General features: G+C 68.2%; 121 protein-coding genes, 1 tRNA gene, 1 pseudogene and 1 riboswitch (2 of these 124 only partly in view). Of the genes and pseudogenes, 64 read left to right on the forward strand and 59 right to left on the reverse strand.

The genetic code is table 11. The features are described from left to right. Together pufM and pufX are read left to right on the forward strand one after the other, a co-directional pair. Positions 1 to 213, forward strand: partial view of a photosynthetic reaction center subunit M gene (pufM, locus tag BMX96_RS08320; RefSeq protein WP_073127093.1) — the final stretch only. Its footprint begins 768 nt before the window's first position; 213 of the gene's 981 nt are visible here — the last part of the coding sequence; its start codon lies beyond the left edge, outside the window; it ends in the stop codon at positions 211 to 213. A gap of 5 nt (positions 214 to 218) precedes the next feature. Beyond that, a complete protein-coding gene (gene pufX, locus BMX96_RS08325) occupies positions 219 to 437 on the forward strand; it encodes an RC-LH1 core complex protein PufX (protein WP_139210017.1) in 219 nt (72 codons plus the stop codon). Between the two features lie 190 nt (positions 438 to 627). Here pufX and BMX96_RS08330 read toward each other — a convergent pair whose 3' ends face one another. The 6 genes from BMX96_RS08330 to chlG all read right to left on the reverse strand — a co-directional run bounded on the left by BMX96_RS08330 (position 628) and on the right by chlG (position 6024). After that, on the reverse strand, positions 628 to 1371 hold the full coding sequence (locus BMX96_RS08330; protein ID WP_236737005.1) for a lysozyme family protein: 744 nt from the start codon (positions 1369 to 1371) through the stop codon (positions 628 to 630). 83 nt (positions 1372 to 1454) lie between these two features. Beyond that, on the reverse strand, positions 1455 to 2018 hold the full coding sequence (locus BMX96_RS08335; RefSeq protein WP_175481689.1) for a L,D-transpeptidase: 564 nt from the start codon (positions 2016 to 2018) through the stop codon (positions 1455 to 1457). A gap of 116 nt (positions 2019 to 2134) precedes the next feature. Further along, entirely contained in the window at positions 2135 to 2668 is a 534-nt protein-coding gene (gene idi, locus BMX96_RS08340) for an isopentenyl-diphosphate delta-isomerase (RefSeq protein WP_091845066.1), read from the reverse strand. Next, positions 2661 to 3839 (reverse strand): geranylgeranyl diphosphate reductase, encoded by a 1179-nt coding sequence (locus tag BMX96_RS08345; protein ID WP_091845067.1) that lies wholly within the window; start codon positions 3837 to 3839, stop codon positions 2661 to 2663. The genes idi and BMX96_RS08345 overlap by 8 nt, the downstream gene beginning before the upstream one ends. A 2-nt stretch (positions 3840 to 3841) precedes the next feature. Beyond that, positions 3842 to 5122 (reverse strand): BCD family MFS transporter, encoded by a 1281-nt coding sequence (locus BMX96_RS08350; RefSeq protein WP_091845068.1) that lies wholly within the window; start codon positions 5120 to 5122, stop codon positions 3842 to 3844. Then, complete coding sequence (chlG, locus tag BMX96_RS08355) at positions 5119 to 6024, reverse strand: chlorophyll synthase ChlG (RefSeq protein WP_091845069.1); 906 nt, start codon at positions 6022 to 6024, stop codon at positions 5119 to 5121. The genes BMX96_RS08350 and chlG overlap by 4 nt, the downstream gene beginning before the upstream one ends. Positions 6025 to 6217: 193 nt before the next feature. Here chlG and BMX96_RS19615 point away from each other — a divergent pair, with 193 nt between their 5' ends. Genes BMX96_RS19615 through BMX96_RS08375 form a run of 4 tightly spaced genes read left to right on the forward strand, consistent with a single transcriptional unit; the run spans position 6218 to position 8107 of the window. Further along, complete coding sequence (locus tag BMX96_RS19615) at positions 6218 to 6685, forward strand: EF-hand domain-containing protein (protein ID WP_091845070.1); 468 nt, start codon at positions 6218 to 6220, stop codon at positions 6683 to 6685. A gap of 56 nt (positions 6686 to 6741) precedes the next feature. Continuing rightward, positions 6742 to 7314, forward strand: coding sequence for an RNA polymerase sigma factor (locus tag BMX96_RS08365; RefSeq protein ID WP_091845071.1), 573 nt, complete (start codon positions 6742 to 6744; stop codon positions 7312 to 7314). After that, positions 7307 to 7666, forward strand: coding sequence for a hypothetical protein (locus BMX96_RS08370; protein WP_091845072.1), 360 nt, complete (start codon positions 7307 to 7309; stop codon positions 7664 to 7666). The genes BMX96_RS08365 and BMX96_RS08370 overlap by 8 nt, the downstream gene beginning before the upstream one ends. Before the next feature lie 3 nt (positions 7667 to 7669). Further along, entirely contained in the window at positions 7670 to 8107 is a 438-nt protein-coding gene (locus BMX96_RS08375; protein WP_091845073.1) for a periplasmic heavy metal sensor, read from the forward strand. A gap of 3 nt (positions 8108 to 8110) precedes the next feature. Here BMX96_RS08375 and BMX96_RS08380 read toward each other — a convergent pair whose 3' ends face one another. Together BMX96_RS08380 and pncB are read right to left on the reverse strand one after the other, a co-directional pair. After that, a complete protein-coding gene (locus BMX96_RS08380) occupies positions 8111 to 9523 on the reverse strand; it encodes a DUF2252 domain-containing protein (RefSeq protein WP_091845074.1) in 1413 nt (470 codons plus the stop codon). Positions 9524 to 9621: 98 nt separating this feature from the next. Beyond that, positions 9622 to 10914 (reverse strand): nicotinate phosphoribosyltransferase, encoded by a 1293-nt coding sequence (gene pncB / locus BMX96_RS08385; RefSeq protein ID WP_091845075.1) that lies wholly within the window; start codon positions 10912 to 10914, stop codon positions 9622 to 9624. Positions 10915 to 11073: 159 nt separating this feature from the next. Between pncB and BMX96_RS08390 the strand changes: the two genes are divergently transcribed. Beyond that, positions 11074 to 11862, forward strand: a complete 789-nt coding sequence (locus BMX96_RS08390) for a GNAT family N-acetyltransferase (RefSeq protein ID WP_091845076.1) — start codon at positions 11074 to 11076, stop codon at positions 11860 to 11862. Between the two features lie 5 nt (positions 11863 to 11867). On the opposite strand, the gene arfB is transcribed toward BMX96_RS08390, so the two are convergent. From arfB to BMX96_RS08420, 6 genes are all read right to left on the reverse strand, one after another. Beyond that, positions 11868 to 12290 carry an alternative ribosome rescue aminoacyl-tRNA hydrolase ArfB gene (gene arfB, locus BMX96_RS08395; RefSeq protein WP_091845077.1) on the reverse strand — a complete coding sequence of 141 codons (423 nt, stop codon included), beginning with the start codon at positions 12288 to 12290 and terminating at the stop codon, positions 11868 to 11870. Positions 12291 to 12548: 258 nt separating this feature from the next. Next, complete coding sequence (locus BMX96_RS08400) at positions 12549 to 13169, reverse strand: queuosine precursor transporter (protein WP_091845078.1); 621 nt, start codon at positions 13167 to 13169, stop codon at positions 12549 to 12551. A 97-nt stretch (positions 13170 to 13266) separates the two neighbouring features. Continuing rightward, positions 13267 to 14142, reverse strand: coding sequence for an esterase-like activity of phytase family protein (locus BMX96_RS08405; protein WP_091845079.1), 876 nt, complete (start codon positions 14140 to 14142; stop codon positions 13267 to 13269). Continuing rightward, on the reverse strand, positions 14118 to 15032 hold the full coding sequence (gene mepA / locus BMX96_RS08410; RefSeq protein WP_091845080.1) for a penicillin-insensitive murein endopeptidase: 915 nt from the start codon (positions 15030 to 15032) through the stop codon (positions 14118 to 14120). Before mepA ends, BMX96_RS08405 begins: the two co-directional genes overlap by 25 nt. Further along, positions 15029 to 16393, reverse strand: coding sequence for an MFS transporter (locus BMX96_RS08415; protein WP_091845081.1), 1365 nt, complete (start codon positions 16391 to 16393; stop codon positions 15029 to 15031). Before BMX96_RS08415 ends, mepA begins: the two co-directional genes overlap by 4 nt. Positions 16394 to 16453: 60 nt before the next feature. After that, entirely contained in the window at positions 16454 to 17014 is a 561-nt protein-coding gene (locus BMX96_RS08420; protein ID WP_091845082.1) for an acyl-CoA thioesterase, read from the reverse strand. Between the two features lie 115 nt (positions 17015 to 17129). Between BMX96_RS08420 and BMX96_RS08425 the strand changes: the two genes are divergently transcribed. The 3 genes from BMX96_RS08425 (at position 17130) to yaaA (ending at position 20382) form a co-directional block, all read left to right on the forward strand. After that, positions 17130 to 17417: a YggT family protein gene (locus BMX96_RS08425; protein WP_073127135.1), complete on the forward strand. Its 288-nt coding sequence runs from the start codon at positions 17130 to 17132 to the stop codon at positions 17415 to 17417. Positions 17418 to 17497: 80 nt separating this feature from the next. Next, on the forward strand, positions 17498 to 19540 hold the full coding sequence (gene recQ, locus BMX96_RS08430; protein ID WP_091845083.1) for a DNA helicase RecQ: 2043 nt from the start codon (positions 17498 to 17500) through the stop codon (positions 19538 to 19540). A 56-nt stretch (positions 19541 to 19596) separates the two neighbouring features. Then, positions 19597 to 20382 carry a peroxide stress protein YaaA gene (gene yaaA, locus BMX96_RS08435; RefSeq protein ID WP_091845084.1) on the forward strand — a complete coding sequence of 262 codons (786 nt, stop codon included), beginning with the start codon at positions 19597 to 19599 and terminating at the stop codon, positions 20380 to 20382. 380 nt (positions 20383 to 20762) lie between these two features. Here yaaA and BMX96_RS08440 read toward each other — a convergent pair whose 3' ends face one another. The 3 genes from BMX96_RS08440 to BMX96_RS08450 all read right to left on the reverse strand — a co-directional run bounded on the left by BMX96_RS08440 (position 20763) and on the right by BMX96_RS08450 (position 24348). Then, positions 20763 to 22451 carry a sensor histidine kinase gene (locus tag BMX96_RS08440; RefSeq protein WP_091845085.1) on the reverse strand — a complete coding sequence of 563 codons (1689 nt, stop codon included), beginning with the start codon at positions 22449 to 22451 and terminating at the stop codon, positions 20763 to 20765. Between the two features lie 65 nt (positions 22452 to 22516). Beyond that, entirely contained in the window at positions 22517 to 23692 is a 1176-nt protein-coding gene (locus BMX96_RS08445; RefSeq protein ID WP_091845086.1) for an acetyl-CoA C-acyltransferase family protein, read from the reverse strand. Positions 23693 to 23874: 182 nt separating this feature from the next. Beyond that, the gene (locus BMX96_RS08450; RefSeq protein ID WP_091845087.1) at positions 23875 to 24348 is read right to left on the reverse strand and encodes a CreA family protein; all 474 of its coding nucleotides are present in this window, start codon (positions 24346 to 24348) and stop codon (positions 23875 to 23877) included. A 186-nt stretch (positions 24349 to 24534) separates the two neighbouring features. On the opposite strand from BMX96_RS08450, the gene BMX96_RS08455 reads away from it, so the two are divergent. Further along, a complete protein-coding gene (locus BMX96_RS08455; protein WP_091845088.1) occupies positions 24535 to 25848 on the forward strand; it encodes a lytic murein transglycosylase in 1314 nt (437 codons plus the stop codon). A 3-nt stretch (positions 25849 to 25851) separates the two neighbouring features. Here BMX96_RS08455 and BMX96_RS08460 read toward each other — a convergent pair whose 3' ends face one another. After that, positions 25852 to 26238, reverse strand: coding sequence for an SH3 domain-containing protein (locus BMX96_RS08460; RefSeq protein ID WP_091845089.1), 387 nt, complete (start codon positions 26236 to 26238; stop codon positions 25852 to 25854). 114 nt (positions 26239 to 26352) lie between these two features. Beyond that, positions 26353 to 27456, reverse strand: coding sequence for a chorismate synthase (gene aroC / locus BMX96_RS08465; protein ID WP_091845090.1), 1104 nt, complete (start codon positions 27454 to 27456; stop codon positions 26353 to 26355). A gap of 95 nt (positions 27457 to 27551) precedes the next feature. Further along, a riboswitch (TPP riboswitch) is annotated at positions 27552 to 27653 on the forward strand. Positions 27654 to 27684: 31 nt separating this feature from the next. Here aroC and thiB point away from each other — a divergent pair. The 3 genes from thiB to BMX96_RS08480 are packed head-to-tail and all read left to right on the forward strand — an operon-like array spanning position 27685 to position 30891. Continuing rightward, positions 27685 to 28668: a thiamine ABC transporter substrate binding subunit gene (gene thiB / locus BMX96_RS08470; RefSeq protein WP_091845091.1), complete on the forward strand. Its 984-nt coding sequence runs from the start codon at positions 27685 to 27687 to the stop codon at positions 28666 to 28668. Continuing rightward, complete coding sequence (locus tag BMX96_RS08475; protein WP_236737006.1) at positions 28665 to 30209, forward strand: thiamine/thiamine pyrophosphate ABC transporter permease ThiP; 1545 nt, start codon at positions 28665 to 28667, stop codon at positions 30207 to 30209. The genes thiB and BMX96_RS08475 overlap by 4 nt, the downstream gene beginning before the upstream one ends. Then, entirely contained in the window at positions 30196 to 30891 is a 696-nt protein-coding gene (locus BMX96_RS08480) for a thiamine ABC transporter ATP-binding protein (protein ID WP_091845257.1), read from the forward strand. Before BMX96_RS08475 ends, BMX96_RS08480 begins: the two co-directional genes overlap by 14 nt. Positions 30892 to 30962: 71 nt before the next feature. Here the strand turns inward: BMX96_RS08480 and BMX96_RS08485 are convergent, their stop codons facing one another. The 6 genes from BMX96_RS08485 to dapF all read right to left on the reverse strand — a co-directional run bounded on the left by BMX96_RS08485 (position 30963) and on the right by dapF (position 36673). After that, positions 30963 to 31769: a cytochrome c1 gene (locus BMX96_RS08485; protein WP_091845093.1), complete on the reverse strand. Its 807-nt coding sequence runs from the start codon at positions 31767 to 31769 to the stop codon at positions 30963 to 30965. 12 nt (positions 31770 to 31781) lie between these two features. Continuing rightward, positions 31782 to 33125, reverse strand: a complete 1344-nt coding sequence (locus BMX96_RS08490; RefSeq protein WP_091845094.1) for a cytochrome b — start codon at positions 33123 to 33125, stop codon at positions 31782 to 31784. 12 nt (positions 33126 to 33137) lie between these two features. After that, positions 33138 to 33701, reverse strand: coding sequence for a ubiquinol-cytochrome c reductase iron-sulfur subunit (gene petA / locus BMX96_RS08495; protein WP_091845258.1), 564 nt, complete (start codon positions 33699 to 33701; stop codon positions 33138 to 33140). 179 nt (positions 33702 to 33880) lie between these two features. Further along, positions 33881 to 34477, reverse strand: a complete 597-nt coding sequence (locus BMX96_RS08500) for a glutathione S-transferase (protein ID WP_091845095.1) — start codon at positions 34475 to 34477, stop codon at positions 33881 to 33883. A 115-nt stretch (positions 34478 to 34592) separates the two neighbouring features. Continuing rightward, positions 34593 to 35846 carry a tRNA (N(6)-L-threonylcarbamoyladenosine(37)-C(2))-methylthiotransferase MtaB gene (mtaB, locus tag BMX96_RS08505; protein WP_091845096.1) on the reverse strand — a complete coding sequence of 418 codons (1254 nt, stop codon included), beginning with the start codon at positions 35844 to 35846 and terminating at the stop codon, positions 34593 to 34595. Then, complete coding sequence (gene dapF / locus BMX96_RS08510; RefSeq protein ID WP_175481690.1) at positions 35843 to 36673, reverse strand: diaminopimelate epimerase; 831 nt, start codon at positions 36671 to 36673, stop codon at positions 35843 to 35845. The genes mtaB and dapF overlap by 4 nt, the downstream gene beginning before the upstream one ends. 102 nt (positions 36674 to 36775) lie before the next feature. Between dapF and BMX96_RS08515 the strand changes: the two genes are divergently transcribed. From BMX96_RS08515 to BMX96_RS08525, 3 genes are all read left to right on the forward strand, one after another. Further along, positions 36776 to 36851 (forward strand) — tRNA-Lys (locus BMX96_RS08515). Positions 36852 to 36957: 106 nt separating this feature from the next. Continuing rightward, complete coding sequence (locus BMX96_RS08520) at positions 36958 to 37755, forward strand: bestrophin-like domain (RefSeq protein WP_139210021.1); 798 nt, start codon at positions 36958 to 36960, stop codon at positions 37753 to 37755. A 59-nt stretch (positions 37756 to 37814) separates the two neighbouring features. Next, complete coding sequence (locus BMX96_RS08525; RefSeq protein WP_091845099.1) at positions 37815 to 38372, forward strand: VOC family protein; 558 nt, start codon at positions 37815 to 37817, stop codon at positions 38370 to 38372. 4 nt (positions 38373 to 38376) lie between these two features. Here BMX96_RS08525 and BMX96_RS08530 read toward each other — a convergent pair whose 3' ends face one another. Both BMX96_RS08530 and pncA read right to left on the reverse strand, forming a co-directional pair. After that, positions 38377 to 39249 (reverse strand): DMT family transporter, encoded by an 873-nt coding sequence (locus BMX96_RS08530; RefSeq protein ID WP_091845100.1) that lies wholly within the window; start codon positions 39247 to 39249, stop codon positions 38377 to 38379. Then, the gene (gene pncA / locus BMX96_RS08535) at positions 39249 to 39851 is read right to left on the reverse strand and encodes a bifunctional nicotinamidase/pyrazinamidase (protein WP_091845101.1); all 603 of its coding nucleotides are present in this window, start codon (positions 39849 to 39851) and stop codon (positions 39249 to 39251) included. The genes BMX96_RS08530 and pncA overlap by 1 nt, the downstream gene beginning before the upstream one ends. Positions 39852 to 39953: 102 nt before the next feature. On the opposite strand from pncA, the gene trhO reads away from it, so the two are divergent. The 3 genes from trhO to arsJ are packed head-to-tail and all read left to right on the forward strand — an operon-like array spanning position 39954 to position 43171. Next, entirely contained in the window at positions 39954 to 40883 is a 930-nt protein-coding gene (gene trhO, locus BMX96_RS08540) for an oxygen-dependent tRNA uridine(34) hydroxylase TrhO (protein WP_091845102.1), read from the forward strand. Positions 40884 to 40912: 29 nt separating this feature from the next. Beyond that, on the forward strand, positions 40913 to 41905 hold the full coding sequence (locus BMX96_RS08545) for an ArsJ-associated glyceraldehyde-3-phosphate dehydrogenase (RefSeq protein WP_091845103.1): 993 nt from the start codon (positions 40913 to 40915) through the stop codon (positions 41903 to 41905). A 3-nt stretch (positions 41906 to 41908) separates the two neighbouring features. Beyond that, positions 41909 to 43171 (forward strand): organoarsenical effux MFS transporter ArsJ, encoded by a 1263-nt coding sequence (gene arsJ / locus BMX96_RS08550; protein WP_091845104.1) that lies wholly within the window; start codon positions 41909 to 41911, stop codon positions 43169 to 43171. Positions 43172 to 43193: 22 nt separating this feature from the next. Here arsJ and rnr read toward each other — a convergent pair whose 3' ends face one another. The 7 genes from rnr to dapD all read right to left on the reverse strand — a co-directional run bounded on the left by rnr (position 43194) and on the right by dapD (position 49912). Then, positions 43194 to 45455, reverse strand: a complete 2262-nt coding sequence (rnr, locus tag BMX96_RS08555) for a ribonuclease R (protein ID WP_091845105.1) — start codon at positions 45453 to 45455, stop codon at positions 43194 to 43196. Positions 45456 to 45509: 54 nt separating this feature from the next. Next, positions 45510 to 45929: a GNAT family N-acetyltransferase gene (locus tag BMX96_RS08560; protein WP_073127185.1), complete on the reverse strand. Its 420-nt coding sequence runs from the start codon at positions 45927 to 45929 to the stop codon at positions 45510 to 45512. Continuing rightward, a complete protein-coding gene (gene dapE, locus BMX96_RS08565) occupies positions 45926 to 47065 on the reverse strand; it encodes a succinyl-diaminopimelate desuccinylase (RefSeq protein ID WP_091845106.1) in 1140 nt (379 codons plus the stop codon). Before dapE ends, BMX96_RS08560 begins: the two co-directional genes overlap by 4 nt. Positions 47066 to 47134: 69 nt before the next feature. Further along, the gene (locus BMX96_RS08570) at positions 47135 to 47485 is read right to left on the reverse strand and encodes a hypothetical protein (protein WP_091845107.1); all 351 of its coding nucleotides are present in this window, start codon (positions 47483 to 47485) and stop codon (positions 47135 to 47137) included. A 39-nt stretch (positions 47486 to 47524) separates the two neighbouring features. Continuing rightward, complete coding sequence (locus BMX96_RS08575; RefSeq protein WP_073127191.1) at positions 47525 to 47779, reverse strand: GlsB/YeaQ/YmgE family stress response membrane protein; 255 nt, start codon at positions 47777 to 47779, stop codon at positions 47525 to 47527. Between the two features lie 86 nt (positions 47780 to 47865). Further along, positions 47866 to 48894: a sodium:calcium antiporter gene (locus BMX96_RS08580; protein ID WP_091845108.1), complete on the reverse strand. Its 1029-nt coding sequence runs from the start codon at positions 48892 to 48894 to the stop codon at positions 47866 to 47868. Positions 48895 to 49084: 190 nt separating this feature from the next. After that, a complete protein-coding gene (gene dapD, locus BMX96_RS08585; protein WP_073127196.1) occupies positions 49085 to 49912 on the reverse strand; it encodes a 2,3,4,5-tetrahydropyridine-2,6-dicarboxylate N-succinyltransferase in 828 nt (275 codons plus the stop codon). 74 nt (positions 49913 to 49986) lie between these two features. Between dapD and BMX96_RS08590 the strand changes: the two genes are divergently transcribed. After that, a complete protein-coding gene (locus tag BMX96_RS08590) occupies positions 49987 to 50898 on the forward strand; it encodes an endonuclease/exonuclease/phosphatase family protein (protein WP_175481691.1) in 912 nt (303 codons plus the stop codon). 32 nt (positions 50899 to 50930) lie between these two features. After that, positions 50931 to 51776, forward strand: a complete 846-nt coding sequence (locus tag BMX96_RS08595; protein WP_091845110.1) for an LOG family protein — start codon at positions 50931 to 50933, stop codon at positions 51774 to 51776. A gap of 2 nt (positions 51777 to 51778) precedes the next feature. Here the strand turns inward: BMX96_RS08595 and BMX96_RS08600 are convergent, their stop codons facing one another. The 4 genes from BMX96_RS08600 to serB all read right to left on the reverse strand — a co-directional run bounded on the left by BMX96_RS08600 (position 51779) and on the right by serB (position 55209). Next, positions 51779 to 51997, reverse strand: coding sequence for a hypervirulence associated TUDOR domain-containing protein (locus tag BMX96_RS08600; RefSeq protein ID WP_073127202.1), 219 nt, complete (start codon positions 51995 to 51997; stop codon positions 51779 to 51781). Between the two features lie 228 nt (positions 51998 to 52225). Continuing rightward, a complete protein-coding gene (gene rlmN / locus BMX96_RS08605; RefSeq protein ID WP_091845111.1) occupies positions 52226 to 53416 on the reverse strand; it encodes a dual-specificity RNA methyltransferase RlmN in 1191 nt (396 codons plus the stop codon). Positions 53417 to 53554: 138 nt separating this feature from the next. Next, entirely contained in the window at positions 53555 to 54073 is a 519-nt protein-coding gene (locus BMX96_RS08610) for an invasion associated locus B family protein (protein WP_073127205.1), read from the reverse strand. 269 nt (positions 54074 to 54342) lie between these two features. Further along, entirely contained in the window at positions 54343 to 55209 is an 867-nt protein-coding gene (serB, locus tag BMX96_RS08615) for a phosphoserine phosphatase SerB (protein WP_091845112.1), read from the reverse strand. Between the two features lie 160 nt (positions 55210 to 55369). Between serB and BMX96_RS08620 the strand changes: the two genes are divergently transcribed. The 3 genes from BMX96_RS08620 (at position 55370) to BMX96_RS08630 (ending at position 59121) form a co-directional block, all read left to right on the forward strand. Beyond that, on the forward strand, positions 55370 to 56548 hold the full coding sequence (locus BMX96_RS08620) for a phosphoserine transaminase (RefSeq protein ID WP_091845113.1): 1179 nt from the start codon (positions 55370 to 55372) through the stop codon (positions 56546 to 56548). Between the two features lie 111 nt (positions 56549 to 56659). Beyond that, a complete protein-coding gene (gene serA, locus BMX96_RS08625; RefSeq protein WP_091845114.1) occupies positions 56660 to 58255 on the forward strand; it encodes a phosphoglycerate dehydrogenase in 1596 nt (531 codons plus the stop codon). Between the two features lie 74 nt (positions 58256 to 58329). Further along, on the forward strand, positions 58330 to 59121 hold the full coding sequence (locus BMX96_RS08630) for a metallophosphoesterase (RefSeq protein WP_091845115.1): 792 nt from the start codon (positions 58330 to 58332) through the stop codon (positions 59119 to 59121). Here the strand turns inward: BMX96_RS08630 and BMX96_RS19275 are convergent. Further along, positions 59078 to 59452, reverse strand: a complete 375-nt coding sequence (locus BMX96_RS19275; RefSeq protein ID WP_139210022.1) for a hypothetical protein — start codon at positions 59450 to 59452, stop codon at positions 59078 to 59080. The genes BMX96_RS08630 and BMX96_RS19275 overlap by 44 nt on opposite strands. A gap of 68 nt (positions 59453 to 59520) precedes the next feature. Between BMX96_RS19275 and BMX96_RS08640 the strand changes: the two genes are divergently transcribed. Both BMX96_RS08640 and BMX96_RS08645 read left to right on the forward strand, forming a co-directional pair. Continuing rightward, positions 59521 to 60543: an aspartate-semialdehyde dehydrogenase gene (locus BMX96_RS08640; protein WP_091845117.1), complete on the forward strand. Its 1023-nt coding sequence runs from the start codon at positions 59521 to 59523 to the stop codon at positions 60541 to 60543. 523 nt (positions 60544 to 61066) lie between these two features. After that, positions 61067 to 61267, forward strand: a complete 201-nt coding sequence (locus BMX96_RS08645) for a hypothetical protein (protein ID WP_091845118.1) — start codon at positions 61067 to 61069, stop codon at positions 61265 to 61267. Between the two features lie 84 nt (positions 61268 to 61351). Here BMX96_RS08645 and BMX96_RS08650 read toward each other — a convergent pair whose 3' ends face one another. Next, positions 61352 to 61999 (reverse strand): carbonic anhydrase, encoded by a 648-nt coding sequence (locus BMX96_RS08650; protein ID WP_073127219.1) that lies wholly within the window; start codon positions 61997 to 61999, stop codon positions 61352 to 61354. Positions 62000 to 62136: 137 nt separating this feature from the next. On the opposite strand from BMX96_RS08650, the gene BMX96_RS08655 reads away from it, so the two are divergent. The 3 genes from BMX96_RS08655 to BMX96_RS08665 all read left to right on the forward strand — a co-directional run bounded on the left by BMX96_RS08655 (position 62137) and on the right by BMX96_RS08665 (position 64817). Then, positions 62137 to 62523: a hypothetical protein gene (locus BMX96_RS08655; RefSeq protein ID WP_091845119.1), complete on the forward strand. Its 387-nt coding sequence runs from the start codon at positions 62137 to 62139 to the stop codon at positions 62521 to 62523. Between the two features lie 63 nt (positions 62524 to 62586). After that, entirely contained in the window at positions 62587 to 63987 is a 1401-nt protein-coding gene (locus tag BMX96_RS08660; RefSeq protein ID WP_091845120.1) for a leucyl aminopeptidase family protein, read from the forward strand. Continuing rightward, a complete protein-coding gene (locus tag BMX96_RS08665; protein WP_091845121.1) occupies positions 63984 to 64817 on the forward strand; it encodes a C40 family peptidase in 834 nt (277 codons plus the stop codon). The genes BMX96_RS08660 and BMX96_RS08665 overlap by 4 nt, the downstream gene beginning before the upstream one ends. Positions 64818 to 64832: 15 nt before the next feature. On the opposite strand, the gene BMX96_RS08670 is transcribed toward BMX96_RS08665, so the two are convergent. Then, the gene (locus BMX96_RS08670) at positions 64833 to 65369 is read right to left on the reverse strand and encodes a Crp/Fnr family transcriptional regulator (protein ID WP_175481692.1); all 537 of its coding nucleotides are present in this window, start codon (positions 65367 to 65369) and stop codon (positions 64833 to 64835) included. Between the two features lie 56 nt (positions 65370 to 65425). Here BMX96_RS08670 and BMX96_RS08675 point away from each other — a divergent pair, with 56 nt between their 5' ends. From BMX96_RS08675 to BMX96_RS08710, 8 genes are all read left to right on the forward strand, one after another. Then, positions 65426 to 65977: a hypothetical protein gene (locus BMX96_RS08675; RefSeq protein ID WP_091845123.1), complete on the forward strand. Its 552-nt coding sequence runs from the start codon at positions 65426 to 65428 to the stop codon at positions 65975 to 65977. Between the two features lie 154 nt (positions 65978 to 66131). Beyond that, positions 66132 to 66341 (forward strand): hypothetical protein, encoded by a 210-nt coding sequence (locus BMX96_RS08680; RefSeq protein WP_091845124.1) that lies wholly within the window; start codon positions 66132 to 66134, stop codon positions 66339 to 66341. A gap of 65 nt (positions 66342 to 66406) precedes the next feature. After that, the gene (locus BMX96_RS08685) at positions 66407 to 66883 is read left to right on the forward strand and encodes a DUF411 domain-containing protein (RefSeq protein ID WP_091845125.1); all 477 of its coding nucleotides are present in this window, start codon (positions 66407 to 66409) and stop codon (positions 66881 to 66883) included. Positions 66884 to 66886: 3 nt separating this feature from the next. Next, positions 66887 to 67360: a c-type cytochrome gene (locus BMX96_RS08690; RefSeq protein WP_091845126.1), complete on the forward strand. Its 474-nt coding sequence runs from the start codon at positions 66887 to 66889 to the stop codon at positions 67358 to 67360. Positions 67361 to 67385: 25 nt separating this feature from the next. After that, positions 67386 to 67739 carry a copper resistance CopC family protein gene (locus BMX96_RS08695; protein WP_091845127.1) on the forward strand — a complete coding sequence of 118 codons (354 nt, stop codon included), beginning with the start codon at positions 67386 to 67388 and terminating at the stop codon, positions 67737 to 67739. Between the two features lies 1 nt (position 67740). After that, positions 67741 to 68622 (forward strand): copper resistance D family protein, encoded by an 882-nt coding sequence (locus BMX96_RS08700; RefSeq protein ID WP_091845128.1) that lies wholly within the window; start codon positions 67741 to 67743, stop codon positions 68620 to 68622. 9 nt (positions 68623 to 68631) lie between these two features. Further along, positions 68632 to 69036 (forward strand): hypothetical protein, encoded by a 405-nt coding sequence (locus tag BMX96_RS08705; RefSeq protein WP_091845129.1) that lies wholly within the window; start codon positions 68632 to 68634, stop codon positions 69034 to 69036. Between the two features lie 27 nt (positions 69037 to 69063). Continuing rightward, positions 69064 to 70266 (forward strand): permease, encoded by a 1203-nt coding sequence (locus BMX96_RS08710; protein WP_091845130.1) that lies wholly within the window; start codon positions 69064 to 69066, stop codon positions 70264 to 70266. Positions 70267 to 70325: 59 nt separating this feature from the next. Here BMX96_RS08710 and BMX96_RS08715 read toward each other — a convergent pair. Both BMX96_RS08715 and BMX96_RS08720 read right to left on the reverse strand, forming a co-directional pair. Then, positions 70326 to 71071: pseudogene (locus BMX96_RS08715) on the reverse strand (SDR family oxidoreductase). Between the two features lie 54 nt (positions 71072 to 71125). Further along, complete coding sequence (locus BMX96_RS08720) at positions 71126 to 71479, reverse strand: cyclophilin-like fold protein (RefSeq protein WP_091845131.1); 354 nt, start codon at positions 71477 to 71479, stop codon at positions 71126 to 71128. A gap of 340 nt (positions 71480 to 71819) precedes the next feature. Between BMX96_RS08720 and BMX96_RS08725 the strand changes: the two genes are divergently transcribed. The 6 genes from BMX96_RS08725 to BMX96_RS08745 all read left to right on the forward strand — a co-directional run bounded on the left by BMX96_RS08725 (position 71820) and on the right by BMX96_RS08745 (position 75204). Beyond that, positions 71820 to 72308 (forward strand): (R)-mandelonitrile lyase, encoded by a 489-nt coding sequence (locus BMX96_RS08725; RefSeq protein ID WP_214606837.1) that lies wholly within the window; start codon positions 71820 to 71822, stop codon positions 72306 to 72308. Continuing rightward, positions 72305 to 73261: a LysR family transcriptional regulator gene (locus BMX96_RS08730; RefSeq protein ID WP_236737009.1), complete on the forward strand. Its 957-nt coding sequence runs from the start codon at positions 72305 to 72307 to the stop codon at positions 73259 to 73261. Before BMX96_RS08725 ends, BMX96_RS08730 begins: the two co-directional genes overlap by 4 nt. Before the next feature lie 110 nt (positions 73262 to 73371). Continuing rightward, positions 73372 to 73923: a carboxymuconolactone decarboxylase family protein gene (locus BMX96_RS08735; RefSeq protein WP_236737010.1), complete on the forward strand. Its 552-nt coding sequence runs from the start codon at positions 73372 to 73374 to the stop codon at positions 73921 to 73923. Between the two features lie 23 nt (positions 73924 to 73946). Then, entirely contained in the window at positions 73947 to 74099 is a 153-nt protein-coding gene (locus tag BMX96_RS19915; RefSeq protein WP_236737011.1) for a carboxymuconolactone decarboxylase family protein, read from the forward strand. A gap of 53 nt (positions 74100 to 74152) precedes the next feature. After that, complete coding sequence (locus BMX96_RS08740) at positions 74153 to 74788, forward strand: NADPH-dependent F420 reductase (RefSeq protein WP_091845133.1); 636 nt, start codon at positions 74153 to 74155, stop codon at positions 74786 to 74788. 20 nt (positions 74789 to 74808) lie between these two features. Next, entirely contained in the window at positions 74809 to 75204 is a 396-nt protein-coding gene (locus BMX96_RS08745) for a (R)-mandelonitrile lyase (RefSeq protein WP_091845134.1), read from the forward strand. A 25-nt stretch (positions 75205 to 75229) separates the two neighbouring features. Here the strand turns inward: BMX96_RS08745 and BMX96_RS08750 are convergent, their stop codons facing one another. Beyond that, complete coding sequence (locus tag BMX96_RS08750) at positions 75230 to 75580, reverse strand: DUF2794 domain-containing protein (protein WP_073127549.1); 351 nt, start codon at positions 75578 to 75580, stop codon at positions 75230 to 75232. Positions 75581 to 75783: 203 nt separating this feature from the next. Then, entirely contained in the window at positions 75784 to 77439 is a 1656-nt protein-coding gene (locus BMX96_RS08755; RefSeq protein WP_091845135.1) for a Y-family DNA polymerase, read from the reverse strand. A 131-nt stretch (positions 77440 to 77570) separates the two neighbouring features. On the opposite strand from BMX96_RS08755, the gene BMX96_RS08760 reads away from it, so the two are divergent. Continuing rightward, a complete protein-coding gene (locus tag BMX96_RS08760; protein ID WP_091845136.1) occupies positions 77571 to 78203 on the forward strand; it encodes a glutathione S-transferase family protein in 633 nt (210 codons plus the stop codon). 119 nt (positions 78204 to 78322) lie between these two features. Then, the gene (locus tag BMX96_RS08765; RefSeq protein ID WP_091845137.1) at positions 78323 to 78697 is read left to right on the forward strand and encodes a SpoIIAA family protein; all 375 of its coding nucleotides are present in this window, start codon (positions 78323 to 78325) and stop codon (positions 78695 to 78697) included. Positions 78698 to 78705: 8 nt separating this feature from the next. Here the strand turns inward: BMX96_RS08765 and BMX96_RS08770 are convergent, their stop codons facing one another. Then, entirely contained in the window at positions 78706 to 78993 is a 288-nt protein-coding gene (locus BMX96_RS08770; protein WP_091845138.1) for an I78 family peptidase inhibitor, read from the reverse strand. A gap of 34 nt (positions 78994 to 79027) precedes the next feature. Further along, positions 79028 to 79672, reverse strand: a complete 645-nt coding sequence (locus BMX96_RS08775; RefSeq protein WP_091845139.1) for a DUF3108 domain-containing protein — start codon at positions 79670 to 79672, stop codon at positions 79028 to 79030. Between the two features lie 106 nt (positions 79673 to 79778). On the opposite strand from BMX96_RS08775, the gene BMX96_RS08780 reads away from it, so the two are divergent. From BMX96_RS08780 to BMX96_RS08790, 3 genes are read left to right on the forward strand one after another with little or no spacing between them, the layout of a single operon-like run. Beyond that, the gene (locus tag BMX96_RS08780) at positions 79779 to 80891 is read left to right on the forward strand and encodes an S-(hydroxymethyl)glutathione dehydrogenase/class III alcohol dehydrogenase (protein WP_091845140.1); all 1113 of its coding nucleotides are present in this window, start codon (positions 79779 to 79781) and stop codon (positions 80889 to 80891) included. Between the two features lie 59 nt (positions 80892 to 80950). Beyond that, positions 80951 to 81424 carry a GNAT family N-acetyltransferase gene (locus tag BMX96_RS08785; protein WP_091845141.1) on the forward strand — a complete coding sequence of 158 codons (474 nt, stop codon included), beginning with the start codon at positions 80951 to 80953 and terminating at the stop codon, positions 81422 to 81424. An 8-nt stretch (positions 81425 to 81432) separates the two neighbouring features. Next, on the forward strand, positions 81433 to 82155 hold the full coding sequence (locus tag BMX96_RS08790) for an NYN domain-containing protein (protein ID WP_091845142.1): 723 nt from the start codon (positions 81433 to 81435) through the stop codon (positions 82153 to 82155). Here BMX96_RS08790 and BMX96_RS08795 read toward each other — a convergent pair. Both BMX96_RS08795 and BMX96_RS08800 read right to left on the reverse strand, forming a co-directional pair. Continuing rightward, a complete protein-coding gene (locus BMX96_RS08795) occupies positions 82076 to 83299 on the reverse strand; it encodes a Hint domain-containing protein (RefSeq protein WP_139210025.1) in 1224 nt (407 codons plus the stop codon). The two genes, BMX96_RS08790 and BMX96_RS08795, sit on opposite strands and share 80 nt — an antisense overlap. Positions 83300 to 83576: 277 nt before the next feature. Further along, positions 83577 to 84227: a TetR/AcrR family transcriptional regulator gene (locus BMX96_RS08800; RefSeq protein ID WP_091845144.1), complete on the reverse strand. Its 651-nt coding sequence runs from the start codon at positions 84225 to 84227 to the stop codon at positions 83577 to 83579. A 140-nt stretch (positions 84228 to 84367) separates the two neighbouring features. On the opposite strand from BMX96_RS08800, the gene mbfA reads away from it, so the two are divergent. Next, positions 84368 to 85345: an iron exporter MbfA gene (mbfA, locus tag BMX96_RS08805; protein WP_091845145.1), complete on the forward strand. Its 978-nt coding sequence runs from the start codon at positions 84368 to 84370 to the stop codon at positions 85343 to 85345. Positions 85346 to 85433: 88 nt separating this feature from the next. Here mbfA and BMX96_RS08810 read toward each other — a convergent pair whose 3' ends face one another. Further along, entirely contained in the window at positions 85434 to 86174 is a 741-nt protein-coding gene (locus tag BMX96_RS08810) for a hypothetical protein (RefSeq protein ID WP_091845146.1), read from the reverse strand. Between the two features lie 80 nt (positions 86175 to 86254). Between BMX96_RS08810 and BMX96_RS08815 the strand changes: the two genes are divergently transcribed. The 7 genes from BMX96_RS08815 to BMX96_RS08845 all read left to right on the forward strand — a co-directional run bounded on the left by BMX96_RS08815 (position 86255) and on the right by BMX96_RS08845 (position 92447). Next, a complete protein-coding gene (locus tag BMX96_RS08815) occupies positions 86255 to 87175 on the forward strand; it encodes an AEC family transporter (RefSeq protein WP_091845147.1) in 921 nt (306 codons plus the stop codon). A 60-nt stretch (positions 87176 to 87235) separates the two neighbouring features. Continuing rightward, entirely contained in the window at positions 87236 to 88066 is an 831-nt protein-coding gene (gene fghA / locus BMX96_RS08820) for an S-formylglutathione hydrolase (protein ID WP_091845148.1), read from the forward strand. Further along, on the forward strand, positions 88063 to 88509 hold the full coding sequence (locus BMX96_RS08825; RefSeq protein ID WP_091845149.1) for a YaiI/YqxD family protein: 447 nt from the start codon (positions 88063 to 88065) through the stop codon (positions 88507 to 88509). Before fghA ends, BMX96_RS08825 begins: the two co-directional genes overlap by 4 nt. A gap of 3 nt (positions 88510 to 88512) precedes the next feature. Further along, positions 88513 to 89154, forward strand: a complete 642-nt coding sequence (locus BMX96_RS08830) for an HAD family hydrolase (RefSeq protein ID WP_091845150.1) — start codon at positions 88513 to 88515, stop codon at positions 89152 to 89154. 79 nt (positions 89155 to 89233) lie between these two features. Next, on the forward strand, positions 89234 to 90028 hold the full coding sequence (locus BMX96_RS08835) for an SDR family NAD(P)-dependent oxidoreductase (protein ID WP_091845151.1): 795 nt from the start codon (positions 89234 to 89236) through the stop codon (positions 90026 to 90028). Positions 90029 to 90043: 15 nt separating this feature from the next. Continuing rightward, the gene (locus tag BMX96_RS08840) at positions 90044 to 90901 is read left to right on the forward strand and encodes a glucose 1-dehydrogenase (protein WP_091845152.1); all 858 of its coding nucleotides are present in this window, start codon (positions 90044 to 90046) and stop codon (positions 90899 to 90901) included. Then, on the forward strand, positions 90891 to 92447 hold the full coding sequence (locus tag BMX96_RS08845; RefSeq protein ID WP_175481693.1) for an alpha-amylase family glycosyl hydrolase: 1557 nt from the start codon (positions 90891 to 90893) through the stop codon (positions 92445 to 92447). The genes BMX96_RS08840 and BMX96_RS08845 overlap by 11 nt, the downstream gene beginning before the upstream one ends. On the opposite strand, the gene BMX96_RS08850 is transcribed toward BMX96_RS08845, so the two are convergent. The 5 genes from BMX96_RS08850 to leuS all read right to left on the reverse strand — a co-directional run bounded on the left by BMX96_RS08850 (position 92444) and on the right by leuS (position 98216). Then, the gene (locus BMX96_RS08850; RefSeq protein WP_091845154.1) at positions 92444 to 93412 is read right to left on the reverse strand and encodes an SDR family oxidoreductase; all 969 of its coding nucleotides are present in this window, start codon (positions 93410 to 93412) and stop codon (positions 92444 to 92446) included. The genes BMX96_RS08845 and BMX96_RS08850 overlap by 4 nt on opposite strands. Before the next feature lie 65 nt (positions 93413 to 93477). After that, positions 93478 to 94065, reverse strand: a complete 588-nt coding sequence (locus BMX96_RS08855; RefSeq protein ID WP_073127288.1) for a glutathione S-transferase family protein — start codon at positions 94063 to 94065, stop codon at positions 93478 to 93480. Further along, positions 94065 to 95087: a DNA polymerase III subunit delta gene (gene holA, locus BMX96_RS08860; protein WP_091845155.1), complete on the reverse strand. Its 1023-nt coding sequence runs from the start codon at positions 95085 to 95087 to the stop codon at positions 94065 to 94067. The genes BMX96_RS08855 and holA overlap by 1 nt, the downstream gene beginning before the upstream one ends. Then, a complete protein-coding gene (gene lptE / locus BMX96_RS08865; protein ID WP_175481694.1) occupies positions 95084 to 95590 on the reverse strand; it encodes an LPS assembly lipoprotein LptE in 507 nt (168 codons plus the stop codon). The genes holA and lptE overlap by 4 nt, the downstream gene beginning before the upstream one ends. Before the next feature lie 76 nt (positions 95591 to 95666). Then, positions 95667 to 98216: a leucine--tRNA ligase gene (gene leuS / locus BMX96_RS08870; RefSeq protein WP_091845157.1), complete on the reverse strand. Its 2550-nt coding sequence runs from the start codon at positions 98214 to 98216 to the stop codon at positions 95667 to 95669. 154 nt (positions 98217 to 98370) lie between these two features. Here leuS and BMX96_RS08875 point away from each other — a divergent pair, with 154 nt between their 5' ends. Beyond that, positions 98371 to 99615: a glycosyltransferase family 4 protein gene (locus tag BMX96_RS08875; protein ID WP_091845158.1), complete on the forward strand. Its 1245-nt coding sequence runs from the start codon at positions 98371 to 98373 to the stop codon at positions 99613 to 99615. Positions 99616 to 99619: 4 nt separating this feature from the next. Here the strand turns inward: BMX96_RS08875 and BMX96_RS08880 are convergent, their stop codons facing one another. Beyond that, complete coding sequence (locus BMX96_RS08880) at positions 99620 to 100123, reverse strand: DUF3576 domain-containing protein (protein WP_091845159.1); 504 nt, start codon at positions 100121 to 100123, stop codon at positions 99620 to 99622. Positions 100124 to 100416: 293 nt separating this feature from the next. Here BMX96_RS08880 and BMX96_RS08885 point away from each other — a divergent pair, with 293 nt between their 5' ends. The 3 genes from BMX96_RS08885 to BMX96_RS08895 all read left to right on the forward strand — a co-directional run bounded on the left by BMX96_RS08885 (position 100417) and on the right by BMX96_RS08895 (position 102730). After that, positions 100417 to 100671 (forward strand): hypothetical protein, encoded by a 255-nt coding sequence (locus tag BMX96_RS08885; RefSeq protein WP_091845160.1) that lies wholly within the window; start codon positions 100417 to 100419, stop codon positions 100669 to 100671. Positions 100672 to 100920: 249 nt separating this feature from the next. Continuing rightward, a complete protein-coding gene (locus BMX96_RS08890) occupies positions 100921 to 101973 on the forward strand; it encodes a porin (RefSeq protein WP_175481695.1) in 1053 nt (350 codons plus the stop codon). A 103-nt stretch (positions 101974 to 102076) separates the two neighbouring features. Further along, positions 102077 to 102730, forward strand: a complete 654-nt coding sequence (locus BMX96_RS08895; protein ID WP_091845162.1) for a YggS family pyridoxal phosphate-dependent enzyme — start codon at positions 102077 to 102079, stop codon at positions 102728 to 102730. On the opposite strand, the gene BMX96_RS08900 is transcribed toward BMX96_RS08895, so the two are convergent. Further along, positions 102727 to 103221, reverse strand: coding sequence for a L,D-transpeptidase family protein (locus tag BMX96_RS08900; RefSeq protein ID WP_091845163.1), 495 nt, complete (start codon positions 103219 to 103221; stop codon positions 102727 to 102729). The two genes, BMX96_RS08895 and BMX96_RS08900, sit on opposite strands and share 4 nt — an antisense overlap. Then, on the reverse strand, positions 103218 to 104297 hold the full coding sequence (ribA, locus tag BMX96_RS08905; protein ID WP_091845164.1) for a GTP cyclohydrolase II: 1080 nt from the start codon (positions 104295 to 104297) through the stop codon (positions 103218 to 103220). The genes BMX96_RS08900 and ribA overlap by 4 nt, the downstream gene beginning before the upstream one ends. Positions 104298 to 104436: 139 nt before the next feature. Here ribA and BMX96_RS08910 point away from each other — a divergent pair, with 139 nt between their 5' ends. Further along, positions 104437 to 105123 (forward strand): response regulator transcription factor, encoded by a 687-nt coding sequence (locus BMX96_RS08910; RefSeq protein WP_073127309.1) that lies wholly within the window; start codon positions 104437 to 104439, stop codon positions 105121 to 105123. A 103-nt stretch (positions 105124 to 105226) separates the two neighbouring features. Here BMX96_RS08910 and BMX96_RS08915 read toward each other — a convergent pair whose 3' ends face one another. Further along, positions 105227 to 105733 (reverse strand): hypothetical protein, encoded by a 507-nt coding sequence (locus tag BMX96_RS08915; protein ID WP_091845165.1) that lies wholly within the window; start codon positions 105731 to 105733, stop codon positions 105227 to 105229. 129 nt (positions 105734 to 105862) lie between these two features. On the opposite strand from BMX96_RS08915, the gene BMX96_RS08920 reads away from it, so the two are divergent. Both BMX96_RS08920 and trxA read left to right on the forward strand, forming a co-directional pair. After that, positions 105863 to 106645, forward strand: a complete 783-nt coding sequence (locus BMX96_RS08920; protein ID WP_091845166.1) for an exodeoxyribonuclease III — start codon at positions 105863 to 105865, stop codon at positions 106643 to 106645. A 60-nt stretch (positions 106646 to 106705) separates the two neighbouring features. Further along, a protein-coding gene (trxA, locus tag BMX96_RS08925; RefSeq protein ID WP_091845260.1) for a thioredoxin crosses the window boundary here: on the forward strand, positions 106706 to 107348 show its 5' portion. It continues 284 nt past the right edge of the window; the window shows 643 of its 927 coding nt (coding positions 1–643); the start codon lies at positions 106706 to 106708; the stop codon falls past the right edge of the window.

Raw genomic sequence — 107348 nt, forward strand, 5'->3', positions numbered from 1 at the left:
GGCTTCAACGCCACGATGGAGGGGATCCACCGCTGGGCCTGGTGGTTCGCGGTCCTGACCACGCTCACGGGCGGGATCGGCATCCTTCTGACCGGCACGGTCGTGGATAACTGGTTCATCTGGGCGCAGGAGCACGGCTACGGCGCGGCACAGAACTACGTCCCCGCCCGCACGCCGGAAGAGTTCATGATCTACAGCCCCTATCAGGAGTGATCGAGATGAGTGACAACAAGAAATGGTTCCTCGCCGATGACCTGCAACCATCGCTTTACATGTGGGTCTTCACCCAGATGTGCCTGGGCGCGGTCTACGCGGCGGTGGTGTTCTTCGGGGTGATCGGGGTCATCCTGATCCTGCGGGCCATCAGCTTCCTGCTGCCCGAAGATCCCTATGCAGCCCTCGAGACGATGGGCCAGGTCGCCACCGCGCTGGCCTGACGAGATTGGGGGCGCGGGCCCTTCGCCCCGCGCCCCCAGGCCAGGTCGCGCCCCTTGGCTTGGGGGTGTGACGTCGGGGTCTCCACACCCCGGTTCCCTTCCTGTTGGCTACAGGAGCGCACCCCGGTGGCATGCCACCGGGGTGCAAATCTTTCCGGGTCCTGTTGTTTTCGCCTGTCCAGGCTTGGCATCAGCCGGGAAAGACCTTCGCCATCTCGGCGTCGAAGCGTGCCCAGCTCATGGTCGCCCTGTTCCCGGCATGGCCGTGGTAATAGGACCGTCCGGAGGCTGTGGGCAGGCCGGCCCAGATCTTGGCGAGGTTGTGCATGAAGGCGCGTCGGCCGAGACGGCCAGCCCGCGCTTGCGCCAGCCCGGCCTCCTCCAGCAGCATGTCGGCCAGCCTGTCCTGCACACGCTCCGAAAAGCGTGTTTGGTGCGACAGCCCCGCTTGCCGCACCAGCCGCCGCAGCGTCGCCGGGATGAACTGGTAGCGGCCGATGGCGTGGGGCTGGCCGGGGGTCGCGCGGATCCAGTCGAAGATCTGGCCCAGCGTCATGTCCGTGGGTGCGTGGCGCGGCGGCACCCGCGTGCCGTGCTGGACGGCGTCGTAGCCCATGCCACCGGCCTCGGCCTGCGCGATTACGTGGCGGATATGGGCGGCCGGCCCGCTTGCGGCTGGCGCAGAGGGGGTCGACAGTGCGGCGCGCCCCGATATCGGCGCGACGAGCGGGCCCGCGCCGGTTTCGTCGAAGAGGCTGGCCAGTCGCGGCCCGTCGGAACGGTTGTCATCCTCGCCCCGTTCGATCAGTGCCGGGCGATCGGAGAACAGGCCGTCTGCGCCGCCCAGAAGCGATCCCGCCGGGGCTGCGGCGGCGGCAGACACCGCGTGGGCCGCCAGCGTGATGATCGTGATGAGGCCCGTCGTCCTGCCCATGGATCCTGTCCCCGCAAGCCTGTGTCCAGCGGGGCCGACCATGGGGTGGCGAGGTTAGGATTTGGTTTCCGCGCGCAGCGCGGTCAGCCGTAGGAGGTGACCCGCGTGCCGATCTGGACGTTGGGATAGAGCTCGATCACGTCCTCGTTGGTCAGGCGAATGCAGCCCGAGCTGACGGCCATGCCGATGGTCCAGGGCTGTGGCGTGCCGTGGATGCGGTAAAGCGTGTCACGGCCGCCGCGATAGAGATAAAGCGCCCGCGCGCCCAGCGGGTTGTCCCCGCCGCCGGGCATGCCGCCCGCGTACTTGCCGTAGATCTCGGGCTCACGCCGGATCATGTTCCGCGTCGGCGTCCAGCTGGGCCACTCTTCCTTGCGGCGGATGATGGTATTGCCGGAGAGGTTCCGGCCGTCATCGCCGACCGCGATGTGATATTCCCGGGCCATTCCCGGCGCGCGGACATGGTAGAGCGAGAAATAGCTGGGGAAGATGTGGATCGTGTCCACGGCGATGTCGGGCCGCACCTCGACATCGCGGGCCGACATGGTCGCGCGATCGGTATGGGGCAGGCCCGCATGGCCCAGAACGGCGGTCGGGCTGGCGGCGAGGGCAAGCCCGGAGGCGATGAAATGGCGTCTTGTCAGCATGTGCGATGGTCCGTGGCAGCGGAGATACACTTCGGATTACAGCCGAAATTCGATTCGGTAACGCAAAGGGTTGTGATTGGTTGCAACTGTGACCCGAAGGCCGCGCCGTGCCGGGGCTAATCCGCGGGCTGTCCGAAGATCGCGTTGGCGTGTTCATCCAGGTAGATGCGCAGCCACGGGGTGAACCGGTTGGGCGCCGCCGCGACCTCGGTGCGCAATTCGGACAAGGGGGCCCAGCGCACGGCGTCGACCTCGTCCGGGTTGGGCTCGACGCGCAGGCCCGGTCCGGCCTCGAAGCTGTAGATCTGGACGACCTCATGCTCGACCAGCCCGTCGCCCACGGGCGCGCGGTATTCGGCAGTCAGGCGGAATTCGGGCTGGACGCCGGTGATGCCCAGTTCCTCGTCCAGGCGCCGGACGGCACAGGTCAGGCCGTCCTCGCCCCAATGCGGGTGGGTGCAGCAGGTGTTCGTCCACAGGCCCGGCGTGTGATACTTGCCTGCCGCCCGGCGTTGCAGCAGCACCGAGTCGCCGTCCATGGCGAAGACCGACACCGCCTTGTGCCGCAGTCCGCGCAGATGCGCGTCGAGCTTCTCGACCGGCTGGAGCGTGCCGTCGACCCAGGCCGGGATCATCACCGGTTCAGCCATAGGTGGCCGGAACCAGCCGCAGAAGATGCGCCACGTTCTTCACCCCGATGCGCAGATGCGCCATGGGGCGGGCGCGGACCAGTTTCTTGTTCATGTAGGCCTCGAAAGTCAGGCGCTGGACGTCGATGTCGTGGCAGAGCGACACGAACCGTTCGCGCCGCTCGTCGGACTTGTAATAGGCGTCCTGCATGCTGCGTAAAACCTTGAAGACCATCTTGTGCTCTTTCATGAACAGCTTGCGGGCCAGTTTCAGGTCGCTGGCCTTGCCGCTGGCCAGCGCGGCCTGCGCGGCCGTCGCGGCCACCCTGCCGCCCGCCATGGCGTAGTAGATCCCCTCGCCGCTGGAGGGCGCGACGACGCCCGCCGCGTCACCGGCCAGCACTACGTCGCGGCCATTGTCCCACCGGTCGAGCGGCTTCAGCGGGATGGGCGCGCCTTCCTTGCGGATGGTCTCGCACTCCGACAGGCCCGAGGCGGCGCGCAGTGCGGCGGTCGCGGCCTTGAGGTCAACGCCGTCGATCCCGGTGCCCATGCCGACGCTGGCCTGCCCGCCATGTGGAAAGACCCAGCCGTAGAAATCCGGCGAAATCGTCCCGTCGTAGATCACGTCGCAGCGCAGGGGATCGTAGCGGTCGTTGGCTTCGGGGCTGCGGATGATCTCGTGGTAGGCGATGACGTAGGGGATCGTGTCGCCGCCCGGCACCTCGCCCCGCGCCACGTTCGACCGGGCGCCATCCGCGCCGATGATCAGGCGGGTGGGCAGATAGCGTTCCTCGCCCGTGGCCTTGTCGCGGTAGGCCACGGCGGTCGTGTCGCCCCGCTCGATCCGCAGGAAGGTGCCGGTCACCCGCTCGGCCCCCGCCTCGGCGGCGCGCTGGCGCAGGTATTCGTCGAAATGCTCGCGGTCGACCATGCCCACGAAGCCGTTCTCGATGGGGATGTCCACGGCGCGCCCCGTGGGCGAGATCATGCGCGCGGTGTTGACCTTGGCCACCAGCTGGCTGTCGGGAATGGCGAAATCGGCGATCAGGCGGGGCGGGATGGCGCCGCCACAGGGTTTGATGCGCCCGGCCTTGTCCAGCATGGCGACGCGCTTCCCGGCGCGGGCCAGATCCTCGGCGGCGGTGGCGCCCGACGGCCCTCCGCCCACGACGACGACATCGTAGATCATGGTCATTCTCCCGGCACGAGGGACCGGGGCATCGCCCGCGTCCCGTCCATGATGCGCGCGGCCATCAGGGCGGCGGCGATGAAGATGCAGGCCTCGCCCGCGAAGACGAGGCCGAAGGCCGGGGCGTCGGCGATCAGCCCGCGCAACAGGTCGACGCAGGCCGCGCCCACCAGCCCGCCGAACCCGGCGGCGATGGCCTGCGCCGCGCCCCACAGGCCCATGCGCGTGCCTTCGCGCGACGCGCGGCCCTCGCCCGCAAGGGCCATCATCGACCCGATGGCGGCGACGGCGAACATACCGTTGAAGAAGCCCAGCGCGACCGTGGCGGGCACCAGCAGCGCCAGTCCGGTCTGCCCCACCGCGGCGATGGCCAGCAGCGACAGCGCCGATCCGACACAGCCCGCGATGACCCAGTCGCGCAGCGCGCCCAGCCGCAGCCCGGTGGCCGCGATACCGACCAGCAGCATCCCCACGAAGACCCCGCCGTTCTGTGCGCCCGACAGCTGCGTGGACTGTCCGGGCGTGAAGGCGAAGACAAGGCCGGCATAGGGTTCGAGGATCAGCTCCTGCATGAAATAGGCGGTCATGCTGAGGAACACGAAGATGGTGAAGGCGCGGGCCTTGGGCTCGGCCCAGATCTCGGCCAGGCCCTCGCGGAAGGGCATCGGCGCGGGCTCGGCGCGGGCGACCACGCGGGATTCGATCCCCCAAGTGGCGACAACGCTCAGCACCACGGCCGCCCCGCAGACGATGGCCACGATCCGCATGAGCAACGCGGGCGAATAGGGGTCGAGAAGGGTGCCCACCACGCCGGCCGTCACCGCGATGCCCGCGATCATCATCAGCCAGGTGATGGTCGCCGCGGCCGCGCGCCGGTGCGGTGCCGTGGCGGTGGCCAGCAGCGCGAGCAGGGAGGTGCCCGAGGCGCCGACGCCAAGGCCGATCAGCGCGTAGGCCACGACCGAAACGGCCAGGCCCAGCGCGAACTGGCCTTCGAGCAGCACGACGCCCCACGCCGCCAGAAGACCGCCCAGCGCCAGCGCGACCATGCCGCCCACGATCCAGCGGGTGCGCTTGCCGCCCGTATCGCTGAGAAAACCCCAGTTGGGCCGCGTGATCTGGATGCCGTAATGCAGCGCGACCAGTGCGCCGGGCAGGATCGCCAGCAGCCCCAGCTCGACCACCATCAGGCGGTTGAGCGTGCTGGTGGTCAGCACGACGATGGCGCCCAGGGCCATCTGCACCAGTCCCAGCCGCGCGATGGAGAGCCAGGACAGCGTCACAGCGCCAGGCCGCGAATGGCCAGCGCCGCCACCATCATGCCGCCGACATAGAGCGTCACGCCGGTGGCGTTGTACCAGGGCGCGCGCGCCTCGGGATCACGCAGGAGAACCCGCATTGCCGCGAACTGGCCCAGCAGGGCGATGGCGATGGTCAGCGCGTGGATCGGCTGGCCCCAGACCAGCAGCAGCGCGATGACCAGCGCCTGCGGCAGCGCCATCACAACGCAGGCGATGCGCGCGGCCACGTCGGGTCCCTTGGTCACCGGCAGCGACCGGATGCCGGTCGCGCGATCCCCCTCGATGGCCTTGAAGTCGTTCAGTACCATGATGCCCTGTGCGCCCACGGCATAAAGCGCGGCGACGGTCACGACGAAGAAGCCGGGCGCGCCGGCTGACAGCACGGCGGCGCCGGTGAACCAGGGCAGCCCTTCGTAGCAGAGCGCGACAAGGGCCGGGCCCCACCAGCCGGATCGCTTCATCCGGACGGGCGGCGCGGAATAGGCCCAAGCGCAGGCCACGGCGACCAGCGTCGCGCCGAAGCCCCAGGGCCCCAGTTGCCAGCCCAGCACCAGGGCCAGAAGGCTCAGACCAAGCGCGAAGACCAGCGCGGCGCCCGGTGCGACGCGGCCCGAGGGAATCGGGCGATCGGGCTGGTTGATGGCGTCCACGTGGCGGTCGAAGTAGTCATTGGCCGCCTGGCTCATCCCGCAGACGAGCGGACCGGCCAGCACGACGCCCAGCGCCACCAGCCACCATTGGCCCGCGGGCGCGACCCCCGCCGAGACGATCCCGCAGAGATAGGCCCACATGGGCGGAAACCACGTGACGGGTTTCAACAGCTCCAGCAGGTCGGCGGGGCGGGTCGTGCGGGTCGCGATGTGTAAGTCTGAATTGACACTCATGTGTCAACCAAACACCAATAAGCCTTTTCTCGCAAGGAAAACGGCGGTTGGCGTGATCACGTTTTCCGCCGTCCCGACCGTCCGTCGATGCGCCCCGACAAGAAAATGCGCCGGTGCCCGACGGAAGATCGACGCTGCGCCGTATCAGCCCCGTCGCGACGTGAACGATACGGTTTCATCAAGGAAAGACACCATGAACAGCACCACCCTATTCGCAGGCCTCGTCGCCGCCATGTCCATCACGCTCGTCGCGCCCATGGCGTCGGCCCAGGGCGCGGATCGCCCGGGCGGCCGGATGCAGATGTTCGACCTGGACGGCGACGGCAGCATCACCCGGGCCGAGGCCGAGGGCGCCTTCGAGGCGCGCTTCGCCGAGGTCGACACCGATGGCAACGGCGCCCTGTCGCAGGACGAACTCGTCGCCGCGGCGCAATCCCGCGCCACCGACCGGGCGCAGGCGCGGTTCGACCGGCTGGACACCAACGACGACGGCCAGATCGACCCGGCCGAGATGCCCGGGCCGCGCGGCGACCGGATCGCCCGCCTGTTCGACCGCGTCGACGCGAACGGCGACGACGTGCTGACCCGTGACGAGCTGCAGGCCATGCGCGACCACCGCGGCGGTCGCGGCCACGGCGCAGGCCACAAGCGCGGCGGCTAAGCCGCCCCCGGCGGCGCGCGGCCCTTCCCGTTGCGCGTCGTCGGTGCAAGAAGAGCATGATGGACGCCCCCGACCCCCGACACGACGACGCGCTGCTGGCGGCCTATGCCGCCGGCGACGGTGACGCGGCCGCGCCATTGGCCAGCCGCCACGCACCGCGCGTGCTGGCGGTGGCGACCCGGATGCTGGGCGACCGGTTCGAGGCCGAGGACGTGACGCAGGAGGCGCTGTTGCGGTTGTGGAAGATCGCGCCCGACTGGCAGCCGGGGCGCGCGCGGGTGTCGACCTGGCTCTACCGCGTGGCGGCGAATCTCTGCACCGACCGCCTGCGCCAGCGGGCACGGTTGTCGCCGCTGTCGGACGCCGTTGATCCGCCCGACCCGACGCCGTCGGCCCTGGCGCGGATCGAGGGCCAACAGAGGCACGCGGCGCTCGAGGCCGCGCTCATGGATCTGCCCGAGCGGCAGCGCCTTGCGGTGATCTTGCGTCATATCGAGGAATTGCCGAACCCGCAGATCGCCGAGGCCATGGAGATCTCGGTCGAGGCGGTGGAAAGCCTGACCGCGCGCGGCCGCGCCGCGCTGGCGCGCGCGATGGCCCCCCGGAAAGAGGCATTGGGTTATGACTGAGCGTGACGATACCGATCTCGACGCTGCCCTGCGCGGCCTGCGCCACACCCGCCCGTCCGGCGACCTGATGGACCGGATCGCCGGTGACGCGACGCTGGAACAGGCGTTCCGCGCCGCCCGCCGGGACGCGCCCGTGCCCTCGGACATGCTGATGGCGCGTATCGCGCGGGATGCGCGGCGGCACCGTCCATCGGCCTGGTGGGACCGCGCCGCCTGGTCGGGGCTGGCGGTGGCGGGGATCGCGGGGTTGATGATCGGCCTGTCGGGCGGCGCTGACGGTCTCGTCGGGTCCGAGGAAGATCTGGGCGCGCTTACGGTGGCCTACGACTTCCAGTTCGCGGCGTTGGAGTAGGCCATGGGATTCAGGACCATCCCGCGCCGCTGGCGCATCGTGCTGCTGGCGTCGCTGGCGGTGAATCTGCTGGTCGTCGGGCTGGTGGCCGGTGCGCTCTTGGACCGGGACGACCGGGGGCCCGGGTTCCGGGGGCAGCCCCTGGTCTCGGCGCTGCCGGATGCGGACCGGGCGGCGCTGCGCGATGAGCTTGGCCGCCCCGACCGCGAGGACAGGCGCGCGCGGTTCCGCGCATTGCTGGACGCGATCCGGGCCGAGCCGTTCGACGCGGACGCGCTGCGCGATCTTCTGGCGGCCGAACGCGTGTGGGGGCAGGATCGGGCTGCGCGGTTCGAAACGGCCATCATCGCGCGGCTGTCCGGCATGGATGCCTCGGCCCGCGCGGATTACGCCCGGCGGCTGGAGCAGATGATACGCCGCGGGCCGGGCCGCCGCGACTGAGCTCTAGCGGTAGACGATCTCGATATTCTCGAACGCGCCGAGCTTGTGATCCTCGCGGAAGGCCTTGTGATCGGCGCGCAGGCGGTCGGCCGTCTCCTCGGCCCAGGACACGAGGTCCGACATGAACAGGTGGCGGGGGCTGGCGGCCTCGATGATCGAGGGTTCCACGTCGTAGTCGACCTGGCCCAGGTCGTCGGACAGCGCGTGGGCCTGCGCCAGGTTCGCACCGCAGGCGCGGGCATAGGCGCGCCAGGTCTTGTCCGAAAGCTCGTCCAGGTCGATATCGTCGCGGAACGGCGCGCGTTCCCGGCTCATGAAGCTGTCGCCGTCGATCTCGACCGCACCGTAGAAGATATCGCCATGGGCCAGCTGCACCGCCTGCCCGTGGGCGATGCGGTCGGCCTTGTCGCCCGCGTGGAACTCGGTCGGCGGCGTCAGCCCTTCGAGCGCCGAGCGGCGCGCGGCCTTGAACTCGATGATGATGTCGTCGGTGGCGTCCTTGGACGGCCCCTCGATCAGGACGTAATAGCGCGGCAGTCCCAGGGACGCGGTACCCTGACCGTGGCGCACGCAGACATCCTTGACCTTCAGCTCGCCCGCGCGGTCGGGCACGTCGATGCCGTTCTTCTTCGCCAGGTCGTTGATCGCCTTCTGGAACTTGTCGATATCATGCGAGATCGGCTGCAATTCGTCATCGGCGCGGAACCCGCGGCCGTTGGGCTTGAGGTAGTCGTCCCACAGCCACTCCTTACGCTCTTCCCAGGCCTCTTCGAACAGGCGGCGGATGACCTTGGGCGAATTGTCCATGCGCCAGCTGTCGTTCTTCTCGGTCGCGTTCTCGGCATAGTCCTTCATCGCTTTCAGGTAGCCCTTGGCGAAGGCCTTCACCACGCGGCGACGCTTCTTGCGCTTCATGCCGGCGACCTCTTTCGCGGCGATCCAGAAGCCGACCGCGCCGCGTTTCATGTCCCATGTGAACGGGGCATAGATCGCCTCGTCGAAGTCGTTCACGCCGAAGATCGGGTTACCGGCTTGGTCGGGCATGATGCCGAAATTCTCGGGGTGAACATCGCCAAGCGCCATCACCGTGGGCATACCGGCGTCTTCGCCCACCATGTCCCGGTAAAACAGCAAGGCAGTGCCGCGGAAGAACTTGAAGAAATCATCGGCCAGCTGGTCGAATTTCTCCTTCGTGCCGTGATCGTCCTGCTCGATGCGGTTGGCGTGGTCCTCGCGCAGGGTGGAGCGGACATGCAGGCGTCGCGCGTGGCCGCTCAGGTGGGTGGGCGGAACGACCTGGCTGCCGCTCGCCAGGGCCTCGGCAAGGCTGCGGTATTGCTCGACCCGCGGATCGGCGGGTCGCGACACGTCCTTCTGTCCGTCGCCGGTGCTTGTATTGTCCGTCTCGTCTTTCATGGCGCGCGTCCCCTTGATCCCGTCGCCTGACAACGCGGATCGGGGCTCGGGCGTTCCGCTGGGTCAGCGCGCGGGTCCCTCGCCGGGATGCGATGGGGTCAGACCACGACTTCCAGCCGCTCCTGCTGTCCCACGTCGAAGACATCCTTGTAGCGCCGGATCTGGTCTGGCGGTCCCATAGCCTTTTCGGGGTTGTCGCTGAGCTTGACCGTCGGCCGCCCATCCGCCGCCACCGCCTTGCAGACCAGCGAGAACGGCGCCAGCGCGTCGCCTTCAGTCAGGCCACGGAAATCGTTGGTCAGCAGGGTGCCCCAACCGAAGCTGACCCGCACGCGGCCTGCGAACTGGCGGTGAAGCTCCTCGATCTTCGCCACGTCCAGCCCGTCGGAAAAGATGATGAGCTTCTCGGTCGGATCCTCGCCCCGCGCGCGCCACCAGTTGATGGCGATCTCGGCGCCCTTCGCCGGATCGCCGCTGTCGATGCGGATGCCGGTCCAGCGGGCCAGCCAGTCGGGCGCGCGGTCCAGGAAGCCTTGAGTGCCGTAGGTATCGGGCAAGATGATGCGCAGGTTGCCGTCGTGTTCCTCGTGCCAGTCGCTCAGCACATCGTAGGGCGCGCGGGCCAGCGCCGCGTCGTCCTTGGCCAGCGCGGCATAGACCATGGGCATCTCGTGGGCGTTGGTGCCGATGGCTTCCAGGTCGCGGTCCTTGGCGATCAGGCAGTTGGAGGTGCCGGAGAACGCGGTGCCCAGCCCCTCCTGCATGGCCTGTACGCACCAGTCCTGCCACAGGAAGCTGTGCCGCCGCCGCGTGCCGAAATCGGCGATGCGCAGACCGTCCAGCCCGCGCAGGCGTTTCACCTTTTCCCACAGCTTGGTCATGGCGCGGGCATAGAGGACCTGAAGCTCGAACCGTCCCATGTCGTCGAGCACGGCACGCCCGCGCATCTCCATCAGGATGGCAAGGGCCGGGATCTCCCACAGCATCACCTCGGGCCACGAGCCTTCGAAGGTCAGCTCGTACTGCTCGCCCTTCTGTTCCAGGTGGTAGGGCGGCAGGCGCAACGCTTCGAACCAGTCCATGAACTCGGGCGTGAACATCTGGCGCTTGCCGTAGAAGGTGTTGCCGCGCATCCAGGTCGACTCGCCCCGGCTGAGGCTGAGCGATCGCACGTGGTCCAGCTGCTCGCGCAGTTCACCCGCGTCGATCAGGCGGGCCAGCGGAACGTCGGTGCTGCGGTTGATGAGGCTGAAGGTCACCTGCGTGTCGGGATGGTTGCGGAACACCGACTGGCACATGAGCAGCTTGTAGAAATCGGTGTCGATCAACGACCGCACTATCGGGTCGATCTTCCACTTGTGGTTCCAGACGCGGGTGGCGATGTCGACCATGGGGCCTCTTTCGATCATTTCGCCCGGATAAACGCATGGCCCGACGAAAGGGGCAAGGGCGCGACCGGGGCGGACTCTGCCACTGCGGCGTGGTGCAGTAAGGTTAACGCTGGGTCAACGGCCTCTGCTATCGTGGAAACACCAAGCGGGGAGGGCAGGATGCAGGGATATTTTGGAAGCGCGCAGGTGCAGGCCCTGCAAAGGGCCCGCGATGCGGACGTCGCCGAGCTGTGGGACCGGCCAGGCGCGGTGGTCCACGCGCGGGCCTTCTCGTCGGACGATCCCGAGGCGCTGGGCTGGGACAGGTTGCGCGACGTCATGGCGCGCGAAGGGATCGTCACCCTGCGCGGCGTCGGACCCGAGGTGGTCGAGCAGGCCACGCGCGAGCTCGCGGAGTTCTCGCCGAACCTGCATCACTGGGACATCTTCCGCGCCGATACGGACACCTTGCGCGCGGTGTGCGGACCCTTGGCCGCCGCGCCCTTGCCCGGGACGTTGACGCGGCTGCCCGTCGATGCACTGACGGACGACGTGGTGCACGCGGTGCAGGCCTTTCTCGACGGTCACGGCGTTTCTCCGTTTTCGCGCGATGCGCTGACGGGGCGGCTGTTCCCGGCGCGGCTGGTCGTCATCACCCATCGCGACGGCATGATCGCCGCAGCCGGGTTCGCGGCAATGACGCACAACCGGTTCAGCCCGTTCCACCGCGACGCCTGGGTCGGACTGATCGCGGTCGATCCCGATCTGCGGGGGCTTGGCCTGGGACGGCAGGTGGACGCCATCACCAATCTCGAGGCGGTCGACGCGCTGGGCGCGGACGGCAGCATCGAATTCGTGGCGCGGGATAACGCGCCGTCCCGCGCGATGCTGGAAAGCTGCGGGTTGCGCCAGATGCCGGACCGCGCGGTCGTCATGTTTTCGACGTCGACTGATCGCCTGTCGCGCTGACGCCTTCAGTCCGGATCGACCTGCCCGCGCAGGGCCTTGACCTCGCCGCGTTTGCGTTTGGAAGCGACGCGCTTGCGCTTCTGGTTGCGCGAGACCTTCGTGGGGATGCGGCGCTTGGGCTTCTGCGTGGCCGCGCGGATCAGCTCGACCAGTCGATCGCGGGCGATGTCGCGGTTGCGGGCCTGGTGGCGCGTCTCGGCCACCTGGATCAGGACGGCGCCGTCGCGGGTCCAGCGGCGGCCGGCCAGCCGTTTCAGCCGCGCCTTAACCGGTCCCGGCAGGTTGGGGGAGCGATCGGCCTCGAACCGCAGCTCGACCGCGGTTGCGACCTTGTTGACGTTCTGCCCGCCAGGGCCGCCCGACTGGGTGAACTGCTCGGTCAGTTCCCAGTCCTCGATGCTGATGCTGTCGGTGATGCGCAGGGTCATGGCACTGAGCTAGGGGCGGGCGGGCCGACGAAAAGGGCCGCTGATCGGATCAGCGGCCCTATCGAATGTTAAGGAGATGGGCCCGGTTAGAGCGGGTGCCCAATCACGCGGTGTCGCCCTCGGGGCTGCCCTCAGGCGCGAACCTCCATGACTGTTCCGACCTCGTTCTCCACCATCATTCTAGACACTGGACCACCTCCTTTCGTTGATTTCCGATATCTTGGAGCGTGGCACAGATTTTGCGTTTGTCAAAACTTTTTACGCAAGCTGTGGGCGATTCGCTTTGACGATGGCGCGGAATGGCACAAGCGCGATCAGGGCCAGCCCCATTTTCACGCACCAGTCGGCCATGGCCAGGCTGACCCACAGGGGCACGGCCGGACCGACGCCCAGCAATGGCAGGACCTCGCCGACCCAGGACACGTCGTTGGCGGGCTCGATGAAGCTCAGCGCGCCGCTGAACGCCACGGTGAAGAAGATCGCCGTATCGACGGCCGATCCGACGATCGAGGACACCAGCGGCGCGCGCCACCATGCCCCGCCGCGCAGCCGGTCGAACACCGACACGTCCAGCAGTTGCGCCGTCAGGAAGGCCAGGCCCGATCCCAGCGCGATGCGCCACGTGACCAGCGGTCCGAACTCGCCCATGATCTGCGTGCCGATCAGCGAGCAGACGATGCCGACGACGAAGCCGACGAAGACGACCTTGCGCGCGGCCGAGGGGCCATAAAGGCGGTTCATCAGGTCGGTGACCAGGAAGGCCAGCGGATAGGTGAAGGCGCCCCAGGTCAGCCATTGGCCGAACAGGAACTGCACGAGGATGTTCGAGGCCACCACGATGGCGGCCATGGCGATCACGCCGGGAAGAAGACGGGTCATGGGTTTTTCCGTTTTGACAAGGTGGTCGGAGACTTGATCGCGCGGCCATAGACCCATCGCGCCATTCTGGCAAGGGGCCGGAGCGCCGCCGACCGGCCTAGTCCGGCAGGATGTAATCCACGAATTCGGTCCGCTGCACGGGCAGGAAATTGTCGTCCGAGACCATGGTGGCGCGCAGACGATCCCGGTCATCGCGCCAGATGGCGATGCCTTCCAGGTTGTCGTGCTGGAGCAGGTCGCTTGTCATCAGGATCTCGTCACTTGCGATCCCTTCGTCGTCCAGTGTCAGGCGACGGACCCGGGAGCGAAAGCCGATCCACCGGAAATCACGTTCAAGGATATATAGCCGGCCGCGATCGTCGAAATCGGCGCCGACGGGGCGGAAACCGTCCCGGATGTCTGGAATTCCTGCGATGTCCCACGCGTTGTTCCGCAGGCGAAGAAGTGGGCTTGGCCCGCCGCCCGGCATTACCTCCGGCAAAGTGTAGAGCGTGCCGCTTTCATCAATGGCGAGCGCTTCGAGCCCACCATTGGTGGGCAGTGCCATGAAGCCAGGATAGAACGGCAGGGCGGTCGCCGCACCACGCGGATCATCATATGCGTAAATGCGTGGCAGGTTTTCGAAGGTCACGACCATGCGTCCTTCGGGATCGAAGGCAAGCCCCTCTGCATCTGCAAGATCGCCCTCGATCCTGTTGCCGCGGTTGTCGCGTAGTAGACCGTCGGACCTGAGACCTACGCCCTCCACTGCGCCGGACTCCCCGCGCTTCAATTCAAGGACCATCAGCCGGGAGCGATCATTCAGCACATGCGCCGTCAGGCCGTCCTCAGACATATCGAGGCCCGAGAATCCGCCGAACAGATCTCCGTCGCCGTCCCACTCCCACGCACCGACGAATTCGGCCGCCCCGATCGGGGCGGCCGTGAGCGCCAGAAGGGTGGCGAGGATCAGCGCGCCAGGACGGCCTGGCATGCCTGGGGCAGATCGGCGACGCGCAATTCGCGGCGGGGCTGCGGGGCCGGTGCGTTCGGGTCGCGGGGCTTCGGCGGCGGCGGGTTCAGGATGTTGTTGACCCATTGCTGCGCATCGGCGCAGCCGTCACCGGCCGGGATCGGATCCTGGTTCTCGCATCCCTGCGATCCGGAGGGGCAGTTCAGCCGCACGTGCATGTGGTAGTGGTGGCCCCACCACGGGCGCACCTTGCGCAGCCAGCTGCGGTCGCCGGTGGCGTCCCTGCACATCTGCACCTTCGCGCCAGGGAAGATGAAGATACGCGCCACGCGGGGATCGCTGGCCGCGGCCTTCACCAGCTCGTGCTGGTAGGCGGACCAGCGATTGTTGGTATAGGCCCCTTTCGCCCGCTGCATCGACACGGCCGAGATATCTTCGCGCTGCTGGCGCGACAGGCCCAGCGCGGCGGGCATCAGCCAGATATCGGCGTCCAGCCCGCTCTGGTGGCTGGCGTGGCCGGACAGCATGGGGCCGCCGCGCGGCTGGCTCATGTCGCCCACGTAGAGCCCGTTCGAGCCCGGCAGCGACGCCGCCTTGCGCGACAGGTCCTGCACGAAGTCGATCGTGGTCGGGTGCGCCCAGTTCCGGTTCCGGCTGAGCCGCATGGACTGCCAGGTGGGCCCCGTGTCGGCCAGCTGCTGACCGCCCGCGAGGCAGCCGCGGGAATAGCCGCCATAGGCGGCGGCGGGCAGTGGGGCGGCCAGGTTCTTGGCGCCGAACATCGTCTTCGCCAGCGCGCTCTGGTTCACTTCGACCCCTGCCATGCTGGGCAGGGGAACGGTCCGCTCGGTGCCACCGCCGCACGACGCAAGCGCCAGTGCGGCCGCGGCCAGAAGAAGAGAAAGTCTCATACTGCTCGATCTCCGTCGGGTTTTACCCAGATTAGCAGGAACAACCCCAAGCCGAAAAGAAGAATGAGGGGCGAGATCCCCAATTGCTGGCTGCCTGTGACCTGCGTCGCGACCGCGATGGACAGGGGTGCGATGAAGGACGTGGCCTTGCCCGCCAGCGCATAAAGACCGAACGCCTCGGTCATGCGGTGGGGATTGCCCTGGTAGACCATCATGGTGCGGCTCGCGGCCTGCAACGCGCCACCGGCGGCCCCTATCAGGGCGCCGACGATCATGAAGGCGTTGTCCGGCGTGGTCGAACCCACGCCCTGCGCCACGCCCAGCACGCTTTCGCGCGAGATGAACATCGAGGCGACGATCACCCCGATCAGCGTCACGCAGCAGACCACGATGACCGGCATGGGGCCGAAGCGCTGGTCGGCGCGACCGCCGACCCAGGCGAAGACCGCGCCGGTGACCACGGCGAGGATGCCAAAGGTCCCGGTCTGCACCACCGACCAGTCCAGCACGCCGGCGGCGAAAATGGCGCCAAGCGCGTAGGTGCCGTTCAGCCCGTCGCGATAGAGCATGGACGCCACGAGAAAGCTGAACTGGCTGGGCGTCTCGGGCAGGCGGCGGATGGTGCGGCCCAGCCCCGAAAGCGCGCCGCGAATGTCCGAAAGGCTGGCGCGGCGGTGGCCGCGGGGTTCGCGGACCCACAGGAAGAACGGCACCATGAAGACGATGAACCACAAGGCCGTCAGCGGCCCGACGAAGCGCGTGCCCTCGCGCGCCTCGGGGTCGAGACCCAGGATCGGCTCGATCCCGACCAAGGTGACGCCGGTGGCCGGATCCTCGGCGAAGAGGGTCAGCATGATGACTAGCGCCACCAGCCCGCCCAGGTAGCCGAAGGCCCAGCCCGAGCCCGAGATACGGCCCAGCCGGTCCCGGGGGGCGAGGTCGGGCAGCATCGAGTTCGTGAAGATCGTGCAGAACTCCATCCCGATCAGGCCGATCCCGAAGCCGAGCAGGATGAGCCCGAGATTGAAATCGCCGGGCGCGGCGAACCACAGCGACGCGGATCCGACCACGTAAAGGACCGAGAAAATGCAGATCCATCGCATCCGGCTGCCCGAATGGTCGGCCACGGCGCCGAGGATCGGCGCGAAGATCGCGATAACGATGCCGGCCGCCGCGATACCGTAGCCCCAGACCGCCTGTGCCTGCGTGCCGTCGCCCAGAAGGTCCTTGATGTAGGGGCCGAAGATGAAGGTGATCAGCAGGGTGTTGTAGGGCTGGCTGGCCCAGTCGAAGAAGAACCAGCCCCAGATGCGCCTGCGCGCGCCGGTCGCGGCAGCGCTGCCGTCGTCGATGGATGCCATTGTTGCCCGTTCTCCTGCCCGTCGCGGGCATTCAAACAGCCAAACCGGCGGTCGTGCAATCTATCCCTGCGCGGCCAGCTTCGGCGCGGGCTGGTCCTGCATGGGCGGCCAGGGGCGCATGGCCTCGGCCCGGGCCCATTCGGCGATCCAGTCGGGCAGGGGCGGGCTTTGCATGCCGTCCATCACCTTGGCCACGTCGGCCATGGGCACCAGCCCCGCCTTCGACGTCACCGCCGTGCGCAGCAGCGCGTGCGAGGTGCAGGTCTCGCCCCGCCACATGCCCTGCTCGATATAAAAGAACCGGTCGTCCCAGCCGACGACGCGGGTGCGCATGTCGATCCGGTCGAACATCCGAACGCGGGCGCGATAGCGCACCGACGCCCCCGCGATGGTGCCCGCCCATTTCTCGCGTTTCATCACGTCGACGACGCCGGTCCGCATGAACAGGATCATCCGGCCGAGGTCATAGAGCGTCAGGGTGCGGCCGTTGTTCAGCTCCATCCACAGGTCGATGTCGTGCGGCCAGCAGACGTGGCGGCTTTCGTGGGTGTCGAACAGGCCGAGCCTCGGAGCGTTGCGGAATTTCGCGGCTTCCTTGGCCATGCGGATGACGGGATACATGCGGCAGCACTCCTTTGACGCGGCAGGTGTCGCGACGCCTGCCTCCCGTCAAGCCTTGTCGCTGCGTCCCGGTGCCATTAGATCGGGCGGGATTGCAAGCGGTGGAGCCCCGGCCATGACCTCGATCTTCCAGATCCTGATGCTGATCCTCGACGTGATCTGGTTCATCATGATCGCCCATATCATCATGTCGTGGCTCATCAATTTCCAGGTTCTGAACCTGCGCCAGCCGCTGGTCGCGCAGATCTGGGATGGCCTGAACCGCATGCTCGAGCCGATTTACGGCCCCATCCGGCGCGTGCTGCCCAATACCGGCGGGCTGGACCTTGCGCCGCTGGTCGCGCTGATCGCGATCTACGCGCTGCGCATCATCCTGATCAACAACGCCGCCGCCTTCTACTGAGGCGACCCGCCGCGCTTGTGCGCGATTCCGCGATGTGGGATCAGGGTGGCATCCCTGATTGACCCAGCCGCAGATCGCCCATGAATGACCCCCGTGCGATCCTGTCCGAGGTGTTCGGTTTTTCCGATTTCCGCCCCGGGCAGGAAGACATCGTGACCGCCGTGGCCGAGGGCCGCGACGTGCTGGCCATCATGCCCACGGGCGGGGGCAAGTCGTTGTGCTACCAGCTGCCCGCGCTGCTGGGTCATGGCGTGACGCTGGTGATCTCGCCGTTGATCGCGTTGATGCGCGACCAGGTGCGCGCGTTGCAGGAGGCGGGCGTCGCCGCCGGCGCGCTGACCTCAGGTAACACCGAGGCCGAGACCGACGCCGTCTGGCGCGGCCTGCATGACGGGTCGCTGCGCCTTCTCTACATGGCGCCCGAGCGGCTGGCCTCGGGCGGAATGGACCGGATGCTGAACGAGGCCGGTATCGCCCGCATCGCTGTGGACGAGGCGCATTGCGTCAGCCAGTGGGGCCACGATTTCCGCCCCGACTACCTTCGGATCGGCACGCTGCGGCAGGCGCTCGACGTGCCGCTGGCCGCCTTCACCGCCACCGCCGATGCCGAGACCCGGGCCGAGATCGTCGAGCGGCTATTCGCGGGTCGCGAGCCGGTCCAGTTCCTGCGCGGCTTCGACCGGCCCAACATCCATCTGGCCTTTCGGCCCAAGGACCAGCCCCGCCGCCAGATCCTGGACTTCGCCCGCGCCCGCAAGGGACAATCGGGCATCGTCTATTGCGGCACACGGGCCAAGACGGAAGGCCTGGCCCAGGCGCTCGCGCAGGACGGCCACCCGGCCTGCGCCTATCACGGCGGGATGGAAGCCGATCAGCGCCGCGCGGTGGAAGGCCGTTTCGCCCGCGAGGACGGTCTGATCGTCTGCGCGACGGTGGCCTTCGGCATGGGGGTCGACAAACCCGATATTCGCTGGGTCGCCCATGCCGACCTGCCGAAGTCGATCGAAGGCTACTACCAGGAGATCGGCCGCGCGGGCCGTGACGGTGCGCCGGCCGAGACGCTGACCCTCTACGGCCCCGACGATATCCGCCTGCGGCGCACCCAGATCGACGAGGGCTTGGCCCCGCCCGAGCGCAAGGACGCCGATCACGGGCGGCTGAACGCGCTTCTGGGGCTGGCCGAGGCACTGGGCTGCCGCCGAGTGCAGCTTCTGTCGTATTTCGGGGAAGAGGCCGCGCCCTGCGGTAATTGCGACCTCTGCGACCGCCCGCCCGAAACCTTCGACGGGACCGAGGCGGTGCGCATGGCGCTGTCGGCCATCCTGCGGACCGAGGAATACTTCGGCGCGGGCCACCTGATCGACATCCTGACCGGCACCATGACCGACAAGATCCGTCAGCGCGGGCATGACAGCCTGCCGACCTTCGGCGTCGGCAAGGCGCACGGCAAGAAACACTGGCAGGGGATCTTTCGCCAGATGATGGGCCACGACCTGGTGCGCCCGGATGCCGAGCGGCACGGCGCGCTGCGCATGACCCACGCCGCGCGGCCGATCCTGCGCGGCGAGGCCAGCATCGATCTGCGGCGCGACGCTTTGCAGGCCCGCGACCGCCCGGCGGTGAAGACACTGGTCGATGACGAGGACGCGCCGCTCCTGTCGGCGCTGAAGGCCCAGCGCCGCGCGCTGGCCGAGGCGCAATCGGTGCCCGCCTACGTGATCTTCCCCGATCGCACCCTGATCGAGATGGCCGAGCGCAAACCCCAGACCATGGACGACATGGCCGGGATCTCGGGCATCGGCGCGGTCAAGCTCGAGCGCTACGGCGCCACCTTCCTGAAGGTCATCACCGGCGCCGACGCGGGCGAGATGCACCCGGCCCGCCGCAAGCTGGCCGGCCGGACGGCGGGCACGACCTTCGACCGACTGCAGGATGTCCAGGCCCGCCTGTCGCGCGGCGCCGACGGGACCGGCAAGCCGCTCAGCTGCAATGCCGCGACCCTGCGCTGGATCGCCGAACGCAAGCCAGCCACGCTGGACGACCTGTCGCGCGCGCCGGGCATCACCGCGCCCAAGCTCGACCGGTTCGGCGATGCTTTCCTCGCCGTTCTGGACGAAGGTTGAGGCCTTCGGCCCTGGTGCTAGCATCAGTATCGAAGTGAAATCGCAAGGAGTTGCCGATGCTGATCGTTCTGTCGCCCGCCAAACGCCTGGAGTGGGACGTGCCGCACGACGCGGTCCAGCGCCCCGAATTCCAGCGGGATGCCAACATCCTTGCGGGCCACGCGCGGCAACTGTCGTTGCAAGACCTGAAATCGCTCATGGATCTGTCGGACGACCTGGCGAAGCTGAACCGCGATCGGTTCCGCGCCATGGAGGATGCGCCCGATATCGACAATGCGCGGCCCGCGGTGCTGACCTTCGCCGGGGACACCTACCAGGGGCTCGAGGCCGAGACGCTGGACGACGCCGCGCTGGATTTCGCGGCCGGTCACCTGCGTATCCTTTCGGGGCTTTACGGTGTGCTGCGGCCCATGGATTCAATCCAAGCCTACCGGCTGGAAATGGGGTCGAAGCTGAAATCCCGGCGCGGAAAGGACCTCTACAATTTCTGGGGCGACACCATCGCGCAGGCGTTGAACGACCAGGCCGCGGACCTGGGCACCGACGTGCTGGTCAATTGCGCGAGCCAGGAATATTTCGGCGCAGTGGATCGCGATGCGCTCAAGCTGCGCGTCATTACGCCCAGGTTCCTGGAAGAGGGGCCCAAGGGTCCGCGCATCGTCAGCTTCCACGCCAAGCGGGCCCGCGGCGCCATGGCGCGGTTCATCTGCGAACACCGCCTGACCGATCCGGACGCGCTCAGCGATTTCGACGCGGGCGGCTACGTCTATTCGGAAGAGCTGTCCGAGCCCGACGCGCCCGCCTTCTACCGGTCCGAGGCCGCGGCGGCCGACGCCGCCTGAGTGTCCGCGCCCCAGACGTCCGGCCTGATCTTTGAAGACGCCTGCGTCCGATGTCGCGTGCTCGGAATCCCAGGCTCGCTATCCGGTCTGCTCCTCGGTCAGGCGCGATTGGTTGCTGGCGCGGCAGGTACATCTCCGGCCGGCGCCTTCTGGCCCGTCTTCACCCAGTCGCGGTGGGTTTTCAGCATGCACCGGGACCGGGCCACCGGATCAGGCTAATTCGTTACTGCCGTCCGATCCTACGGCTCCGGGCTCCTGAAACGGGGACGGGATACGAAAATCCGACCCGGAGTCGCCGGGCCGCGCGATCTGCGCCGCGAGCGGGCCGATTTTGCGGATCCGTGCATCATAGGACCGGCCTAATCCGGCTGATCAGGCCGTCAGGGCGCCATGCCGTCTTCCGGCCCTCCGACGGGAGGCAGATCCAGTGTCGCGCGAATCACCGTGCCCCGATCCGAACTCTCATGCACGCCGAGGGTCCCGCCCATCATTTCGACCAGCGCGCGGGATACCGAGAGCCTCAACTCCGCGCCCTGGTGGCCCCGTGCATCGCCGTCTTCGGCCCGGCGGGACGGTTCGAATGATGGCTCCCGCGCGCCGCGTGGGAATCCGGGTCCGCCACTTGTGACCTCGATCCGGATACATCCCGTGGCGCCTTCGTCCGCTGGCACGCGAGAGATCGAGATAGCCACGTTCCCGCGTTTGGTCGACCGGATCGCGTTTTCCAGCAGATTGACGAGAACCTGCCGGACCCGGTCCGCGTCGCCCGAAAGCCGCGGCGGCAGATCGGCATCCAGCGTCAGGCTGATGTCGATGCCCCGCGCGGTGGCCGGGCCGCGCATGAGATCTACTGCTTCGCGCGTGCATTCGGCGAGATCGAAGGGCCCCGGGTTCAGGTCGAGACACCCCTCTTCGATCGCGGAGGTTTCCCGGATGTCGTCGATCAGGGTCAGCATGGACTCGGCCGAGTTCCGGATCTTCAGGACCATGTCGCGCTGCGCCAGCGCCAACGGGTCGTCGTCCAGCAGTTCGCTCAGGCTCAAAATGGCGCTTATCGGTGCGCGAAGCTCATCGCTTATCCGGTCAATGGCGGCCCACTTTGCGCCGCTGGCCGCGTCGGCGGCGAACCGGGCCCGCTGCAGGGCTGCCTCCCGGTGTTTCAGCCGGGTGATATCGGTGCCCATCGCAGCCCGTCCGCCATCGGGGGTCGGCACCGCCGTCAGGCGCAGCCAGCGACCATCCTCGACGGCAACGTCTTCGGGCCGGTCGCCCGCCTCGCGAAACCGTCGCAGGCGGTGGTCATCCGCAGGGGCCGAATACTCGGCCGCGACATCCGGCGCATCGTCGGCCGCGACGCCCGACAACGCGCGGAAGGGTGCGTTGCAGGTGACCAATCGCTCGTCGCGATCAAAAAGCGCGAAGGGATCCGGGATGGCCTCGATCGCGCCGCGCAGGCGCAGGTCGTCGGTCTGGTCGACCGCGAGGTTGACGAAGCCGCCTCCGTGGATGGGCCGGTCCGACAGGGTGATGATCCGTCCCGACCACAGGTGGATCTGCATGTCCGGAACCGGCGAGCGATCATAGCGCCGGAACACCTGCGCGATCCAGTCGCGGCCCGGCATCCGCGGATCGACGATGCCCTCCTCGATCATCAGGCGGCATAGATCGCGCAGCGCTATACCGGGTTTGACCGCGTCCAGCCCGTCGAAGATCGACAGGTAGGCCGCGTTGGCGCAGACCAGCCGAAGGTCGGCGTCGAAGACGGCGAAACCGTCGCGCATGGTGTTCAGCACCTGCCACAGCCTGGTCTCGGCCCGCGCCCGGTCCGACACCGTGGCCTGCAACGATTGCTCGGTTTCCAGCGCCATAAGCTTGGCGCGATCGACGCGGGCCTGCATCTCGTCCAGCTGGGCGCGCTTTTCCAGGATGGCCTCGGTCAGCACGCGGCTGCGTCGCTCCATCCGCTCGGTGGCGGTGCGCATATCGCGCTGGCGTTGGCTCAGCTGATGTTCGGCGGCCAGACGGGCGCGGCGTTCCTGCGCGACAATACGGTCGAGTTGGGTGGGCACGGGCGGCAGTCCTCCTGCCGCCAGCCTTGCCTCACCAGGGTTAAGGCGCGGTTAAACGCGCCGGGTCAGAGCCGCTCGATGGCCAGCGCGATGCCCTGTCCGCCACCGATGCACATGGTGATCAGCGCGCGGCGCCCACCGGTCCGGTCAAGCTCGTACATCGCCTTCACGGTCAGGATCGCGCCGGTTGCGCCCACGGGGTGGCCCAGCGCGATGGCGCCGCCATTGGGGTTCACCGTGGCCGGATCGAGACCCAGCGCCCTGTTCACGGCGATGGCCTGGGCAGCGAACGCCTCGTTCGATTCGATCACGTCGAAATCGCCCCCCGACAGGCCCGTGCGCTCGAACAGCGATTCGCAGGCCGGGATGGGGCCGATCCCCATGACCTCGGGGCGCACGCCCGCGTGGGCATAGCCCAGGACGCGGAAACGGGGGGTCATGCCGGCGGCCTCGGCCGCGTCGGCGCGGGCCATCACGATGGCCGCCGCACCGTCGTTGATACCGCTCGCATTGCCCGCGGTCACCGAGCCGTCCTTCTGGAACGCCGGGCGCAGGCCGGCGAGCTTCTCCATGGACGTGGCCTTCAGGTGCTCGTCCGTGTCGAAAGCCACGCTTTCGCGTTTCACCTGGACCTCGACCGGGACGATCTGGTCCTTGAACCGGCCCTCGTCCACGGCGCGGCGGGCGCGCGTCTGGCTTTCCAGCGCGAATTCGTCCTGCGCCGCGCGGCTGATGTCGCGTTCGGCCGCCACGTTCTCGGCCGTCACGCCCATGTGGCCGGTGCCGAACGGGCAGTTCAGCGCGCCCAGCATCATGTCCAGCGCGCGCACGTCGCCCATCTTCTGGCCGAACCGCGCGGGGGGCAGGATATAGGGCGACCGGCTCATGGACTCGGCACCGCCGGCCAGCGCCACGTCGCAATCGCCGAGCGCGAGGTTCTGGATCGCCGAGACGATGGCCTGCGCCCCCGAGCCGCACAGCCGGTTCACGTTCATGGCGGGCGTTGTGTCGGGGATGCCCGCCTCGATGGCGGCGGCGCGCGACAGGTACATGTCGCGCGGCTCGGTGTTGATGACATGGCCGAAGACCACGTGGCCCACCTGGCCGCCCTCGACGCCCGCGCGTTCCATCGCCGCACTGGCGACGGTGGCGCCCAGCGTGATGGGCGGCGTGCCGGCCAGCGTGCCGCCGAACGTGCCGATGGCGGTCCGCGCGCCGCCGAGGATTACGATATCGTCCATGGTAAACTCCTCCCGATCCGTTGGCCGCACCCTAAGGCCGCGCCAAAGCCGGGTCACCCGCCAAAACGCCGCCGCGACGCGTGACGTCCGGGCACGCGCCCGGCTTCATCTTTCCCAAAAATACCTCGGGGGAGTCCGCGTCAGCGGACGGGGGCAGCGCCCCCGACCACGCCGGCCGTCCTTCACATCCCCGGATGCCAGAGCGGGACCGTGGACATGGACATCTTCGCCGAGCCTTCCGTGATCTCGGCCGCGTGGGCAAGGTAGATTAGCGTGCGGTTCGCCTCGTCGTATATCCGCTTGATCCGCAGCGATTTCAGGACGATCGAGCGGCGTTCGCGGAACACTTGCTCGCCGCCTTCGCTTCGGTCGATCTCGTCCAGATCGGCCATGTCGATCGGGCCGGTCTGGCGGCAGGCGATGGACGCGTTGGACGGGTCCTCGAACCAGTTGCCCTGGCTTAGCCGGTCCAGCAGGCCGCGCTCGAAATAGGCGATGTGACAGGTGACACCGGCGATGTCGGGGTCGGCGATCGCCTCGATGATGATATCGTTGCCGACCCAGTCGACGCCGACCTCGCCCACCTGTTCGGCGGTGGCGGGCGGCGCGGCGAATGCCGCGGTCAGGGCAAGGGCGGGGAGGATGGAACGTGGCATTGCGGTCTCCTTTCCGGGATGTTCTTCTTCCCGGGCAAGTGGTGTGGCTCATGCGGCAGGATCACGCCGGGGCGCGAAATTGTCATCCCCGCAAACGGTTTCCGGCGTTCTCATCCCGGCCATGCTAGTCTAGCCAAGGGCAATCACCGGCGGCACGGCCCCGGTTTCCAGAGCGGATGATCGATCATGGCACCTGTTCTTCGTATCGCGATTCTCACCGGCCTGCTGTCCGGCGCGGCCGCCGCGCAGGACAGCGCGCCGCCGCCGCGCGTCTCGGCGTCGCCGCCGACGGCGGACGAGGTGGCGCAGCGCCCGCAGGCCCGGCCCGACGGGCTGAACGATGCCCGCGCGGCCGAGATCCGGGCGCGCGACGCGGCCTTCGACGACTGGGTCGCGGCGTTCCGGGGGCGCGCGCTGGTGCAGGGCGTCAGCGGGGCGACCTTCGACGCGGCGTTCGAGGACGTGGGATACCTCGACGACGTGATCGAACGGGACCGCAACCAGGCCGAGTTCACCATGCCGATCTGGCGCTACCTTGACCGGGCCGTGTCAGACAGCCGCGTCGAGAACGGCCGCGCCGCGCTGGAGGAGCGCGCGCGCCTTCTGGACGCGATCGAGCTGCGTTACGGCGTCGAGAAGGAAATCGTCACCGCCGTGTGGGGCATGGAGTCCGCCTATGGCAGCCACCGGGGCGATATCGACACCATCGCGGCCCTGGCCACGCTGGCCCATGACGGTCGGCGCGGCAGCTTTTTCGAGGCGCAGCTCATCGCCGCGCTGAAGATCCTGCAATCCGGCGACGTGGCCCCGCGCGACATGCAGGGGTCTTGGGCCGGGGCCATGGGGCACACCCAGTTCATCCCGACTTCCTACCTGGCCTACGCGGTGGACTTCACCGGCGACGGCCGGCGCGACATCTGGGACGACAACCCGGCGGACGCCCTGGCCTCGACCGCGTCCTACCTGTCGTCCTTCGGCTGGGTCACCGGGCAGCCCTGGGGGGTCGAGGTGACGCTGCCCGAAGGCTTCGACTACTCCCTGGCGTCGCGCGACGTGAAGCGGCAGCCATCGGACTGGGCGGCGCTGGGCGTCACCCGCCCGGATGGCGAGGCCGTCGACGATTTCGGCGCCGCGTCGATCCTGCTGCCCGCGGGCGCGCAGGGCGCGGCCTTCATGATCTTCAAGAATTTCGAGGTGATCGAGCGCTACAACACCGCCGATGCCTACGTGATCGGGGTGGGGCACCTGGCCGACCGCCTGGCGGGGCAGGGGCCGCTTTCGACCGAGTGGCCGCGCGAGGACCGCACGCTGACCTTCGACGAGCGGGTGGAATTGCAGCGCCTTCTGACGCGGGCGGGCTTCGACACCCAGGGCGCGGATGGCCGTGTCGGGCCGCTGACAATCCGGGCCATTCGCGGCTACCAGCGGCAGACCGGTGCGGTGCCCGACGGCTACGCGTCTCTCATGCTGCTGGACGACTTGCGGGATGACGCGGGCTGAACCTCAGCCGGCGAGCCCGCGCAGCCAGTTGGAATGCACCCACCCCTTCTGGCTATCGCGCACCCGGCGTGCAGGTCCGTTGTTGCCACAGGAATCGGGCCAGCCATCGGCGATATTGCCATAGGTGACGCCGACCCACTGCCCGACGCCTTCGAAGATGTAGACCACGTCGCCGTTGTGCAGCTCGTCGATCTTGCGGTGGTTCGATCCTGGGCCCGTTCGCACGGCGAGGAAGCCGTCCCCGTTGGGATCCAATCCGACCACGGTGGCGCTGGAGCATGTGGCGGCTTGGCCATCCCCCGCCATCTCGGTGATCGGCACGTCGAGATCCGCACCGTGGGCGGTGGAGGCAAACAGGGCGGCAACGACGAGAATGCTCGGTCGGATCATGCAAATGCCTTCCTTTCTGGAAATAGCCGAGAGGCGCGTTGCCGCCTCCGGCTGATCTGCAATGGGGAAGGATGTCTTCTGCCGCTCGATTCGGTCAAGCGTCGCCCGGTCGTCTCAGCCGATGGCGCCGCGCGGCCCGTCTCCGACCTGACCGCGATGGAGCAGCAGGTGGTCGAGCATGACCGCCGCCGCCATCGCCTCGGCCACGGGGACGGCGCGGATGCCGACGCAGGGGTCGTGACGGCCCTTGGTCACGATCTCGGCCGCCTCGCCCGACTTGGTGATCGTGCGCCGGGTCTGCAGGATCGACGACGTGGGCTTCACCGCGAACCGCAGCACGATGTCCTGCCCGGTGGAGATACCTCCGAGGATCCCGCCGGCGTGGTTCGAGCCGAAATAATGCCCGTCGTCGCCCATGAAGATCTCGTCGGCATTGTCGGTGCCGGTCAGGCCGGCGGCCGCCATCCCCTCGCCAATTTCGACGCCCTTAACGGCGTTGATGCTCATCATCGCGGCGGCCAGGTCGGTGTCGAGCTTGCCGTAGACCGGCGCACCCAGCCCGGCGGGCGCGCCCGAGACGCACAGCTCGATCATGGCGCCGACGCTCTGGCCATCCTTGCGCAAACCGTCGAGGTAGGTGCCCCAGTCCTCGGCCGCCACGGCGTCGGGCACCCAGAACGGGTTTTTGTCGATCTGGTCCCAGTCGAAGCGGTCGCGGTCGATATGCTTGGCGCCCATCTGCACCATGTAGCCGGTGATCTTCATGTCCGGCGCCAGGGCCGCCAGCGCCGCGCGTGCCACGCCGCCTGCCGCCACCCGGGCCGCCGTTTCGCGCGCGCTGGAGCGGCCCCCGCCGCGCGGGTCGCGGATGCCGTATTTCTGCCAGTAGGTGATGTCGGCGTGACCGGGGCGGAATTTCTCGGCGATGTCGCCGTAATCCTTCGACCGCTGGTCGGTGTTCTCGATCATCAGCTGGATGGGCGTGCCCGTCGTCTGCCCCTCGTAGGTGCCCGACAGGATACGCACGGCGTCGGCCTCGCGCCGCTGGGTGGTATAGCGCGACGTGCCGGGCTTGCGCTTGTCCATCCACACCTGCAGCGCGGCCTCGTCGATGGGCACGCCCGGGGGGCAGCCGTCCACCGTGGCGCCCAGCGCGGGCCCGTGGCTTTCGCCCCAGGTGGTGACGCGGAAAAGGTGTCCGTAGGTGTTCAGGCTCATGCGGTACGCTCCGTTGACGCCAAGGGTGTTAGCGGTGGCCCTGACGTGTCTCAAGCGGTTTCGCCTTGATGCCGGGCCGGTGGAGCCTTAGCTCTTGTCCCACCTCGGGGTGCCCTTGGCGGGGCTGAGACGCGTGATGCGGACCCGTTGAACCTGAACCGGTTGATACCGGCGGAGGGAAGGTCGGTATCCGCTGCGCCACCCCCCGTTCGGCTTGGAGGATACGAAATGAAACCCCACGCTTTGCTTGCATTGGGCCTGATGGCCGCGCCCGTGATGGCGCAGGACCGCCCCGTGCTGACCGTCTATACCTACGACAGCTTCGTTGCCGAATGGGGGCCGGGCCCACAGATCGAGGAGGCGTTCGAGGCCGGGTGCGGCTGCGACCTGCAATTCACCGCCGCGGGCGACGGTGCCGAGCTGCTGGCCCGTATCCGTCTGGAAGGCGAACGGTCCGAGGCCGACGTGGTGCTGGGCCTCGACACCAACCTGACGGCGGCGGCGAAGGAGACCGGGTTGTTCACCGACAGCGGCGTGACAGACGTGGCGTGGGACCTGCCCATCGCGTGGGACGACCCCACCTTCGTGCCCTACGACTGGGGCTATTTCGCCTTCGTGCACGACGCGGGCTTCGACGCGCCGGGCAGCTTTCGCGCGCTGGCCGACAGCGACACCTCGATCCTGATCCAGGACCCCCGGTCCTCGACGCCCGGGCTGGGCCTGCTGCTGTGGGTCGAAGCCGCCTATGGCGACGAGGCGGGCGCGATCTGGGACGGTCTGGGCGACAACATCGTCACCGTGACCAAGGGCTGGTCCGAAGCCTATGGCCTGTTCCTGGAAGGCGAGGCCGACATGGTGCTGAGCTATACCACCTCGCCCGCCTACCACCTGATCGCCGAGGACGACGACAGCAAGAAGGCCGCCCGGTTCGAGGAAGGACACTACCTGCAGATCGAGGTCGCGGGCGCGCTCGCGGCGTCCGACCAGCCGGACCTAGCGCAGGATTTCCTGGCGTTCCTCGCGACGGACGCGGCGCAGTCGGTGCTGCCCACGACCAACTGGATGTATCCCGCCAAGACGCCCGAGGGCGGTCTGCCCGAAGGGTTCGAGACCCTGATCCAGCCCGACGAGGCCCTGCTGATCCCCGAGGCCGAGGTTCCTGCCGTGCGCGATGCGGCGCTTGAGACGTGGCGGTCCGCGCTCAGCCAATGAAGCAGCCGCTGACGCTGGCGGGGATCGCGGCGGGCGCGCTCGTCGTCCTGCTGATCCTCGGCAGTGTCGTGGCGGTCGCCCTGCGTGCCGAGCGGGGCGCGGGGCTGGGGGCTGCCGATTGGGCCGCGCTGCGGTTCACCCTGTGGCAGGCGGCGCTGTCGGCGGTGTTCAGCGTCGCTCTGGCCATTCCCGTGGCCCGCGCGCTGGCGCGACGCCGGTTTCGCGGGCGGGCGCTGCTCATCACGCTTTTGGGGGCGCCCTTCATCCTGCCCGTCATCGTCGCCGTGCTGGGCCTGATCATGGTCTTCGGGCGCGCGGGCCTGCTGAACGACGGGCTTGCCGCGCTGGGCCTGCCGGCGGTGTCGATCTACGGTGCCTGGGGCGTGGTGCTGGCGCATGTCTTTTTCAACCTGCCGCTGGCCACGCGGATGATCCTGCAGGGCTGGGTCGACATCCCGGCCGAGCGGTTCCGCCTCGCCGCCGCGCTGGGCATGGAGTCTGCGGCGCAGTTCCGGCTGATCGAGCTGCCGATGCTGGCGCGGGTGGTGCCGGGCGCGGCATTGGTGGTGTTCCTCATTTGCACGACCTCCTTCGCCGTGGCGCTGACCCTGGGCGGCGGCCCGCGCGCCACGACGATCGAGCTGGCGATCTACCAGGCGTTTCGCTTCGATTTCGACCTGGGCCGCGCGGCGCTGCTGGCGTTGCTGCAACTGGGCGTGACGCTGGCCGCGGCGCTGGTGGCGTTGCGGGTCGCGGCGCCCGAGGCCATGGGCGCGGGGCTCGACCGCCCGGTGCAGCGCTGGGGCCTGCCGGGACCGGTGGTCGATACGCTGGCCATCACCCTCGCGACCCTGTTCCTCGTGCTCCCGATGGTGGCGCTGGCGGCGCGGGGACTGCCGCACCTGGCGAACATGCCGCCCGAGGTCTGGGCCGCTGCGTGGCGGTCGGTGGTCGTGGCGCTGGGGTCGGCCGTGCTGACTATCGCGCTGGCGCTACCGCTGGCCGTGGCGGTGGGACGGCTGCGCCCGAGGGCCGCCCGGGGGCTCGAGGTGGCGGGCATGCTGGGGATCGCGGCGTCGCCCCTGGTGATCGGCACCGGCCTGTTCATCGTGAGCTATCCGTTCATCGCGCCCGACCGGCTCGCCCTGCCGGTCACGGCGCTGGTGAACGCGGTCATGGCGCTGCCCTTCGCGCTGCGGCTGCTGGTCCCGGCGGTGGCGCGGGTGGAATCCGACTACGGACGTCTCGCCGCGTCGTTGGGGCTGAGCGGTTTCGCCCGGCTCCGCCTGGTCCTGCTGCCGCGCATCACCCGGCCGCTGGGCTTCGCCACGGGCCTAGCGGCGGCCTTGTCCATGGGCGACCTCGGGGTCGTCGCGCTTTTCGCCGATGCCGAGGCGGCGACGTTACCCCTGCAGATGTATCGCCTGATGGGCGCCTACCGGATGCAGGACGCAGCGGCGGCGGCGCTTCTGCTGTTGACGCTCAGCCTCGCCGCTTTCTGGATTTTCGACCGCGGGGGACGCGCCGATGCTGACGCTTGAACGGCTGCGCCTCACCCGCGAGGATTTCGCGCTCGACGCGGATCTTGCTATTCCGCAAGGCGCCCGCGTGGCGATCCTCGGTCCGTCGGGTGCGGGGAAGTCCACGCTGCTGGCGGCCATCGGCGGCTTCCTGTCCCCGCGATCGGGCCGCATCCTGTGGGACGGTCGGGATATCACGCGGGCCGAGCCCGCCGCGCGGCCGGTGGCCACGATCTTCCAGGACAACAACCTGTTCCCGCACCTGACCGCGCTGCGCAACGTGGCGCTGGGGCTTGATCCGACCGGGCGGTTGTCCGCGACGACCCGCGATCGCGCGCTGGCCGCGCTGCGCGACGTGGGGCTGGACGGGTTCGCCGACCGCAAACCCGGTGCGCTGTCGGGCGGGCAACAGAGCCGTGTGACCCTGGCCCGCGCCATGTTGCAGGACAAGCCGATCCTGCTGCTGGACGAGCCGTTCTCGGCGCTGGGTCCGGCCATGAAGGCCGAGATGATCGACCTCGTCCTTCGCGTGGCCGAAGAGCGCGGTCTGACGGTTCTTATGATCACCCACGATCCCGCCGACGCGCTGCGGCTGGGCGGGCTGTCCCTGGTGGTGGCCGATGGCGTGGCGCATCCGCCCCGGCCCACGACCGAACTGATGGACGATCCGCCACCCGCACTGCGGGACTACCTGGCGCGCTAGGGTGCGTCCGGACCGCGCAAGAAAAAAGCCGCCCCAAGGGGCGGCTTTCGGTGTTTCGCGGTGTGGCCGGATCACTCGGCCGGGGCAGCTTTCTTGGCCTTCCGCTTATAGGGCGCCCAGATCCGCTTGTTGGTCAGGTAAAGAAGGGCTGCCAGCACGGCCAGCATCAGCACGCCGGTGAAGCCCGCCTGCTTGCGCGCGCCCAGCTTGGGCTCGGCCGCCCACATCAGGAAGGCAGCGACGTCCTGCGCTTCCTGCTGCATGCTCGCCTCGGTGCCGTCGGCATAGACCACGTCGTCACCGTAGAGCGGGGGCGCCATGGCGATCCAGCCGCCGGGAAAGGCCGTGTTCTCGTAGAGGATCGCGCCGGCCTCTTCCTTGTCTTCGCCTGTATAGCCGTTCAGCAGCGACGCGATGTATTCCGGGCCGCCCATCCCCTTGAAGAACTGATTGATGCCCAGGCCGTAGGGACCGTGGAAACCGGCGCGGGCCTTGGCCATCAGCGACAGGTCGGGCGCGTTTTCAAGCGACGATTCGGGGAAGTGGTCGACGGGCCTGCGCGGGCGGTAATCGTCGATGTCCTCGTCGTAGATCTCGTAGAATTCCGCATAGGCGCGCACCTGATCCTCGGGCAGGCCCGGCCCGCCCTCGTCGCTCAGCGAGCGGATCGGCACGAACTTCATGCCGTGGCAGGCCGAGCAGATCTCGGTATAGACCTGCAGGCCGCGCTGCAGCTGCATCTGGTCGTAGCTGCCGAACGGCCCCTCGAACGAGAAGTCGTAGTCGGTGACGTGCGAGTCTTCGCTGCCCGCGGCCAGGACCGGACCGGTGGCGAGCGCCAGGGCCAGCGCCACGCCGGTGGTGAGTTTCTTAAGCATCATTCTTCCTTCTCACTCGGCCGGGTTCACGATGGTTTTCGTTCCGCCCGTGGCCGGTGCGTAGTGGCTGGCATAGTCTTCCTCGATCGTCTGCGGCTGCGGCAGCGGTTTCTCGATCAGGCCCAGCAGCGGCAGGATGACCAGGAAATACGCGAACCAGTAGGCCGACGCGACCAGTGAAATCGTGGCATAGGGTTCTTCCGCGGGCATGGCGCCCACCCACATCAGCACGAAGAAGTCGACGACCAGCAGGGCGAACCACCACTTGAACATGGGGCGGTAGCGGCCCGAACGCACGCTCGACGTGTCCAGCCAGGGCGCCAGAGCCATGACCAGGATCGCGCCGAACATGGCCAGCACGCCGAAGAACTTGGCGTCGACGATGCCGCCGGTCACGAAGCTGGCGATCTGGACGACCCAGACCTCGGCGGTGAAGGCGCGCAGGATCGCGTAGAACGGCAGGAAGTACCATTCGGGCACAATGTGCGCCGGCGTCGCCAGGGCGTTCGCTTCGATGTAGTTGTCGGGGTGGCCCAGGTAGTTCGGCATGAAGCCCACGATGGCGAAGAAGATCGCCAGGATCAGGGCCAGCGCGAACAGGTCCTTGATCACGAAGTAGGGCCAGAAGGGCAGGGTGTCCTTCTGCGCGTCCTCCTTGCTGGTGCGCCGCACCTCGACCCCGGTGGGGTTGTTGTTGCCGGTGGTGTGGAAGGCCCAGATGTGCACCGCCGTCAGGCCGACCAGGATCATCGGCATCAGGTAATGCAGCGAGAAGAAGCGCGTCAGGGTGTATTCGCCCACCGCCGGTCCGCCCAGCAGCCAGGTCTGCAGCGACTCGCCCACGAAGGGAATCGCGCCGAACAGGCCGGTGATCACGGTGGCGCCCCAGAACGACATCTGGCCCCACGGCAGCACGTAGCCCATGAAGGCGGTGCCCATCATCAGCAGGTACATGAGGATGCCGATGATCCACGTCACTTCGCGCGGTTCCTTGTAGGAGCCGTAGTAGAGCGAGCGGAAGATGTGCAGATACACGGCCACGAAGAACAGCGATGCGCCGTTCGCGTGCATGTAGCGCAGCATGAAGCCGCCGTTCACGTCCCGCATGATGTGCTCGACCGAGGCGAAGGCCTGATCGACCGACGGGATGTAGTGCATCACCAGCACGATGCCGGTGACGATTTGCAGGACCAGGGTAAAGGTCAGGACGATGCCCCAGATCCACATCCAGTTCAGGTTCTTGGGCGTGGGGATCATGATCGTGTCATAGGCGAGGCCCAGCACCGGCAGGCGCTTGTGCAGCCAGCGCTCGCCGGAGGAATTGGGCTCGTAATGGTCGTGCGGGATACCGGCCATGTCAGTCTCTCCTTATCCCAGAACGATGGTGGATTCGTCGGCGAATTCCGCAACGGGGATGTGCAGGTTCTCGGGGGCGGGGCCTTTGCGAATGCGGCCCGCCGCGTCGTAATGGCTGCCGTGGCAGGGACAGAACCAACCGTTGAAATCGCCGGCGCCGTCGCCCAGCGGCACGCAGCCCAGATGGGTGCATACGCCGATCTGAACCAGCCATTCGCCGGTATCGTCCAGCGCGCGGTTGTCGTCCGTGGCCGGTGCGCCGTCCTCGATGTTGGGGTTGCGCGCCTCGGGGTCGGGCAGCGACGACACGTCGACGCCGGTGGCCGCTTCGATCTCTTCCTGCGTGCGGCGGCGAACGAAGACCGGCTTGCCCAGATACTGCACGGTCAGTTGCGTGCCGGGCTGGACGCCACTCACATCGACCCGAATCGTCGAGAGGGCCTGGACGTCGGCCGAGGGGTTCATCTGGTTCACCAGCGGCCAGACAGCGGCGCCGGTGACGACGGCACCTGCGCCTGCGGTCGCATAGTAAAGGAAATCGCGGCGTGTTTCGCCGTGGTCGTCTGCGTGGGACACCGGGTGCTTCTCCATCTTTGATTTGCCCGCACCATAGCGTTGCACGGGCGATTCGCGCAAAGTCGGTCGCCTTCGACCTTTCGCGGGTGGTCTATAGCCGTTTTTTGCATCGGTCCAGCCGACAAACTGGCGCAGTTTCGCCAATTTCGTCCGGTCAAGGGCCGAAAAACGGCGACCGGCTACTCCGGTTTCGTCGTTTGCATGGACGTCCGCTCTCCGAATTTCGCGAACCAGTCCGCCAGCGCCGGGCGCGCGCTGCGCCAGTCCCGTGCGCCGTGGCGCAGGTCCAGGTATCCCAGCGCGCAGGCCACGGCGATCTGCGCCATGTTCAGCGGACCGGCCAGATGGCTCATCCACTGCGCCTCGATCGCGTCGAGCGCGCGGGTGATCTTGGCCCACTGGCCCTCGATATAGTCCGGGAACTGCTTGTCCTCGGGTCGGACACGGATCTCGTAGACCATGAGGATCCCGGCATCCATCACGCCGTCGGCCAGCGCCTCGAGCGTCTGGATCTCCCACTGCCGGGCGGCGGGGATCAGGTCGGCGCCCGCGCGGTCGGCCAGGTAGCGGCAGATCACGCGGCTGTCGAACAGGGCCGGACCGTCGGGACGGGTCAGGCAGGGGATCTTGCCCAGCGGGTTCTGGTTGGCGGGGTTGGGCGACAGCGGCGTCTGCGCCGATTCGACCAGCGTCACGTCCTCGGCCTGGCCTGTTTCATGCAGGACGACCTTGACCTTGCGGACATAGGGCGAGGCTGCGGCGTGAAAAAGCTCCATCGACGATCCTTTCGCAAGGCACGGCACCGCGCCGCGCCGAAACGGAAAACTGCCGAAGTGGTAGCGGATGGACGGTCTCGCCCGCAATGGCGTTCGCGTGCCTTCGCCCGGCGGGTCAGGCCGCGGTCAGGTGCGCGCCGTCGTGCCCGGTGATGGTCGTGCGCACGACCTGGCCCTCGGGGCGGTCGCTGGCGAAATGCACCTCGGCGAATTGCGCGGTGCGGCCCATGCGAGGGCTTTCCATCAGCACGTCGTGGCTGCGGCCCGATTGCGCGGCCAGGTGCCGCTGCACCGCGCTGTCGCCGGCGGCGCGCAGCCGCGCGGCGCGGTCCTTGATCGCGGCGCCGTCCACGGCGGGCATCCGGGCGGCGGGCGTGCCCTTTCGGGCCGAGTAGGGAAAGACGTGCAGCCAGGTCAGGTCGCAATCCTCCACCAGCCGCAGGCTGTCGGCGAAATGCGTCTCGGTCTCGGTCGGAAAGCCGGCGATGATGTCGGCCCCGAAGGTCATGTCGGGCCGCAGGCGCCGCGCCTCGGTGCAGAAGGCGATGGCGTCGCCGCGCAGGTGACGCCGCTTCATCCGCTTCAGGATCAGGTCGGAGCCGTGCTGCAACGACAGGTGAAGATGCGGCATCAGCCGGTCCTCGTCGGCGATCGCGTCCATCAACGCCGGATCAGCCTCGATCGAGTCGATCGAGCTGATGCGCAGGCGGGGCACGGCCGTCAGCTTCAGGATCCGCCGCACCAGGTCGCCCAGGCGCGGCTCGCCCGGCAGGTCGGCGCCCCAGCTGGTCAGGTCCACGCCGGTCAGCACCACCTCGTTATAGCCCTGGCCCACCAGCCGCGCGATCTGTTCGACCACCACGCCGGCGGGGACCGAGCGGGAATTGCCCCGCCCGAAGGGGATGATGCAGAAGGTGCAGCGGTGGTCGCAGCCGTTCTGCACCTGGACGTAGGCGCGGGACCGGGTGCCGAAACCGTCGATCAGGTGGCCCGCGGTTTCGCGCACGGACATGATGTCGTCCACCTGCACCCGCTCGGTCGCGCCGATCAGGTCCGGCGCCATGCCGGCCCATGTCTCCGGCTGCATTTTTTCCGAGTTGCCGATGACGCGGGTGACCTCGGGCATGGCGGCGAAGGTCTCGGGCTCGGTCTGGGCGGCGCAGCCGGTGACGATGACCGGCTTGCCCGGGTTTTCGCGCGCCAGGCGGCGAATGTCCTTGCGGGCCTTGCGTACGGCCTCGGCCGTGACGGCGCAGGTGTTGACGACCACGGCGTCGGTCAGGCCGGCCTGCGCGGCCAGGTCCTTCATCGCCTCGGTCTCATACATGTTGAGCCGGCAGCCATGGTTGGAGAAGACGGGCGCGCTCATGACTGCCCCGCGATCCAGTCGGCGCGGATCAGGCCATCGGCCACGTGGGCTGTGGGCCCTGTCATCCAGACGCCGTCCTCGCGCCAGTCGATCCATAGCGTTCCGCCGTCGAGGTCGATGCACACGCGGCGCGCGGTCAGCCCGCGCCGCGCCGCCGCCACGGCGACCGCGCAGGAGGACGACCCCGAGGCCAGCGTCACGCCCGCACCGCGTTCCCACACGCGGACGCGGAAATGATCGGGACCGGTAAGCTGCGCGAGCTGCACGTTGGTGCGTTCGGGGTAAAGCGGATCATGCTCGACGCGCGGCCCGATCTCGTCCAGGTCCACCGCCTCCACGTTGTCGACGAAGAAAGTGCAATGCGGGTTGCCCATGCCCGTCGCCACCGGATCGCCGTCCAGCGGGAGGTGGTCCAGGTCAACGTCGCGGGCCAGCGGCACCGAGCGCCAGTCCAGCACCGGCGCGCCCATGTTGACCGAGGTCAGGCCGTCGCCCGCGTCGCGCGCGGTCAAGTCGCCGCGGTCGGTGCGCAGGGTGACGGCATCGCGACCTTCGTCCATCAGGTGACGCGCGATGCAGCGGGTGGCATTGCCGCACGCGCCCGACGGGCTGCCGTCGCTGTTCCAGAAGGTCAGCCGCGCATCGGCGCCGTCGCAGGGGTCGATGGTGGCCAACTGGTCGAACCCCAGCCCGCGCCGCCGGTCCCCCAGGGCGCGCGCCAGCGCAGCCGTCACCGGCACGTCGCGGTGGCGGCGGTCGATGACGATGAAATCGTTGCCCAGCCCATGCATCTTCATGAACGGCACGTCTGTCTGGTCCTGCGGCACGCGCGCCATATATGCCCCTTTGGCGGCGCTGAAAAGCGGGGCGCGACGTTCGGGGTTTTTGACTTGACGCCCAATGCCCCCGTCTTTAGTGACCCGCCTCGTGAGCCTGTAGCTCAGTTGGTAGAGCAACTGACTTTTAATCAGTAGGTCCAGGGTTCGAACCCCTGCGGGCTCACCATTCTTTCCCCTCCGTTTCCGGCTTCGCGAAATGTCGTGACCTGCGCGGCTCGTTGCCTAATCTGCGGAGCGGGGCGGTCCTGCACCGCGTGCGCATGGGGAATGCCTTGATCGATCATATCCTGACCCTGCCCGTGATGATGTCGGCGTCCGTGTTCATCGTCGCCACCGTTCTGCTCGCCCTCGCCTCCTACGCCGTGGCGCGGTGGGCCCGGCCGTGGTCCGACGGGTCCGAAACGCGCGAGCTTGCGGGGTCTGTCACCTTCCGCATCGCGGCGCTGCACGGGCTGGTCCTTGCCCTTGTCTTCGCGCAGGAGCTGGGAAACATCCGCGACGTCCAGACCGCCGCGGCGCGCGAGGCGTCGTTGGTAAGCGACATCTTCCATGACCTCGAGCGATTCGACCCGGACGCGACCGGGCGGATCCGCCGTGACCCGGCGCGCTATGCCGTCATCGTGGCCGAGGAGGAATGGGACCGGCTGGCCAGTGACGCCCGCCTGTCCCTGCCGGCTTGGGATGCATGGGAAAGCGCCTATCTCGCCATCCTCGACCTGCCGACCGAGACCCTTGCGCAGGAACGGCTGATGGGCTTCATGCTGCACGATATCCGCGAGTTGTCGGCCCTGCGCGACGCGCGCGAGAACGCGGCGCTGTCGGGCGCGTCCTCGCTTTTCCTCTTCGCAGCCATCGCCGGCGTGGTCCTGATCTCGGCCGCGTGGTTCACCTGGGCGCCCACGGCGCTGCACCTCGGCCTGATGGCGGGGTTCGCGGCCTATACCGGGCTGATCGTGTTCTTCGTGGTGGCCTACGCCAACCCCTACCACGCGCCCGGCAACGCCGAGCCCACGGGGTTCGAGCGATTCCTGACCGACCGCGTGCGGGCCGTGGCCGCCGAGCCGGACTGAGCGCGGCCTTCCTTCGGCGCGCCCCGGCACTAGGTTGGCGCAGGGCAAGGAGGATTGGCATGCACAAGCTTCAGACGCAGGGCGTCCACCACATCACGCTGAATGGCGCGGATCGACAGACGTCGCTCGATTTCTGGGAAGGCGTGCTGGGCATGCCTTTCGTGTTCGAGCAGCCCAACCTCGACAACCCGGGCGAATCGCACCTGTATTTCGACCCGGGCGACGGGCGGCTGATCACCATCTTCACCAACGAGGACCGCAAGCCCACGGGCAAGCCTGCGCCGGACGACCCCGGTGACGTGCACCACATCGCCTTCGCCGTCAGCCAGTCGATGTATTCGCAGTTGGCCGGACGGCTGGACGCGCGGGGCATCAAGCATTCGGGCGAAAAGGATCGCGGGTTCATGAACTCGATCTACTTCCGCGACCCGCTGGGCACGCTGATCGAGCTGGCATCCTACCGTTTCGTGCCGCCGGTGGGCGCGACCCATACGGACGTGCTGTTCGAGGCGCACCTGATCCGGGTCGAGATGGGGGACACATCCATCGGCGACCCGCATCTTGCCATCGCGATCGAGCGCCTGTCGAAGCGCAATCAGCGCAGCCTGAGCGACTGAGCGCTCAGGCCACCGCGCGGGCCTTCGACAGCTGCACCGCCAGGATGCCCGCCATGATGATCGCGACGCCCAGCACATCCAGCGGACCGATCCGTTCGCCCAGGACAGCGGCCGCGATGGCCACGCCCAGGAACGGGTTCAGGAAGTGGAAGGTCGCCGCGCGCGTGGCGCCGATGCGGCCTACCAGGACGAACCACAGCAGCGTCGCGGCCAGCCCCGGCACCAGCGTGGTGTAGAGGAACGCGATCACCAGCGACGGCGACCAGTCGACCTCCCACGGCTCGAGCGCGGCGCCCGCCACGGACAGGATCGCCGCGCCCACCAGCATTTGCAGGCCCACGACCATCACCACGTTGCCGCCCGAAGACGCGCCGCGCACCGACAGCGTCGCGGCGGCCAAGGCCAGCACGCCGGCGATGCACAGGCCCAGCCCGAACGGGTCGACCCCGCCCGAGATGCGGCTGCCCATGATTAGAACCGCCCCCGCAAGCCCCGCGAACAGCCCGGCGATGGCCTGCCGGCCCAGTTGCTCGCCCAGCAGGCTCCAGCCCACGAAGGCCACGATCAGCGGCATGGTGGACGCGATGATCGACGCGAGGCTCGCGTCGATGGTGCGCATGGCGACGAAATTGAGGCCCAAGTAGAGCGCGTTCTGGCACAACCCGAACAGGAAGGTCAGCCGCCACTGCCGCGCGGTCAGGTTCCAGCTCTGGCCCATCGCGCGGGCGACGATGACGGCCAGTGCGCCGGACAGCGCGAAGCGGAAGGCGAGCGCGGTCAGAGGCGGCGCGTCCGCGACGATGAACTTGGCCGAAGTGAAGGCCGAGGACCACATGACCGCGAAGGCCAGCCCCAGCATCAGTGCGCGAAGATCCATCAGGTCAGCGTCACGCCCGCGCCGCGCATCCCGTCCATCGCGGCCCTGAGCGAGCCGTCCAGGTCGATTCCCCGCGACAGGTCGGTGCGCACGGTCACGTCGAAGCCCAGCTTCGCGCCGTCCACCGCCGAGAAATTCACGCAGAAATCCAGTGCGAGGCCCACCATGGTCAGCCGCTCGATCCCCCGCGTGCGCAGATAGCCCTCGAGCCCGGTGGGCGTCGCGTGGTCGTTCTCGAAGAAGGCCGAGTAGCTGTCGATGGCCGGGTTGAACCCCTTGCGGAGGATCAGGTCGCCATCGGTGCGCAGGTCGGGATGAAACGCGGCCCCCTTCGAGCCCTGGACGCAGTGATCGGGCCACAGGACCTGGGGGCCATAGGGCATTTCGGTCATGGTCATCGGCTGGGCACCGGGATGCGACGAGGCGAAGGACGAATGGCCCGCCGGGTGCCAGTCCTGCGTCAGGATCACGGTGGCGAAATCCTCCATCAGCGCGTTGATCGGCGCGACGATATCGTTGCCGCCCTCGACGGCCAGCGCGCCGCCCGGGCAGAAATCGTTCTGCAGGTCGATGACGATCAGGGCGTGCGCGCGGTCGGTCATGGAATGTCCCTCTCACCTTGGCGGCAGCTAGGCGCGGCCCCCCTCCGGTGTCAACCGCCGCCCGCTTGCCCGGACGCGGCCACGGCGCTATCAGCCGGGGCCATGCCCGTCGTTGCCGCGTTCTACCGTTTCGCCTCGCTCGAGGATCCCGACGCCCTGCGCCCCGCGCTGCGCGCGCTGGCCGAGGCGCACGGCGTGCGCGGCTCGATCCTCGTCGCGGGCGAAGGGGTCAACGGCACGATCGCGGGCTCGCGCGATGGCATCGACGCCGTGATCGACCATATCCGCGGCTGGCCCGGCTGCGCCGGTATGGAGGTCAAGGAAAGCCACGCCGAGACCATGCCCTTCGGCCGGCTGAAAGTCCGCCTGAAGCGCGAGATCGTGACGCTGGGCGCGCCGGTCGACCCTGACCGGGTGGGCCAGTACGTCCCGCCATCGGCATGGAACGACGTCATATCGGCGCCGGACGTGGCCGTCATCGACACGCGCAACGCCTACGAGGTCGCCATGGGCAGCTTCACGGGCGCCATCGACCCGGGCACCGAGGCGTTCGGCGATTTCCCGGCCTGGTGGGCGGAGAATGCCGAACGGCTGCGCGGCAAGCGTATCGCCATGTTCTGCACCGGCGGTATCCGCTGCGAGAAATCCACCGCCTTCCTGCGCGCGCAGGGGGTCGAGGAGGTGATGCACCTGCAGGGCGGCATCCTGAAATACCTCGAAGAAGTGCCTGCCGACCAAAGCCTCTGGCGCGGCGAATGCTTCGTCTTCGACCAGCGGGTGACCGTGGGCCACGGCCTTGCGCCCGGCAGCGCCACCCTCTGCCACGCCTGCCGCAGGCCGCTGTCGCCCGAGGACCGGGCGCATCTTCAATACGAAGAGGGCGTCCGTTGCCCCCACTGCGCCGACGAATTCACAGACGAACAGCGTCAGCGCTTCCGCGAACGCCAGAAACAGGTGACGCTGGCCGAGGCGCGGGGCGCGGCGCATCTGGGTCCAGACGCGCTTCGCAAAACCGTTACAAAGGACGGCTAGACCGCGCGCGACCGAAACGGGGGCCCGGTATGACGAAGATCGCGATCAACGGTATCGGCCGGATCGGCAAGCTGCTGGTGCGGCGCCTGTTCGACATGGGGCTTGGCGACCGGATCGCGCTGCTGAACGATGCGAAGGGCGATCCCGGGCAGCACGCCCTGCTGCTGGAGTTCGACACGGTCCACGGCCGCTGGAGCCGCCCCGTCTCGGCCGACGGCAACTCGCTCGTCATCGACGATCACCGCATCCCGCTCAGCCACGCCGCGCGGATCGAGGATCTGGACCTCACCGGCATCGACCTGGTCATCGACTGCACCGGCACCTTCAAGACCGTGGCCAAGTCGCAGCCCTATTTCAACGCGGGGGTCGCGCGGGTGCTGGTCAGCGCGCCGATCAAGGAAGAGGGCGCGCTGAACCTGGTCTACGGCGTGAACCACGACCTTTATGACGGCAGCCAGCGCCTGGTCACGGCGGCGAGTTGCACGACCAACTGCCTCGCCCCGGTGGTGAAGGTCGTGCACGAGCGTATCGGCATCCGCCACGGCGCGATCACCACGATCCACGACGTGACCAACACGCAGACCATCCTCGACCGCCCGGCGAAGGACACGCGGCGCGCGCGCTCGGCCGTCAACGCGATGATTCCCACGACCACCGGCTCGGCCACCGCGATCACGGTGATCTACCCCGAGCTCAAGGGCCGCCTGAACGGCCACGCCGTCCGGGTGCCGCTGGTCAACGGGTCGCTGACCGACTGCGTGTTCGAGATGGAGCGCGCGGTGACGGCGGACGAGGTGAACACGCTGTTCCGGGACGCCGCGGCAAGCGATCTGGCCGGGATCCTCGGCGTCGAGGACCGGCCGCTGGTCTCGGCCGATTTCCTGAACGACGATCGGTCGTCCATCGTGGACGCGCCGTCGACCATGGTGGTGAACGGCACGCAGCTGAAGGTCTATGCCTGGTACGACAACGAATGGGGCTATACCTGCCGCATGGCCGATATCGCCCGGATGATGGCCTGACCGATGAGCGCTGCCGACCGCCCGCTTGCTGCCTACGCCACGGTGACCGCCGCCTACTGGGCCTTCATGCTGACCGATGGCGCCCTCAGGATGCTGGTGCTGCTCCATTTCCACGAACTGGGCTTCAGCCCGGTGCAACTCGCCTTCCTTTTCACCCTCTACGAGGTCGCGGGCATGGTCACCAACCTGGCCGCCGGCTGGCTGGCCGCGCGGTTCGGCCTGACCCGCACGCTGTATCTCGGGCTCGGTGTGCAGGTCGTGGCGCTGGCCGTGCTCACCCGCCTCGACCCGGGCTGGGCGGTGACGCTGTCGGTGACCTTCGTGATGCTGACCCAGGCCGCGTCGGGCGTGGCCAAGGACCTGACGAAGATGTCCGCGAAAAGCGCGGTGAAATTGCTTGCCCCGGGTGACGGCGCGCTATTTCGATGGGTGGCCGCGCTGACGGGATCGAAGAACGCGGTGAAGGGGCTGGGCTTCTTCCTGGGCGCCGCGCTGCTGGCGTGGCTGGGGTTCCAGGCGGCGCTCTGGTCCATGGCGGGCGCGCTGGCCCTGATCCTGCTCGCGGTGCTGGTCTTCATGCCCACGGGCCTGCCGCAGGGCCGCAAGGGCGCGAAGTTCTCCGAGGTCTTCAGCAAGGACCCGGCCGTGAACTGGCTGTCGGCGGCGCGGATGTTCCTGTTCGGCGCGCGCGATACGTGGTTCGTGGTGGGCATCCCGGTGTTCTTCCAGGCGACGCTGACCGGTGCGCTGGGCTGGGACACGCGCGACGCCTTCTTCGCGGTGGGCGGGTTCATGGCGGTCTGGATCATCCTCTACGGGGCCGTACAGGCGGGGGCGCCGCGGATGCTGCGCGCGAAGGGCCGCGACCTGACCAGCCTGGCGCGTGGCGCGGCGTCCTGGCTCACGGGGCTGATCGTCATCCCGCTGCTGCTGGCCCTGGCCGCCATGACGCTTTCCGGCGCGCCCCTCGTGGCGGTAGTGGTGATCGGCCTCTTTGCCTTCGGTGCTATCTTCGCGGTGAACTCGTCGCTGCATTCGTTCCTGATCCTCGCCTTCAGCACGGGCGAGCGGGTGACGCTGGACGTGGGCTTCTACTACATGTCGAACGCGGCCGGGCGCCTGCTGGGCACGCTGCTGTCGGGGATCAGCTTTCAGCTGGGCGGATTGCCGGCCTGCCTCGCCACCGCCGCCGCCATGGCCGCGCTCAGCCTGGTCGCCGCGCGCAAGCTGCCGGGCGGCGCGGGCCACGCCCCATCACTGGTCTGAAAAGACCTTCGGTCCCGCCGGCTCAGCGGCGCGTCCGCTTGACCTTGCGCGCCGTTTTCGCCGACTTCTTCTGCGCCTTGGCTCGCGCGCGCTTGGGCGGCTTGCCGGGCTTTCGGGACCCGCCGCCGCCACGGGGCATGGCGTCGCCCTCGACCTCCAGCAGCTCCAGCATCAGCCCGCCGGTGACCGGCACCGCCTCGGCCAGACGCACGGTCACGCGCTGGCCCAGCCCGATGGTCGTGCCGCTGTCGGCGCCCATGAGCGTCTGCGCCTCGGGGTCGAAGACGAAGAACTCCCTCCCGATGGATCGAACCGGGACCAGTCCGTCGGCGCCGGTTTCGTCCAGCTTCACGAACAGCCCGAATTTCTGCACGCCCGAGATCCGGCCCGTCATCTCCGAGCCCACGCGCTCGGACAGGTAGGCGGCGAGGTATCGGTCGGTCGTGTCGCGCTCGGCCACCATCGAGCGTCGCTCGGTGCCCGAGATCTGTTCGGCCGTCTGGTCCAGCGCCTCGATCTGCGCGGGGTCGAGCCCGTCGTCGCCCCAGCCATGGGCCGAGATCAGCGCGCGGTGCACGATCAGGTCGGCATAGCGGCGGATGGGCGAGGTGAAATGGGCGTAGTTCTTCAGCGCCAGGCCGAAATGCCCGAAATTCTGCGGGCTGTAATAGGCCTGCGTCATGGCGCGCAGTGTGGACAAGTTGATGAGCTCGTCGAAATCGCTGTCCTGGGCCTGCGACAAAAGGCGGTTCAGATGCGCGGTCTGCAACACCTGACCCTTGGCTAGCGCGAAACCCGAGGCCTGGGCCACCTCGCGCAGCGCCTCGAGCTTCTCGGGCGCGGGTTCCTCGTGCACGCGGTAGAGCAGGGGCGAGCGGCGCTTCGACAGCTCTTCGGCGGCGGCAACGTTGGCGGTGACCATGAACTCTTCGATCAGCCGGTGGGCGTCCAGCCGTTCGGCGAAATCGACGCTAGCCACGCGGCCGTCTTCGGACAGGACGATCTTGCGCTCGGGCAGGTCCAGCTCCAGCGGCTGGCGACGCGACCGCGCCCGGCGCAGCGCCGCGTAGGCGGCGTAAAGCGGGTCGATCACCCTCTCCATCAGCGGTGCCACCGTCTCGGACGGGTCGCCGTCACGCCCCGCCTGCACCTGCTGGTAGCTGAGCGAGGCGCGCGACCGCATCAGCCCGCGGGTAAAGCGGTGGGCGATCTTGTTGCCCTCGGGATCGAGCGTGATGCGCACGGCCATGCAGGCGCGGTCCACATCCTCGTGCAGCGAGCACAGGTCCCCCGATAGCGCCTCGGGCAGCATCGGTACCACGCGGTCGGGGAAATAGCTCGAGTTGCCGCGCAGCCGCGCCTCGCGGTCCAGCGCGCTGCCGGGGCGCACGTAATGGGCCACGTCGGCGATGGCGACCCAGATGACGTGGCCGCCCTCGTTCGCCGGGTCCGTGTCCGGCGCGGCCAGAACGGCGTCGTCGCGGTCGCGGGCGTCCGCCGGGTCGATGGTGATCAGCGGCAGCTCGCGCAGGTCCTCGCGCCCGTCCAGCCCGGCGGGTTCGGCGGCCTCGGCCTCGGCGACGACCTCGTCCGGGAACTGGTCCGGGATGCCGTGCTGGTGGATGGCGATGAGCGACACCGCTTTCGGCGCGGTCGGGTCGCCCAGGCGCGACAGAACGCGCGCGCGCGGCAGGCCCATGCGGCCCTTGGGGCCGGCGCGCTCGGCCTCGACCAGTTCGCCATCCTGCGCGCCGTGGGTGTCGCGGGACCCGACCTGCCATTCCTTGTCCTGCCCCTTGTCGATGGGCACGATGCGCCCGCCCTCGGGACCTTCGCGGAAGATGCCCAGCATGCGCATGGCGCTGGAGTTCAGCTTGCGGATCAGCCGCCCTTCGTAGCCATGATCCTCGTCCGTCACGGCGGTCAGGCGCAGAAGCACCCGGTCGCCCGGCCCCAGGGCGGGGTCGGCGGCGCGCGGGATCACGAGGATGCGCGGCTCGGGCGTTTCGCCGTGCCATTCCAGCGGGCGGGCGAAGATGTCGCCGTCACGGTCGGGGCCCGTGACCTCGCAGACCGATACGGGCGGCAGGGAGTCGGGGTCGCGGTAGGTCTTGCCACGCTTCGTCAGGTTGCCCTCGGCTTCCAGTGCCTTCAGCACGCGCTTCAGGTCGATCCGGTCCGGACCCTTGATCCCGAAGGCGCGCGCGATGTCGCGCTTCGCGGTCTGGGTGGGGTTTTCCGAGATCCAGTCGAGGATCTGCTGCTTCGAGGGGATCTTGGCCATGGCGCCGCGCCTAGCACGCGCCGGGCGGGCGCGACAGGGGGCGGCGTGCGCGGCTCACAACGACAGCCACATGTCGCGATGCGGGATGCCGGCGTCGTCGTAGATCGGGCCATCCGGCTCGAACCCCAGCCCGCGGTAGAAGGGGATCACGTGCACCTGCGACGAGACCTTCATCCGGGCCGCACCCCGGGCGCGCGCCACGCCGATGGCGTGTTCCATGATCTGGCCCCCGATGCCGGTGCCGCGCAGGGGATGCAGCACGCAGACCCGGCCGACCTTGGCCACGTCGTCCTCGATGAACATCCGCGCGGTCCCCACGTCCAGACCGTCCTGCCGGGCCAGCATGTGGATCGCGTCACCGTCGCGGTCGTCGTACTCGTCCGCCTCCGAGATCTTCTGCTCCTCGATGAAGACGACGCGGCGCAGTTCGCGGCAGGCGTCGATATCGTCGGTGATGTCCACGAGAACGGTCATTTGAAGAAATCCTTCAGGATACGGGTATAGATCGCCTTCAACGTGACGATGTCGGCCACCGGGACCCGTTCGTCGATCTGGTGCATGCTGCTGCCGACCAACCCGACCTCGACCACGGGGCAATGGTTGCGGATGAAGCGCGCGTCGCTGGTCCCGCCCGAGGTCGACAGGGCGGGCGTGACGCCGGTTTCGGCCGCGACGGCGTCGCTGACCATCTGCGAGAACTCACCTTGCGGAGTGACGAAGCTTTCGCCCGACACCTTCACCTCGATGTCGAAGTCGACGCCCGTGGTCCCGCTGACCTTGGCGATTTCGTCCTCGATCCAGGCCTTCAGATCGTCCGAGCTGTGCGCGTCGTTGAACCGGATGTTCAGCATGGCCCGGCACTGGCCCGGGATGACGTTGTTGGCGCTGTTGCCGGTGTCGAAGCTGGTGACCTGCACGGTGGTGGGGTCGAAATGCTCGGACGCGTCCACCCTCTCGAACGCGACCAGCCGATCGACCAGCTGCACCATGGCGTGGATCGGGTTGCGCGCCTTGTGCGGATAGGCCGAGTGGCCCTGCACCCCGCGCGCGGTCAGCCACGCGGTCATCGACCCGCGCCGGCCGATCTTGATCATCTCGCCCATGGTTTCGGGGCAGGTGGGCTCACCCACCAGGCAGACATCCATCGCCTCGCCGGTCTGGTCCATCCAGTCGAGGATCGCGCAGGTTCCGTCGACGCCGTCACCTTCCTCGTCGCCGGTGATGGTCAGGACGATGGAGCCGTGCGGATCGTCCGACGCCATGTCGATGGCGGCGGCCACGAAGGCGGCGACCCCCGATTTCATGTCGCAGGCCCCGCGACCGTACATGATGCCGTCCACGATTTCGGCCCCGAACGGGTCATGCGCCCACTGCGCCGGGTCGCCGGTCGGCACGACGTCGGTATGCCCGTTGAAGCCGATGACCGGGCCATGGGTGCCCCAGCGGGCATAGAGGTTGGCAATGCCGTTGCGGTCGACGCGCGTGCAGACGAAGCCCGCGTCTTCGAGCAACTCGAACAGGTGCTGGATCGCCCCGCCTTCCTCGGGCGTGACCGAGGGGCAGCGGATCAGCTGAGATGTCAGCTCGACCGGGTCGGTTGTGGTGTGCATGGGCGGCCTCCTTCGGGCGGCACCAAGGATGGTAGGCCGGGGGTGTGGGGCGGGCAATCGTGCGGCCGGTCAGTCCGCACCTTTTTCGCGCTCGTCGCCTTCGAAGAACGGGCTCATCTGCGCGACGATCACGGCGTTCTCGTCCAGCGCGCGCTGCATCAGAAGGCGTTCGTCGGGGTCGATGTCGTGCCCGTCGGCCAAACGCTCGTCCAAGGTGCCGTAGCCGGTGACGTCCAGCGGCGAGAGATCGGCCTGCTTGAGGATGGCGACCGTCTCGCGCACGGCCTCGGCCTCGTCCACGCCGGCTGCGTAGCACATGAGTGCTGCGCCGGTCGCGTTCTCGGGAAGCCCGTCCGAGGGGGCGCGACCCACCTCCACCAGGAGCGTGTAGACGTAGTGAGGTTTGCCGGATTTAGCCATGGCCGCCGGATGCCAGTCCCGGCGGCCTTTGGCAAGATATCAGGTGCGGCCGCGCACGGCGCGCACGAGGAAGATCAGGATACAGGCGCCGATGAAGCCCGCGACCAGATAACCGATGCTGAAGCTGGCGCCGGCGGCGTAAAGGCCCAGCAGCGTGCCGAAGATGAAGTTGAAGACGATGGCGCCGACGATGCCCAGGACGATGTTCATCAGAAGCCCCATGTTGGACTTCATGAATTGCTCCGCCAGCCAACCGGCCAGACCCCCGACGATGATAGCTGCAAGCCAGCCCATGGATTATCCTTCCTGATTGTTTTCGCTACGCATTTGCGCAGGGTTCGAGGCAAAACGTCGCGATCTGCTCTCGGTTCCGTGAAGGATCAGCCGAAGACCTCGAAAAACGCGGCCGCGAAGTAGATGGCCAGCATCGCGACGCTTTCGACACCGATGCCGCCCGGTCCCCGACGCTGCCGCGCGATCAGCCCGGCCAGAAGGATCGAGGTCATCAAGATCCCGGTGCCCAGCCAATAAAGGTCCGTCGTCCCGATGGCGTGGTAGAGGGACCCGTCCCGGTAGGCCAGGTCCGAGAAGACGACGAACAGCGTGTCGAACGTGTTGCCGCCGATGATGCCGCCCACGGCCAGCTGCAAGGCGCCGCGCCGGACGGCGACCAGGGTCGTGACCAGTTCAGGCAGCGATGTGACGACGGCAGTGATCAGCGATCCGACCAGGCTGGACGACAGGCCGAAGCGCTCGATGAACGACCCGCCCACCTGGCTGATGACCCAACCCCCGACGGCCATGATGGCGACCAGCCCGATAAACGACGTGATCGGTCCGCGCGCCGATTTCTCGGGCTCTGCGTCGTCCTCGGGCTCGTCCTCGCGGGTGTCCGAGGTCTGGACCGGCTTCCACATCGGCTGTTCCGACACGCTGGACGACACGCCAACCCCGTAGAGATAGGTCAGGAAAAGCACGACCGAGATCGGGTGGATGCCGAAATAGGCGATCTCCGGACCGGCCATCGCGCAAAGCGGCATCGACAGAAGCACGATCAGCATGACGCCCTGGAACAGGTTCGTCGGCTCGGCCGCCGCGTGTTCCAGGTTCACCTTCTTGTAGATCGTGTCGGCTATGGCGAGGAACAGGGTCTGCGCCGCGATACCGCCCACCGCGTTCGAGAAGGCGAATGACGCGTCGCCCTCCAGCGCCGCGTTGACCGAGACGACCACGCCGGCCAGCGATGTCGCACCGCCCAGGATCAGGCCGCCCGCCATCGCCTCGCCGATCTGGGTGCGGTCCGCGATGATGTCGGCCAGACGCGTCGCACGGATCGACGACAGAACGACCGCCAGGCCCGCGACCGCGAACACGGCGAACAGCCAGAAAACGGGAAGATCACCAATCATGACGTGGCAACGGGCCTGGCGCTGAAATGGTTGCCATCTTTCCCGACGATTTGCCCGCGCAGACGATCAGGACATCGGGCCGCCGATGGCAGGGCCACATCCTGAACCTCGCCATCGGTGATACGGGCCAAGGCAGGTGCGGCGCGGGGGACCTATCTCCGCGCGCGCCGCACCGTTGCCCGGTCCGGCCTCAGTCGCGCAGCAGTTCGTTGATACCGGTCTTGGACCGCGTCTGCGCGTCCACCCGCTTCACGATCACCGCGCAGTAGAGGTTCACGTTGTTCTTCGACGGCATCGAGCCCGAGACCACGACCGAGTAGGGCGGCACCTCGCCCATGAAGACCTCGCCCGTTTCGCGGTCGACGATCTTGGTGGACTTGCCGATGAAGACGCCCATGCCCAGCACCGAGCCTTCACGCACGATGCAGCCTTCGACCACCTCCGAGCGGGCCCCGATGAAGCAGTTGTCCTCGATGATCGTGGGCCCGGCCTGCATGGGCTCGAGCACGCCGCCGATGCCGACGCCGCCGGACAGGTGCACGTTCTTGCCGATCTGGGCGCAGGACCCGACCGTGGCCCAGGTGTCGACCATCGTGCCCTCGTCCACGTAGGCGCCCAGGTTCACGAAGCTGGGCATCAGCACCACGCCCTTGGCGATATGGGCCGAACGGCGGACGACGCAGTTGGGCACGGCGCGGAACCCGGCCGACGTCCACTCGGTCTCGCCCCAGCCCAGGAACTTGCTGTCGACCTTGTCCCACCAGCCGCCGCCCTGCGGTCCGCCCGATTGCGGCGCCATGTCCTTCACGCGGAAGCCCAGCAGCACAGCCTTCTTGGCCCACTGGTTCACGTGCCATTCACCGTTCTCGCGCGGCTCGGCCACGCGCAGCTTGCCCGAATCCAGCGCGTCCAGCGTCGCCTCGATCGCCTCGCGCGTCTCGCCGCCGGTGGCGGGCGTGATCTGGTCGCGGGTTTCCCACGCGGACTCGATTGCGGCTTCAAGCTGGGCGTTCGACATGGGTGCGGCTCCCTTTGTGATGTGTCTGGTTGCGTTGCGCGCTCTATACTCGGGGGGAGGCCCGGGGAAAAGAGATGGCGAAACTCATGCTGCGGACGTTGGCCCTGCTGTTCGTGACGGCCCTGGTGGCGGTGGGGTGCCAGACCTGGCGCAATGGCGGGCAGGCCGATCTGCCGCCCCCGCCGCGGGACGCGCTGCGGATCGCCACCTACAACGTCCACTACATCGTGCTGAACGACGCGACCGGCGCCTGGTCGCGCGGCGACTGGGAGCGGCGCAAGGACCCCCTGGCCGCCGCGGTCGCCGCCACCGGCGCCGATGTCATCGCCTTCCAGGAGATGGAGAGCTTCCAGCGCGGCAGCGACGGCAGCGTGAACCTTGCCCGCGATCACCTGCTGGCGGAACTTCCCCAATACGCCGCGGCCGCCGATGGCCCGTGGGAGACGTTTCCGCCGACCCAGCCGATCTTCTACCGCGCCGACCGTTTGCGCGTTGTGGACGAAGGCTGGTTCTTCTTCTCGGACACGCCGGACCGGATCTATTCGCGCACCTTCGATGGCGGCTACCCGGCCTTCGCCAGTTGGGCGCGCTTCACCGACCGGACAACCGGCCAGAGCTTTCGCGTGGTGAACATCCACACCGACTACGCCAGCTATGACAACCGCGCGCAATCGCTGGCCCTTGTGGCCGAGCGCATCGCGCCCTGGCAGGCGGCGGGCGAAACGGTTTTCGTCACCGGCGATTTCAACGCGCGGCTCGGATCGGATCTGCACGCCATCCTCGAGGATCGGGGCCTGACCTTCGCGCCGGTCGAGGGCGCCACCTATCACTTCGACCGTGGCATCAACCTGTTCGGCGCGATCGACCACCTTGCCTACACGCGCGGGGTCGGCGTGACGGGCGGCCCTTGGGTGCTGCGCCGGCAATTCCTGGGCGAATGGCCCACGGATCATTATCCGGTCGTCACGGATGTGACCTTACCCTAGGCTGCGACCCGAGTTTGACCGAAGGATCCCCCATGCCGGACGACCGCCAATCGCCGTTCCGCGATGCCCATCAGGATATCGAAACCGCGCGCGACATTCCCGATACGCCGCAGACCCGCGCGCCGGCCTACAGGCTGGCCTTCGCCGACGACGACTTCCTGTGCCGCGAGGAGCTGCGCCCCGTGCGGCTTCAGCTGGAACTTCTGAAGCCCGAGATGATCCTGAACGAGCAGAACATCGACTCCACCGTCGTTCTGTTCGGTGGCGCGCGGATTCCGGATCCCGCGAACAAGGCCACCGCCCGCACGCAGACGCTGGCGGACCTGTCGCGCTACTATGACGAGGCGCGCGATTTCGCCCGGCTGATGACCCTGCGCAGCATGGAAACCTATGGCCGCGACCACGTCGTCGCGACGGGCGGCGGCCCCGGCGTGATGGAGGCCGGGAACCGCGGCGCGCAGGATGCGGGCGGCCATTCCATCGGCCTGAACATCGTGCTGCCCCATGAACAGGCCCCGAACGAGTACGTGACGCCCGGCCTGTGTTTCAACTTCCACTATTTTGCGATCCGCAAGATGCACTTCCTGATGCGCGCGCGGGCGATCTGCGTATTCCCGGGCGGCTTCGGCACGCTGGACGAGCTGTTCGAGGCGCTCACCCTGATCCAGACCGGACGGATGGAGCGGGTGCCGGTCCTTCTGTTCGGGCGCGAGTTCTGGGAGCGGGTGATCGACTTCGCCGCGCTGGCCGAAGCGGGCACCATCGCCGACGAGGATCTCGAGCTGTTCCGCTACGTCGAGACGGCGGCCGAGGCGGTCGAGATCATCGACACGTGGGACGACGATCCGGCCAAGCGGGACACGATACCCGGCCGCTGAACTCAGGCCTTGCGCAGCTCTGAATGGCTCTTGAGGACGGTGCCGCCGTCCTCCTGCTCGATCCGGTAGGCCGGGTCGTCGTCATCGGCGTCGCGCGTCACCTCGGAGCCGTCGATCTTCAGCGTCCGTTTCTGGGTGTATTTCTGCGCCACCTTCCCTTGGGCGGTGCCGTTGCCCCAGTCCCATTCCACGGTGTCGCCTTCGTCGTAATGCTTGGTCATGCCGGTCTCCTCAGCGTGTCTTTGACCGCTCAAGAACCGGCAGCGCCGCTCCGTTCCTCGCCACGGCGCGGCACGGCGGACAAGTGCCCAACAAGACGGCGCAATTCCGGCATCACTGGCCTGAAAATACCCGAACGCGACCGCTCGCCATCCGCGCCGATCAGCTGTCGCGGCGCATCGGGCGACCCATGCCATCCGGCGCAACGCCCCGCAGCGGGGCGCCCCGCGTCAGGACAGGCCCGCGTCGGCCTCGATCTGGCGGCGGGACTTGCGGGCGCGTTCGGTCTCGGACTTCAGCTGCCCGCAGGCGGCCATGATGTCCTCGCCCCGCGGCGTGCGGATGGGCGAGGCATAGCCGGCCTTGTAGATGATGTCGGCGAAGGCGCGGATGCGGTTGTTCGACGACCGCTCGTAGGGGGCGCCGGGCCATTCGTTGAACGGGATCAGGTTGATCTTGGCCGGGATGCCCTCGATCAGCTTGATCAGCCGGTGGGCGTCCTCGTCGCTGTCGTTCACGCCCTTCAGCATCACGTATTCGAAGGTGATCCGCTCGGAATTGGTGGCCTTGGGATATTCGCGCAGCGCGCCCAGCAAGGTCTCGATGTTCCAGCGCTTGTTGATCGGCACCAGCTGGTCGCGCACCTCGTCGGTGGTGGCGTGGAAGGACACGGCCAGCAGGCAGCCGATCTCGGCCGCGGTGCGCGCGATCTCGGGCACCACGCCGCTGGTCGACAGGGTGATGCGGCGGCGCGACAGGGAAATCCCCTCGCCGTCCATGGCGATCTTCATGGCGTCGCGCACGTTCTCGAAATTGTAAAGCGGCTCGCCCATGCCCATCAGGACGATGTTCGACAGCAGGCGCTGTTCGTCCTTGGGATGGCGGCCGGGCAGGGGCCATTCGCCCAGGTCGTCGCGGGCGACCATGATCTGGCCCACGATCTCGCCCGCGGTCAGGTTGCGCACCAGCCGCTGGGTCCCGGTGTGGCAGAACGAACAGGTCAGGGTGCAGCCCACCTGGCTGCTCACGCACAGCGTGCCGCGGCCTTCCTCGGGGATGTAGACGGCCTCGACCTCGTGCCCGCCGGCGATGCGCAGCAGGTACTTGCGGGTGCCGTCGGTCGACAGTTCGCGGCGCACGACCTCGGGCACCTCGATCACGAAATGCTCGGCCAGAAGCGCGCGATAGGGTTTGGCCAGGTTCGTCATGTCGTCGAACGACCGGACGCCCTTCTGGTAGACCCATTGCCAGACCTGGCCCGCGCGCATCCTCGCCTGTTTCTCGGGCGTGCCCGCCGCGATCAGCGCGTCGCGCAGGGCGTCGCGCGTCAGGCCGACAAGATTCACCTTGCCGCCCTCGACCGCCTTGCGGGGCAGGGTCAGAACGTCCTGTGTGATCGGCGCCTTGGGTGCGTCGGGCATCGGGTCCACCTTCGTCAACGGGATGGACGGCATATAGGGCAAGTGTGGCGCCCGATAAACCCCGCGCGACGTTGCGGGGGCCGACACGAAAAAGGGCGGCCCGCGCCGCCCCCTGTCCGTTCCGCTGTCGCGCTCAGCTCACTCGCAGCGACTTTGCGCCTCTTCCAGCGCGGCGGTGAAGCCGAACAGCGAGAAGGTATCGGCGGTGTTGGTGCCGCGCTCGGACCGGGCGCTCAGTTCCGCCTCGGCGCCGCGCCGCATGGCCGCGATGATCTGCGCGTCCTCGGCCTCGGAGGCCGGCCAGGCCCACTCGCCATCGGTGAACAGCTCGAACTCGGTCCCGCCGATGTCCAGCGTCACGGTCGAGCCGTCGGCGAAGGGATAGCCGCCGGTGAACGACACCTCGCCATTGGCGCCCGATCCGGGGCGGAACGTCACGAACAGAAGGATATCGCCGCGGCGCACCGACACGACCTGTCCGCCACGGGTGTTGACGGTGTTGGTCGGGCTGCTGACCGACCAGCATTCCTGCGGGTCGTCCTCGACGAATACGCTCCAGGCCGTTTCGACGGCCACGCGGTTGGTGCTTTCGTCCTGCGCCACGGCGGCGGTTGCAAGGGCCGCGCCCAGGATGGCGCCAGCAAGGATTGATTTCATGTGTCGGGGCCTCCAGCCGTCGTCTGCCTCTGGAATTTGGTGCCCGTCCGGCCCGTCTTCGGGGCGCGTGACGAGACGGGTTCCAATCGTCGTCAAGCGCGGCGACTTTAACGACAATTCGCCGAGCGACGAAAGCCCCTGTGGCAAATAATCGCTCAGACGTGAGGCGCCATTCCCGTCACCCGTCCGGCCCGTTCGTGCCGTCCCCGCGGAGCCCAATGGCGCGATTCGCGGCGAGTCGCGACCGGGCAGGGGCGGCCCCCCGTTGGTCACGGGTGCACGACGTCACCGTCGGAGTACCCCTGGAGATAAAGCAGCGCGGTCAGGTCGCCGTGGTTGATCCGCCTGTCCACCTGCGCGGCGACCGAGGGCTTGGCGTGCAGCGCCACGCCCGCCCCGGCCAGTTGCAGCATCCCCAAGTCGTTCGCGCCGTCGCCCACCGCCATCACGTCCGCGGGGGACAGGTTCCGCGCGGCGCAGATGTCGTGCAGCGCCTGGACCTTGGCCTCGCGCCCCAGGATCGGCTCGGCCACCTGCCCGGTGATCCTGCCGGCCTCCTGCGGCAGCTCGTTCGCGCGGTGCATGTCGAAGCCCAGCCGCGCCGCGACCCGTGACGTGAAGGCCGTGAACCCGCCCGAGACCAACGCGGTGTAGCCGCCATTGGCCTTCATGGTGGCGATCAACACGTCGCCGCCGGGAGTGAGGGTGATGCGGTCTTCCCAGACCCGGTCGATCACGCCCGCGTCCAGCCCCGCCAGAAGGCCCACCCGTTCCCGCAGCGCGCCCTCGAAACCCAGCTCGCCGTTCATGGCGCGGGCGGTGATGCCCGAGACCTGGGCCCCGACACCGGCCATGTCCGCAAGCTCGTCGATGCATTCCTGCCCGATCATCGTGCTGTCCATGTCGGCCAGAAGGACGCTCTTGCGGCGGTTCTCGTCGGGCTGGATCACGAGGTCGCATCGCATCTTCTGCGCCTCTTCCCAGACCTCCCACTGGTTGGCGGGCACCTGTGCCACCGGGAATTCGACGGCGCGGTCCGGCGACAGCCATTGCGCGTCGCCCCCGCCCCACGCGTTGCGCAGCGCGTCGGCGAAGGCGGGGTCCAGCGCGGGCGAGATCAGGGTGACGATGGGCATGGCGGCTCCGCTTGGGTTACTCGCGCTGCGCCTTAGCGCATCGAGGGCAGCCGCAACAGGTGCCATCAAATTCCGCTTGCCTGAATCCCTGTCCGGCCCTATCTCCGGCGGCGGGACACCCTTCCCCAACGAAGGGCATATATCTGGAAGGATACCAGTCATGGCGACCCTCGAACCGGCCACGCGGCCGGCCCTTACGCGACCGTCCGCAATGCCGGACAACCCGCATTTTTCCTCCGGCCCCTGCGCCAAGCCCCCCACCTTTTCGCTGGAAACGCTGTCCGACGCCGCGCTCGGCCGATCGCACCGTGCGGCCATTGGCAAGTCGAAGCTTGCCCAGGCCATCGACGAGACGCGCGACCTGCTGGGCGTGCCGGACGATTACCGCATCGGCATCGTGCCCGCCTCGGACACCGGCGCCTACGAGATGGCCATGTGGACCATGCTGGGCGAACGCCCCTGCGAGATGGTCGCCTGGGAATCCTTCGGCGCGGGCTGGGTCACCGACGCGGTCAAACAGCTGAAGCTCGACGCCCGCGTGCACGAGGCCGAGTATGGCCAGATCGTCGACATGGCCGCCCTGGATTACGACCGGGACGTCTGCTTCACCTGGAACGGCACCACCAGCGGCGTGAAGATGCCCCACGGTGACATGATCCCGGCGGACCGTGCCGGCCTGACCCTGTGCGACGCGACCTCGGCCGCATTCGCGCAGGACCTGCCCTGGGACAAGCTGGATGTGGTCACCTACAGCTGGCAGAAGGTGCTGGGCGGCGAGGCCGCGCACGGCATGCTGATCCTCAGCCCCCGCGCGGTCGAACGGCTGGAAAGCTACACCCCCGCATGGCCCCTGCCCAAGATCTTCCGCCTCACCAAGGGCGGCAAGCTGATCGAAGGCATCTTCAAGGGCGAGACGATCAACACGCCGTCGATGCTGTGCGTCGAGGATTACCTCCAGGCGCTGGCCTGGGCTCGCTCGGTGGGCGGGCTGAAGGGCCTGAAGGACCGCGCCAACCGCAACGCGCAGGTGATTTGGGATTTCTGCGCCGACCGCGACTGGATCGCGAACCTGGCGGCCAGCGACGACATCCGCTCGAACACCTCGGTCTGCCTGCAATTCACCGATCCGGCTGTCGCGGGCGACGCGGCCTTCGCCAAGGCGGTGCAGAAGCGTCTGGAAGCCGAGGGCGCCGGGCTGGACCTGGGCAGCTACCGCGACGCGCCCCCGGGCCTGCGCATCTGGTGCGGCGCCACGGTCGAGACCTCGGATGTCGAGGCGCTGATGCCGTGGATCGACTGGGCCTACCACGCCGAGCTCGACGCGCGCGACGCCGCCTGAGCCACCTCGCGCGCCCCGGGCGCAGGTCCGGGGCCATTCACAACATTCCGCGCGACCCCGGCCCTCCCGGTGCGCGCCTTCCCCCGATTTCAAACGACAGGAGCGCCACACATGGCCCCCAAGGTTCTCGTCTCCGACAAGCTGTCGGAAACCGCCGTCCAGATCTTCCGCGATCGCGGCATCGACGTCGATTTCATGCCCGACCTGGGCAAGGACAAGGAAAAGCTGGCCGAGGTGATCGGCCAGTACGATGGCCTTGCCATCCGCTCGGCCACCAAGGCCACCGCCAAGCTGCTGGAGAAGGCCGACAACCTGAAAGTCATCGGCCGCGCGGGCATCGGGGTCGACAATGTCGACATCCCGGCCGCCAGCAAGAAGGGCGTGATCGTCATGAACACGCCCTTCGGCAACTCGATCACCACGGCCGAGCACGCCATCGCCATGATGTTCGCCGTCGCGCGCCAGATCCCCGAGGCCAGCGCCAGCACCCATGCCGGCAAGTGGGAGAAGTCGCGCTTCATGGGCGTCGAGCTGACCAACAAGACGCTGGGCGTCGTCGGCGCGGGCAATATCGGCTCGATCGTCATCGACCGCGCCCACGGCCTGCGGATGAAGGTCATCGCCTATGACCCCTTCCTGACCGAGGAGCGTGCCGACCAGCTGGGCGTGCGCAAGGTCGAGCTGGACGAGCTGCTGGGCAAGGCCGACTTCATCACCTTCCACGTGCCGCTGACCGACAAGACCCGCAACATCCTGAGCCGCGATGCCATCGCCAAGCTCAAGCCCGGCGTGCGGATCATCAACTGCGCCCGCGGCGGACTGGTCGACGAAGAGGCGCTGGCCGAAGCGCTGAAGGACGGCCGCGTTGCCGGGGCCGCCTTCGACGTCTTCGCCGAAGAGCCCGCGACCGATTCGCCCCTGTTCAACCTGCCGAACGTGGTCGTCACGCCCCACCTGGGCGCCGCCACAACCGAGGCGCAGGAAAACGTGGCCCTGCAGGTGGCCGAGCAGATGTCGGACTACCTGCTGACGGGCGCGGTGCAGAACGCGCTGAACATGCCGTCGGTCACGGCCGAGGAAGCCAAGGTCATGGGCCCGTGGATCAAGCTGGCCGAGCACCTGGGCGCCTTCATCGGGCAACTGACCGACGAAGGGGTCGAGGCGATCAACATCCTCTACGACGGCATGGCAGCCGAGATGAACACGGCGGCGCTGAACACGGCGGTGATCGCTGGCATGATGCGGTCGGTGAACCCGGACGTGAACATGGTTTCGGCCCCCGTGCTGGCCAAGGATCGCGGCATCGACATCGCCACGACCACGCAGGAACAGACCGGCATGTTCGAAGGCTACATCAAGGTGCACGTGAAGACGGCGACTCGCGAACGCTCCATCGCGGGCACCGTGTTCTCGGACGGCAAGCCGCGCTTCATCCAGATCAAGGGCATCAACATTGATGCCGAGGTCGGGCCGCACATGCTCTACACCACCAACCAGGACCGCGCCGGCATCATCGGTACGCTGGGACAGACCCTGGGCGAGAACGGCGTGAACATCGCCAATTTCACCCTGGGCCGGTCCGAGCTGGGCAAGGACGCGATCGCGCTTCTCCTGCTGGACGACCAGCCGCCCGAGCCGGTTCTGCAGAAGCTGAAGGACACCGGGTCGTTCCAACAGGTGCGCCCGCTGCAATTCGCGGTCGGCTAAGCCGGATCGCGACCTATCATGAGGGGCGGGCCATCGGGTCCGCCCCTCTTTGCCTTGTCCCGGAAGGACACCCCATGACGATCTACGCCATCGGCGACATCCACGGCTTTTCCGCCCAGCTCGACCGTGCGCTGGACCTGGTCGAACGCGACGGCGGGCGCGACGCGCGGATCGTGTTCATGGGCGACTACACCGACCGCGGACCCGACAGCCGCGGCGTGCTGGACCGCCTGATCGGGGGGCTGGCCGAGGGGCGGAACTGGGTCGCCATCAAGGGCAACCACGACAGGATGTTCGAGCGTTTCCTGACCCAGGGCGTCGAGAACGACGACCGCATCAAGTCCGGGCTGTCGTGGATGAACCAGCGGCTGGGTGGCCCGCGCACGCTGGGCAGCTATGGCTTGGGGGGCGAGGGGGCGGCCTTTCTGCACAGTGCCAATGGCGGGATCGAGACGCTCATGTCCTACGAGGTCGACGACACGGTTCTCGACCGCGAGGAACTGGTGATGCAGGCCCGCGCCACGGTGCCCCAGGCGCATGTGCAATTCTTGGCGCAGCGCCCGCTTTGGCATCGCGAGGACGGGTTGCTGTTCGTGCATGCCGGCATCCGGCCGGGTATCGCGCTCGACCAGCAGGACGAGGATGACCTGCTATGGATTCGCGAAGGCTGGCTCGAAGATACGCGCGACCACGGCGCGCTGGTCGTGCACGGCCATACCGCGCTGGAGTTCCCCGAGCACTACGGCAACCGGATCAACACCGATGGCGGGGCCGGCTACGGCCGCGACCTGGTGCCGGTGGCGATCGACGAGGATGGCGTCTTCACGCTTCATCCCGAGGGCCGCGCGCCGCTGACCGCGCCCTGAGAATTCCGCGCAATGACCAGAGCGCCGACAGGCCGAAGAAGCCGCCGGCGACGATGATGACTTCGAAAAAAGCAGGACCCGAGGGCACGCCGCGGACAAGCAGCGCACCGATCAGAAGGGCCAGACCCGCGACCGAAATGGCCAGCCGGACGTAAAGCTCGCCCGCGCCAGGCCCCTTGGCCGCCATGGATCGGCTTACTTGCTCGACGACATGAAGTTGAAGACGGCAAGGCCCAGCAGCAGGACCAGAATGATGAGGACGATGAAATACATGGGCCGAGGTCTCCTTCCAGATGGGAAAGCATATGGGCGGCGCGGGCTTTTTGTCCACCTCCCCCGCTTTTCCCGCCGCTGCGGATGGTCTAGAAGGCCGCGAATTTTGCCTCAGGAGGGGTTTTGATGGGTTATCGTATCGCCGTTGTCGGGGCCACGGGTAACGTGGGCCGCGAAATGCTGAGCATCCTGGACGAGCGGGGCTTCCCGGTCGACGAGATCGTGGCGCTGGCCTCGCGCAAGTCGCAGGGCACCGAAGTCAGCTTCGGCGAGCAGACGCTCAAGACCAAGGACCTCGAGCAGTTCGATTTCACCGGCTGGGACATCGCCCTTTTCGCCGTGGGATCCGAGGCGACGAAGGTCCACGCGCCGCGCGCCGCCAAGGCCGGCTGCATCGTGATCGATAACAGCTCGCTCTACCGCTACGACGCGGACGTGCCTCTGATCGTGCCCGAGGTGAACCCCGACGCGATCCACGGCTACGCCAAGAAGAACATCATCGCGAATCCCAACTGCTCGACCGCGCAGATGGTCGTGGCGCTGAAGCCGCTGCATGACCGCGCCCGGATCAAGCGCGTCGTGGTCAGCACCTACCAGTCCGTTTCGGGCTCGGGGAAAGAGGCCATCGACGAGTTGTGGGACCAGACCAAGTCGATCTACAACCCTGTCGATAATTACCAGGCCAAGGTCTACCCCAAGCAGATCGCCTTCAACGTGATCCCGCATATCGACAGTTTCATGGACTCGGGCGATACGCGCGAGGAATGGAAGATGGTGGTCGAGACCAAGAAGATCGTGGACCCCAAGATCAAGGTCACGGCGACCTGCGTGCGGGTGCCGGTCTTTGTCGGGCACTCGGAATCGATCAATATCGAGACCGAGGATTTCCTGGACGAGGACGAGGCCCGCGACATCCTGCGCGAGGCGCCGGGCGTCATGGTCGTCGATAAGCGCGAGGATGGCGGCTACATCACCCCGATCGAAAGCGTGGGCGAATTCGCCACCTATGTCAGCCGCATCCGGCAGGACGTGACGATCGAGAACGGTCTGAACTTCTGGTGTGTCAGCGACAACCTGCGCAAGGGCGCGGCGCTGAACGCGGTGCAGATCGCCGAGCTGCTGGGCCGCGAGGTCCTGAAGAAGGGCTGATCGGCTTTCGCGGTTTCACGAACGGGCGGCGCCGGACAGGGGCCGCCTTTTTCGTGTCCGGCCGTCCGCGAGCGAATCGGTGTCCCCGGATGCTGGTTAAGATCGGGTAACGATCCGGGGTCCGGGTTGCGTATCACGCCCGATGGGCGGGATTTTAAGCGAATCTCCGGCATCCGGTTACCGGAATAATCCATTCGGATCAGTGTTTTGCGGCGTCAGCGCCGATCCCGGAAAATCCGCGGGGAAATCGAAAGCGGGCGCAAACCAGCCCGTGGTGAATTGCGGTCATGGACACGTCCGGGGGGCGGGCGTGCCGGGAAAAGGGTGACCGCCACGATGACCTGTTTCTTGAATAATCGCCGTATCGCTAGGCCCGCGATGGGCCCTGCACCTGCCAGCCGGGCCATCGCGCGGCCACGGATCGGACGGCAGGATGTCGAGCCGGTCCTTCGGGATCTTCTCGGCGACCTGCCCCGCCTTGTGGTGACGCACCCGGTCCCGTCCCAGCCGAAAGGAGCAAGCCATGTCTGAAATGATCGAGAAAGCCCGCGCCGGCCGTCGGCGCGCCCTGCGCCTGAACCGACTGTCCCGGACCAACGTATTCCTGGATGTCGACGGCATGGACGAGGATCCGCTTCCGCGCGGGTCGGTCCTGCGGGTGCTGTCCGAGATTACGGCGCTCTCTCCCGAACACGCCCGTCCGATGGCCCGCCACGCGGCCTGAACGGTCAGGCACGGCGCCCCCGGTCCCCGGGCGCGGCGCCCCCGGGCCGGGATCGTTCACCGGGGGGCGAACCCGGCCCGCGCCTCAGATCGCGGCGAAGCGGTCGGCGACCGGGTTGTAGACGTGGATTTCGCCCGCGGCGATGTCGTTCCAGACGCCGTGCAGGTTCAGCCGGCCGTCCTCGACACGTTCGGACACGAAGGGGAAGGTCATGAGATTGCGAAGCGAGACTTTCACCGCTTCCTTCTCCAGCGCGACGGTGCGCTCGCCTTCATCACCCTCCGGCAGATTCTCGAATCCGGGCCGCAGGATGTCCATCCAGCGGCCCACGAAGCTTTCGGGTTTCTCCAGCTCGGGCGCGTTGCCCGAGCACATGTCGTAGCAGCCCTTGACCCCCCCGCAGGACGAGTGGCCCATGACGACGAGGTTGGTCACCTGCAAGGCGGCCACCGCGTATTCGACCGCGGCCGAGGTGCCGTGCTGCTGGCCGTCGGGCTGGTAGGGCGGAACCATCGCGGCGATGTTGCGGTGCAGGAAGAACTCGCCCTGTTCCGCGCCGAACATGTCTGTCGCGTGGACCCGGCTGTCGCAGCACGAGATCATCATCACGCGCGGGCGCTGCCCCTCGTTCACCAGCCTTTTGAACCAATGCTCGTTCTCGACGAAGCTCGTGGCGTGCCAGCCCTGGAAACGCTGCACCAGATACGTCGGAAGCGGTTTGGCAGGGATCATCTCGGCTCCTCTCGGTTTCGGCCTTCTTGCGGAATTAGCCCCGTTTGAATGCTTTTGCGACCCCGGATCGCGCGGGCCGACACCAATTGTTAGCAGCCTTGGGCCATGGTGGCGGTCGGGGATGAGAGGGAAGATGGATGCCTGATATCGTAAGTCTGAACCTGGTCGAGCCGACGCCGGACGACCTGTCGCGCCTGCTGAAACTGGGTCGCGACCCGGCGGGCGGTGGTCCCAGCGCGGTGATCGAACGGCGACTGGAACGGCTGGCGAAGGCGCTTTTGCGCGCGTCGGTCGCCCTGCGCGACGATCGGCCCAGCGGCGTTGCCGAGGCCGCATGCGACGCCGCGCGGCTGGCCCGGGGGCTGGGCCTGCGCCGCGCCTTCCGGGTGGCCCAGGCGACGGCGGCCCTGGCCGGGTCGCCGGATCGCACGGCGCTGGCCGCCAACGTCGCCCGGCTGGTCCGCCTGGGCGACCAGGCTGTGACCTGCATCTGGGAGGAAGCCGACCATTCGTCGGGCGCCTGAGCGGTTGCACGCGCTTGTCGCTGCCCTAGTAATGGCAGGAATTGACCCTGCCAGGACAGCCCGATGCCCGACCTTTCCGACGGATTTGCCCCAGCCGATGCCGATGCGCGCCCGCTCTGGGTCCTGGGGCCGGACGACCTGAAGGCGTGGCGGGCGGATCAGCCCGCCCATGTCGGCAACTGGCTCGACGGCGCGGGCTTCGCCGCGCAGGCGGGCCGGGTGATCGTGGTGCCGTCCCAGACGGGCGAGGTCCACGGCGCCGTGCTGGGCCTGGGCGACGCGGGCCAGCGCGATCGGCACCGTTTCCTGGTTGGCGGGGCGCGGGCGTCGCTGCCCGAAGGCGATTGGCATCTGGCAGGTGACCTGGATCCGGACGCGGCGGCCGAGGCCGCGTTGGGCTGGCTGCTGGCCGGATACGCGTTCGGCCGGTACGCCAAGGCATCGTCCCCCAAGGCGCGACTGGTCCCGCCGGCCGGTGTCGATGCCGACCGTATCGCCGCCATCGCGGCGGGCGAGGCTCTGACCCGCGACCTGATCAACACGCCCGCCAACGACATGGGCCCGGCCGAGCTGGAATCGGCCGCGCGGGACCTGGCAAACGCGTTCGGCGCCGGGATCACGGTGACCGCGGGCGATGCGTTGAAGGACGCCAATTTCCCGCTGATCCACACGGTCGGCCGCGCCGCCGCGCCCCATCGCGCGCCGCGCCTGATCGAGATGACCTGGGGCGACACCGGCCCGCGCCTCACGCTGGTGGGCAAGGGCGTATGCTTCGACACCGGCGGTCTGAACCTCAAGCCCGGCGCGTCCATGGGGCTGATGAAGAAGGACATGGGCGGGGCCGCCACGGTCCTTGGTCTCGCGCGCATGATCATGGCGCTGAAGCTGCCGCTGCGGCTGCGCGTGCTGGTCCCGGCGGTCGAGAACGCGGTAGGCAGCGACGCCTTCCGCCCCGGCGACATCCTGACGGCCCGCGACGGCAAGACGGTCGAGATCAACAACACCGATGCCGAGGGCCGGCTGGTTCTGGCCGACGCCCTGGCCCTGGCCGCCGAAGAGGCATCGGATCTCACCGTCTCCATGGCGACGCTCACCGGCGCGGCGCGGGTGGCCGTCGGCCCCGACCTGGCGCCGTTCTTCTGCAATGACGACGGCATCGCGGCGGCCTTCGCGGCGGGCGGTGCGGCGGCGCGTGACCCGGTCTGGCGGATGCCGTTCTGGGCGCCCTACGAGCAGATGATCGAGCCAGGGATCGCCGACCTGGACAACGCGCCCAAGGGCGGGTTCGCCGGCGCCATCACCGCCGCGCTGTTCCTGCGGCGTTTCGCCGGCGATAGCACGCGTTATGCCCATTTCGACCTCTACGGCTGGCAGCCGCAATCCGCGCCCGCCCGTCCCAAGGGCGGCGTCGGGCAGGGGGCGCGCGCGATCCTCGCCGCGCTGCCCGGGGTTCTGGGTCTATGAGCGACCGTCGGCTCACCCCCGCCAATGGCCGCGTCGCCGCAGCGCACCTGAAAGGCATGGTCGAGGCCCTCAGCTATACCGAGGGCAGCCCGGCCAGTGTGACGGCGCCCATCACCGATATCTGGACCACGCCCGACCGGGTGGCCCGGGACCGGCAGTTGCTGCGGGGCGAGGCCGTGCGCGTCTACGAACGCGCGGGCGGCATGGCCTTCATCCGGGCCGAGCGGGACGGTTACGTGGGCTACGTGCCCGAGATCGACCTGGGCGACCCGGTGGCGGCCACGCATATCATCGGCGTCCCGGCCAGCCACCTTTATCCCGCGCCGGACATGAAGATCCCAGCCATCGCGCGCCTGAGCTTCGGCGCGCGGCTTCGGGTGGTGGCCGCGTCCGACACGTTCTTCGAACTCGACGATGGCACCCACGTCCCGCGGCCGCACCTGCGACCGGCCAACCGGCCCTTCACGGACCCGGCCAGCGTCGCGCAGTTGTTCTTCGGGGTGCCGTACCTCTGGGGCGGCAACTCTTCCGACGGCATCGACTGCTCGGGGCTGATCCAGGCGGCGCTCTTGGCGTCGGGGCATCCCTGCCCGGGGGACAGCGACCTGCAGGAGGGCGTGGTGGGCCAGCCGCTGCCGGCGGATGCGGCCATCACGCGGGGCGACCTGCTGTTCTGGAAGGGTCACGTTGCGATGGCCGTGGATGGCGAAGTGCTGATCCATGCCAACGCCCACCACATGGCGACGAGCTATGAGCCCATCGCCGACGCCATCGCGCGGATTGAATCTCAGGGCGGCGGCCCGGTGACCAGCCGGCGGCGGCTGTCCTAGGCTTCGGCCCCCCGGTCAGCCTGCCTTTCGCCGTTTCGCCAGTTCACGATAAAGCGCGGCGGGGCTGACGCCGATGGCTTCGGCGACCTCCGTCCAGGGCTGGTCGCCCGGCGCACCGTTCAGCGTCAGCCAGGCGTCGAGCCGGTCGGGCAGCCGCTTCATGCGCAGGATCTCGACCCGCGCGCGCTGGGCCTGCACCTCTTTCGCCGCGCCCGCGAACAGGTCCAGCAACGTCGCGGGAGATTGCGCCAGCCCCTCGAGAAACGCCCCGCGGGCCACCCGGCGCAGCGCAGTGTCGGTGCGGGTATTGGCGTCGCAGTGATACCGCGCGGCGAAAAGCGACGCTTCGGCCAGCAGCGTGCCGGGCCGCGCCACGTGCAGGGTCAGCGTCTCGCCCTCCGACAACGTGCGCACCAGCGCGATGGACCCCGACTCCAGGAAAATGGCGTCCCGGATCGGATCGTCGCGGTGAAACACCGCCTGTCCCGTCCTGACCCGCGTGAGCGGCGCATGGGCGAAAAGCGCGGCAAGATCCGACATGATCCGGATCATACGCCGATCCGGGGACCCGCGATAGTCTGACAGCACCATCGAGACAGGAGATTCGCATGTTCCGCCTTGCCGCCGCGACGACACTTGCCCTGGCCGCGCCCTTCGCGACCCAGGCCCAGCACGCCGACCATTCCGCCGGGATGACCCATGGCGCTGCCCTCGCGACCCTGACCGAGCCGGGACAGGGCGCCTTCGCCGCGTTGTCCGAGGTCGTCCAACTGCTCGAGTCGGACCCGCACACCGATTGGTCGCGCGTCGATCTGGATGGTCTGCGCGCGCACCTGGTCGACATGGACCTGCTGGCGACCCGGGCGCAGGTCGAAACCGACGCGATCGACGGCGGCCTCACGGCGCGCGCGACCGGTGATGCGCGCGTCCTGGCCGCGCTGCGCCGCATGGTCCCGGCCCATGCCGAGCAACTGGCCGCTGATCCGTCCTGGACCGTCTCGGCCGAGGCGCGGGACGACCATGTCGTCCTGACCGTCACGGGTGACGATGCCGCCACCACGGCGCGGATCCGGGGGCTGGGGTTCTTCGGCCTCATGGCCAGCCAGGATCATCACCGCGCGCATCACCTGGCCATCGCACGCGGCGAGATGCCCCACTGACGGTGAGTCCTGTTGTCGATGGGGGACGGGATCGCTACTCTCTCATCCGATAAAAATCGTTCTGTCGGCACTCCTGTCGCTGGCGCTCCTGTTCGTTGCCAGCCTCGACGCGGCGCACGCCGCGCCGCGCGGCGGCGATTTCGCCACGACCGAAATGCCGCACCACGGGGGCGGCGCCGCGGACATGGAGTGCTGCGACGGACTGTCCGGCCGGACCGCGTCCTGCCTCGGCGACCTGTTCGCGGTCGGCGCGTGGACGGCCCGGCCCGCCACGCTGCCGGTCCCGGTTCACTTCGCGGTGTCCGGCGGACGGTTCGCGGACGGGTTCCTGTGCGAACCACCGCTGGGCCCGCCGAAGGTCTGACGGCTGGATCTCCGTCAATCTACGCGCTCCGGCGCATACAGCTTCTCCGAACAGGACCCATTCCAATGACCAATCGTCGTGCTTTCCTTACCGGCCTTGGCGCCACCGCGCTGATCGCCGCCACCCCTGCCGCGCGCGCCGCTGCGTCCACCGCGCTGCACGTGCTGTCCTCGCCCAATTGCGGTTGCTGCCACGCCTGGGCCGACCTGGCCCGCGCCCGCGGATACGCCGTCACGGTCGAGGACCTGACCGACCCCGGCGCCCAGAAGGCCGCGCGGGGCGTGCCGGCCAACCTGGTCTCGTGCCACACCGTCGATGCGGACGGCTACGTCTTCGAGGGCCACGTGCCCTTCGAGCCGATGGAAGCCGTGCTGCGCGACCGCCCCGACATCACCGGCCTCGCGGTGCCCGGCATGCCCATGGGCTCGCCCGGCATGGGCGACGACCCGAACGCCCGGTTCGACGTGATCGCCTTCGGCGGGTCGGCAGGTGCGGGCACGGTCTTCTACCGCGCGGGCACGCAGCGTCCCTTCGACGTCTGATCGGTGCGAAGCCCACTCTATGCACTGGCCGGTCTCGCCCTGCTGGCGGGGCTGGCCGCCTTCCTGGTCATCGGCCCGGATCGTGGCGGGGAAGAGATTCAGCTGCGCCCGGACGACCCCGACGAGATCGCGCTGGGGCGCCGCGTCTACGACGCCGAATGCGCGTCCTGCCACGGCGCGGGCCTGCAAGGACAGACCGACTGGCAGAGCCCGGGCACGGACGGCCTGATGCCGGCGCCGCCGCACGACGAGACGGGGCACACATGGCACCACCCCGACGCCATGCTGTTCGCGCTGACCCGCGACGGGCTGGGCGCAGTGCTGGGGGATCCCGACTACGAGTCCGGCATGCCCGCCTTCGCCGGACGGCTGAGCGACGACGAAATCCGCGCCGCGCTGTCCTTCATCAAGTCCACCTGGCCGGCCGAGATCCGCGCCGCCCATGACGAGATAAACGACCGCGCCGCCCCCCAGTGATGCGGCGCTTGAGAGGAGAAAAGATATGCGAAACACCCTGACCATCCTTGCTGCGACCATCGCGCTTGCGGCGCTCGGAACCGGCGCGTCAGCCCATTCCAAGAGCAGCACCTTCACCCCCGAGGACGGCGCGACCGTCACGGATGTGCCCGAGATCACCATGCAGTTCGACGATCCCATGCGCGTCATCTCGGTCGGCCTGACCCGCGATGGCGAGGATGCGGCGCTGGAGCGCGAGACCGGCACCGACCCGGTGACCGAGTTCGTCGCCCGCCCCGCAGGCGACCTCGCGCCCGGGGCCTACACCGTCGAGTGGCGGGGGATGAGCGCCGACGGCCACCCCATGCAGGGAAGCTTCAGCTTCACCCTCGCCCAGTGACGTGACGGGGCTGGAGACGATCGACGCCCTCGCGGTCCTGGCCATCTGCGCCAAGGCCGCCGGGTACGCCGCCGCGCTGACCGCCATGGGTGGCGCGTTGTTCGCCGCGGTCTTCGCGCGCGCGGCCGACCCGGACACCCTGCGGCTGGCGCGGCGCATGGCGGCGGTCGCCGCTGCCATAGGTCTGGCCGTGCTGGCGCTGCGCTTCGGCATTCGGGCGGCGCGTATCTCGGGCATGGGTGTCGCCGGGGCGACCGATCCGATGATGCTGGGCTTCGTCTGGCAGAGCCCGCTGGGCGCGGCGGCCATCTGGCGCGGCTTGGGCGAGATCGGCGTGCTCACCATCCTGCTGCCGGGCCTCGCGGGGCGGCTGGTGCCGCTCGCCGGGGCATTCGCCATCGCGGTGTCCTACACGCTCGTGGGGCACACGCTGGGCGATCCGCGCTGGGTGATGGCCGGGCTGCTGGCGATTCATCTGCTGGCGGTGGCCTTCTGGGTGGGTGCGCTCTTGCCGCTTTTCCGGGCTGCCGGGACGGGGCAGGGCGTGACCCTCCTGCACAAGTTCGGCACGTTTGCCGCGTGGGCCGTGGGCGCGCTGGCCGCCGCCGGGTCGATCCTTGCCTGGCTTCTCGCCGGCTCGCTTGTCGCCCTTCTGGGAACGGCCTACGGCGTCGGGCTTCTGCTCAAGCTCGCCGTGGTCTGCGGGCTTTTGCTTCTGGCGGCGGGCAACAAGTGGCGGCTGGTCCCCGCGCTGGCCGCCGGGCGCCCCGGCGCGTCCGCAGCGCTTCGGCGGTCCATCGCGCTGGAAGGGGGCGCGGTGATCCTGATCCTGCTGGTCACGGCCGCGATCACCACCGTCACGACGCCGCCTGTGAATCTCTGAAGAGGGGCGATGATGCTGCCGTTTCTTGCCGGGATCGCCTTCGCATTGCTGGCCATCGTCTTGCTTCGACTCAGCGGCATGTCCCGTGACCGCGCTACTGGCCCGATCCTCCTCGTCGCGATCGCGGTGTTCTACTCTGTCTTCGCGGTCGATCATGGCGGCTTTCCCGCCTTCGCAGTGCAAGCCGTGATCGCGGTGCTGTTCACCGCGGTTGCGATCCTCGGCTATCGGACCCGGCTGGCTTGGGTCGGTGTCGGGATGATCGCGCACGGGCTGTTCGACGCGGTCGCGCAGACGGCCATGAACAGCCCCGCGCCGGGCTGGTGGGGCCCCTTCTGCATCGGGGTCGACGTGGTGCTGGGGCTGTGGCTGCTGACCCTGCGGCCGGAACCCGTGCGGGGGGACGCACGCTGACCGGGCAGCAACACCCCGGCAAATGACATGACGCAAAGCTTTCTCGACACCTGGCATTCGGCCGCGACCACCGCGCTCGGCCTGTTCTGGACGGCCTTCTGGGCCTTTGGCCTGGGATACCTGATCTCGTCGATGATCCAGGTCTTCATCACGCGCCAGACCATGCAGGAGAAGATGGGAAAGGCGGGGGCACGCTCGGTCGCCATGGGCACGTTTTTCGGCTTCGTCAGCTCGTCTTGCAGTTTTGCCGCGCTGTCCGGCGCCCGCGCGCTGTTCGCCAAGGGCGCGGGGCTGGTCCCGGCCATGGCATTCCTGCTGGCCTCGACCAACCTGGTGGTCGAGCTGGGCATCATCATCGCCATCTTCCTTGGCTGGCAATTCGTCGTCGGCGAATATGTGGGCGGCCTACTTCTGATCGGGCTGATGTGGCTGGTCATCCGCCTGACCAAGGGCATCGCTCCGGTCGACGAGGCGCGGCGCAACGCCAAGCAAAGCCAAGGCGACGAGGACGAGTCGGCTGGCTCGGACGCCTCGTGGCGCGACAAGATCGCCTCGCGCGACAGCTGGGCCATGGTGGCGCAGCGGTACGTCATGGAATGGATGATGGTCTGGAAGGACGTGACCGTGGGCTTCACGGTCGCCGGCATCATCGCCGCCTTCGTGCCGCAGGCCTTCTTTGAATGGCTCTTCATAGGCGGAGACGACCCGAACTTCTTCGAGCTTCTGGCGCAGGCCGTCGTGGGCCCCGTCGCGGCCTTCTTCACCTTCATCGGGTCCATGGGGAACATCCCGCTGGCGGCCGTTCTCTACGGCAATGGCGTGGCCTTCGCGGGGATCATGGCGTTCATCTTTTCCGACCTGGTGGTGATCCCGGTATTGCGGGTCAACGCCCAGTACTACGGGTGGAAGATGGCCCTTTATATCCTCGGCGTGTTTCTCGTCGTGCTGGTGGTGACGGCGATGCTGCTGCATTATGGCTTCTCGGCTTTGGGCCTGCTGCCCTCGGCCGAACAGGTGCGCACCGTCACCGATCGCGAATTCTTCGCGATCGACTATACCTTCTGGCTGAACCTGCTGTTCGCCGCGCAGGGTCTCGCGTTCCTCGGATGGAAGATCGCCCGCTCGGGCTGGAGCTTCGCCATCGGTGCTGGCGTGGTCGAGAAGGCATTGTTCGCGCTCGCCATGCTGTCCTACGCGTGGCTGGCCGTGGGCCTGTTCGTCGGCGGCTAGTGTCGAAGCGCCCGGTGGCGCCCCCGCTCCTAGACGGGGGCGCTCGGCGGGATGTCGGATCAGACCGGCTGAACCGTCGGGCGGAACAGGATCTCGTTCACGTCCACGTTCTCGGGCTGGGACACGGCGAAGGCCACCATGTCGGCCATGGTCGAGGACGGCACCGCGATGTCCTTGACGAAGCCGCGGACCTGGTCGCCGAGCTCGGGCTCGGAGATGTGCTGCATCAGTTCGGTATCCACCGCGCCGGGCGAGATGACGGTGACACGCACGTTGTAGTCCTTCACTTCCTGCCGCAGGCCTTCGGAAATGGCGCGCACCGCGAACTTGGTCCCGCAATAGACCGCGCCGGTGGCGACGGCCTTGTGGCCGTAGACCGAGCTCACGTTGATGATCTGGCCGGACTTCTGTTCCTGGAAGATCGGCAGCACGGCGCCGATGCCGTAGAGCGTGCCCTTCACGTTGACGTCGACCATCTGGTCCCATTCGTCCACCCGCAGGCTTTCCATGGGCGACAGTGGCATCAGGCCCGCGTTTTTGAACATCACGTCCATGCGGCCGAACGTGTCCTTGGCCTTGGCGACCAGCGCCTGACCTCCTCGCGCTTGGTGACGTCGGTGGCCAGTGCGACTGCTTCACCGCCCGCGGCCTCGATTTCCTGCCCGATGGTATCCAGGCGGTCCTGGCGGCGCGCACCCAGCGCGACCTTGGCGCCCTTGGCGGCCAGGTCACGCGCGGTGGCCTCGCCCATGCCGCTGGACGCGCCGGTGATGACGATGACCTTTCCGGTGATGTTGTCGGTCATTGTATCTTCCTTTCTTCGGAATTGATCGGGACGGCCGCCGGGCCGCCCGGGAGGTCAGTCGGCCCGCGCGATGCGGACGGGATAGGCCCCGTCGCGGATCAGCGGGTCGATGGGATCGTCGAAGGCGCCCAGGCTGACCAGCCCGCGCGACGCTTCGAACGGCTTGTAGAAGATGGCGAGATTGCCCCAGGGCGCGTAGATCGTGATATCGCCCGTTCGCGGCGTGTAGCTGGGCGGCGCCGCGCTGGTATCCACGGCGCGGGGCAGGTCGGCCACCTTCTCGATGCCGTGGTAGTCCGAAAGCGTCAGCTCGAGCGGAAGCATCGCCGCGAAATCGCGGGCCGCGGGGCTGTCGTCCAGCGTGGCGGCCAGCGTCGTCTCGCCGACGGTGACGGTGATCCTGGTCATTCCGGGCTCCTCCTGTGCTGTGGCGTAGGCTCCGAATGTCAGCGCAGCGAAAAGCGCTGCCGCACGGTATGATTGTCGCATGGCGCCCTCCGCCGCGTTTCGATGAACGGGATCTAGAGGCGCCGGCCGCCCGGGATAAACCGCGGTGAATTGCATCCACTCATGACAAGGTTTCATAAGTCCCGCTGAAGATTGCGGCTGCGCCCGCCTCCGCGTTCATGAGGCGCGCTCAGGACCGCATCCCGCCCGGCGCCGATGATCGGGTGCGATCCGGCACCATTTCCGACGGGCAGACGTTCCAGAACCTGGACACCGCCACCCGAAACAGGAGACGACCGGCATGAAACGACTTCTTGTACCCACCCTCGCCCTGGCGCTCGCCGCGCCCGCCGCGTTCGCACAATCCATGGAGATCACCCGCGCCGAGGATCGCGCCGGCCCGATCGGCAGCGCGGACGTGTTCACCGGCACCGTCTACGTGGCGCCGGTCCACCATTCCGACATGGCGCCGGTCAGCGCGGGCGAGGTGACGTTCATGCCCGGCGCGCGCTCGGCTTGGCACGCGCATCCCGGCGGCCAGAAGCTGGTCATCACCCACGGCACCGGCTGGACGCAGGAGCGTGGGGCCGAGCGGATCACCATGCAGGCCGGTGACGTGATCTGGTGCCCGTCGGATGTCGAGCATTGGCACGGGGCCACCGCAAGCACGTCGGTGACGCACAACGCCATTCAGGAGGTCGTCGACGGGTCGGCAGTGGTCTGGGGCGAGCACGTCACCGACGCCGGATACGGGCAGCGAGAATCTCTGAATAATCGGCGGACGTCATGAGCGCGGCGCATGTGTCACGGGGCAGTGCAACCGACCCGCAGACCCGAGCGGCGCTCATGCTCCGCGAGAACATCACAGACCTGATCGCCCTGGCGGCCGTCTCGCAAGAGCGCAGCTTCACCCGCGCCGCCGCGCGGCTGAACGTGTCGCAGTCAGCGCTGAGCCACACGATCAAGTCGCTCGAGGCCCGGCTGGGCCTGCGGCTGCTGAGGCGCACCACCCGCTCGGTCGCGCCGACGCTCGAGGGCGAGGACCTGCGCGCCACGCTCAACCCCTGTTTCGAGAAGATCGAGGCGCGGCTGCGGGCGCTGAACGACGCGCGCGACCAGCCCACCGGCACGGTCCGCATCGTGGCGACCGACTACGCCATCGACACGCTTTCAAGGTCCAAGCTGGCCCCGGTGCTGCGCGACCATCCGCCCGAGCGGATCGAACTGGTGAACGATTACGGCTATACCGATCTTGCCGCGTCGCAATGCGATGCCGGCGTGCGCTACGGGGACCAGGTGAGCGATGGCATGATCGCGGCGCGGATCGGCCCGGACGACCGGATGATCTGCGTTGGCGCGCCCGCGGTCTACGAAACCCACGGCCGCCCCGAAACACCGCACGACTTGCCGGAGCTGCCCTGCGTGAACCTGCGCCTGTCGAACCACGGCGGGCTCTACGCGTGGGAGTTCGAGGCCCCCGACGGCAGCGACCTGACCGTCAAAGTCGGCGGGCAGGCCTGTTTCAATGCCATCGGCCCGGTGATGCAGGCCGCCATCGACGGGATCGGCCTTGCGCTGGTGCCCGAACGGCTGGCGGCGCGGGCGCTGGCCGATGGTGCCCTTGAAACCTGTCTCGAGGATTGGTGCCCGTCCTTCCCGGGCTTCCACATCTTCTATCCCAGCCGCCTGCGCGCCTCATCCGCGTTCCAGGTCGTGCTCGACGCCTTGCGCGAGCGGGGATGAGCGATTGATGAAGGCCGCTCATGAGCGGCTTGCCGACCCGGCCCATTAAGGTTCGGCGGTCCGGCCCCAAGTCGGTCGGTAACAGCAACCTCACCGACAGGAGACGCCCCATGACGACGCGCCTTGCCCTACCTGCCCTCGCCCTTGGACTCGCCGCCACGGCGGCCCCGGCCCAGGACCTCGGAACCACGTTGCCCGACGCCGTTGGCCAGGTCGCGCCGAAGCTCGAAGCCTATTCCCAAGACGACCTTTTCGGCAGCGTCTGGACCGATGAACAGCTGTCCATGCGCGATCGGGCGCTGGTGACCGTCGCGGCGAAGATCAAGCGGCACGAGACGGACGGCCTGTCCGAGCATATCGCGCTGGCCCTCGACGCCGGCGTGACGCCCGCCGAGATCTCCGAGACGATCACGCAGCTCGCCTTTTACACGGGCTGGGGCAACGCCGTCGCCGCCGCCGAAGCCGCGGCCCCGGTCTATGACGAGCGCGGCGTGACCGTGGATGACCTGCCCGCCCTCGACCCCGAGCTTCTGCCGCTGGACCAGGAGGCCGAGGAGGCCCGCCAGGAAACGGTGCAGTCGACCTATGACGATGTGAGCCAGGGCGTCGTCGACAACACCGAGCAGCTTCTGTTCCTCGACCTCTGGCCGTCGCCGCGCTGATCGCGACCGGCCAGCCGGAACAGATGACCTTCCACCTCAATCGCGCCATGGATAACGGCCTGACGCAGGACGAGGCGGGCGCGATGCTGTCGCACCTGGCCTTCTATGCCAGCTGGCCGCGCGTCTTCTCGGCCATGCCCGTGGCCGCGGATGTCTTCGAAAGCCGTTCGGAGTGAGCCATGCGCCGGCGGGGCCCGCCCACGCCGGTGCCCGCCGACAGGAGGCCGAAATGAAAATCGGGATGCTCGGATCGGGCCTGATGGGGGCCAAGCTCGGCGCGCTTTGGGCCGCCTGCAGCCGCGACGTGACCTTCGCCTATTCCCGCGACCGCGCCAAGCTCGACCGGCTGGCGCAGCGGTCCGGCGGCACGGCTGGCTTGGTCGCCGAGGCCGTCGCTGGGGCGGACGCCGTGTTGCTGGCCGTGCACTGGTCGCGGATCGGCGACGTGCTGGATCAGGCGGGCGACCTGGCCGGAAAGGTCGTGCTGAACTGCTGCGCCCCGCTGAACGACGGCAACGACGCGCTGGTCCTCGGTCCCGAGACCTCGGGCGCCGAGGAGCTATCGCGGATGCGGCCCGATGCGCGGTGGGTGTCGTGCTTCAATACCAGCCCGTCCGAATCCTTCGACCCGGTCTTCGCCCGCAAGGACACCGCGCCGCGCCCGCACCTGATGCTCTACGACGATGACGACGGAGCCAAGGAAACGGTCCGCGCGTTGATCCGGGATATCGGGCTCGACCCGCTCGAGGCCGGCGGGCTGACGACCGGCCGCTTTGCAGAACCCTTCGCCATGGTCACGGCCGTTTTGGCCTACGGCCAGCCCGGTGGGCCGGCACTGACCTACCGTTTCGACAAGCTGCGCTGAGCGCAGGAAAGGAGATTACCATGAAGATCACACGCGCGGGGCAAAATGCCTCGACCCGGGGCCCCGAGGAGTATTTCACCGGCACCGCCCGCATCGACCCCATGTTCCGGGCCGAGGAGCCGGGCCGCGTCGCCGGCGCCCACGTCACGTTCGAGCCGGGCGCGCGCACCGCGTGGCACACCCATCCGGCCGGCCAGACCCTGATCGTCACCTTCGGCCGCGGCCGCGTCGCGCGCGAGGGCGGCGAGATCGAGGAGATCAGCGAAGGGGACATCGTCTGGTTTCCCGCCGGCGAGAAGCACTGGCACGGCGCGGCCCCGGATACCGCGGTGAGCCACATCGCGATCCAGGAAAGCATCGACGGATCGCCGGTGACCTGGCTCGAGAAGGTGTCCGACGAGGATTACGAAGGCTGAGGGTCTGCGCCCGGTCCTGGCGGCGTCAGTCGTCCACCGGGCGGATCAGCTTGCGCTCCAGCACGCGCAGCACGGTCTTCAGGTCGTGCCCGCGCTTCAGGATCTGGTTGTCCATCCCGATCACCGCGTATTGCCCCTGCCTGTTGCGCAGGCGGGGGCGTTTCTCGATCCGGTAGATCGGGTGTTCAGCGGTGCGGCGAAAGACCGAGAACACGGCCACGTCGCGTAGGAAGGACATGCCGTAGTCGCGCCATTCGCCCGCGGCCACCATGCGGCCGTAGAGAGTCAGGATCGCGCCGAGCTCGGACCGGTCGAAGGCCACGCGGTCGTTGGGATCGGGGCGTCCGGGAAACGGAGTGGGCTGGATCACGTTCATGCCCTCAAGGTGGGGGGCACTCGGCAGTTTGGCAAGCGTCATCGATTCGCCGCAAAATGACCCATTTGTCGCGCCAACTCGGTCCCGCGATCGCCACGTCGCCGGGGCACAAGGAGACATAGCGAAGAACGCTACTCCCGGTGTCGCGCCACCATGGCCCCCACCAGTGCGCGGCACCGGGCATCGCTTTTCCCCCACACGGATCATCCGAAACTGCCTTGGCAGTACCACCCGGCCGAGATCTCGGCGCCGTGGGCGAAGAACAGCCACAGGCAATCGCCCGATGCGCAACGCACCTGCCAATAGTCGCGGACGCCGCTGCGCCAGTTGGGATCGTCCAGCCACCATTCCGGCGCGATGCGCTCGGGGCCGGTCAGCGCCGCGACCTCCATGTGCCGGCCGCGCCAGCGGAAGTGCTCGGCCAGCCGTGGCGCGGCAGGGGCGTTCACCGGCTCGGGTGGCCACAGGAAGGGCGGGCGCGGCGTGGGCGCGGCGGGCCAGGGCGGCGCCGGTTCGGACCACGCGGCGGCCAGCACCCGCGCGCCCTTTTCGGGAATGTGGCTGTCGGCGGGGTGGTGGCGGGTGATCCGGTCCAGCCCGATGCGCGCGCCTATGCGGCCCACCAGGTCGTCCAGCGGGGCAGGATCCGCCTGGCGCGCACGGGCGTCGTCGGCCGCGTCTGAATGGCCGCGATGCTGGCGCGGCGACACCGGCTCGGTCACGTGGGCCAGCAGCCGCACCATGTCGATGCCGAAGCCCGCGTCGATCTCGGCCGCCTTCATGGCCAGCAGCGGGCGCATCCGGTCGGGCTCGGCCGTGGGGCGCGCCAGCCCCAGCTCGGCAAAGCCCATGGTGCCGTCGCTGCGGTGGCATTCCAGCCGCAATCGCCGCGCGCCGCGCCCTTTCGCGCGCAGCTTGTCCGACAGCGGCACCAGCAACCGGTCGATGGCGGCCAGCACGTCCGCCTCCAACCCGATGGGCTCGGGCAGGGTCAGCCGCACGGCGAACTGCGTATCGGGGGCGGCGGGCGACACCGGCTCGGGCTCGGCGCCCATGGCTTGGTCCAGCCGTTGCACCAGGTGCCGCCCGAACCGCCGCGCCAGCCCGGCGCGGGGCTGTCCCGCCAGGTCGCCGATGCGGCGCAGGCCCAGCCGCCCCAGCTCGGCCACCAGGTCGCCGGGCAGGCGCAGCGCGGCCACCGGCAGCGGCGCGATGGCGCCGTAGGTGCCGCCGGGCGGCGCGATGCGGGCGGCGCGCGCCTTGGCCGTGGGGATGGCGGGGGCCGGGCCGCCCCGTTCCCAGTTGCGCCGCTTGGCCGCGCGCGACCGGGTGGCATAGGCCTCCTGGTCGATGGCGTCGCCCGACCGGTCCGGCCCCGCCGCGCGGCCCGCATACCGCGCCAGCGCCCAGGCCGCGCCCACCGTGTCGGCCACGCCCGCGGCCACCGAAAGCCCCAGGTCGGCGCAGTCGCGTTCCACCTGGTCCAGCAGCGCGTCCTCGCCCCCGAACAGGTGCGCGCAGCCCGTCAGGTCGATGACCAGCGACGCGGGCGGTTCCTCGGCCACCCAGGGCGAGAACTTCCCGGCCCAGCGGCGCAGCACCGACAGGAACGCCGCCTCGGCCCGGGGGTTCTGCCATCGGGTCAGCAGCGCGGGGCACATGGCATTGGCATCGGCCAGCGGCTGGTCGCGGCGCAGTCCCGCGCGCGACGCGGCCACGTTCAGCGACGACAGCACCTGCGCGTTGCCGAGATCGGCGACCACCGCGAAGGGCGCGTCCTCGGGGGGGCGTTCGAGACGCAGGATCCGCTCGGCCCCCAGGCGCGGGAACCACAGCGACAGGATACGGCGATGGGGCATGGCACCTGTGGCAACAGATGTTTCCGTTATGTTCCCATTCTAGGGCCGCCCGTGGCCCGAGTCGAGTCGCCGGACTGCCGCGCCGTGCTATCCTGCGGGTCCAGATCACACCCAAGGGAAGGAGCCCCGGCATGGCCAAGACCACCCTCTACGGATTCGACGGATCGACCTACGTGCGCACCGTCAAGATCCTCCTCGACCGCAAGAACGAGGATTTCGACCAGGTGCAGGTGAACGTCCTGGAAGGCGAACCGAAGCAGCCCGAGCATTTGGAGCGTCACCCCCTGGGCAAGGTGCCGGTGCTGGACACCGACGGCCACCGCATCCGCGAGACGACCGCCATCGCCATGTACCTGGAGGAGACCCGCGAAGGCCCCTCGGCCCTGCCCGAAAGCGCCTGGGACCGCGCCCGCATGTACGAGATCATGTCGATCGTGAATTCCTACGGCTACGACGCGCTGGTGGGCACGGCCTTCTATCACATCATGCCCGAGTTCATCGGCAACCCCAGCGAGGCGCAGCACCACGAGACGGTGGAGCGCGCCAAGACCATCCTGAAGCTGATCGACGACATCCGCGGGGGCGACGCGTGGCTGGCCGGCAGCAGCATTTCGCTGGCCGATTACTGGCTGGGCCCGGTGATGTTCTACGCGGGCCTGACCCCCCACAAGGACGAGCTTCTGGGGGTCGGCGGGATGCAGGGCTGGTGGGACCGGTTGAGCGACGATCAGGCCTTCGCCAAGACCGAACCGAACCTCGGTTGAGCTCACGAACAAGGGTCAGGGGGCGGTGCCAGGCTGCCGCCCCGTTGACGCATATCAAGGCGCGGTCCGCGCGTCGGCCCTAGGCTTGGTACATCGGATGCCGACCGAGGAGATGCGCCATGCTGACCGTCAAGAGGACCGCCCCGAACCGGATCGAGATCGACCTGTCCGGCGAAATCGATTCCGAAACCATGCGCGAGGGGCTGGATAAGCTGATAGCGCTGTCGCAGGCCATGAACCGGGCGCAGTTGCTCTATCGCATCAACGCCTTCGCGCTGCCCACGCTGGGCGCCATGGCGGTGGAATTCGCCCGGCTGCCGCAGCTGTTCGGGCTGCTGGGCCGGTTCGACCGCTGCGCCGTGTTGAGCGATGCCGCGTGGCTGCGCACCGCGGCCGAGGTCGAGGGGGCGCTGTTCCCGGGGCTCGATATCAAGAGCTTCCGCGCCGATGACGACGCGGCCGCCGCGGCCTGGCTGGACGGGACGGCGAACTGACCGGCCGCTCAGCCGCAGGTGATGGCGAGGACCGTGCCCTGCCCGTCGGTGACGATGTTGATCCGCTCGGGCAGCATGTCCATCGTGACCGGGTCGCCCTGCGCATAGACGCGGGTGATCGACTGCCCGGCGGCCTGCTGCGCCGGGCCCACCGGGCCGCCCACGAAGCCTTGCAGCCCGTCCGCCCCGCAGACCGACGGGTCCACCGCCGATGCGGCGGGGGCTGGGACCGACGGCGCGCTGGCCTGGCAGGCCGCGAGGATCGGAAGGGCGAGAGCGAGGGCTGGGGCGCGCATGGCGTGTCCTTTTCGGTGATGTGTCGCCCGGACCCTAGCGCGCGGCGAGCGTCACCGTAAACGGTCCGGCCGACAGCCGGATGTCCTGCGCGCCGGAGGCGCCGGGGGCATAGCGGGCGGACATGCGGATCTGCCGGAAGCGGAAGGGCGACACGTGGCCCGGCCCCTGCACCACGTCGTAGGCATAGTCGCACCGGATCAGACCGCCATCCCGCGACTGGGACACCAGCCCCACCCGGACCGTGCGCCGTCCGTCGTAGATGCGGAAGGGGCGCAGGCAGCCATCGGCCAGCGCCACGCGGGCGAAGCCCTGAACGGGATCCAGCATGCCGGCGGGAATCTGGCCGGGGTCCGAGGCGGCCGTCGCCTCGCCCGGCGGGTCGATCCGCACCGCCGCCACACGGTTGCCGGCGAAGTCGATATCGATGGTGCGGCGCTCGCCCCCGCCTTCGCCCAGGCTGCGATAGGCCCCGGTCTGCGTCCTGGCCGAGAACCGGCCGTCGCCCACGCCCAGCGGCGTGTTGTCCAGCACGCTGTCCAGCCGTCCGTTGCCGCCCGACAGGGCCACCGTGACCCGGCCCATGGTCGCGCCGGCCAGCCGCACGTCGAAGCTGCGGCTCTCGGCCGCGAGAGAGGTCGGCAGCCAGGTGGCGACGAGAAGGGCGAGCAGTGATTTCATGGCAGTCCAAGTAGGCTTTCGGACGGTCCGACACAGGGAAGGTGATTGCAATTTCCGGACGTCTCGGCGCAGGTTGCGCAGCAGCATAGTAAGGGAGACCGCCGTCATGAAAACCCGCGCCGCCGTCGCAACGGGCCCCGGAAAGCCACTGGAGATCATGGAGGTCAACCTGGAAGGCCCACGGGCGGGCGAAGTCCTGGTCGAGATCAAGGCGACCGGCCTGTGCCACACCGATGAATTCACCCGCTCGGGCGACGACCCCGAGGGCCTGTTCCCGGCGATCCTGGGCCACGAGGGCGCGGGCGTCGTCGTCGAGGTGGGCGAGGGCGTCACCTCGCTGGAAGTGGGCGACCATGTCATCCCTCTCTACACCGCCGAGTGCCGCGAGTGCGAATACTGCCTGAACCCCAAGACGAACCTGTGCCAGAAGGTGCGGGCGACCCAGGGGAAGGGCGTGATGCCCGACGGCACCTCGCGGTTCTCGCTGCCCGATGGCACGATGATCCACCACTACATGGGCTGCTCGACCTTCGCCAATCACACGGTCCTGCCCGAGATCTCGCTGGCCAAGGTCCGCAAGGACGCGCCGTTCGACAAGATCTGCTATATCGGCTGCGGCGTGACCACCGGCGTCGGCGCGGTGATCAACACCGCAAAGGTCGAACCGGGCAGCAACTGCGTGGTCTTCGGCCTGGGCGGCATCGGCCTGAACGTGATCCAGGGCCTGCGGATGGTGGGCGCCGACATGATCGTGGGCGTGGACCTGAACAACGACAAGAAGGCCTTCGCCGAGCAGTTCGGCATGACCCATTTCGTGAACCCCTCCGAGGTCGATGGCGACCTGGTGGCGCATCTGGTCGAGCTGACCGGAGGCGGGGCCGATTACAGCTTCGAATGCATCGGCAACGTGAACGTCATGCGGCAGGCGCTGGAATGCGCCCACAAGGGTTGGGGCGAGTCGATCATCATCGGCGTCGCCGGAGCGGGCCAGGAGATCTCGACCCGGCCGTTCCAGCTGGTCACCGGCCGCAGTTGGCGCGGCTCGGCCTTCGGTGGCGCGCGCGGCCGGACCGACGTGCCCAAGATCGTCGACTGGTACATGCAGGGCAAGATCGACATCGACCCGATGATCACCCACAAGCTGAGCCTGGACGAGATCAACAAGGGCTTCGAGCTGATGCACGAGGGCAAATCGATCCGCGCCGTCGTCGAGTTCTGAGGGATGGGGGCTCTGCCCCCGTCCGCTGCGCGGACTCCCCCGGAGGTATTTGTGGAAAGATGAAGCTGGAGCCGTACGAGGATCGGCATGCCGATGCGCTCTGGGCCATGCTCGAGCCGATGCTGCGGGCGGGCGAGACCTATTGCCTGCCCATCGACTTGGACCGTGCGGGGGCGCTGGCCTACTGGTGCGGACCGACCCACGAGACCTGGATCGCGGGCGACGACCTGGGCACCTACTACCTGCGCCCCAACCAGCAGGGCAACGGCGACCATGTCTGCAACGCAGGCTTCGTCACCGCGCCCGGGGCCGCCGGACGCGGCGTGGCGCGCACCATGCTTGAGCACGCGCTGAAGCGGGCGCGCGACCGCGGCTTCGCGGCCATGCAGTTCAACTTCGTGGTCGCCTCGAACGCGCGCGCTTTGAGGATCTGGGCCGATTACGGGTTTGACATCGTGGGCCGCGTGCCGCAGGCGTTCCGCCACCCCCGGCTCGGCCCCACCGACGCGCTGATCCTGCACCGCACTCTCTGAGAGGTTCCATGCCCACCGATCGCGACCGCCCGCTCTACGCCGTGCTGATCGACGCCGACAACATCCCCGCCAAGTTCGCCGAGCCGATCCTGCGCGAAGTGACCAGCTTCGGCGAGCCGGCGCTGCGCCGGGTCTACGGCGACTGGTCGTCGGGGCGGCTGTCGAACTGGTCGAAGACCGTGCGCGACATCGGCCTGGTGGCGCACCAGGAAACCGCCAACACCGTGGGCAAGAACGCCAGCGATATCGGGCTGGTGATCGATGCCATGGATATCCTGCACACGGGGCGCTTCGACGGCTTCGTGCTGGTCAGCTCGGATTCCGACTTCACCGCGCTGGCCAACCGCATCCGTGAGCAGGGGCTGGACGTGATCGGCATCGGCGAGAAGAAGGCGCCCGAGGCGCTGCGGAACGTGTGCAACCGGTTCATCCTGATCGAGAACATCGTGGACGAGCCGATCCAGCCCAAGTCCGAGGACAGCGGCCGCGCCCCCGCGGGCAAGGTCGCGCCCATCGAGGCGGTACCGCTGATCCTGCGCGCCATGGACAAGATCCAACAGGACGACGAGTGGTACGCGCTGGGCCAGCTGGGCCAGTACATCACCGCCGAGAACCCCGATTTCGACACCCGCACTTATGGGAAGCGCAAGCTCAGCGACCTTGTGCAGGAACTGAAGCGGTTCGAGACCAAGAAGATCGGCAATCAGCTCCACGTGCGCCGGGTCGACTGACGCTGGCGTCCGGCGCGGGCCGCGCCCGGACACCGAAACCGGGTTTCCGCGGGATGACCGGTCCTACGTTGAAAGCCTTTGCTGCGCGCTCGTCCCGCATCGCGCGCAGGACGACTGCGGTTTCGCGTCGCGTCAGGGCGCGCCGGGCCAATTGCCACGACCCCGCACCGGGACGTCCGAGGTCCGGGAAGCGCGAGAGAAGGTCTTTCCTCGCGCCCGGATGCAGGGCCCTCATGGCAACGCTGCCGGGATAGAAGGTCTCGCAAAGTGCCTGGTCCGCGTAGATGATTTCGTGGTGATCGAGCAGGATGTGAAAGTACTCGATTTCGCCGCCCGGCACCCGCCGCACCGATGTTCCGTCGACCAGATGCTTGGCGGCGGTGAAGGCCTCGGGACTGCCGGTCAGCAGATCGATCGTATCGTGCTGCAGCAGGATTCGATGCTCGGGCGACACCACGAGCCGCTTGTGATTTCCGACCGCGCCGGGTCCGAACACGATGGGCGCGAATTTGCCCGCTGCGCGGACCGTCTGCGCGCCGATCCATCGCACCGGCCTGAACCCGTGATCCCGCGTGATCACCTGGTCGCCGACGCGCAGGTCCTTCACGTCGATTTCGCCCTGCTGGGTCAGGATGCGCGTTCCCGCGGCAAAACAGACAGGGATTGCGATCTCGCCTGAAAGGTCGAACGTCAACAGCGCGTTCTGCTCGACATAAGCCGCGACGTCCGTGATGCCCAGAAGGCTGAGGGTGCTGCCGATGCCAGGGGTCGCCAGAACGTCGGTCACCAGCGCGTCTAGAAGCTCGGCCTGATCGCCTTCGGGGTAGTGCACATTGGTCGTGCTGGCGGTCTCGAGGACGTTCACGGGAACGCTGGTGGACAGGTTCACCGTCAGCAGGCTTCCGATCGACACGCCGGCGGTCACTGTCCCCGAGGCCGCGTCGGTGATCGGGTCACCGCCGATGGTCGCCGCCTCGCTCGGCTCGAACACCGCGTCGTCATCGTCATCCTCGAATGTCAGATCCGGGTCCGGGATCGGCGAGAAGGATGTCACCACAAACGAACTGCCGAGGCTCAGAAGGGAGCCGTTGAACGCAAACACATCCTGTAGAAAGATTGAGCGGGAAGGCATCGAAATCTCCAACCTGTTCGTAGTCGTCGCGTAGATGGCTTTCTGCCGGATCCACGCCCTGGCCTGACCTGTCGAGAGGGGCACTGAGCTCGCAATAATGCGGCTCCGCCCGACAGCGGCGTGGATCCCTAAAATTAGCGGGAACCGGGGTTAACAGGAGGTAAACGAAGCGGTTGCCGGGGCCGTGGGGCCGCTCGGGAAAGGATGAGCTTCGCGGGATTACGATGCGACGTCAGTGGCTTGCCTGGCTCAAAAAAATTCTACCGATCCAGGTCTCATCTTGGGCTTGTTACCGGGCGCCGTACCGCGCCATGAACATCTCGACCGCGCTGTCGACGACCCGGGTGCGCTCGGACTCGGTGAAGTCCGCCTGCAACCCGAAGACCAGCCGCGGGAAGAGCTGCGCCTTGCACAGCTCGGCGAACTGGTGCGCGGCCAGGATCTTGTCCTCGACCACCAGCTCGCCGCGGGCGATGGCCCGGTCGAAATAGCGATCCAGCGTGCGTTCGATCAGGCCGGGGCCCGAGTCCCAGAACCGCTGGCCGAGTTCGGGGAAGCGGTCGGTCTCGGCCACGCAGATGCGGAAGACGCGCTGGCCGAACGGCGACAGCAGGAAGCCCAGCATGTGGTTGCCCGCCACGCGCAGCACCTCGGCCGGCGGCGCGTCCATGTTCAGGCTGTCGATGGCGGCGGTGGCCTGCATGCCGCATTCGCAGGTGGCGACTTCCATGAAGAGAAGCCGCTTGTCGGGGAAATAGCTGTAGAGCGTCGCCTTGCTGACGCCGGCGCTGCGGGCGATGGTATCGACGCTCGCCCCTTCGAACCCGTCGGCCATGAAGACCTCGCGCGCGCCCGAAAGCACCTGCTGGTACTTCCGGCCCTTCTTGATCGTTTCAGGCTTGTTCACGCGCCCACCTTCCGCAGGGTCGCCGCGCGGCATCGGCGGCGTTGTCGTCCATGCCTCAGAAATAGGCATCCCCCGCTGCGAAGGGAAGGGGCGGGACCACGCGGGGACTTGTCCGGCGGCGCGCTGCGGGCACAGACTGGGACGGACATGTTTTCCCACCGGCGGAGCCCCAGATGATACCCGGACTGCCCTATCGCCGTCATTTCAAGGACCTGAGCGACCAGGAGATCGTCGCGCTGGCGATCTCGTCGGAAGAGGACGACGCCCGAATCTACCGCAGCTATGCCGCGCGGCTGCGGGACGAGTTTCCCGCCACGGCCAAGGTCTTCGACGGCATGGCCGAGGAGGAGGACGGCCACCGTCGCCAGCTGATCGCGCTGCACGAGGCGCGGTTCGGCGAGGTCATCCCGCTTTTGCGGCGCGAGCATGTGGCGGGTTTCTACGCGCGGCGGCCGGTCTGGCTGGTCGAGAACCTCGGGCTGGAGCGGATCCGGGACGAGGCCGCGATGATGGAGCGAGACGCCGAGGCCTTCTATACCCGCGCGGCGTCCTCGGCGCGGGACGCGCGCACGCGGGCCCTGCTGGGCGACCTGGCCGCCGCCGAGGCGGGACACGGGAAGCTGGCCGAGACGCTCACGGCCGAGCACCTGGGCGACGCCGACCGCGACAGCGAGGACCGCTCGGCCCATCGCCAGTTCGTGCTCACGTGGGTGCAGCCGGGCCTGGCGGGGCTCATGGACGGGTCCGTAAGCACGCTGGCGCCGATCTTCGCCGCGGCCTTCGCCACCGGCGATACGTGGCAGACCTTCCTGGTGGGGCTGGCCGCATCGGTGGGGGCGGGTATCTCCATGGGGTTCACCGAGGCGGCGAGCGACGATGGCGCCATCTCCGGGCGCGGGTCGCCGATGAAGCGCGGCATCGCGTCGGGCGTGATGACCACGGTGGGCGGGCTCGGCCACGCGCTGCCCTACCTGATCCCCGATTTCTGGACCGCCACTATCATCGCCATCATCGTCGTCTTCGTCGAACTCTGGGCCATCGCGTGGATCCAGAACCGCTACATGGAGACACCGTTCATCCGGGCGGCGCTGCAGGTCGTGGCGGGCGGCGGGCTGGTGCTGGCCGCGGGAATCCTGATCGGGTCAGGCTGAGCGCCGGTCACAGGACATCCCCGGCCCGGCCGTCTTGCCGTGAGTATTTCCGGACCAGTGATGAGGCAGGCGCGCCGGTTTCGGCGGATCAAGCGAGGTTCATCACCCGGTCGTGGAAGCCCCGGTTGGCGGCGCGGGCGTGGTCCAGCGTCTCGCCGTGGCGGCGGGCCCGGCGCAGGTGGTCCGGCCAGTGCTCGGGCGCGGCGGTGGCCGGCGCGTCGAGGAAGCCGTCGAACTTGTCCGAGAAGGGTAGGCACAGCACCTTCCGGCCAAGGCACATGGCCCAGAACGTGCCGTGGTAGGAATTGGTGACGACCGTTTCGCCCATGGCCAGGAACTCGATCGCCTGGGCCAGCGTGACGCCCTGGTTCGACCGGGCGGGCACGTGGGCGGGCCGCGCCAGGGCGTCGCTTTTGCCGGCGTGCCAGAACAGCACCACGGGCACGCGCGCCGGGGACGGCGTGTCGAGCCGCGGTGACATGGCCGAGACGCAGGGCACGAAATCGCATCCGGGCGTGTCCTTCACGCGGCTGCCGACCAGCGCCGCGCTGCCGCGCATCAGGTCGAAGTCGAAGCTGCGGGCCTGCCGCGCGGTGATGCCGACGCCCCAGACCACCCGGTGGCGCGCCGCGGGGCTGTCGAGGATCACGCCCTGCGCGGCCTGGCGGAAGGTCTGCCCACCGCCGAAGATCGCCAGCCGCGCGGCCGGCATCGGCTGGCCGTAGCCCTGCACCACCGTCTCGCCGAAGTCGAAATAGGCGGCGGGGCAGCAGGCGTCGTCGCCCACGTTCCCGGTTCCGCGCAGGTGTTGAAAGGCCGCGTCCAGCATCGGTCGCAGAGTGGCGCAAGCCGTCGCCCCGGCCAAGCGGCTTGTGCGTCCCAGCGCCAGCGGCTAGCGCTGAAACAGACATGGACGTCCTCGCGCAGACCATTCCCTTCTTCGCCCTGATCGGCCTTGGCTACGGCGCCGGGCTGCGGGGGATGTTCGACGCGCGGGCGGCGGCGGCGCTGACCGCCTTCGTCTTCTACTTCGCGCTGTCTGCGCTGCTCTTCCGCTTCACCGCCGGGCTGGACCTGGGCGACGTGCTGAACGGCCGGTTCATGCTGGCCTACCTGGGCGGCACACTGGCGGTCTATCTGCTGGCCACGCTGGTGTCGCTCTGGCGCGGACGGGGTATGGCCGAATCCGCGGTCGAGGCGCAATGCGCGGTCATCGGCAACGTGGGCTTCCTGGGAATCCCGATGCTGGGGCAGCTGCTGGGGGACGGCGCGGTGGGGCCGATCCTGCAGGTTCTGGTGGTGGACCTTATCGTGTTCGGGTCGTTGATCGTCATCCTCATCACCTGGTCGCGGGGCCAGGGCAGCGCCGCGTCGATCCTGCGCAAGGTGGTGCTGGGGGTCCTGCAGAACCCGATGATCGTGTCGATCGCGCTGGGCCTATTGTGGTCGGGGCTGGCGCTGCCGATCCCCGGGCCCGCCGACCGGTTCCTGGAGATCCTTGGCGCCGCCGCCACCCCCGGCGCGCTGTTCGCCATCGGCCTGTCCCTCGCGGGCAAGTCTGCCGAGCGGTTGTCGGTCGCCGCGTGGCTGTCGTTCTGCAAGCTGGTGCTGCACCCGCTGGCCGTGGCCGTCGCGGCGTTCCTGCTCCTGGGGGTCGAGCCCTTCGCCGCCGGCGTGATGGTGGCCGCGGCCGCGCTGCCGGTAGCGGGCAACGTGTTCATCATGGCGCAAAGCTACGCCGTGGCCCCCCAGCGGGCGTCGGCGGCGATCCTCGTCTCGACCGTGGTTTCGGTGGCGACGGTGACCTTCGTGCTGTCGCGGCTGGTGTGACGCTTTACCGCCCCGCGCGGGCGCGCTAGCTCACGCACGGAACCCGCAAGGAGGATCACCATGGAAACCGTTTCCGAAACCGCCAGCTTCGGCGGCGTCCAGGGCGTCTATCGCCACCGCTCGAGCGCCTGCGCCTGCGACATGACCTTCGCGGTCTTTCTGCCGGAAGAGGCGCGCTCGGGCCCGGTGCCGGTGCTGTGGTTCCTGTCGGGCCTGACCTGCACCCACGAGAACGCCATGACCAAGGCCGGTGCACAGGCCGCCGCCGCCGAGGCGGGCATCGCCCTGATCTTTCCCGATACCTCGCCGCGCGGCGAGGATGTGCCGAACGACGACGACTTCGCCATGGGCCAGGGCGCTGGGTTCTACGTGGACGCGACGCAAGGACCGTGGTCGGAGCATTTCAAGATGTGGAGCTATGTCGCGGACGAGCTGCCGGAGCTGGTGGCGCAGCACTTCCCGCTGGACATGGAGCGGCAGGCCATCACCGGGCATTCCATGGGCGGGCACGGCGCCCTGACGCTGGCCATGGGCCTGCCGGGGCGGTTCCGCAGCGTGTCGGCCTTCGCACCCATGGCCAACACCCTGGACAGCGACTGGGGCGTGCCGCAGCTGACCGCCTACCTGGGCGCGGACGAGGCCGCGCGCCGGCGCCACGATGCCAGCGTGCTGGTGGAAGAGCGGGGCTTCGACGGCCCCATGCTGATCGACCAGGGCACCGAGGACCAGTTCCTCGACAAGCTGAAGCCCGAGGCGCTGGCCGCCGCCATCGCGCGCCGCCGCCAGCCCGCGACCTTCCGGATGCAGAAAGGCTATGACCACAGCTATTTCTTCGTGTCCTCGTTCATCGATGACCACGTCGCCATGCATGCCGAGGCGCTCTGGGCGTGATCTACGTCGATGCCGACGCCTGCCCGGTGAAGGCCGAGGTCGAAGCGGTGGCCACGCGCCAGAAGGTGCCGGTGGCCATGGTGTCGAATGGCGGGCTACGGCCGTCGCGGAACCCGCTGGTGGAAATGGTGTTCGTCCCCGAAGGACCCGACGCCGCCGACATGTGGATCGCCGAGCGGGCGGGCGCGGGCGACGTCGTCGTGACCGCCGACATGCCCCTGGCGGCGAAATGCGTGGCGGCGGGCGCGCGCGTGTTGCGCCCCGACGGCAGCGCGCTGACCGAGGCCAATATGGGCGACGCGCTGGCCACCCGCGACCTGATGAGCGACCTGCGCGCCGCCGACCCGTTCCGGCAGGGCGGTGGCAAGCCGTTCTCGAAGGCCGACCGGTCGCGGTTCCTGAACGCGCTGGACCTGGCGCTGCGGCGCGCGGCGGCGGGCTAGGCGATGCGCCCCGAGATCGTGGTCTTCGATATCGGCAACGTGCTGATCGGCTGGCAGCCCGACCGGTTCTACGACGGCGTCATCGGCCCCGGGGCGCGGCAACGGCTGTTCGCCGAGGTGCCGCTGACCGCGATGAACGAACGGGTCGATGCGGGCGCGTCGATGCAGGACGAAGTGCAGGCGCTGGCGCGTGCGCATCCCGAATGGCGCGACGAGATCCTCATGTGGCACACCCGTTGGGCCGACATGGTGCACCCGGTCATCGACCATTCCGTGGCGCTGCTCCGCGCCCTGCGCGGCAAGGGTGTCCCGGTCTGGGCGCTGACGAATTTCGGGGTCGAGACCTACCGCATCGCGCAGGGGCGCTTCGATTTCCTGAACGACTTCGACCGTGCCATCGTCTCGGGGCATCACCGGGTCATCAAGCCCGACCCGCGGCTCTACGCCATTCTCGAGGACGCGGCCCCGGTTCCGCCCGAGCGGCTGCTGTTCGCCGACGACCGCGCCGACAACGTAGCGGCCGCGATCGCCCGGGGCTGGCGGGCGCATCACTTCACCTCGCCCGCCGGCTGGGCCGCGTGCCTGGTCGATGCGGGACTGCTGTCGCCCGAAGAGGCAGCGGCGCCCGGCACCGACGCGACATAGTGACCGACCGGCGGTCATCGCCGGGAACGCGCTTCGCTCTGGTCCGTTGGATGGCGAACCTGACACAAGGAGCGTCATCATGGACTTGAAGATCGCTGGAAAACGCGCCCTCGTCACCGGCGGCAGCGGTGGCCTGGGACAGGCCGCGGCCCGCGTCCTGGCCGAGGACGGCGTCGAGATCACCCTGACCGACATGGACCAGGAGGGCCTCGAGACGGCGGCGTCCCAGCTGCCCGGCAACATCCACCCCATCGCGGCCGACCTGACCGATACCGACCATATCGAGATGCTGCGCAAGACGATGGCGGACAAGGGCGGGATCGACATCCTGGTGCATGCCGCGGGCGTCACCGGCGAAAAGGGCGACCCGCTTGAGATGACGGACGAGGAGTATTTCCGCGTCTGGAACATCAACTTCATGTCGGCCGTGCGCATGTGCAAGGCGATGGTCCCGCAGATGGCCGACAAGGGCTGGGGCCGCGTGGTCTGCGTCACGTCCGAGAACGCCGTGCAGCCCTACGAGGACGAGGCGGTCTATAACACCTCGAAAGCCGCCTTGCTGAACTTCGTGAAGGGGCTCGCCCAAGTCTACGCGCCCAAGGGCGTGCTGGCGAACACCGTCGCCCCCGCCTTCATCGAAACCCCCATGACCGACTTCATGATGGATATGCGCAGCGACAAGCTGGGGGTCAGCAAGGAAGAGGCGATCAGCAGCTTCCTGAAGGAAGACCGCCCGTTCCTGAAGCTCGGCCGTCGCGGCAAACCCGAGGAAGTCGCGGCCGTCATCGGCCTGCTCTGCTCGGACCGGGCGACCTTCACCACCGGCTCGGCCTACCGGGTCGATGGCGGCGCCGTCGGCGCGATGAACACCTGAGCCAAGGAGACCGAGATGAACGAACATGTGAAAATCCCGCCGCAGGCACAGGACAACATGCCCGCGGACGAACACAAGATGGACCCCAAGCCCGACTACGCGCCGCGCCACCCCGGCGCGGGCAAGCTGGCGGGCAAGGTCGCTCTGATCACCGGGGGCGACAGCGGCATCGGCCGCGCGGTCGCCGCGCTCTTCGCGCGCGAAGGGGCGAAGGTGGCGATCGCCTACCTGGAAGAAAGCCGGGACGCTGAGGAAACCCAGCGCATCGTCGAACAGGACGAGGGCGGCGAGGCCCTGCTGATCGAGGGCGATCTCGGTCATAAGGAAAACTGCGAAGCCGCCGTCGCAAAGACGCTCGAGCGGTTCGGCAAGATCGACATCCTGATCAACAACGCCGCCCAGCAGTTCATCGACGAGGACTTCGCCGAGATCAGCGAAGAGACCCTGCGCCGGATGATCGACAGCAACGTGATGAGCTATTTCTTCATGACCCAGGCGGCGCTGCCGCATCTGGGCGAAGGCGCGGCCATCGTGAACACCTCGTCCGTCAATGCCTTCGCCGGGATGGGGTCGCTGGTCACCTACTCGACCACGCGCGGCGCGTCTCTGGCCTTCACGCGGTCGATGTCGTCGAACCTGGCCTCGCGCGGCATTCGCGTGAACGCGGTGGCGCCAGGCCCGATCTGGACCCCCTTCATCCCCGGCACCATGCCACCCGAACAGGTCGAGGATTTCGGCTCGGGCACGCCCATGGGCCGCGCGGGCCAACCGTGGGAGGTGGCGACCGCCTTCCTGTTCCTGGCCAGCGATGACGGCAACTACTTCACCGGCCAGACGCTGCATCCCAACGGGGGCATGGTCGTTGGAGCCTAGGCGCAGGCTGCGCAACCCCACGCTCTACGAGATCTACCCGCGGTCCTTCCGGGACACGGGAACGACGGGCGAGGGGGACCTCAGGGGCGTGGCCGACAATCTCGGCCACGTCCGCGACCTTGGCGTCGACGCCATCTGGCTGGCGCCCTTCTACTGTTCGCCCATGGCGGACGGCGGATACGACATCACCGATCACCGGGCCGTCGATCCCCGTTACGGCACGCTGGATGACGTGGATCGCATCGTCGCCCGGACCCACGAGATGGGGCTGGGCGTCGTCTGCGACCTGGTGTTCAACCACACCTCCTGCGACCACGCGAATTTCCGCGCCGGGATCGACGGGGACGAGGACATGGCCGCGCGCTACGTCTGGCGCGATCCGAAGCCCGACGGCACCGCGCCCAACAACTGGCTGAGCTTCTTCGGCGAGCCGGCCTGGACGTGGAACCACAAGCGCCAGCAATACTATTTTCACCAGTTTCTGCGCTGCCAGCCGTCTCTGGATCTGCGCAACCAGGCGGTGCAGGACGACCACCACAAGACCGTTGCCTTCTGGCGCGACCGCGGCGTCGATGGCTTCCGCATGGATGCGATCACGTCCTACCTGTTCGACGAGTCCATGAAGGACAATCCGCCCGCCACGGCCGAGGTGAAGGCGCTGGTAAGCGGCGCGCCGCACAACCCCTACACCTGGCAGGACCATGTCTACGACATGCTGCCGGGCGACGGCGCGGCCTTCGGCGGCACGGTGCGCGAATGGGCCGGGCCCGACATCTGGCTGGTGGGCGAGAACAATTCCGGCAACCGCGCCGTCGAGATGTCGCTGAACTTCACCCGGGACGGGCGGCTCGACGCGGCCTACACGCTCAGGCTGGGCGAGATCGCGGGCACCGCGCGGGGGATCGCGGACACCATCGACGCCATGGACGGCCGGTGGATCGCGCCATGGTGGTTCTCGAGCCACGATGTCGCCCGCCATGTCAGCACCAAGGGCGATGGCAGCGCGCGGTCGGCCAAGTTCTATGCCCTGCTGCTATCGGTCCTTCCCGGCGCGATCATGCTGTTCCAGGGCGAGGAGCTGGGCCTGCCGCAGCCCGACCTCCCGCGCGAGGTGGTGAAGGATCCGCACGACCTGATCTACTGGCCCGACGGCCCAGGGCGCGACGGGGCGCGCGTGCCGATCCCCTGGACCGAACAGCGGCCGAACCGCGGCTTCTCTCGCGCACGCGACACGTGGCTGCCTATGAAATGGGACGCCGGCGCATCCGTCGCGGCGCAGGCCGACGATCCGGACTCGGTGCTGACGTTCTACCGCCGGGCACTGTCGCTCCGACGGGCCGTGGGCTTCGCCGCGCCGGATGCAGTGTCGGCCCATGCCGAAGGCGACGTTCTGCGGCTCGACATCAATGTCGACGGCCAGGCGTGGCAGGCGATCTTCAACTTCGGCGACACGCCTGTGCCGGTGCCCACCGACGGGGTCGAGCGGGCCGTGGCGCTGGAGTCCGGCCAATTGCCACGCTTCGGCGCGGTTCTGGCGCGGGCCTAGCCCAGCAGCAGCCCGATCAGCAGGCCGACGATCAGCGGCACGCCGACCAGCCCGCCCAGGGCCAGCTTGCGCGTCAGGTCGGCGTCCACGATCATCCCGTCATCCTTGGCGCGGTCGCCGAAGCTGCCCTGCGCGCGGGAGGGGTAGTCGACCGGATCCCACAGGTTGTCGGGACGTCCGCCCGGTTCGTTCCGGTCGGATTTCTGCATTTCGGCCCCGGACGAGGCCAGCTTGCGGTCCAGCCAGTCGGGCAGGAAGAAGTTCGGCAGGGTCAGCTTCAGCACCGATGTGCCCACGAAGATCTCGCGCGCGTCGGTGTCGATGGCCTTCATCACGCCCCGCGCCGCCACTTCGGGCTGGAAGATCGGCGGGGCGGGCTGCGGCATGTCTTCCAGCCGGTTGCGCGCCCAGTCGAACTGCGGCGTGTTGATCGCGGGCAGTTGCACCAGCGACAGGACGATCGGGGATTTCTCGCGCAGCAGCTCGGAGCGGAGCGACGAGGTGAACCCGTTGATCGCGTGCTTGGCCGCGCAATAGGCCCCCTGGAACGGCACCGGCCGGTAGGCGAGGCCCGAGCCCACGTTGACGATGTTGCCCCGGTCCATGTGCTCCAGCGCCAGCCGCGTGCCGTTTACCTGGCCGATGAAGGTGACGTCGACGATGCGGCGGAACTCATCCGCGGCGACCTTGGGGAAGGGCGAAAAGCTGGTCAGCATCGCGGCATTCACCCAGACCGACGGCTTGCCGAGCTGTTCCACCAGCGTTCCCACGGCCTGCGACAGGGCCTCCGCGTCCGAGACATCGGCGCTGGCCGTGGCGACACCGTCCAGCGTCTCCATCTCGGCCAGGCGGTCCTTGCCGCGCGCGATGGCGCCCACGCGGTAGCCCCGGGCCAGCAGCGCGTCGACGATCGCGCGCCCCACGCCGGCACTGCCGCCGCAGACGATGGCTGTTTTCTGGATCATTGCGCGCGCTCCGGGGTTCGACTGGACGTTTCCGCCCAACCCCGGCCAGCGGGCTTCGTTCCGACTCAGCGCCCGGTGGCGCGATTATAGGCGGGGCGTTCGCGCATCCGGTCCAGGTAGGCCCGGGCCGCCGTGTTCTCGAGCGGGAACTTCGCCACCATCGCCCAGCCCAGGCAATGGGTGAAGACGATGTCGGCGATGGTCATGTCCTCGCCCGCGATATAGGCCGTGTCCTCCAGCCGGGTCGCGATGCGGTTCAGGTTGCGCTCGAACTCCCACTTCAGGCTGTCCTTGATCTCGGGCACGCGCCGCTCTTCGGGCAGGATGAAGCTGTGGCGCGCGGCGCACCACAGCACCGCGTCCATCTCGTCCAGAACCTGCTGCATCACCGCGTCCTGCCGCGCGCGGTCCAGCGTGCCGGGCCGGGCAGTCAGCTTGTCCTCGCGATCGGCGAGGTAGGACAGGATCGCGGTCGAGTCGGTCACCGACACGCCGTTGGCCACAAGGACCGGCACCTTGCCCGAGGGGTTCAGCTTGCGCAGCGCGTCGTCATGGGGCGCGACGGGCTTGTGCGCGAAGTCGAGCTCGAGCTCTTCGAGCAGCCACAGCGGCCGGAAGGCGCGCGTCTTGGGCGATCCGTAGAGTGTCAGCATCAGCGTTTTCCCATCATGGCAAGTCGAATGAAGGCGCGTTCCAGCAGCGCCGCGGCGGGCGCCCGGGCCGAGGACCGCAGCGCAAGGTCGGTGTCTGTCAGAAGATGCACCGCCTGTTCAAGCCGTGGCGTACCCCAGTGCTGGGCCTGCCGCAGCATCGCGTCGCGGCGCGGGCCGTAGACCGGCGGGCGCAGTCGACCGATGCCGGCGCCGGGGCCGCCCGGGTCGGCGGCGGCGGTCAGAAGCGTGCGGAAATGGCGCTGGGCCGCGATGCACAGGGCCACGGGCTGCGCCCCCTGCGACCAGAGCCGTGCCATCACCGGGCCGATCCGCTCGACGCGGTTGTCGGCGACGATGGCGACGATCTCGTCCGGGTCGGCCTCGGTCGAGGCGGGCGCGCAGGCGGCTACATCCTGCGGCGACAGGGCCGTCTCGTCGCCCGACTTGTAAAGCGACAGCTTGTCCAGCAATTGCCGGAAATCGCCCGGGTCCAGCGCGGCGGCCAGGTCGTTCAACGCGGCCTGCGCGTCGGGATCCACCCGCGTCAGCCCGGCCTTCGACAGCGCCTCGGCAATGTCCGCGCGGCTCATGGGTTCGTCGTAGACGCCGATGCAGGCGGTGGCCTTGTGGCTCTCGAACGCCTTGCGCAGGGCCGAGCTGGGTTTCTGCGCCTTGGCGGTCACCACCATGTGGGCATCGCCGGGCCGCCAGTCGTCCAGCGCCGCCAGCACGACCTTCGCCTGGTTGTTCGTCGCATCCTCGACCAGGACGGCGCGGGGGCCGGGGAAGAAGCCCTGCGCCTTCACCGCGTCGGCCAGGGCCGCCTTGTCTCCGGACAGGTCGGCGGCCTGCAGCCGGGTGATGCGCATTTCCTCCTCGGCATCTGGGCCGGTCAGGTTCGCGATCAGCTCCTGCCGTTTCAGCGCCACGCGCATGGCGTCGTCGCCGTGGATCAGCGTGCCGGGTCGGTCCGGCGGGGGGGTCGCGATCCAGGCGTTGGCGTCGGCCTTGTTCAGCTTCAAGGCGTCGGCCCGCGCCAGTCGGGCGCCGTGGCCAGAAGCTCGGCCACCAGCTGGTCGGCGAGGATGGTCATCAACCGCTCGACCGCGTCTTCCTCGGCGACCGCCACGGTGACCGAGTTGCCGGCGATGGATTGCCGCGCGGCACTGAACACCGGCGCCGAGTACGACGTGAAGTTCTGCACCGACCCGGTGCGGATCGCGGCCCCGGTGCTGCTGTCCGACAGCCGGTAGCTGAGCGTGCCCTGCAGGCGGATGCGCGTGATCTCCTGGTCGGGGGTGATCCCGAGGCCGGTCTCGTTCACGTCGACCTCGGCCGTCAGGTCATAGGGCGCGGCGCCGTCGACCAGGCCCAGGCGCTGCTGCAACTCACGGGCCAGGATATAGCCCGGCACGTCGCGCGGCGGGGCGACCTGGATCTGGCCGTAAAGCCCCCGCGCCACCCCCTGCGGACCGTAGACCGGGGTGAAGCCGCAGGCGGCGACCAGCAGGGGCGCGCAGATCATCAAGGATGGTCTGCCGAAGAACAGCCCGGCCGTCCTGGCGACGAGATCCCGGATCCTTTGCGCCCCGCGCCCCATGTCAGACCACCACGTTCACGATGCGCCCGGGCACGACGATCACCTTCTTGGGGCTGCCGCCGTCCAGGGCCTTCTGCACCGCGTGGGTTTCCAGCGCGCGCGCCTCGACCGCGTCCTTGGCCATGTCGCGGGGGACCGTGATCTCGGCCCGGCGCTTGCCGTTGATCTGGATCGGCATAGTCACCTCGTCCTCGACCAGCATGGACTCGTCGGCCTGGGGCCACGGAGCGTTGGCGATCAGGCCTTCGCCGCCCAGCAGGCGCCAGATCTCTTCGCTCAGGTGCGGGGTCATGGGTGCCATGAGCTGCGCCATGGTGCGCGCGGCGCGGACCTGCGCGGCGCGGCCGGCCTTGGATTTCGACAGCGTGTTGGCGAAGGCATAGAGACGCGCGACGGACGTGTTGAAGCCGAAGCTCTCGATTCCCATGGTCACGTCGTGGATGGCCTTGTGCCGCTCGCGCTCGAGCTCCTCGTCGCCGCTGCCGGTCTCGGGTGCGTCGCTGGCGCCCTCGGCGATGCGCCAGACGCGGGCCAGGTGCTTGCTGGCGGCCTCGGCGCCGGCGGCTGTCCATTCCACGTCACGCTCGGGCGGGCTGTCGGACAACACGAACCAGCGCGCGGTATCGGCGCCGTACTGGTCGATGATCTCGACCGGGTCGACCACGTTCTTCTTCGACTTCGACATCTTGGCCGACGGGATGATCTCGACCTCGGTGCCGTCGGCCAGTTTCCCGTCGGTCACGTCCGAGGGCAGGTGATAGACCGGCCGGCCGGACGCATCCTTCGTCATGTAGATTTCGTGCGTCACCATGCCTTGCGTGAACAGCGCGTCGAAGGGTTCGCGCGCCGCGTCGGGCAGGTGGCCGCAATCGTTCATCGCCCGGGCGTAGAAGCGGGCGTAGAGCAGGTGCAGGATCGCGTGTTCGACCCCGCCGATATACTGGTCCACGTTCATCCAGTACGCGGCCTCGTCCGGGTCTGTGGGCGTCGTGGCGCCGGGCGAGGTGAAACGCGCGAAGTACCACGACGAATCCACGAAGGTGTCCATCGTGTCGGTCTCGCGCTTGGCGGGCGCGCCGCAACTGGGGCAGGGCACGTCGCGCCAGGTCGGGTGACGGTCCAGCGGGTTGCCGGGCGTGTCGAAGCTCACGTCCTCGGGCAGCTTGACCGGCAGGTTCTCCTTCTTCTCCGGCACCACGCCGCAGGCGTCGCAATGGACCACCGGGATCGGGCAGCCCCAATAGCGTTGCCGCGACAGGCCCCAGTCGCGCAGGCGGAACTTGGTCACGCCCTGGCCGACGCCGTTGGCTTCGCAGAACGCGATGGCCGCATCGATGGCCGCGTCGCCGGTCTGAACCTCGTCGCCGGCGAAGCCGCGCACGTATTTCACCGGCTGCGACTTCGGCGGGACGTAGGCCTCGCCGCCGTCCTCGGGGGGGGTGTGGTCGCCCTCGGCCGGCTCGAAGGTCGAGGCGACCGGCAGGTCGTACTTGCGGGCGAATTCCAGGTCGCGCGCGTCATGGGCCGGGCAGCCGAAGATCGCGCCGGTGCCGTAGTCCATCAGGATGAAATTCGCGACGTAGACCGGCAGCTCCCATGCCGTGTCAAACGGGTGGCGCACGCGCAGCCCGGTGTCGAAGCCGCGCTTCTCGGCCTTCTCCAGCTCTTCCTCGGCGGTGCCCATCTTGCGGCACTCGGCGTTGAAGGCGGCGAGGTCGGGATCGTCCTGCTCGAGCTGCTTGGCCAGCGGATGGTCGGGCGAGATGCCGACGAAGCTGGCGCCCATCAGCGTGTCGGGGCGCGTGGTATAGACCTCGATCCGGTCGTGGCCGTCCGGCCCGTCCACCAGCCCGAAGGCGAATTGCAGGCCGCGCGACTTGCCGATCCAGTTGGCCTGCATCGTCTTGACCTTGTCGGGCCAGTTGTCGAGCGTATCCAGCGCCGACAGCAGCTCGTCGGAGTAGTCGGAGATGCGGAAGAACCACTGCGTCAGCTCGCGCCGCTCGACCAGCGCGCCCGAGCGCCAGCCGCGCCCGTCCTCCACCTGCTCGTTCGCCAGAACCGTCATGTCGACCGGGTCCCAGTTCACCACCGCGTTCTTGCGGTAGACCAGGCCCTTTTCCAGGAAATCCAGGAACATGGCCTGCTGCTGGCCGTAATACTCGGGGTCGCAGGTGGCGAATTCGCGGGACCAGTCCAGCGACAGGCCCAGACGCGCGAACTGCGCCTTCATGTTGGCGATGTTGGCATAGGTCCAGTCGCCGGGATGGATCTTGCGCTCCTGCGCGGCATTCTCGGCCGGCAGTCCGAACGCGTCCCAGCCCATCGGGTGCAGCACCGCGTGGCCGGTCGCCAGCTTGTAGCGCGCCACCACGTCGCCCATGGCGTAGTTCCGCACGTGGCCGATATGCAGGTTCCCCGACGGGTAGGGAAACATCTCGAGCACGTAGTATTTCGGCTTGGCGTCATCGCGGCGGGCGGTGAAGGTGCCGGCCTCGTCCCACGCCTTTTGCCAGCGGGGCTCGGAGGTCTTGGCGTCGTAGCGGGGCATGGCGGCTCTTTGTTCGGGTCGGTCCAGAATGATCGGGTGATTGATATGGGGGGGCGGGCCGAGCGTCCAGCGCCAAGGCGCGGGTTTCCCCCTTATCAGGCGGGGAAAATCCGGTATGGATCGAGGCAGTCCCAGTGGTCAGCATGATGGTGCGATGGTTTTCCTGTTTCTTCACCAGAATTTCCCGGGCCAGTTCGCCCATCTCGCGCCCGCGCTGGCGGCCAAGGGGCACCAGGTCTTCGCGCTGAGCTCGCGGTTCTCCAAACCCGACACCTGGCGCGGCGTGCGGCTGATTCCCTACGCCTATGACGAGCCCAAGGACCAGAAGCTGCACCCGTGGCTGAACACCATGAACCGGGCGGTGGACCGGGGGACCGTGGTGCTGCGCGCGGCATTGGCGCTGAAGGCACGGGGGCTGAAGCCCGACGCTATCATCGCGCATTCCGGCTGGGGCGAGGCGCTGTTCCTGCGCGAGGTCTGGCCGGACGCCCGCATCGGCATCTTCTGCGAGTTCTTCTATGCCACCGAAGGGGCCGACGTGGATTTCGACCCGGAATTCGCCAATCCGAACGAGCTGGGCCGCGGGCCGCGGATGATGTTCAAGAACATGGCCATGCGGATGCAGCTGGAGCAGGCGGATGCCGGCATCAGCCCGACCCATTGGCAGGCCGATTCGCACCCGCCCGAACTGCGCCAGCGGCTGACGGTGCTGCATGACGGTATCGACACGGATGCGATCCGACCCGACCCCGAGGTGCGGCTGACGCTCGAGGGCCATGGAAGCTGGACGCGGGACGACGAAGTCGTCACCTTCGTCAATCGCAACCTCGAGCCCTATCGCGGCTTCCATGTCTTCATGCGCATCCTGCCCGAGCTCCTGCGCCGCCGTCCGAAGGCGCAGGTCATCGTGGTGGGCGAGGACGGTCTCAGCTACGGCAGCCCCCCCAAGGAAGGCGGCACCTGGAAGGACAAGATGATCGCCGAGGTGCGCGGGTGCATTCCGGATGCGGACTGGGCGCGCGTGCACTTCGTTGGCCGTGTCGCTCGGGGCGATTTCACCCGGCTGCTTCAGGTGGCGCGGGTGCACCTGTATCTCACCTATCCGTTTGTGCTCAGCTGGTCGGCGCTCGAGGCCATGGCCTGCGAGGCGGCAATCGTCGCCAGCGACACCGCCCCGGTGCGCGAAGTCATGCGCCACGACGAGACGGCTTTGCTGGTGGACTTCTTCGACAAGGAGCGGATGGTCGATGCCATCGACCGCCTGCTGAGCGATCCCGACAAGCGCCGCGCGATGGGCAAGGCCGCGCGGGCGCACGTGGTCGATCACTACGACCTGAAGCGCGTTTGCCTGCCGAAGCAGTTCGAATGGGTGGATGCGCTGGTGGCGCCCCGCCACTGACGCGTCAGAGCGCGCCTTCGGCGATGCGCAGCTGGCGGGCGCGGGTCAGGATCGCGTCCTCGATCGCGCGGGTGGTGGCGGCGTTCACAGGGCCCGACCGCGTGGACAGCGCCACGTTCAGTGACCGCGCATCCAGCGCCGGGTCGGTGACGTAGACCGTGCCGCGATAGGCCGCCCCGCCGCCTGGCGGGCGCCCGTAGCCGTAGACCAGCACGCCCGAGAAGGGGTCGGCGGTCTCGACCGGCATGAAATCCAGGACCTGCTGCGTGGCGGCCCAGATGTACTTGTTCACCTCGACCGTGGTGTTGGGATTGTCGGCGTTGGAGAACAGGTCCCAGATCGTCTCGCGCCGCGGGCCGCCCAGCGGCGTGCTTTCGCGCTGGCGCAGGATGCTGGCCTGGCGGTCCTGGTTGGGAATCAGGCCGTCGCGGGATTCGCGCGTGCCGCAGGCGGACAGGCTCAGCGCGGCGGCGATCAAACCGCCGATCACGAAAAGGGATGATTTCATAGTGTTCGTCCGCCCCGTCAGACCCATTTCGACCTTGCCTACCCCAGCCGCGCTGCACGGGCAAGAATCGTTGTGCGGCCGTTCATTCGCGGGCCCGGGCCGCCTTGACACACCCAATGCCTTGCGATGGCTGTAAAAAAAGTAATCGACACGTGAAACCTATGACAGGGCAATGGTGTTATCGGTCCAGCAAGGCACCTCAGAAAAATCTGGTTGCCGAACGCTAACCGCCGCCTAGGTGGCATTCCGAAGCCGCGCTAGCGGCCTGAAACTGAAAAGAAGGGACTACTACTATGAAACGTATTCTGACCGTCATCGCCGCATCCGCAACCCTGGCCGGTGCCACCGCGCCCGCCGCCATGGCCCAAGACGCCGAAGTCACCATGCTGACCGGCAAGGTCTTCCGCGCCCTGCGCACGTGCGACATCGATGGCAACATGGTCGACGAACTGACCATGGCGCAGGTCGCCGGCATCACCATCGCGTCCGACTCGGATGACGAGTCCGAGAAGTGCCAGCGCATCCGCGCCATCGCGATGGACGAGTAATTGCTTCCATTGCAGTGGGGTCAGCGCCCCGCTGCGAGAAAGGCCGTCCTTCGGGGCGGCCTTTTTATTTTTGACTGATGAATTCGCGACGGGCGGCTCTGCGGACTGTGGCAGGACTGCACCAATCCGGGCGCCGTGGTCCGGGCGACAATCGCCATCGCTTGAATCGTGCAGGGGAAAGGCGCACTCCACCCTCGTACTCACGGGGCACAGCCCTTTGGGACCGGAAATGAGATCATGAGGGAAAGCATGAAAAATATCCTTTTTGCGACCACTGCGCTGGTTGCTTCGACTAGCTTCGCGATGGCCCAAAGCGTCGACCTGTCCGGCTCGGCCGAGATGGGTATCTTCGGCGGCGAAACCGCTGCGAACGTGGACATCGAAGACCAGTTCCACACGGACATCGACGTCACCTTCTCGATGTCGGGTGAAACCGACGGCGGCCTGACCTTCGGTGCCTCGGTCGATATCGACGAACAGATTGGCGATAATAACGCAACTACCGGCGGTGCCGAGTCGGGTGCCACTCAGGACGACTCGGACGACGGCGGGGCGACCATCTTCGTGTCGGGTGCATACGGTACCCTGACCATGGGCGACACCGACGGCGCGCTGGACTGGGCGATGGACGAAGCCCTCATCGGCGCGTCGCTGGGCGACAACCATGAGCACGGCGGCTACAACGGGAACTCGCTGCTGGACGGCGCTTTCGGCCTTGACGGTCAAATCGCTCGTTACGACTATTCGTTTGGCGGTTTCAGCGTAGGCGTCTCCGCTGAAGTGCAGGATGCAGCTGGCGGCGACGATACGTTCGGTGTCGGTGCCCGTTATGAAGGCGAGTTCGGGACAATCGCCTATGCATTTGGTCTTGGCTACCAAGAGAACGGCGATAACAACGGCGCAGCTGCTGGTGGTACCTCCGCTTCTGCGCTCGGCTTCAGCGCGAGCATGTCTATGGACAGTGGCCTGTCGGCGATCTTCAACTACACTGACTTCGACGACGCCTTCACCAGCGCTGCCGCCGGTACCACTTTTGGTGGCTTCGTTGCTCCGGGCATCGAAATCAATGATCACATCGGTGTTGCTGTTGGGTATGAGTTCGGTCAGCTGCTGGTTGCCGCTAACTACGGCCAGTTTGACACCTCTAACGGCGACGTGGACGGCTACGGCCTGATTGCTAACTACGATCTTGGCGGTGGTGCATCGCTGCAAGCAGGCTATGGCCGCAGCGACTACGATAACGGTGCTGGCCCTGATCTGGACCGCCACACCTACTCGTTCGGTATCGCGATGGCCTTCTGATCCCACAGGGATTGGAAACACGGATTGGGCAGGTCTTCGGACCTGCCCTTTTCTTTTGCGCGGGGCTATATCGGCGCGTGACCCCAACGATCGGAGCCGCGCCATGTCCCTGACCGATATCAAGACCCGGATCGCCAAGGCGGAAACCGACGCGGGCCGCGATCCCGGCTCGGTCCGGCTGATCGCCGTCAGCAAGGTACAGCCCGACGAACGGGTCGAGGCGGTGCTGGAGCAGGGTCACCGGTCGTTCGGCGAGAACCGCGTGCAGGAGGCGCAGGGCAAGTGGCCCGGCTTCGCCGAGCGCTACGGCGACCTGGACCTGCACCTGATCGGTCCGCTGCAATCCAACAAGACCCGCGCGGCGATGGAGCTGTTCGGAACGATCCAGACGCTCGACCGTCCCAAGCTCGCCCGCACCATCGCCCGCATCGCGGACGAGATCGGCCACTGCCCCGACCTGTTCGTGCAGGTGAACACCGGCGACGAGACCCAGAAGGCAGGCGTCGCGGTCGACGACACCGACGCTTTCGTGGCCGAATGCCGGTCCCTGAGCCTGCCGGTCATCGGGCTCATGTGCATTCCGCCCATCGATACGGACCCGACGCCGCATTTTCGCCTGTTGGCCGATCTTGCCGCGCGCAACGGGCTCGACGGCCTTTCCATGGGGATGAGCGGCGATTTCGAGGCCGCCATCGCCGCCGGTGCCACCCATGTGCGCGTCGGCTCGGCCATCTTCGGCGCGCGCGTGACCGGCTAGGCGACGATCAGCCGGGTCTGGTAGGTGATCCGGCGGGCCATCCACAGCAGGTCTTCCGGCGCCAGTGCCACGCAGCCTTCGGTCGGATAGCCGGGCCGCCGCCAGCGATGAAGGAAGATGGCCGACCCGCGTCCGGGCGCGGAGATGGGCCAGTTCCAGTCCGTGAGGATCACGAGGTCATACAGCGGGTCCGCCCGGCGCAGCGTCTCGTGCGAGAAACCATGGGGCGCGCGCACCATCTTGTTGTAATCGGGATCGCTCGGATCGTCGGACCACAGGTCGCACGGCCCGATGGGCAGGGCCCAGTCGGTCGGCCGGGCCACGCGGTCGGGGCGATAGAGCATCCCGACGATCCGGTGAATGCCGCGGGGTGTGGCGCCGTCGCCCTCGCGCTTGCGTCCGCTCAATCCGCCGCGCCCGATCGAGCACGGCAGGGTGCGCCCCATGAACCGCAGACCGCGCGGCGTCAGGACCATGTCCTCGGGTCTCATTCCAGGTGCCCCGAGCGTTCATGCTTCACCCGCAGGTAGTCGCGGTTGAAATCGCCTTCACCGACCCAGAGCGGCACACGCTCGACCACCTCGATCCCCTCGGCGTCGAAGGCGGCCAGCTTGCGCGGGTTGTTCGTCATCAGCTTGATCCGACCGATTCGCATCTGCCGCAGGATCTGGCCGCCCAGTCCGAAATTCCGTTCATCGTCGTCGAAACCAAGCCGGTGGTTCGCCTCGACCGTGTCGAAGCCCTGGTCCTGGAGGGAATAGGCGCGCATCTTGTTGGCCAGCCCGATGCCGCGCCCCTCCTGGTTCAGGTAAAGCAGGACGCCACCACCCGCCTGGGCCATCTGCCGCAGCGCCGCGTTCAACTGCGGGCCGCAATCGCATTTGAGCGAGCCGAGCACGTCGCCGGTGAAACAGGCCGAATGCAGCCGCGTCAGCACCGGCGCGGACCTGTCCGGTTTCCCCACGACGACGGCATAATGCTCGTCGCCCAGGCCGTCGGGGCGGAAGATCTGCAAGGCGCTGTTCACCTCGGCCGCGATGGGCAGGCGGGCGGAGACCACGTGCGCGAGCGTCGTCTGCGACACGGCCGCCATGTCGGACAGCGAGATGCGCAGGACGCCCTCGGGCACGGACTCCACCGGCGCGACGATGGCGGCGGGCAGCAGCTCGGCCTTGCGCAGCAGCAGAAGCGCGGCGCGCGACGGGGCCGCGTCGCCGCCCCGCAGCGCAAGGAATGGCCCCTTCATCGGCTGCGCCAGGTCATTGGCCGGATCGATCACGCCGCCCAACCACGCCCGATCGACCGCGCGCGGCAGGGACAGTCGGGCCATGTCGCCGTCGTAGACACTGATCTTCAGCGTTTCGGCCCGGCGCGCGGTGACGGCCAGGTGCGCCGTGCCGGTCTCGGTCATCGCGTCCAGCCGCGCGGGGTCGGCCCGCTCGGCCGAAATCGCCAGCCAGGTGGTGTCGCCCCCGCCGATGGCGACCGCCAGCCCCAGCCGCATGTCGGATACCGCACGGGCCAGGCGTTCGGCGCGGTCGGGCAGGAAGGGAGAGGGTGAGACCATGCGCTCTGCCTAGCCGCGAACCCCGGAAAAGTGAAACATATCTCGCATTTGTGACACGACCCCGTGAGTCGGCGCAGCGCAATCTTGCTAAACTGGGACCCTGCCGCCACCTCCGAAGTTGATATGCCGGAGGTATGCAATGAGTGGTTTGAAAAAGCTTCTTTTGGTCGATGACGACGACGACCTGCGAGATGCGCTCAGCGAACAGCTGATGCTGACCGAGGATTTCGACGTGTTCGAGGCCGAAACCGGTGCGAATGCCATGGAGAAGGTCAAGGAAGGCCGGTTCGACCTGGTGATCCTGGACGTTGGCCTGCCTGACACCGATGGGCGCGAGCTGTGCAAGCTCATGCGCAAGCAGGGGGTGAAATGCCCGGTTCTGATGCTGACGGGCCATGACAGCGATGCCGACACCATCCTTGGGCTGGACGCCGGCGCGAACGATTATGTCACGAAGCCGTTCAAGTTCCCCGTCCTGCTGGCCCGCATCCGCGCCCAGCTGCGCCAGCACGAGCAGTCCGAGGATGCCGTCTTCTCGCTCGGGCCCTATTCCTTCCGTCCCGCCCAGAAGGTCCTGGTGGATGAGGCCGACAAGAAGATCCGCCTGACCGAGAAGGAAACCAACATCCTCAAGTTCCTGTATCGCGCGACCGAGGGCGTCGTGGCGCGCGACGTGCTGCTTCACGAGGTCTGGGGCTACAACGCGGGCGTGACGACCCACACGCTGGAGACGCACATCTACCGGCTGCGCCAGAAGATCGAGCCCGATCCGTCGAACGCGCGGCTGCTGGTGACCGAATCGGGGGGCTATCGCCTGGCGATCTGATCCGGCGGGCGCCGGATGCGAGAGGCGCTGCCTCTCGCGCTCTCCGAGGTATTTGCGGAAAGATGAAGGGGGCGCGGCCGGGATCGGCTGCGCCCCATTCGCGTCATTCGCTGCGGATGACCGTCGCCTGAAGATCGGCGGAAAGGGTGACGCCCTCGTCCGACACGACCGACAGATCGGCGTCGCCGGGCCCCATAGTGGCGCGGATGTTGCCCTCGATCAGCAGGCTGTCGCCCGTCACCTCGAGCGAGTTCACCGTTAGGTCGATGGCCTCGTCCGTCGCGGTCAGGGTGTCGCCGTTGCGGGTGAGCGTCACCTCGCCGCTTTGCATCTCGCCTTGGCGGCTGGACGGGTCGGCGGTGACGGTGATGGTCAGGCTGTCGTCTTCGCCCTGGGGCCCGTCGGCGGGATAGGCGCGCAGCGTGAGCTCGATCCCGGTATCGGTTTCGGTCCAGCCGGTGGGCCGGTCCTCGCCATCGACGATGACATAGGCGACCTGCACCCCGTCGAGCGTCCCGTCGAGCGAGCCGATCGTGGTCGCGTCACCGGCGGTCTGGGCGACGGCCGGCGCGGCGAGCGTGGCCGAAAGCAGAAGGGCGGATCTGAACATGCGTTTCTCCGAGTGTTTGAACTTGGGCCTTCAACGGCCGCGGCGCGCCCCGCGTTCCCGCGATGGGCTGTCGCGCCCGGGGACGATCTGCGCTAGTCAGGCGGCCAATTGACCAGACCGGAGCCGCCGATGCCCTTCACCCTTGCCACCTGGAACATCAACTCGGTCCGCCTGCGCGAAGGGCTGGTGCGCGACTTCCTGGCCGAGACGCACGTGGACGTCCTGTGCCTGCAGGAATGCAAGTCGCCGGTCGAGAAGATCCCCGATTTCGCCGACGCGGGCTTTCCCCATGTCGTGGCGCGCGGGCAGAAGGGCTATAATGGCGTGGCGATCCTGTCGCGCAGCCCGCTGGACGAGGTGGGCGCGGACGATCACGCCGGGCTGGGCCATGCCCGGCACGTGGCGGCGCGGCTGGAGAACGGGGTCACCATCCACAACTATTACGTGCCGGCCGGCGGCGACGTACCGGACCGCGAGGTGAACGAGAAATTCGGCCAGAAGCTCGATTACCTCACGGCCATGCGCGACGCGTTCAGGGCCGCGCCGCCCGCCCGGTCGATCCTGGTGGGCGACCTCAACATCGCCCCGCGCGAGGATGACGTCTGGTCCCACAAGCAGCTGATGAAGGTGGTGTCCCACACCCCCGTCGAGGTCGACCACCTGGCCGAGACGCAGGCGGCGGGGGCCTGGGTCGACATCACCCGCGCGCATATCCCCGATGGGCAGCTATATTCCTGGTGGTCCTACCGGGCGAAGGACTGGGATGCCGCCGACAAGGGGCGCCGGCTGGACCATATCTGGGCGACCCCCGACATCGCCGATGCGGCCCGGGACAGCCGGATCCTGCGTCACGTGCGCGGCTGGGAGAAGCCGTCGGACCACGCCCCGGTGCTGGCAACCTTCGACCTCTGACCTTGATTTGACGCCGGCGCCACGCCATCTAGCGGGCGAACGGACAAAGGGATGCGCACGATGATCGAACTGGGACAGGGCACCGCCGCCCCCGCCGCCGCCGACCTGATCAAGGAGGGCACCGAGGCGAGCTTCATGGCCGACGTGGTCGAGGCCAGCCAGCAGGTGCCGGTGATTGTCGACTTCTGGGCCCCCTGGTGCGGCCCGTGCAAAACCCTGGGGCCGATGCTGGAAAAGGCCGTGACCGAGGCCAAGGGCGCCGTGAAGATGGTCAAGATCGACATCGACCGCGCCCAGTCCATCGCCGCGCAGCTGCAGATCCAGTCGATCCCGACCGTTTATGCCTTCTACAAGGGTCAGCCGGTGGACGGCTTCCAGGGCGCGATCCCGCAATCCGAGATCAAGGCCTTCGTCGACCGTCTGGTCGCACAGGGCGGCGGTGCGCCCGGCGGCCGGGAAGACGGCCTGGCCGAGGCCTTGCAGACGGCCGAGGACATGCTTACGGCCGGGCAGGCCGAGGACGCCGCGCAGGTCTTCGCCGCCATCGCGGGCGAGGCGCCCGACCGCGCCGCCGCCCACGCGGGTCTGGTGCGCGCCCACATCGCCATGGGCGACCTGGAACAGGCCGAGGCCATCCTGAACGGCGTCGATGCGTCGATCAGCCACGCACCCGAGCTCGAGGCCGCCCACGCCCAGCTGCAGC

The sequence above is a fragment of the Palleronia pelagia genome (genome assembly GCF_900110115.1).
Classification (GTDB): domain Bacteria; phylum Pseudomonadota; class Alphaproteobacteria; order Rhodobacterales; family Rhodobacteraceae; genus Palleronia; species Palleronia pelagia.

Excerpts from the sequence above, each read along its gene's own strand:
- pufX (WP_139210017.1), top strand. The coding sequence starts at position 219 with ATGAGTGACAACAAGAAATGGTTCCTCGCCGATGACCTGCAACCATCG.
- BMX96_RS08330 (WP_236737005.1), bottom strand. The coding sequence starts at position 1,371 with ATGGGCAGGACGACGGGCCTCATCACGATCATCACGCTGGCGGCCCAC.
- BMX96_RS08335 (WP_175481689.1), bottom strand. The coding sequence starts at position 2,018 with ATGCTGACAAGACGCCATTTCATCGCCTCCGGGCTTGCCCTCGCCGCC.
- idi (WP_091845066.1), bottom strand. The coding sequence starts at position 2,668 with ATGGCTGAACCGGTGATGATCCCGGCCTGGGTCGACGGCACGCTCCAG.
- BMX96_RS08345 (WP_091845067.1), bottom strand. The coding sequence starts at position 3,839 with ATGATCTACGATGTCGTCGTCGTGGGCGGAGGGCCGTCGGGCGCCACC.
- chlG (WP_091845069.1), bottom strand. The coding sequence starts at position 6,024 with ATGAGTGTCAATTCAGACTTACACATCGCGACCCGCACGACCCGCCCC.
- BMX96_RS19615 (WP_091845070.1), top strand. The coding sequence starts at position 6,218 with ATGAACAGCACCACCCTATTCGCAGGCCTCGTCGCCGCCATGTCCATC.
- BMX96_RS08365 (WP_091845071.1), top strand. The coding sequence starts at position 6,742 with ATGATGGACGCCCCCGACCCCCGACACGACGACGCGCTGCTGGCGGCC.
- BMX96_RS08370 (WP_091845072.1), top strand. The coding sequence starts at position 7,307 with ATGACTGAGCGTGACGATACCGATCTCGACGCTGCCCTGCGCGGCCTG.
- BMX96_RS08375 (WP_091845073.1), top strand. The coding sequence starts at position 7,670 with ATGGGATTCAGGACCATCCCGCGCCGCTGGCGCATCGTGCTGCTGGCG.
- BMX96_RS08380 (WP_091845074.1), bottom strand. The coding sequence starts at position 9,523 with ATGAAAGACGAGACGGACAATACAAGCACCGGCGACGGACAGAAGGAC.
- pncB (WP_091845075.1), bottom strand. The coding sequence starts at position 10,914 with ATGGTCGACATCGCCACCCGCGTCTGGAACCACAAGTGGAAGATCGAC.
- BMX96_RS08390 (WP_091845076.1), top strand. The coding sequence starts at position 11,074 with ATGCAGGGATATTTTGGAAGCGCGCAGGTGCAGGCCCTGCAAAGGGCC.
- arfB (WP_091845077.1), bottom strand. The coding sequence starts at position 12,290 with ATGACCCTGCGCATCACCGACAGCATCAGCATCGAGGACTGGGAACTG.
- BMX96_RS08400 (WP_091845078.1), bottom strand. The coding sequence starts at position 13,169 with ATGACCCGTCTTCTTCCCGGCGTGATCGCCATGGCCGCCATCGTGGTG.
- BMX96_RS08405 (WP_091845079.1), bottom strand. The coding sequence starts at position 14,142 with ATGCCAGGCCGTCCTGGCGCGCTGATCCTCGCCACCCTTCTGGCGCTC.
- mepA (WP_091845080.1), bottom strand. The coding sequence starts at position 15,032 with ATGAGACTTTCTCTTCTTCTGGCCGCGGCCGCACTGGCGCTTGCGTCG.
- BMX96_RS08415 (WP_091845081.1), bottom strand. The coding sequence starts at position 16,393 with ATGGCATCCATCGACGACGGCAGCGCTGCCGCGACCGGCGCGCGCAGG.
- BMX96_RS08420 (WP_091845082.1), bottom strand. The coding sequence starts at position 17,014 with ATGTATCCCGTCATCCGCATGGCCAAGGAAGCCGCGAAATTCCGCAAC.
- BMX96_RS08425 (WP_073127135.1), top strand. The coding sequence starts at position 17,130 with ATGACCTCGATCTTCCAGATCCTGATGCTGATCCTCGACGTGATCTGG.
- recQ (WP_091845083.1), top strand. The coding sequence starts at position 17,498 with ATGAATGACCCCCGTGCGATCCTGTCCGAGGTGTTCGGTTTTTCCGAT.
- yaaA (WP_091845084.1), top strand. The coding sequence starts at position 19,597 with ATGCTGATCGTTCTGTCGCCCGCCAAACGCCTGGAGTGGGACGTGCCG.
- BMX96_RS08445 (WP_091845086.1), bottom strand. The coding sequence starts at position 23,692 with ATGGACGATATCGTAATCCTCGGCGGCGCGCGGACCGCCATCGGCACG.
- BMX96_RS08450 (WP_091845087.1), bottom strand. The coding sequence starts at position 24,348 with ATGCCACGTTCCATCCTCCCCGCCCTTGCCCTGACCGCGGCATTCGCC.
- BMX96_RS08455 (WP_091845088.1), top strand. The coding sequence starts at position 24,535 with ATGGCACCTGTTCTTCGTATCGCGATTCTCACCGGCCTGCTGTCCGGC.
- BMX96_RS08460 (WP_091845089.1), bottom strand. The coding sequence starts at position 26,238 with ATGATCCGACCGAGCATTCTCGTCGTTGCCGCCCTGTTTGCCTCCACC.
- aroC (WP_091845090.1), bottom strand. The coding sequence starts at position 27,456 with ATGAGCCTGAACACCTACGGACACCTTTTCCGCGTCACCACCTGGGGC.
- thiB (WP_091845091.1), top strand. The coding sequence starts at position 27,685 with ATGAAACCCCACGCTTTGCTTGCATTGGGCCTGATGGCCGCGCCCGTG.
- BMX96_RS08475 (WP_236737006.1), top strand. The coding sequence starts at position 28,665 with ATGAAGCAGCCGCTGACGCTGGCGGGGATCGCGGCGGGCGCGCTCGTC.
- BMX96_RS08480 (WP_091845257.1), top strand. The coding sequence starts at position 30,196 with ATGCTGACGCTTGAACGGCTGCGCCTCACCCGCGAGGATTTCGCGCTC.
- BMX96_RS08485 (WP_091845093.1), bottom strand. The coding sequence starts at position 31,769 with ATGCTTAAGAAACTCACCACCGGCGTGGCGCTGGCCCTGGCGCTCGCC.
- BMX96_RS08490 (WP_091845094.1), bottom strand. The coding sequence starts at position 33,125 with ATGGCCGGTATCCCGCACGACCATTACGAGCCCAATTCCTCCGGCGAG.
- BMX96_RS08500 (WP_091845095.1), bottom strand. The coding sequence starts at position 34,477 with ATGGAGCTTTTTCACGCCGCAGCCTCGCCCTATGTCCGCAAGGTCAAG.
- mtaB (WP_091845096.1), bottom strand. The coding sequence starts at position 35,846 with ATGAGCGCGCCCGTCTTCTCCAACCATGGCTGCCGGCTCAACATGTAT.
- BMX96_RS08525 (WP_091845099.1), top strand. The coding sequence starts at position 37,815 with ATGCACAAGCTTCAGACGCAGGGCGTCCACCACATCACGCTGAATGGC.
- BMX96_RS08530 (WP_091845100.1), bottom strand. The coding sequence starts at position 39,249 with ATGGATCTTCGCGCACTGATGCTGGGGCTGGCCTTCGCGGTCATGTGG.
- pncA (WP_091845101.1), bottom strand. The coding sequence starts at position 39,851 with ATGACCGACCGCGCGCACGCCCTGATCGTCATCGACCTGCAGAACGAT.
- trhO (WP_091845102.1), top strand. The coding sequence starts at position 39,954 with ATGCCCGTCGTTGCCGCGTTCTACCGTTTCGCCTCGCTCGAGGATCCC.
- BMX96_RS08545 (WP_091845103.1), top strand. The coding sequence starts at position 40,913 with ATGACGAAGATCGCGATCAACGGTATCGGCCGGATCGGCAAGCTGCTG.
- arsJ (WP_091845104.1), top strand. The coding sequence starts at position 41,909 with ATGAGCGCTGCCGACCGCCCGCTTGCTGCCTACGCCACGGTGACCGCC.
- rnr (WP_091845105.1), bottom strand. The coding sequence starts at position 45,455 with ATGGCCAAGATCCCCTCGAAGCAGCAGATCCTCGACTGGATCTCGGAA.
- BMX96_RS08560 (WP_073127185.1), bottom strand. The coding sequence starts at position 45,929 with ATGACCGTTCTCGTGGACATCACCGACGATATCGACGCCTGCCGCGAA.
- dapE (WP_091845106.1), bottom strand. The coding sequence starts at position 47,065 with ATGCACACCACAACCGACCCGGTCGAGCTGACATCTCAGCTGATCCGC.
- BMX96_RS08570 (WP_091845107.1), bottom strand. The coding sequence starts at position 47,485 with ATGGCTAAATCCGGCAAACCTCACTACGTCTACACGCTCCTGGTGGAG.
- BMX96_RS08575 (WP_073127191.1), bottom strand. The coding sequence starts at position 47,779 with ATGGGCTGGCTTGCAGCTATCATCGTCGGGGGTCTGGCCGGTTGGCTG.
- BMX96_RS08580 (WP_091845108.1), bottom strand. The coding sequence starts at position 48,894 with ATGATTGGTGATCTTCCCGTTTTCTGGCTGTTCGCCGTGTTCGCGGTC.
- dapD (WP_073127196.1), bottom strand. The coding sequence starts at position 49,912 with ATGTCGAACGCCCAGCTTGAAGCCGCAATCGAGTCCGCGTGGGAAACC.
- BMX96_RS08590 (WP_175481691.1), top strand. The coding sequence starts at position 49,987 with ATGGCGAAACTCATGCTGCGGACGTTGGCCCTGCTGTTCGTGACGGCC.
- BMX96_RS08595 (WP_091845110.1), top strand. The coding sequence starts at position 50,931 with ATGCCGGACGACCGCCAATCGCCGTTCCGCGATGCCCATCAGGATATC.
- BMX96_RS08600 (WP_073127202.1), bottom strand. The coding sequence starts at position 51,997 with ATGACCAAGCATTACGACGAAGGCGACACCGTGGAATGGGACTGGGGC.
- rlmN (WP_091845111.1), bottom strand. The coding sequence starts at position 53,416 with ATGCCCGACGCACCCAAGGCGCCGATCACACAGGACGTTCTGACCCTG.
- BMX96_RS08610 (WP_073127205.1), bottom strand. The coding sequence starts at position 54,073 with ATGAAATCAATCCTTGCTGGCGCCATCCTGGGCGCGGCCCTTGCAACC.
- serB (WP_091845112.1), bottom strand. The coding sequence starts at position 55,209 with ATGCCCATCGTCACCCTGATCTCGCCCGCGCTGGACCCCGCCTTCGCC.
- BMX96_RS08620 (WP_091845113.1), top strand. The coding sequence starts at position 55,370 with ATGGCGACCCTCGAACCGGCCACGCGGCCGGCCCTTACGCGACCGTCC.
- serA (WP_091845114.1), top strand. The coding sequence starts at position 56,660 with ATGGCCCCCAAGGTTCTCGTCTCCGACAAGCTGTCGGAAACCGCCGTC.
- BMX96_RS08630 (WP_091845115.1), top strand. The coding sequence starts at position 58,330 with ATGACGATCTACGCCATCGGCGACATCCACGGCTTTTCCGCCCAGCTC.
- BMX96_RS08640 (WP_091845117.1), top strand. The coding sequence starts at position 59,521 with ATGGGTTATCGTATCGCCGTTGTCGGGGCCACGGGTAACGTGGGCCGC.
- BMX96_RS08645 (WP_091845118.1), top strand. The coding sequence starts at position 61,067 with ATGTCTGAAATGATCGAGAAAGCCCGCGCCGGCCGTCGGCGCGCCCTG.
- BMX96_RS08650 (WP_073127219.1), bottom strand. The coding sequence starts at position 61,999 with ATGATCCCTGCCAAACCGCTTCCGACGTATCTGGTGCAGCGTTTCCAG.
- BMX96_RS08655 (WP_091845119.1), top strand. The coding sequence starts at position 62,137 with ATGCCTGATATCGTAAGTCTGAACCTGGTCGAGCCGACGCCGGACGAC.
- BMX96_RS08660 (WP_091845120.1), top strand. The coding sequence starts at position 62,587 with ATGCCCGACCTTTCCGACGGATTTGCCCCAGCCGATGCCGATGCGCGC.
- BMX96_RS08665 (WP_091845121.1), top strand. The coding sequence starts at position 63,984 with ATGAGCGACCGTCGGCTCACCCCCGCCAATGGCCGCGTCGCCGCAGCG.
- BMX96_RS08670 (WP_175481692.1), bottom strand. The coding sequence starts at position 65,369 with ATGATCCGGATCATGTCGGATCTTGCCGCGCTTTTCGCCCATGCGCCG.
- BMX96_RS08675 (WP_091845123.1), top strand. The coding sequence starts at position 65,426 with ATGTTCCGCCTTGCCGCCGCGACGACACTTGCCCTGGCCGCGCCCTTC.
- BMX96_RS08680 (WP_091845124.1), top strand. The coding sequence starts at position 66,132 with ATGCCGCACCACGGGGGCGGCGCCGCGGACATGGAGTGCTGCGACGGA.
- BMX96_RS08685 (WP_091845125.1), top strand. The coding sequence starts at position 66,407 with ATGACCAATCGTCGTGCTTTCCTTACCGGCCTTGGCGCCACCGCGCTG.
- BMX96_RS08695 (WP_091845127.1), top strand. The coding sequence starts at position 67,386 with ATGCGAAACACCCTGACCATCCTTGCTGCGACCATCGCGCTTGCGGCG.
- BMX96_RS08705 (WP_091845129.1), top strand. The coding sequence starts at position 68,632 with ATGATGCTGCCGTTTCTTGCCGGGATCGCCTTCGCATTGCTGGCCATC.
- BMX96_RS08710 (WP_091845130.1), top strand. The coding sequence starts at position 69,064 with ATGACGCAAAGCTTTCTCGACACCTGGCATTCGGCCGCGACCACCGCG.
- BMX96_RS08720 (WP_091845131.1), bottom strand. The coding sequence starts at position 71,479 with ATGACCAGGATCACCGTCACCGTCGGCGAGACGACGCTGGCCGCCACG.
- BMX96_RS08725 (WP_214606837.1), top strand. The coding sequence starts at position 71,820 with ATGAAACGACTTCTTGTACCCACCCTCGCCCTGGCGCTCGCCGCGCCC.
- BMX96_RS08730 (WP_236737009.1), top strand. The coding sequence starts at position 72,305 with ATGAGCGCGGCGCATGTGTCACGGGGCAGTGCAACCGACCCGCAGACC.
- BMX96_RS08735 (WP_236737010.1), top strand. The coding sequence starts at position 73,372 with ATGACGACGCGCCTTGCCCTACCTGCCCTCGCCCTTGGACTCGCCGCC.
- BMX96_RS19915 (WP_236737011.1), top strand. The coding sequence starts at position 73,947 with ATGACCTTCCACCTCAATCGCGCCATGGATAACGGCCTGACGCAGGAC.
- BMX96_RS08740 (WP_091845133.1), top strand. The coding sequence starts at position 74,153 with ATGAAAATCGGGATGCTCGGATCGGGCCTGATGGGGGCCAAGCTCGGC.
- BMX96_RS08745 (WP_091845134.1), top strand. The coding sequence starts at position 74,809 with ATGAAGATCACACGCGCGGGGCAAAATGCCTCGACCCGGGGCCCCGAG.
- BMX96_RS08750 (WP_073127549.1), bottom strand. The coding sequence starts at position 75,580 with ATGAACGTGATCCAGCCCACTCCGTTTCCCGGACGCCCCGATCCCAAC.
- BMX96_RS08755 (WP_091845135.1), bottom strand. The coding sequence starts at position 77,439 with ATGCCCCATCGCCGTATCCTGTCGCTGTGGTTCCCGCGCCTGGGGGCC.
- BMX96_RS08760 (WP_091845136.1), top strand. The coding sequence starts at position 77,571 with ATGGCCAAGACCACCCTCTACGGATTCGACGGATCGACCTACGTGCGC.
- BMX96_RS08765 (WP_091845137.1), top strand. The coding sequence starts at position 78,323 with ATGCTGACCGTCAAGAGGACCGCCCCGAACCGGATCGAGATCGACCTG.
- BMX96_RS08770 (WP_091845138.1), bottom strand. The coding sequence starts at position 78,993 with ATGCGCGCCCCAGCCCTCGCTCTCGCCCTTCCGATCCTCGCGGCCTGC.
- BMX96_RS08775 (WP_091845139.1), bottom strand. The coding sequence starts at position 79,672 with ATGAAATCACTGCTCGCCCTTCTCGTCGCCACCTGGCTGCCGACCTCT.
- BMX96_RS08780 (WP_091845140.1), top strand. The coding sequence starts at position 79,779 with ATGAAAACCCGCGCCGCCGTCGCAACGGGCCCCGGAAAGCCACTGGAG.
- BMX96_RS08785 (WP_091845141.1), top strand. The coding sequence starts at position 80,951 with ATGAAGCTGGAGCCGTACGAGGATCGGCATGCCGATGCGCTCTGGGCC.
- BMX96_RS08790 (WP_091845142.1), top strand. The coding sequence starts at position 81,433 with ATGCCCACCGATCGCGACCGCCCGCTCTACGCCGTGCTGATCGACGCC.
- BMX96_RS08800 (WP_091845144.1), bottom strand. The coding sequence starts at position 84,227 with ATGCCGCGCGGCGACCCTGCGGAAGGTGGGCGCGTGAACAAGCCTGAA.
- mbfA (WP_091845145.1), top strand. The coding sequence starts at position 84,368 with ATGATACCCGGACTGCCCTATCGCCGTCATTTCAAGGACCTGAGCGAC.
- BMX96_RS08810 (WP_091845146.1), bottom strand. The coding sequence starts at position 86,174 with ATGCTGGACGCGGCCTTTCAACACCTGCGCGGAACCGGGAACGTGGGC.
- BMX96_RS08815 (WP_091845147.1), top strand. The coding sequence starts at position 86,255 with ATGGACGTCCTCGCGCAGACCATTCCCTTCTTCGCCCTGATCGGCCTT.
- fghA (WP_091845148.1), top strand. The coding sequence starts at position 87,236 with ATGGAAACCGTTTCCGAAACCGCCAGCTTCGGCGGCGTCCAGGGCGTC.
- BMX96_RS08830 (WP_091845150.1), top strand. The coding sequence starts at position 88,513 with ATGCGCCCCGAGATCGTGGTCTTCGATATCGGCAACGTGCTGATCGGC.
- BMX96_RS08835 (WP_091845151.1), top strand. The coding sequence starts at position 89,234 with ATGGACTTGAAGATCGCTGGAAAACGCGCCCTCGTCACCGGCGGCAGC.
- BMX96_RS08840 (WP_091845152.1), top strand. The coding sequence starts at position 90,044 with ATGAACGAACATGTGAAAATCCCGCCGCAGGCACAGGACAACATGCCC.
- BMX96_RS08850 (WP_091845154.1), bottom strand. The coding sequence starts at position 93,412 with ATGATCCAGAAAACAGCCATCGTCTGCGGCGGCAGTGCCGGCGTGGGG.
- BMX96_RS08855 (WP_073127288.1), bottom strand. The coding sequence starts at position 94,065 with ATGCTGACACTCTACGGATCGCCCAAGACGCGCGCCTTCCGGCCGCTG.
- lptE (WP_175481694.1), bottom strand. The coding sequence starts at position 95,590 with ATGATCTGCGCGCCCCTGCTGGTCGCCGCCTGCGGCTTCACCCCGGTC.
- leuS (WP_091845157.1), bottom strand. The coding sequence starts at position 98,216 with ATGCCCCGCTACGACGCCAAGACCTCCGAGCCCCGCTGGCAAAAGGCG.
- BMX96_RS08875 (WP_091845158.1), top strand. The coding sequence starts at position 98,371 with ATGGTTTTCCTGTTTCTTCACCAGAATTTCCCGGGCCAGTTCGCCCAT.
- BMX96_RS08880 (WP_091845159.1), bottom strand. The coding sequence starts at position 100,123 with ATGAAATCATCCCTTTTCGTGATCGGCGGTTTGATCGCCGCCGCGCTG.
- BMX96_RS08885 (WP_091845160.1), top strand. The coding sequence starts at position 100,417 with ATGAAACGTATTCTGACCGTCATCGCCGCATCCGCAACCCTGGCCGGT.
- BMX96_RS08890 (WP_175481695.1), top strand. The coding sequence starts at position 100,921 with ATGAAAAATATCCTTTTTGCGACCACTGCGCTGGTTGCTTCGACTAGC.
- BMX96_RS08895 (WP_091845162.1), top strand. The coding sequence starts at position 102,077 with ATGTCCCTGACCGATATCAAGACCCGGATCGCCAAGGCGGAAACCGAC.
- BMX96_RS08900 (WP_091845163.1), bottom strand. The coding sequence starts at position 103,221 with ATGAGACCCGAGGACATGGTCCTGACGCCGCGCGGTCTGCGGTTCATG.
- ribA (WP_091845164.1), bottom strand. The coding sequence starts at position 104,297 with ATGGTCTCACCCTCTCCCTTCCTGCCCGACCGCGCCGAACGCCTGGCC.
- BMX96_RS08910 (WP_073127309.1), top strand. The coding sequence starts at position 104,437 with ATGAGTGGTTTGAAAAAGCTTCTTTTGGTCGATGACGACGACGACCTG.
- BMX96_RS08915 (WP_091845165.1), bottom strand. The coding sequence starts at position 105,733 with ATGTTCAGATCCGCCCTTCTGCTTTCGGCCACGCTCGCCGCGCCGGCC.
- BMX96_RS08920 (WP_091845166.1), top strand. The coding sequence starts at position 105,863 with ATGCCCTTCACCCTTGCCACCTGGAACATCAACTCGGTCCGCCTGCGC.